Source organism: Candidatus Palauibacter sp. (assembly GCF_965213655.1).
Lineage (GTDB): Bacteria > Gemmatimonadota > Gemmatimonadetes > Palauibacterales > Palauibacteraceae > Palauibacter.
The window spans coordinates 688,782-804,124 of sequence record NZ_CBDBZT010000003.1; the positions used below are offsets into that span (position 1 = coordinate 688,782).

General features: G+C 67.9%; 110 protein-coding genes, 1 tRNA gene and 1 pseudogene (2 of these 112 cut by a window edge). 98 read left to right on the top strand and 14 right to left on the bottom strand.

What is annotated here, in order from left to right:
* From ACOOGH_RS05210 to ACOOGH_RS05240, 7 genes and pseudogenes are all read left to right on the top strand, one after another.
* A protein-coding gene (locus tag ACOOGH_RS05210) for an amidase (protein WP_420447916.1) crosses the window boundary here: on the top strand, positions 1-1,354 show its 3' portion. The gene continues 323 nt to the left of window position 1, outside the view; only the last 1,354 of its 1,677 coding nucleotides appear in the window; the start codon falls outside the window, past its left edge; the stop codon is at positions 1,352-1,354.
* 40 nt (positions 1,355-1,394) lie between these two features.
* Positions 1,395-2,537 (top strand): annotated as a pseudogene (locus tag ACOOGH_RS05215) (serine hydrolase domain-containing protein); the annotation flags it as partial.
* A gap of 178 nt (positions 2,538-2,715) precedes the next feature.
* A tRNA-Leu gene (locus tag ACOOGH_RS05220) sits at positions 2,716-2,799 on the top strand.
* A 37-nt stretch (positions 2,800-2,836) separates the two neighbouring features.
* Entirely contained in the window at positions 2,837-3,790 is a 954-nt protein-coding gene (locus ACOOGH_RS05225) for a 3-hydroxyacyl-CoA dehydrogenase NAD-binding domain-containing protein (RefSeq protein WP_420447917.1), read from the top strand.
* A 118-nt stretch (positions 3,791-3,908) separates the two neighbouring features.
* Positions 3,909-7,211 (top strand): VPS10 domain-containing protein, encoded by a 3,303-nt coding sequence (locus ACOOGH_RS05230; protein WP_420447918.1) that lies wholly within the window; start codon positions 3,909-3,911, stop codon positions 7,209-7,211.
* A gap of 116 nt (positions 7,212-7,327) precedes the next feature.
* A complete protein-coding gene (locus tag ACOOGH_RS05235) occupies positions 7,328-8,635 on the top strand; it encodes a hypothetical protein (RefSeq protein WP_420447919.1) in 1,308 nt (435 codons plus the stop codon).
* A 116-nt stretch (positions 8,636-8,751) separates the two neighbouring features.
* Positions 8,752-9,918 (top strand): pyridoxal phosphate-dependent aminotransferase, encoded by a 1,167-nt coding sequence (locus tag ACOOGH_RS05240; protein ID WP_420447920.1) that lies wholly within the window; start codon positions 8,752-8,754, stop codon positions 9,916-9,918.
* 3 nt (positions 9,919-9,921) lie between these two features.
* On the opposite strand, the gene ACOOGH_RS05245 is transcribed toward ACOOGH_RS05240, so the two are convergent.
* Positions 9,922-10,677, bottom strand: coding sequence for an enoyl-CoA hydratase/isomerase family protein (locus ACOOGH_RS05245; RefSeq protein ID WP_420447921.1), 756 nt, complete (start codon positions 10,675-10,677; stop codon positions 9,922-9,924).
* Between the two features lie 337 nt (positions 10,678-11,014).
* Between ACOOGH_RS05245 and ACOOGH_RS05250 the strand changes: the two genes are divergently transcribed.
* From ACOOGH_RS05250 to ACOOGH_RS05280, 7 genes are all read left to right on the top strand, one after another.
* Entirely contained in the window at positions 11,015-12,265 is a 1,251-nt protein-coding gene (locus tag ACOOGH_RS05250; RefSeq protein WP_420447922.1) for an efflux RND transporter periplasmic adaptor subunit, read from the top strand.
* The gene (locus tag ACOOGH_RS05255; RefSeq protein ID WP_420447923.1) at positions 12,262-13,650 is read left to right on the top strand and encodes a TolC family protein; all 1,389 of its coding nucleotides are present in this window, start codon (positions 12,262-12,264) and stop codon (positions 13,648-13,650) included. The genes ACOOGH_RS05250 and ACOOGH_RS05255 overlap by 4 nt, the downstream gene beginning before the upstream one ends.
* 2 nt (positions 13,651-13,652) lie before the next feature.
* The gene (locus ACOOGH_RS05260) at positions 13,653-17,063 is read left to right on the top strand and encodes an efflux RND transporter permease subunit (RefSeq protein ID WP_420447924.1); all 3,411 of its coding nucleotides are present in this window, start codon (positions 13,653-13,655) and stop codon (positions 17,061-17,063) included.
* Entirely contained in the window at positions 17,060-20,164 is a 3,105-nt protein-coding gene (locus ACOOGH_RS05265; protein WP_420447925.1) for an efflux RND transporter permease subunit, read from the top strand. The genes ACOOGH_RS05260 and ACOOGH_RS05265 overlap by 4 nt, the downstream gene beginning before the upstream one ends.
* A gap of 207 nt (positions 20,165-20,371) precedes the next feature.
* Positions 20,372-20,920, top strand: coding sequence for a peptidylprolyl isomerase (locus tag ACOOGH_RS05270; RefSeq protein WP_420447926.1), 549 nt, complete (start codon positions 20,372-20,374; stop codon positions 20,918-20,920).
* Entirely contained in the window at positions 20,910-22,073 is a 1,164-nt protein-coding gene (locus tag ACOOGH_RS05275) for a P1 family peptidase (RefSeq protein ID WP_420447927.1), read from the top strand. The genes ACOOGH_RS05270 and ACOOGH_RS05275 overlap by 11 nt, the downstream gene beginning before the upstream one ends.
* Positions 22,070-23,764 carry a 4Fe-4S dicluster domain-containing protein gene (locus tag ACOOGH_RS05280; protein WP_420447928.1) on the top strand — a complete coding sequence of 565 codons (1,695 nt, stop codon included), beginning with the start codon at positions 22,070-22,072 and terminating at the stop codon, positions 23,762-23,764. Before ACOOGH_RS05275 ends, ACOOGH_RS05280 begins: the two co-directional genes overlap by 4 nt.
* Before the next feature lie 18 nt (positions 23,765-23,782).
* Here the strand turns inward: ACOOGH_RS05280 and ACOOGH_RS05285 are convergent, their stop codons facing one another.
* A complete protein-coding gene (locus tag ACOOGH_RS05285) occupies positions 23,783-25,018 on the bottom strand; it encodes a flavoprotein (protein WP_420447929.1) in 1,236 nt (411 codons plus the stop codon).
* Between the two features lie 205 nt (positions 25,019-25,223).
* Here ACOOGH_RS05285 and ACOOGH_RS05290 point away from each other — a divergent pair, with 205 nt between their 5' ends.
* From ACOOGH_RS05290 to secG, 21 genes are all read left to right on the top strand, one after another.
* Positions 25,224-25,871, top strand: coding sequence for a lysophospholipid acyltransferase family protein (locus tag ACOOGH_RS05290; protein ID WP_420450061.1), 648 nt, complete (start codon positions 25,224-25,226; stop codon positions 25,869-25,871).
* Positions 25,872-25,916: 45 nt separating this feature from the next.
* Positions 25,917-26,054 (top strand): hypothetical protein, encoded by a 138-nt coding sequence (locus ACOOGH_RS05295; RefSeq protein WP_420447930.1) that lies wholly within the window; start codon positions 25,917-25,919, stop codon positions 26,052-26,054.
* Between the two features lie 161 nt (positions 26,055-26,215).
* The gene (locus tag ACOOGH_RS05300; protein ID WP_420447931.1) at positions 26,216-26,467 is read left to right on the top strand and encodes a hypothetical protein; all 252 of its coding nucleotides are present in this window, start codon (positions 26,216-26,218) and stop codon (positions 26,465-26,467) included.
* Positions 26,468-26,568: 101 nt separating this feature from the next.
* Positions 26,569-27,693, top strand: a complete 1,125-nt coding sequence (locus ACOOGH_RS05305; RefSeq protein ID WP_420447932.1) for a citrate/2-methylcitrate synthase — start codon at positions 26,569-26,571, stop codon at positions 27,691-27,693.
* 134 nt (positions 27,694-27,827) lie between these two features.
* Complete coding sequence (locus ACOOGH_RS05310; protein ID WP_420447933.1) at positions 27,828-29,273, top strand: leucyl aminopeptidase; 1,446 nt, start codon at positions 27,828-27,830, stop codon at positions 29,271-29,273.
* Entirely contained in the window at positions 29,270-31,102 is a 1,833-nt protein-coding gene (locus ACOOGH_RS05315; protein WP_420447934.1) for a TonB-dependent receptor plug domain-containing protein, read from the top strand. Before ACOOGH_RS05310 ends, ACOOGH_RS05315 begins: the two co-directional genes overlap by 4 nt.
* Positions 31,099-31,980, top strand: a complete 882-nt coding sequence (locus ACOOGH_RS05320) for a YicC/YloC family endoribonuclease (RefSeq protein WP_420447935.1) — start codon at positions 31,099-31,101, stop codon at positions 31,978-31,980. The genes ACOOGH_RS05315 and ACOOGH_RS05320 overlap by 4 nt, the downstream gene beginning before the upstream one ends.
* Positions 31,977-32,633, top strand: coding sequence for a guanylate kinase (gene gmk, locus ACOOGH_RS05325; protein ID WP_420447936.1), 657 nt, complete (start codon positions 31,977-31,979; stop codon positions 32,631-32,633). Before ACOOGH_RS05320 ends, gmk begins: the two co-directional genes overlap by 4 nt.
* Positions 32,634-32,731: 98 nt before the next feature.
* Entirely contained in the window at positions 32,732-32,953 is a 222-nt protein-coding gene (locus tag ACOOGH_RS05330; RefSeq protein WP_420447937.1) for a hypothetical protein, read from the top strand.
* A 15-nt stretch (positions 32,954-32,968) separates the two neighbouring features.
* A complete protein-coding gene (coaBC, locus tag ACOOGH_RS05335) occupies positions 32,969-34,186 on the top strand; it encodes a bifunctional phosphopantothenoylcysteine decarboxylase/phosphopantothenate--cysteine ligase CoaBC (protein ID WP_420447938.1) in 1,218 nt (405 codons plus the stop codon).
* The gene (locus ACOOGH_RS05340) at positions 34,183-34,983 is read left to right on the top strand and encodes a uracil-DNA glycosylase (RefSeq protein WP_420447939.1); all 801 of its coding nucleotides are present in this window, start codon (positions 34,183-34,185) and stop codon (positions 34,981-34,983) included. Before coaBC ends, ACOOGH_RS05340 begins: the two co-directional genes overlap by 4 nt.
* Positions 34,964-36,361 (top strand): replicative DNA helicase, encoded by a 1,398-nt coding sequence (dnaB, locus tag ACOOGH_RS05345; RefSeq protein WP_420447940.1) that lies wholly within the window; start codon positions 34,964-34,966, stop codon positions 36,359-36,361. Before ACOOGH_RS05340 ends, dnaB begins: the two co-directional genes overlap by 20 nt.
* On the top strand, positions 36,361-37,092 hold the full coding sequence (gene ispD, locus ACOOGH_RS05350; protein WP_420447941.1) for a 2-C-methyl-D-erythritol 4-phosphate cytidylyltransferase: 732 nt from the start codon (positions 36,361-36,363) through the stop codon (positions 37,090-37,092). The genes dnaB and ispD overlap by 1 nt, the downstream gene beginning before the upstream one ends.
* Positions 37,092-37,817, top strand: a complete 726-nt coding sequence (locus ACOOGH_RS05355; protein WP_420447942.1) for an L-threonylcarbamoyladenylate synthase — start codon at positions 37,092-37,094, stop codon at positions 37,815-37,817. Before ispD ends, ACOOGH_RS05355 begins: the two co-directional genes overlap by 1 nt.
* Positions 37,814-38,302: a low molecular weight protein arginine phosphatase gene (locus ACOOGH_RS05360; protein ID WP_420447943.1), complete on the top strand. Its 489-nt coding sequence runs from the start codon at positions 37,814-37,816 to the stop codon at positions 38,300-38,302. The genes ACOOGH_RS05355 and ACOOGH_RS05360 overlap by 4 nt, the downstream gene beginning before the upstream one ends.
* Positions 38,299-39,177, top strand: coding sequence for a shikimate dehydrogenase family protein (locus tag ACOOGH_RS05365; protein ID WP_420447944.1), 879 nt, complete (start codon positions 38,299-38,301; stop codon positions 39,175-39,177). Before ACOOGH_RS05360 ends, ACOOGH_RS05365 begins: the two co-directional genes overlap by 4 nt.
* Positions 39,174-39,989, top strand: a complete 816-nt coding sequence (locus tag ACOOGH_RS05370; RefSeq protein ID WP_420447945.1) for a ComF family protein — start codon at positions 39,174-39,176, stop codon at positions 39,987-39,989. Before ACOOGH_RS05365 ends, ACOOGH_RS05370 begins: the two co-directional genes overlap by 4 nt.
* A 21-nt stretch (positions 39,990-40,010) precedes the next feature.
* Positions 40,011-41,039 carry a type I glyceraldehyde-3-phosphate dehydrogenase gene (gene gap, locus ACOOGH_RS05375; RefSeq protein ID WP_420447946.1) on the top strand — a complete coding sequence of 343 codons (1,029 nt, stop codon included), beginning with the start codon at positions 40,011-40,013 and terminating at the stop codon, positions 41,037-41,039.
* A 54-nt stretch (positions 41,040-41,093) separates the two neighbouring features.
* Positions 41,094-42,257, top strand: a complete 1,164-nt coding sequence (locus ACOOGH_RS05380) for a phosphoglycerate kinase (protein WP_420447947.1) — start codon at positions 41,094-41,096, stop codon at positions 42,255-42,257.
* Positions 42,254-43,018 (top strand): triose-phosphate isomerase, encoded by a 765-nt coding sequence (gene tpiA, locus ACOOGH_RS05385; protein WP_420447948.1) that lies wholly within the window; start codon positions 42,254-42,256, stop codon positions 43,016-43,018. Before ACOOGH_RS05380 ends, tpiA begins: the two co-directional genes overlap by 4 nt.
* Before the next feature lie 105 nt (positions 43,019-43,123).
* A complete protein-coding gene (gene secG / locus ACOOGH_RS05390; protein ID WP_420447949.1) occupies positions 43,124-43,585 on the top strand; it encodes a preprotein translocase subunit SecG in 462 nt (153 codons plus the stop codon).
* A gap of 7 nt (positions 43,586-43,592) precedes the next feature.
* Here secG and ACOOGH_RS05395 read toward each other — a convergent pair whose 3' ends face one another.
* Entirely contained in the window at positions 43,593-44,243 is a 651-nt protein-coding gene (locus ACOOGH_RS05395) for a ribonuclease H family protein (RefSeq protein ID WP_420447950.1), read from the bottom strand.
* A 101-nt stretch (positions 44,244-44,344) separates the two neighbouring features.
* Here ACOOGH_RS05395 and carA point away from each other — a divergent pair, with 101 nt between their 5' ends.
* The 3 genes from carA (at position 44,345) to ACOOGH_RS05410 (ending at position 46,829) form a co-directional block, all read left to right on the top strand.
* Positions 44,345-45,472 (top strand): glutamine-hydrolyzing carbamoyl-phosphate synthase small subunit, encoded by a 1,128-nt coding sequence (gene carA, locus ACOOGH_RS05400; protein WP_420450062.1) that lies wholly within the window; start codon positions 44,345-44,347, stop codon positions 45,470-45,472.
* Positions 45,473-45,589: 117 nt separating this feature from the next.
* Entirely contained in the window at positions 45,590-46,465 is an 876-nt protein-coding gene (gene sppA, locus ACOOGH_RS05405) for a signal peptide peptidase SppA (RefSeq protein ID WP_420447951.1), read from the top strand.
* 64 nt (positions 46,466-46,529) lie between these two features.
* Positions 46,530-46,829: an HU family DNA-binding protein gene (locus tag ACOOGH_RS05410; RefSeq protein ID WP_420447952.1), complete on the top strand. Its 300-nt coding sequence runs from the start codon at positions 46,530-46,532 to the stop codon at positions 46,827-46,829.
* Positions 46,830-46,861: 32 nt separating this feature from the next.
* Here the strand turns inward: ACOOGH_RS05410 and ACOOGH_RS05415 are convergent, their stop codons facing one another.
* Positions 46,862-48,025, bottom strand: coding sequence for a pyridoxal phosphate-dependent aminotransferase (locus ACOOGH_RS05415; RefSeq protein ID WP_420450063.1), 1,164 nt, complete (start codon positions 48,023-48,025; stop codon positions 46,862-46,864).
* A 102-nt stretch (positions 48,026-48,127) separates the two neighbouring features.
* Between ACOOGH_RS05415 and ACOOGH_RS05420 the strand changes: the two genes are divergently transcribed.
* The 6 genes from ACOOGH_RS05420 to ACOOGH_RS05445 all read left to right on the top strand — a co-directional run bounded on the left by ACOOGH_RS05420 (position 48,128) and on the right by ACOOGH_RS05445 (position 50,699).
* Positions 48,128-48,403 (top strand): hypothetical protein, encoded by a 276-nt coding sequence (locus ACOOGH_RS05420; RefSeq protein WP_420447953.1) that lies wholly within the window; start codon positions 48,128-48,130, stop codon positions 48,401-48,403.
* Positions 48,400-48,654: a MoaD/ThiS family protein gene (locus ACOOGH_RS05425; RefSeq protein ID WP_420447954.1), complete on the top strand. Its 255-nt coding sequence runs from the start codon at positions 48,400-48,402 to the stop codon at positions 48,652-48,654. Before ACOOGH_RS05420 ends, ACOOGH_RS05425 begins: the two co-directional genes overlap by 4 nt.
* A 4-nt stretch (positions 48,655-48,658) precedes the next feature.
* A complete protein-coding gene (locus tag ACOOGH_RS05430) occupies positions 48,659-49,165 on the top strand; it encodes a molybdenum cofactor biosynthesis protein MoaE (RefSeq protein WP_420447955.1) in 507 nt (168 codons plus the stop codon).
* 80 nt (positions 49,166-49,245) lie between these two features.
* Positions 49,246-49,368 (top strand): hypothetical protein, encoded by a 123-nt coding sequence (locus tag ACOOGH_RS05435; protein WP_420447956.1) that lies wholly within the window; start codon positions 49,246-49,248, stop codon positions 49,366-49,368.
* A gap of 108 nt (positions 49,369-49,476) precedes the next feature.
* Positions 49,477-50,457, top strand: coding sequence for a GTP 3',8-cyclase MoaA (moaA, locus tag ACOOGH_RS05440; RefSeq protein ID WP_420447957.1), 981 nt, complete (start codon positions 49,477-49,479; stop codon positions 50,455-50,457).
* Positions 50,457-50,699 (top strand): hypothetical protein, encoded by a 243-nt coding sequence (locus tag ACOOGH_RS05445; RefSeq protein ID WP_420447958.1) that lies wholly within the window; start codon positions 50,457-50,459, stop codon positions 50,697-50,699. Before moaA ends, ACOOGH_RS05445 begins: the two co-directional genes overlap by 1 nt.
* A 26-nt stretch (positions 50,700-50,725) precedes the next feature.
* Here the strand turns inward: ACOOGH_RS05445 and ACOOGH_RS05450 are convergent, their stop codons facing one another.
* Positions 50,726-50,860, bottom strand: a complete 135-nt coding sequence (locus ACOOGH_RS05450; RefSeq protein WP_420447959.1) for a hypothetical protein — start codon at positions 50,858-50,860, stop codon at positions 50,726-50,728.
* Between ACOOGH_RS05450 and ACOOGH_RS05455 the strand changes: the two genes are divergently transcribed.
* Both ACOOGH_RS05455 and dcd read left to right on the top strand, forming a co-directional pair.
* A complete protein-coding gene (locus ACOOGH_RS05455; RefSeq protein ID WP_420450064.1) occupies positions 50,825-51,085 on the top strand; it encodes a DUF423 domain-containing protein in 261 nt (86 codons plus the stop codon). The genes ACOOGH_RS05450 and ACOOGH_RS05455 overlap by 36 nt on opposite strands.
* 106 nt (positions 51,086-51,191) lie before the next feature.
* Complete coding sequence (dcd, locus tag ACOOGH_RS05460; RefSeq protein WP_420447960.1) at positions 51,192-51,746, top strand: dCTP deaminase; 555 nt, start codon at positions 51,192-51,194, stop codon at positions 51,744-51,746.
* On the opposite strand, the gene ACOOGH_RS05465 is transcribed toward dcd, so the two are convergent.
* On the bottom strand, positions 51,743-52,606 hold the full coding sequence (locus tag ACOOGH_RS05465; protein ID WP_420447961.1) for an alpha/beta fold hydrolase: 864 nt from the start codon (positions 52,604-52,606) through the stop codon (positions 51,743-51,745). The genes dcd and ACOOGH_RS05465 overlap by 4 nt on opposite strands.
* Before the next feature lie 249 nt (positions 52,607-52,855).
* On the opposite strand from ACOOGH_RS05465, the gene ACOOGH_RS05470 reads away from it, so the two are divergent.
* The 52 genes from ACOOGH_RS05470 to ACOOGH_RS05725 all read left to right on the top strand — a co-directional run bounded on the left by ACOOGH_RS05470 (position 52,856) and on the right by ACOOGH_RS05725 (position 109,063).
* Entirely contained in the window at positions 52,856-53,212 is a 357-nt protein-coding gene (locus ACOOGH_RS05470; RefSeq protein ID WP_420447962.1) for an NADH-quinone oxidoreductase subunit A, read from the top strand.
* A gap of 103 nt (positions 53,213-53,315) precedes the next feature.
* Complete coding sequence (locus ACOOGH_RS05475; RefSeq protein WP_420450065.1) at positions 53,316-53,939, top strand: NADH-quinone oxidoreductase subunit B; 624 nt, start codon at positions 53,316-53,318, stop codon at positions 53,937-53,939.
* A 25-nt stretch (positions 53,940-53,964) separates the two neighbouring features.
* Entirely contained in the window at positions 53,965-55,842 is a 1,878-nt protein-coding gene (gene nuoD, locus ACOOGH_RS05480; protein ID WP_420447963.1) for an NADH dehydrogenase (quinone) subunit D, read from the top strand.
* Positions 55,839-56,426 (top strand): NADH-quinone oxidoreductase subunit NuoE, encoded by a 588-nt coding sequence (gene nuoE / locus ACOOGH_RS05485; protein WP_420447964.1) that lies wholly within the window; start codon positions 55,839-55,841, stop codon positions 56,424-56,426. Before nuoD ends, nuoE begins: the two co-directional genes overlap by 4 nt.
* Complete coding sequence (nuoF, locus tag ACOOGH_RS05490; RefSeq protein ID WP_420447965.1) at positions 56,423-57,712, top strand: NADH-quinone oxidoreductase subunit NuoF; 1,290 nt, start codon at positions 56,423-56,425, stop codon at positions 57,710-57,712. The genes nuoE and nuoF overlap by 4 nt, the downstream gene beginning before the upstream one ends.
* Before the next feature lie 16 nt (positions 57,713-57,728).
* Complete coding sequence (locus tag ACOOGH_RS05495) at positions 57,729-59,324, top strand: molybdopterin-dependent oxidoreductase (RefSeq protein ID WP_420447966.1); 1,596 nt, start codon at positions 57,729-57,731, stop codon at positions 59,322-59,324.
* Entirely contained in the window at positions 59,321-60,577 is a 1,257-nt protein-coding gene (locus ACOOGH_RS05500; protein WP_420447967.1) for a complex I subunit 1/NuoH family protein, read from the top strand. Before ACOOGH_RS05495 ends, ACOOGH_RS05500 begins: the two co-directional genes overlap by 4 nt.
* A 72-nt stretch (positions 60,578-60,649) precedes the next feature.
* The gene (locus tag ACOOGH_RS05505; protein WP_420450066.1) at positions 60,650-61,075 is read left to right on the top strand and encodes a NuoI/complex I 23 kDa subunit family protein; all 426 of its coding nucleotides are present in this window, start codon (positions 60,650-60,652) and stop codon (positions 61,073-61,075) included.
* 7 nt (positions 61,076-61,082) lie between these two features.
* Complete coding sequence (locus tag ACOOGH_RS05510; protein WP_420447968.1) at positions 61,083-61,610, top strand: NADH-quinone oxidoreductase subunit J; 528 nt, start codon at positions 61,083-61,085, stop codon at positions 61,608-61,610.
* 11 nt (positions 61,611-61,621) lie between these two features.
* Entirely contained in the window at positions 61,622-61,936 is a 315-nt protein-coding gene (gene nuoK / locus ACOOGH_RS05515; RefSeq protein ID WP_420450067.1) for an NADH-quinone oxidoreductase subunit NuoK, read from the top strand.
* Complete coding sequence (gene nuoL, locus ACOOGH_RS05520; protein WP_420447969.1) at positions 61,930-64,053, top strand: NADH-quinone oxidoreductase subunit L; 2,124 nt, start codon at positions 61,930-61,932, stop codon at positions 64,051-64,053. Before nuoK ends, nuoL begins: the two co-directional genes overlap by 7 nt.
* Positions 64,050-65,618, top strand: a complete 1,569-nt coding sequence (locus ACOOGH_RS05525; protein WP_420447970.1) for a complex I subunit 4 family protein — start codon at positions 64,050-64,052, stop codon at positions 65,616-65,618. The genes nuoL and ACOOGH_RS05525 overlap by 4 nt, the downstream gene beginning before the upstream one ends.
* Position 65,619: 1 nt before the next feature.
* On the top strand, positions 65,620-67,161 hold the full coding sequence (locus ACOOGH_RS05530; RefSeq protein WP_420447971.1) for an NADH-quinone oxidoreductase subunit N: 1,542 nt from the start codon (positions 65,620-65,622) through the stop codon (positions 67,159-67,161).
* Positions 67,161-68,528 carry a phosphomannomutase/phosphoglucomutase gene (locus ACOOGH_RS05535; protein WP_420447972.1) on the top strand — a complete coding sequence of 456 codons (1,368 nt, stop codon included), beginning with the start codon at positions 67,161-67,163 and terminating at the stop codon, positions 68,526-68,528. The genes ACOOGH_RS05530 and ACOOGH_RS05535 overlap by 1 nt, the downstream gene beginning before the upstream one ends.
* A 74-nt stretch (positions 68,529-68,602) precedes the next feature.
* Positions 68,603-69,742 (top strand): ADP-forming succinate--CoA ligase subunit beta, encoded by a 1,140-nt coding sequence (gene sucC / locus ACOOGH_RS05540; RefSeq protein ID WP_420447973.1) that lies wholly within the window; start codon positions 68,603-68,605, stop codon positions 69,740-69,742.
* Positions 69,742-70,611 carry a succinate--CoA ligase subunit alpha gene (gene sucD, locus ACOOGH_RS05545; protein ID WP_420447974.1) on the top strand — a complete coding sequence of 290 codons (870 nt, stop codon included), beginning with the start codon at positions 69,742-69,744 and terminating at the stop codon, positions 70,609-70,611. Before sucC ends, sucD begins: the two co-directional genes overlap by 1 nt.
* A 64-nt stretch (positions 70,612-70,675) precedes the next feature.
* Complete coding sequence (locus tag ACOOGH_RS05550) at positions 70,676-71,119, top strand: HPP family protein (protein WP_420447975.1); 444 nt, start codon at positions 70,676-70,678, stop codon at positions 71,117-71,119.
* A 13-nt stretch (positions 71,120-71,132) separates the two neighbouring features.
* A complete protein-coding gene (gene ndk, locus ACOOGH_RS05555; RefSeq protein WP_420450068.1) occupies positions 71,133-71,549 on the top strand; it encodes a nucleoside-diphosphate kinase in 417 nt (138 codons plus the stop codon).
* Complete coding sequence (locus ACOOGH_RS05560) at positions 71,546-72,121, top strand: YceD family protein (protein WP_420447976.1); 576 nt, start codon at positions 71,546-71,548, stop codon at positions 72,119-72,121. Before ndk ends, ACOOGH_RS05560 begins: the two co-directional genes overlap by 4 nt.
* Before the next feature lie 72 nt (positions 72,122-72,193).
* The gene (gene rpmF, locus ACOOGH_RS05565) at positions 72,194-72,376 is read left to right on the top strand and encodes a 50S ribosomal protein L32 (RefSeq protein ID WP_420447977.1); all 183 of its coding nucleotides are present in this window, start codon (positions 72,194-72,196) and stop codon (positions 72,374-72,376) included.
* A 61-nt stretch (positions 72,377-72,437) separates the two neighbouring features.
* The gene (plsX, locus tag ACOOGH_RS05570) at positions 72,438-73,448 is read left to right on the top strand and encodes a phosphate acyltransferase PlsX (protein WP_420447978.1); all 1,011 of its coding nucleotides are present in this window, start codon (positions 72,438-72,440) and stop codon (positions 73,446-73,448) included.
* On the top strand, positions 73,445-74,380 hold the full coding sequence (fabD, locus tag ACOOGH_RS05575) for an ACP S-malonyltransferase (protein ID WP_420447979.1): 936 nt from the start codon (positions 73,445-73,447) through the stop codon (positions 74,378-74,380). The genes plsX and fabD overlap by 4 nt, the downstream gene beginning before the upstream one ends.
* An 11-nt stretch (positions 74,381-74,391) precedes the next feature.
* A complete protein-coding gene (gene fabG / locus ACOOGH_RS05580; protein WP_420447980.1) occupies positions 74,392-75,135 on the top strand; it encodes a 3-oxoacyl-[acyl-carrier-protein] reductase in 744 nt (247 codons plus the stop codon).
* An 88-nt stretch (positions 75,136-75,223) separates the two neighbouring features.
* Positions 75,224-75,454: an acyl carrier protein gene (locus tag ACOOGH_RS05585; RefSeq protein WP_419937476.1), complete on the top strand. Its 231-nt coding sequence runs from the start codon at positions 75,224-75,226 to the stop codon at positions 75,452-75,454.
* A 21-nt stretch (positions 75,455-75,475) separates the two neighbouring features.
* The gene (gene fabF, locus ACOOGH_RS05590) at positions 75,476-76,726 is read left to right on the top strand and encodes a beta-ketoacyl-ACP synthase II (protein ID WP_420447981.1); all 1,251 of its coding nucleotides are present in this window, start codon (positions 75,476-75,478) and stop codon (positions 76,724-76,726) included.
* Between the two features lie 13 nt (positions 76,727-76,739).
* Positions 76,740-77,144, top strand: a complete 405-nt coding sequence (purE, locus tag ACOOGH_RS05595) for a 5-(carboxyamino)imidazole ribonucleotide mutase (protein WP_420447982.1) — start codon at positions 76,740-76,742, stop codon at positions 77,142-77,144.
* A 25-nt stretch (positions 77,145-77,169) separates the two neighbouring features.
* Positions 77,170-77,658, top strand: a complete 489-nt coding sequence (ispF, locus tag ACOOGH_RS05600; protein ID WP_420447983.1) for a 2-C-methyl-D-erythritol 2,4-cyclodiphosphate synthase — start codon at positions 77,170-77,172, stop codon at positions 77,656-77,658.
* A complete protein-coding gene (locus ACOOGH_RS05605; RefSeq protein ID WP_420447984.1) occupies positions 77,651-78,337 on the top strand; it encodes a DedA family protein in 687 nt (228 codons plus the stop codon). The genes ispF and ACOOGH_RS05605 overlap by 8 nt, the downstream gene beginning before the upstream one ends.
* The gene (gene xerD / locus ACOOGH_RS05610; protein WP_420447985.1) at positions 78,334-79,248 is read left to right on the top strand and encodes a site-specific tyrosine recombinase XerD; all 915 of its coding nucleotides are present in this window, start codon (positions 78,334-78,336) and stop codon (positions 79,246-79,248) included. The genes ACOOGH_RS05605 and xerD overlap by 4 nt, the downstream gene beginning before the upstream one ends.
* A 9-nt stretch (positions 79,249-79,257) precedes the next feature.
* Positions 79,258-79,800, top strand: coding sequence for a nitroreductase family protein (locus ACOOGH_RS05615; protein WP_420447986.1), 543 nt, complete (start codon positions 79,258-79,260; stop codon positions 79,798-79,800).
* Positions 79,797-81,359 carry a polymer-forming cytoskeletal protein gene (locus tag ACOOGH_RS05620; protein ID WP_420447987.1) on the top strand — a complete coding sequence of 521 codons (1,563 nt, stop codon included), beginning with the start codon at positions 79,797-79,799 and terminating at the stop codon, positions 81,357-81,359. The genes ACOOGH_RS05615 and ACOOGH_RS05620 overlap by 4 nt, the downstream gene beginning before the upstream one ends.
* A gap of 87 nt (positions 81,360-81,446) precedes the next feature.
* On the top strand, positions 81,447-82,190 hold the full coding sequence (gene kdsB / locus ACOOGH_RS05625; RefSeq protein WP_420447988.1) for a 3-deoxy-manno-octulosonate cytidylyltransferase: 744 nt from the start codon (positions 81,447-81,449) through the stop codon (positions 82,188-82,190).
* The gene (locus ACOOGH_RS05630) at positions 82,187-83,905 is read left to right on the top strand and encodes a CTP synthase (protein ID WP_420447989.1); all 1,719 of its coding nucleotides are present in this window, start codon (positions 82,187-82,189) and stop codon (positions 83,903-83,905) included. The genes kdsB and ACOOGH_RS05630 overlap by 4 nt, the downstream gene beginning before the upstream one ends.
* A 53-nt stretch (positions 83,906-83,958) precedes the next feature.
* Positions 83,959-84,753: a 3-deoxy-8-phosphooctulonate synthase gene (gene kdsA, locus ACOOGH_RS05635; protein ID WP_420450069.1), complete on the top strand. Its 795-nt coding sequence runs from the start codon at positions 83,959-83,961 to the stop codon at positions 84,751-84,753.
* A gap of 29 nt (positions 84,754-84,782) precedes the next feature.
* On the top strand, positions 84,783-85,349 hold the full coding sequence (locus ACOOGH_RS05640) for a KdsC family phosphatase (RefSeq protein ID WP_420447990.1): 567 nt from the start codon (positions 84,783-84,785) through the stop codon (positions 85,347-85,349).
* Between the two features lie 64 nt (positions 85,350-85,413).
* Entirely contained in the window at positions 85,414-86,346 is a 933-nt protein-coding gene (lptC, locus tag ACOOGH_RS05645; protein ID WP_420447991.1) for an LPS export ABC transporter periplasmic protein LptC, read from the top strand.
* Positions 86,343-88,220 (top strand): hypothetical protein, encoded by a 1,878-nt coding sequence (locus ACOOGH_RS05650; protein ID WP_420447992.1) that lies wholly within the window; start codon positions 86,343-86,345, stop codon positions 88,218-88,220. Before lptC ends, ACOOGH_RS05650 begins: the two co-directional genes overlap by 4 nt.
* Positions 88,217-88,942 carry an LPS export ABC transporter ATP-binding protein gene (lptB, locus tag ACOOGH_RS05655; protein ID WP_420447993.1) on the top strand — a complete coding sequence of 242 codons (726 nt, stop codon included), beginning with the start codon at positions 88,217-88,219 and terminating at the stop codon, positions 88,940-88,942. Before ACOOGH_RS05650 ends, lptB begins: the two co-directional genes overlap by 4 nt.
* 2 nt (positions 88,943-88,944) lie before the next feature.
* Positions 88,945-90,342: an RNA polymerase factor sigma-54 gene (gene rpoN, locus ACOOGH_RS05660; protein ID WP_420447994.1), complete on the top strand. Its 1,398-nt coding sequence runs from the start codon at positions 88,945-88,947 to the stop codon at positions 90,340-90,342.
* Entirely contained in the window at positions 90,339-91,265 is a 927-nt protein-coding gene (locus ACOOGH_RS05665; protein WP_420447995.1) for a glycosyltransferase, read from the top strand. The genes rpoN and ACOOGH_RS05665 overlap by 4 nt, the downstream gene beginning before the upstream one ends.
* On the top strand, positions 91,262-92,506 hold the full coding sequence (locus tag ACOOGH_RS05670; protein ID WP_420447996.1) for a glycosyltransferase family 4 protein: 1,245 nt from the start codon (positions 91,262-91,264) through the stop codon (positions 92,504-92,506). Before ACOOGH_RS05665 ends, ACOOGH_RS05670 begins: the two co-directional genes overlap by 4 nt.
* Complete coding sequence (locus tag ACOOGH_RS05675; protein ID WP_420447997.1) at positions 92,503-94,044, top strand: hypothetical protein; 1,542 nt, start codon at positions 92,503-92,505, stop codon at positions 94,042-94,044. Before ACOOGH_RS05670 ends, ACOOGH_RS05675 begins: the two co-directional genes overlap by 4 nt.
* Before the next feature lie 104 nt (positions 94,045-94,148).
* Entirely contained in the window at positions 94,149-94,631 is a 483-nt protein-coding gene (locus ACOOGH_RS05680; RefSeq protein ID WP_420447998.1) for a class I SAM-dependent methyltransferase, read from the top strand.
* A 37-nt stretch (positions 94,632-94,668) separates the two neighbouring features.
* Positions 94,669-95,901 (top strand): IS256 family transposase, encoded by a 1,233-nt coding sequence (locus ACOOGH_RS05685; protein WP_420438216.1) that lies wholly within the window; start codon positions 94,669-94,671, stop codon positions 95,899-95,901.
* A gap of 243 nt (positions 95,902-96,144) precedes the next feature.
* Positions 96,145-98,547 (top strand): hypothetical protein, encoded by a 2,403-nt coding sequence (locus tag ACOOGH_RS05690; RefSeq protein WP_420447999.1) that lies wholly within the window; start codon positions 96,145-96,147, stop codon positions 98,545-98,547.
* Positions 98,544-99,521 (top strand): hypothetical protein, encoded by a 978-nt coding sequence (locus ACOOGH_RS05695; RefSeq protein WP_420448000.1) that lies wholly within the window; start codon positions 98,544-98,546, stop codon positions 99,519-99,521. Before ACOOGH_RS05690 ends, ACOOGH_RS05695 begins: the two co-directional genes overlap by 4 nt.
* A gap of 89 nt (positions 99,522-99,610) precedes the next feature.
* Positions 99,611-100,402 carry a polyprenol monophosphomannose synthase gene (locus ACOOGH_RS05700; RefSeq protein WP_420448001.1) on the top strand — a complete coding sequence of 264 codons (792 nt, stop codon included), beginning with the start codon at positions 99,611-99,613 and terminating at the stop codon, positions 100,400-100,402.
* Entirely contained in the window at positions 100,402-101,310 is a 909-nt protein-coding gene (locus ACOOGH_RS05705) for an ion transporter (RefSeq protein ID WP_420448002.1), read from the top strand. Before ACOOGH_RS05700 ends, ACOOGH_RS05705 begins: the two co-directional genes overlap by 1 nt.
* Positions 101,307-102,062, top strand: a complete 756-nt coding sequence (locus tag ACOOGH_RS05710; RefSeq protein ID WP_420448003.1) for a class I SAM-dependent methyltransferase — start codon at positions 101,307-101,309, stop codon at positions 102,060-102,062. Before ACOOGH_RS05705 ends, ACOOGH_RS05710 begins: the two co-directional genes overlap by 4 nt.
* A gap of 5 nt (positions 102,063-102,067) precedes the next feature.
* Positions 102,068-104,380, top strand: a complete 2,313-nt coding sequence (locus tag ACOOGH_RS05715; RefSeq protein ID WP_420448004.1) for a DUF5916 domain-containing protein — start codon at positions 102,068-102,070, stop codon at positions 104,378-104,380.
* Between the two features lie 109 nt (positions 104,381-104,489).
* Positions 104,490-106,784 (top strand): DUF5916 domain-containing protein, encoded by a 2,295-nt coding sequence (locus ACOOGH_RS05720; protein WP_420448005.1) that lies wholly within the window; start codon positions 104,490-104,492, stop codon positions 106,782-106,784.
* Positions 106,781-109,063 carry a DUF5916 domain-containing protein gene (locus ACOOGH_RS05725; protein WP_420448006.1) on the top strand — a complete coding sequence of 761 codons (2,283 nt, stop codon included), beginning with the start codon at positions 106,781-106,783 and terminating at the stop codon, positions 109,061-109,063. The genes ACOOGH_RS05720 and ACOOGH_RS05725 overlap by 4 nt, the downstream gene beginning before the upstream one ends.
* Before the next feature lie 162 nt (positions 109,064-109,225).
* Here ACOOGH_RS05725 and ACOOGH_RS05730 read toward each other — a convergent pair whose 3' ends face one another.
* From ACOOGH_RS05730 to der, 8 genes are all read right to left on the bottom strand, one after another.
* Complete coding sequence (locus ACOOGH_RS05730; protein WP_420448007.1) at positions 109,226-109,918, bottom strand: tetratricopeptide repeat protein; 693 nt, start codon at positions 109,916-109,918, stop codon at positions 109,226-109,228.
* An 86-nt stretch (positions 109,919-110,004) separates the two neighbouring features.
* Positions 110,005-110,916, bottom strand: coding sequence for a DUF368 domain-containing protein (locus ACOOGH_RS05735; RefSeq protein ID WP_420450070.1), 912 nt, complete (start codon positions 110,914-110,916; stop codon positions 110,005-110,007).
* Positions 110,917-110,921: 5 nt separating this feature from the next.
* Positions 110,922-111,599, bottom strand: a complete 678-nt coding sequence (locus ACOOGH_RS05740) for a protein-L-isoaspartate(D-aspartate) O-methyltransferase (RefSeq protein ID WP_420448008.1) — start codon at positions 111,597-111,599, stop codon at positions 110,922-110,924.
* Complete coding sequence (surE, locus tag ACOOGH_RS05745; protein WP_420448009.1) at positions 111,581-112,348, bottom strand: 5'/3'-nucleotidase SurE; 768 nt, start codon at positions 112,346-112,348, stop codon at positions 111,581-111,583. The genes ACOOGH_RS05740 and surE overlap by 19 nt, the downstream gene beginning before the upstream one ends.
* Positions 112,345-112,707, bottom strand: coding sequence for a MerR family transcriptional regulator (locus ACOOGH_RS05750; protein ID WP_420448010.1), 363 nt, complete (start codon positions 112,705-112,707; stop codon positions 112,345-112,347). Before ACOOGH_RS05750 ends, surE begins: the two co-directional genes overlap by 4 nt.
* Before the next feature lie 49 nt (positions 112,708-112,756).
* Complete coding sequence (locus ACOOGH_RS05755; protein WP_420448011.1) at positions 112,757-113,767, bottom strand: NAD(P)H-dependent glycerol-3-phosphate dehydrogenase; 1,011 nt, start codon at positions 113,765-113,767, stop codon at positions 112,757-112,759.
* The gene (gene plsY / locus ACOOGH_RS05760) at positions 113,764-114,408 is read right to left on the bottom strand and encodes a glycerol-3-phosphate 1-O-acyltransferase PlsY (RefSeq protein ID WP_420448012.1); all 645 of its coding nucleotides are present in this window, start codon (positions 114,406-114,408) and stop codon (positions 113,764-113,766) included. The genes ACOOGH_RS05755 and plsY overlap by 4 nt, the downstream gene beginning before the upstream one ends.
* Positions 114,405-115,343 carry the 3' portion of a ribosome biogenesis GTPase Der gene (gene der, locus ACOOGH_RS05765; RefSeq protein WP_420448013.1) on the bottom strand. Its footprint extends 387 nt past the window's final position, so only the last 939 of its 1,326 coding nucleotides appear in the window; its start codon lies beyond the right edge, outside the window — the gene reads right to left on this strand; the stop codon is at positions 114,405-114,407. Before der ends, plsY begins: the two co-directional genes overlap by 4 nt.

Sequence of the window (115,343 nt, forward strand, 5' to 3'; positions counted from 1 at the left end):
GACCTCCATCGAGGTCGAACCCTGGGAGGGGCCCGTGCCGTCGACCGAGGAGGAGATCGCGTTCCTCCCGGTGCACCGGCTGTCGGCTCTCGTGAGGGAACGCCGGGTCTCGCCGACGGAACTGTTCGACATCTACATGGAGCGCATGAAGCGGTACGACCCGGTCCTGCTGTGCGCGGTGACGATCCTCGAGGACCGGGGCAGGGAAGAGGCGGAACAGGCGGAAGCCGAGATCCGCGCAGGCGAGTGGCGCGGCCCCCTGCACGGAATCCCGTACGGCGTGAAGGACCTCTTCTCGACCGCCGGGGCTCGGACGACATGGGGGTCGGCGGCCTTCCAGACGCAGATGATCGACGAGGATGCCGAGGTCGTGCGCCGGCTGCACGCGGCGGGCGCCGTGCTCATCGCCAAGCTCGCGACGGGAGAGTTCGCGCGGGGCGACCGCTGGTACCGCGGACGGACGCTGAATCCGTGGAACCTCGCCTGGGGATCGAGCGGGTCTTCCGCCGGACCGGGGTCGGCGACGGCAGCCGGTTGCGTCGCGTTCTCGATCGGGACCGAGACGCGTGGGTCGATCGTCTCCCCGAGTCGGCGCAACGGGCTGAGCGCCCTCCGTCCCACCTTCGGGCGCGTGAGCCGTTACGGGGGCATGGTGCTCTCGTGGAGCATGGACAAGACGGGCCCCATGTGCCGCACGATCGAGGACTGCGCGCTCGTGTTCAACGAGATCCACGGCGCGGACGAGAAGGACCCCGCCTCCATCACGACGCCGTTCCGCTTCGAGCGGAACCCGGACCTGGGCGCGCTCTCGATCGGGTACACGGAGGACGCGCCGCACTCCTTCGTCGAGAAGCTGCAGGATCTGGGCGCCAGGCCGCAGCTCATGCGCGAGCTGCCCTCTCAGTCGGCGAGTGCGCTGGGTGCCGAGTCGTCATCGGCCTTCGACTTCCACGTGGCCCCGGACGGGGAATTGCCCCCGGTGCCGGAGGGGCTCAGCGAGGCCGAGGAGCGCGACTTCACGCGCTTCCGCCGCGGCCGCGAGGGTCTGGCGATGGACTACGTGCACGCGCAGCGGCGGCGCCACATCGTGATGAAGCGCATGGCCGAGGCGATGGAGGGCTTCGACATGTTCGCCACCGGGTCGGGGGAGGTGGGACTCACGAACGAGACGGGGCACCCCGCGGCCGTCGTCCAGTACGGTTTCGGCCCGCTGGGCCCCGAGGGCGAGGAGGCGGAGCAGCCTCTCACGACGACTCTGATCGGCGACCTGTTCGCGGACGACAGGATTCTCAGCGTCGCGCATGCCTTCCAGGCGGCGACGGACTGGCACACCCGGCACCCCGCGCTCGACTGACGGGGGACCCTCGAAGGACGGAGGACCAAGGATGAACAGAATGCCCAAGCGCCTCCTGTGGGGCGTACTTCCGGTGCTCGTGGTTGGCGGAGCGCTCGCGGTGGCGGGTGTCCCCGGGTCATCGGCGGCTGAGTCGGCGGCCGAGTCGGATGCAGGTCGCCTCGATCGGCTCAGCGGTGCCCTGGAGTCCTATGTAGAGGAGGGGGAACTGGCCGGCGCGGTAGCACTGGTCGCCCATGAGGGGGAGGTCTCCTATCTGGAGGCGGTCGGCCATCGCGATGTGGCGGCCGGCGACCCCATGGAGACGGACGACATCTTCCGCATCGCCTCGCAGACGAAGGCGATCGTGAGTGTGGGCGTCATGATCCTGCAGGAAAAGGGGGGTCTCCTCATCTCCGACCCGGTGGGCCGGCATATGCCGGAGTACATGGAGACCACCGTCGCGGTCGCCGATGGAGCGGGCGGTTACGAGATTGTCCCGGCGAACCGGCCGATCACGATCCGGGATCTGCTCACCCACACGGCCGGGATCGGCTACGGAGGCGGACCCGCAGCCGACCTGTGGGCGGAGGCCGGCATCCAGGGCTGGTACTTCGCGCACCGCGACGAGCCGGTCCGGGAGACCGTGCGGCGCATGGCCGCGCTCCCCATGGACGCGCAGCCGGGCGAGCGCTTCGTCTACGGATATTCGACGGACATCCTCGGCGCCCTCGTCGAGGAAGTGTCAGGCGAGCCGCTGGACGATTTCCTCCGCACCCGGATCTTCGAGCCGCTGGGCATGGCGGACACCCACTTCTACCTGCCCGACGAGAAGCGCGACCGGCTCAGCGTCGTGTATTCGGCCGCCGAGGGCGGACTCGCACCGGCGCCCGACCCGGGCGGGATGGTCGGCCAGGGCGCGTACGTCGACGGCCCACGCACGAGCTTCTCCGGCGGCGCGGGGCTCCTCTCCACGGCGCACGACTACGCCCGCTTCCTGCAGATGATGCTGAACGGCGGCGAACTCGACGGCGCCCGCATCCTGTCGAGCAAGAGCGTCGACCTGATGACGGTCAACCACGTGGGGGACCGTTTCAACTGGGACGGCGGAGTCGGCTTCGGGCTCGGGTTCAGCGTGTTGGCCGACCTCGGGGCGCGTGGAACCCCTGGCTCGGTGGGCGAGTACGGGTGGGGTGGCGCGTACCACTCGACGTACTGGGTGGATCCCGCCGAGGATCTCGTCGTCGTCTACTTCACGCAGCTCATCCCGGCGGCCGGCGTGGACGATCACGCGAAGCTGCGCAGCTGGTGTACCAGGCGCTCGACGAGATGCAATAGCCGCACGCGGCCCTCTGTGGTAGATCTGAGGGCCGCGCTCGCGAGCCGGAGTGGCGGAACTGGCAGACGCGCCGGACTCAAAATCCGGTGGGAGCAATCCCTTGAGGGTTCGAGTCCCTCCTCCGGCATGACCCTTCGCCCTCCTTTCCCGACGATGTCAGCTCTGTGACCCAGCCCACGATCCGAAGTGTCGCCGTCGTCGGGGCCGGGGTCATCGGACGGAGCTGGATCCGCGTATTCGCGAGGGCCGGCTGTGAGACGCGGGTCTACGACCCCGATCGCGAGCAGTTGGCGCTGGCGCTCGATTGGGCGCGGGAGTCCGCGGAGGAGGACGAGGCCCTCGGGTTCATCGGTTCCGGGGCCGCCGCCGCGGAAGGGCGGGTGATCCGCCGCTGCGATACGCTGAACCAGGCGCTCTCGGGCGCCGGGTGGGTGCAGGAGAGCGGGCCTGAAACCCTCGCGGTCAAGCAGCGGATCTTCGCCGAACTGGACGCCGCGGCGGGTCCCGACACGATTCTGGCCAGTTCGACCTCCGCCCACGGCATGTCGCGGATCGCGGACGGGCTTGCGGGTTCTCACCGATGCATCGTCGCACACCCCGTGAATCCGCCGCACGTCATCCCCGTGGTGGAGGTCCTCCCCGGGGAGGGGACCGACCCCGCAGTGCTGGCCACGACGCTCGCCTTCCTGGAGAGCGTGGGGCAGTCGCCGGTACAGATGAACCGCTACCTCCCCGGTTTCCTCCTTAACCGGCTCCAGGCGGCCCTCATCCGGGAGGCAGTCTTCCTGTACGGCACGGGCGCCGCCTCGGCGGAAGCGATCGACATCGTGGTCCGGGAGGGCCTGGGGCTCCGTTGGGCCCTGCTGGGACCGTTTGGGACGGGCCATACGAACGCGGACGGCGGCGCGGGCGAATACTACCGGCGCTACGGGGACTCCTACCGCGATCTGTGGGCGGATCTGGCGTCGGATCCGGACCTCTCGGATCGCGTGATCGACGGAATTCACGCCGAGACCGAAGCGATGCATGGTTCGGACGCGACCGCCGCCCTCTGCGCCTGGCGCGACCGCATGGTGCGACGCATCCGTGCCCTCAAGGACGACGATCCACTACCATGAGCGGCCCGCCACCTCAAACGCCGGAGGACGCGCGGGTGTTTTTCGTATCGTCGGGCGTGACTCTCACTTTCGACCGCGTTGCCGCGCCGAGCGCCACTATCGCCAGGAGTCCCGAACCATGCTGAAGCGCGTCGCAGTACCTCTCATCCTCACGTCCCTCCTCCTCCCGGCCCCGGCGGCCGCGCAGGAGGCGGTGGCCGATGAAGACTTCATGGCCGAGCTGGAATGGCGTTCGATCGGCCCGGCGAACATGGCCGGGCGCGTCACCGACATCGAAGGGATCCCGGGGACGGGGACCTTCTTCATCGCCGGTGCGACGAGCGGGGTCTGGAAGACGACCAACAACGGGACGACCTTCCGGCCCGTGTTCGACAACGAGCGCGTCGTCTCGATGGGCGACCTCGCGATCGCGCCGAGCAACCCCGACATCGTGTGGGCGGGCACCGGCGAGGAGGACTCGCGCAACTCGATCTCGCCGGGGGGCGGGATCTACAAGTCGGTCGACGGCGGGCTCACCTGGGAGCTGAAGGGGCTCGAGGGGACGCAGGCCATCGGCCGCATCGTCGTTCACCCGACGAAGGCGGACTGGGTATACGTCGCCGCGCTCGGCCACCCGTGGGGCGCCAACGACGAGCGCGGCCTGTACCGCACAAAGGACGGCGGCGATACCTGGGAGCGCGTGAACTTCGTGTCGGAGGACGCCGGATTTGTCGACATCGACATGCACCCGCAGAACCCGGACATCCTGTGGGCGACGAGCTGGGAACGCGTGCGCGGCCCGTACTTCCTGCAGAGCGGCGGCCCCGGCAGCGCCATCTGGAAGTCCACCGACGCCGGCGACACATGGGAGAAGGTCGAGGGCAACGGCCTCCCGGAGACGATGCTGGGACGGCTCGAGGTCGCCATCGCTCCGAGCTATCCCCAGGTCATGTATGCGATGGTCGAGGCGGAGGCCCCGGAGGAAGCGGATGAGGACGGAAACCGCCACGCCTCGGGACTCTACCGCTCCGCGGACGGCGGCGAGTCGTGGGAGTTCATGAACTCGAACAACTCACGGCCCTTCTACTATTCCGGCGTCTGGGTGTCGCCGGACGATCCCGATTTCATCTACTGGTCTTCTCTCTTTTTCTCGCGGGACGGGGGCCGCACAGTGGGGAACCCGGCCCAGGGCGTGCACGTCGACTATCACGCACTGTGGTGGGATTCGTCCGACCCGGACCACTTCATATTGGGCAACGACGGCGGGATCGCGATCACATGGGACCGCGGCGGCAACTTCGAGTTCCCCAACCGCATCCCGATGGGACAGTTCTATGCGGTCAGCTTCAATATGGACACGCCCTATCGCGTGTGTGGCGGCCTGCAGGACAACTATACGTGGTGCGGGCCGAGCACACGCGCCGGCGGCTCCATCGACAATCATATGTGGTATTCGATCGGGGGCGGTGACGGCTTCTACGCGCCGCAGGATCCGACGAACCCGGACATCGTGTTCGGGGAATCGCAGCAGGGACGGATCTACTGGCGGAACACGCGCACGGGCGAGCGACACCAGCTGCAGCAGCCCGACTGGCGTGAGCGCACGCAGACGCTGCGCGACTCGGTCGCGATCCTGACGGGCGATGACCCGGACAATCCCCCGGCGGCGAACGTGGCGCAGATCGAAGAACTGCAGGCGCTCGTCGCTCAGGATTCGGCGCTCTACGACATGCGGTTCAACTGGAACACGCCGCTCGAGCTGTCCCCGCACGATCCGCAGACGCTGTACATCGGGGCGAACCGGGTCCTGAAGTGGACGTACGAGACGGACGAGATGGCGCCGATCTCGGACGACCTCACATACGCGGATCCGGAGAAGATCGAGATCGCCTACAACACGACGGGCGGCATCACGCCGGACGTCACGGGGGCGGAGAACTTCGCCACCATCGTCTCGCTCGCCGAGTCGAAGCTCAACGAGGGCGAACTCTACGCGGGGACGGACGATGGCCGCGTGTGGCGGACGCCGGAGGGAGCGGAGTGGATCGAACTCACCGATCGCTTCGAGGGCGTTCCGGAGGGCACGTACGTGAGCCGGATCGAGCCGTCGAGCCACGACCCGAACCGCTTCTACGTGACCTTCGACAACCACCGGCGCGACGACTACACGCCGTACGTCTACGCCACGGATGACGCCGGGGAGACCTTCCGCTCGATCTCGTCGAACCTCCCGACCGGGGCGCCGGACTTCGTGCACGTGGTCCGCGAAGACCCGGTGAACCCGGATCTCCTCTTCGTGGGGACGGACGTGGGGGCCTACGTGTCCACGGACCGGGGCGGGTCCTGGACGCGCTTCATGAACGGGCTGCCCACGGTTCCGGTCCACGACCTGAAGATCCATCCGCGGGAGAGCGAGATCATCGCGGGAACGCACGGTCGCTCGATTTTCGTGGCGGACATCTCCCTCCTGCAGCAGCTCGAAAGTGGTCGGCTGCCCGAGGCGGTGACGGTGTTCCAGCCGAAGACGGCGATCCAGTACGGGGATCCGCCCGTGGGCGGCGAGTTCATCGCGCAGAGCACCTTCCAGGGAGACACGGGGGACTACGGGGCGCAGATCTCCTACTACGTCCCGGAGGATGTCGCGGAGGCGCTGGCCGAGGCGGCCGAAGCGGAGGCGGAAGAAGAGGCGGAAGAAGAGGCGGAAGAAGCCGAGGAAGAGGAGGCCGAAGAAGCGCCTCGCGGTCCGCGCGGTGGAAGCGCGCGCCCGCAGGCCTCGATCGCGATCCTCAACTCGGCGGGGGATACCGTGCAGACGATGAACGGCCCGGCCAGCGCCGGCGTGCAGCGCGTGCGATGGACGTTCAACCGTCGGTCCGCGCCTCGGGAGCCGTCGCCCGCGGATCGGCTGGACAGCCTTCGCACCGCGCGCATGTATGAGGCGGTTGGGGATTCGCTGGTCGAGCACGAGGGAGTCGCTCGGGAGACGATGGATCAGGTGCTCTCGATGATGCAGGGCGGGAACCAGGGCGCGATCATGCGCATGTTCGGCGGCGGCGGCGGTGGAGGAGGCGGTGCGGGCGCCGGTTGGCAGGAGCGGCCGGCCGAGCGCTATCCGCCGCCAGGACAGGCGGGGCAGGGCGGAGGCCGAGGAGGGGGCCGCACCGCGGCCATGGCGGCTGCCGCGGCCGCCGCGAGCGGCGCCGACCCCGCAGCCATGCGCACCGTCTTCCAGCAGGTGGCCGAAGCCGTGCGGGAGCGGGGCGGAATGTCGACCTTCCGCCGCTTCTTCGGCGGGGGCGGCGGCGGGGGCGGCCTGGCCGATCCCGGGACCTACACGGTGGCGATCACGCTCGGCGACGAGACCTTTACGACCCCCTTGGAGGTAGTACGGAAGGAAGGGTTCGGCTTCTGGGACGAGCCCGACGGCGAGGACGACCGCTAGGTCTGCGGCTCTCGTGGCCCGCTGGAGCGGCAAACGTTCGCCGCTCCGGCGGTGTCACACGGCGCGATAGCCGCTGAGCGGAGGACCAGCGTACCTGCGGAGACCGGGGCGGGCGGATGATGAGCGACAACGAGGGGAACGGGGCGCCGATCCTGGAGAAGATCCGGAAGCGGCGCATGCTGCAGATCGCGCTCGTGTATGTGGGCGCGGCCTGGCTCGGCGTGGAGATCACGGACTTCATCGTCGGGACCTACGCGTTTTCGAGGAAGATCCTCGATACGGTCGTCTTCCTCGCCATCCTCGGGTTCCCCGCCTTCCTCGTCATCGGCTGGTACCACGGGGAACGGGGCCCCCAGCGCGTCCGCCGCGCCGAAGCCTGGCTCCTGCTCACCCTCGCCTCACTGGGCGCCATCGGCACGTACCGGATCGCGACGGCCGAACCGGTGGACGTGGAAAGTGCGGATATCGCTGCGCCCCCCGCGGTCGCGGACGGTGCAGGCGAAGTAATGCGTTTCGTGGGTTCAGACCCCGATCTGGGGCGGAACTCGCTGGCCGTCCTGCCCTTCCGGAACAATGTCCCCGATCAGGCACTCGAGTGGCTGGGGGCGGGACTGGCCGATCTGCTCACGACGAACCTGGCGCAAATCCCTGGCCTGATGGTCGTGGGCCGGCAGAGCCTTTACGACCTCCTCATGGAGGGCGGCGTCTCCGAGGAGGAAGAAATCCCCGAGGCGCTGGCGATGACGGTGGCGCGTGCGAGCGGCGCCCGCACGCTGCTCTGGGGCAGCGTGACCGGATCGGCCGAGGACATGCGCATCGACGCCCAGTTGATCGAACTGGAGAACGGCACCGTGGCATCGGCCGATTTCGTCCGGGGCGACGACGTGTTCGCGCTCGTCGACAGCCTCAGTACGCGGCTCGGAGAAGAACTGACAGATAATCGGCCCCCGAGCGGTGCGGTCCGCCTCAGCCACCTCGGAACGCGGAATCTCGAGGCCCTCGCCGCCTTTCACCGCGGCAATACCCTCGCCCGCGCCGGCCACATGGAGGAGGCCGAAGCGCACTATGAGCACGCCGCCGAAATCGACAGCGCCTTCGCGCTCCCGTTTCTCACGGCGCGCGTTGAGTTCGACGGGGAGGGGTCTGCTCCCACCGGAGGCGACGCGGCGGAAGCCGAGCGTCGGCGAGGCGACTGGCGGGAACGCCGCGGTGCCCCACTCCTCCGGCGACTTCCAGAGGAAGTAAGGAGACAGCTGGCGGGTCTCGACGGAGACGACCTCCGGGCGGCCCTCGACTCGTTGATGGACGGCGCGATGTCCGGCGTCCGCCTCCTGGTCACCGAACGAAGATCCGGGGGAAGCGAGTCGCCGGGGGAACCGCCTCCCGGACAACCTCCGCGCCGGGATCCCCCGCCTCCCGACTGAGCCGAGACGAGCCGCCGCGCTGGACGTTCGCCGACGTGCGGCCCATGTTCCAACGAGGCATGAGCGGGCGCCGCCTCCCCGCAGCGGTGGCGTCCTCGGAACATCAGGGAGGGCACATGAAGCGACGGGCGTTTCTCCGAACCGGACTCACGGGCGCCGGCGTTGCCGGCATCGCCGCCGCACCCCTTGCCGCACCCCTCGCGGGCGCAACGACGGCGCGCGGTCTCGACACCATCTTCAACCCCCGCCGACCCGGACGTGACTACAACGGGCCCATCCGGCTGAGTTCGAACGAGAACCCGCTCGGCATTGCCCCGTCCGCGCGGCAGGCGATCATCGACGGGCTCGACGAGGCGAACCGATATCCCGGCGCGACCGGCGAACTCGTGCGCGAGGCGCTCGTCGCGCGCCTCGGCGTCAAGCCCGGCCAGCTCTTCTTCGGCTCCGGCTCGACCGAGATCCTTCGCATCGCCGCGGCGGCCTGGGCGGCGCCCGGCGGCCGGCTCATCTATGCCGAGCCGACGTACGAGGACGTCCCCAGGTACTCGCAGCCGTTCGCCTACGATCACGTCACGGTTCCGCTCACGGGCGACTACGCGCACGATGTCGACCGCATGCGCGAAGAGGCCGCGAAGTCGTCCGCGCCCAGCGTGATCTACTTCTGCAACCCGAACAACCCCACCGGTACGCTCACCTCGACCAGGCCGATCATGGACTGGATCCGCGACGAGAGCGAGCAGCACCTGTTCCTCGTTGACGAGGCGTACTTCGAACTCGCGGACGACCCGGGCTACGAGACGTTCATCCCGCTCATCGAGCGCCATCCGAACCTGATCGTCGCCCGCACCTTCTCGAAAGTGTTCGCGATGGCCGGCATCCGGCTCGGCTACGGGATCGCGCACGAGGCCACCGTCCAGCGGGTCCTCCCGTTCGCGACGCGGAATGCGCCCAACCATGTCGCGGGCGTCGCCGCCATCGCCTCGCTCGGCGACGCGGACTTCTTCGCCAAGAGCGTGAAGACGAACAACGAGGCGAAGGCGGTCATGCACGACGCACTCGGCCAGCTCGACATCGAGGTTCTGCCGAGCCACACGAACTTCATCATGCATCGCATCAAGGGCGAACTCGCGACCTACAACGAGCGCATGTTCGAGGCCGGGTTCAATGTGGGCCGTCCGTTCCCGCCGATGACGGACTGGAGCCGGCTCTCGATGGGCCTCCCGTCGGACATGGAGAAGCTCGCCGAGGTCATGATGGACTTCCGCAAGAAGGATTGGATCTAGAGCTCAGCGGGCTGCGGAAGAGCGGCCGAGGGTTCGCTTCAGGTAGCCGCGGATGTGTTCCCGCGTGTCGTCGGCAGTCCAGATCGTTCCGAGTTCGGCCTCCAGGTCGGCCAAGCCACCCGGAGGAGACGCGAACTGCCGCTTCGTGAGGCTGTACGTGGCCGCCGGGATCGAGGCCAGGTCGAGCGCAACCTCCCGGGCCCGGGGGAGGAGTTCATCCGCCGGGATGACCTCGTCCACGAGGCCCCGCTCCGCCGCCGCCTCGGGATCGTAGAGGCGGCCGAGCAGCATGACCTCGCGCTGATACTGCGCCGATACGGCGCTCCGCACGATCTCCGACGCGATGGGGGGGAAGGGAACCCCCACCTTCAGTTCCGGAAGCCCGACGCGTCCCCCTCCCGAAGCCATGAGCCGGTAATCGCAGGCGCAGGCGATGACGGCGCCGCCTGCGACCGCATGACCGTTCACGGCGGCGACGAGCGGCTTCGGGAACGCGCGGAGCATCGAGAACAGCGCCCCGAGGCTGTCCAGCAGTGCTTCGACGTACCGCGGGCCCTCATCGACGACGCGGAAGAGCTCGACGCCCGCCGAGAAGGCGGACCCGGTACCCGTCAGCACGACGGCCCGCACCGAGTCGTCATCCCGGACGCGGTCGAATTCCGCGGCCAGGGCGTCGGAAAACTCGACGGTCAGGACGTTCGCCGGTTCGTGCGCCATCCGGATCGCCGCCGCTCCGCTCTCATCACTCCTCTGGATCATGCCCTCTCCTCCGGTGCCACTTCTGTGGTCCTACTAGTGAAATAGTTGCCCGGGAGTCCTCCCCCGCCTAGGCTCCATCAGGGGGCGGGAAACCCTCTGTTCCGGGAAGCGTACAACGGTTCGGACGCATTCGGGTGTCAAAGCCCCGATCCGTGACGTTGATAAACCGTTGACAGTCTTGCGATAGATACGTTGAGGCGCGACCCGACGGGCCAAGTGTCTGCACGCGCCCGGACGGCTCGTTACTCTCCGGGGAACGCCCCGGGTGGCTGCCTGAAGACCGGCGGCCGGAAACGCGGCCCATGGAGCGGCCGGAAAAAACAGCGGTGCGAGGCTTATGAAGGCACGTCATTGGGTCACGTTGATTGTCCTGCTCATCGCGGGTGCGGCCGTCTTCGGCATCTTCATGCGGCTGAACGAGGACGAGGAGGAGGGGCCGGAGACCTTCGGCGATCCCGCCGCGGACTCGGTGGCCGAGGCGGTGCGTGGGACGGCTTCGGCCGCCGCTTTCGCCACGGATATTTTCCTCCCCGTCGAAGGTGCCGTCATTCAGCGCGACACCTTCGTGCTCTGGGTGACGGCGAGCGGGCGCGCCGCGTCTCTCCGCCAGGCGCCGCTCCATTCGGAGGTCGAAGGGCCGGTGGCCGCCGTCCCGGTCCAGGAAGGTGGGTACGTCCGGGCGGGCCAACTCCTGGCTCGTGTCGACCCCACCCTCTACGAGATCCGGGAGCAGCGCGCGGAAGCCCTGGTGGCGCGCGCAGAAGCGGATTATCTGGACCGCGTACTCTTCGATGAGGACTTACCCGATTCAGTCCGGCTTGCCCGAGCCGAGCAGGCCCGCATCCGGGTGGCCCTCCCCGATCAGGAGGCGGGTCTCGCAGAAGCGCGCTACGAGCTGGAAAAGACCCGGATCGTCGCCCCCTTCGCCGGCTTCGTGGCGAACCTCTCAGTGGCGCAGGGGAGCCGCGTCCGGGCGGGCGACTCGATCGCGACCATCGTCGACCTGTCGGAGATCGATATCGACGCCGAGGTCCTCCATTCCGAACTCCCGCTCATCGAGGTGGGACGGGAGGCGACGGCGACCTTCCCCGCGCTTCGCGGAGAGGTCTTCCAGGGACGGGTCGTGAGCCTGAACCCGCTGGTCGATCCCGAGACGCAGACGGCGCGGGTCACGGTGCGCCTGTCGAACCCCGAAGCCCGAATCGTCCCGGGGATGCCGGGGAACGTGCGGATTGCCGGCCGGCAGCTGGCGGACCGGACGTTCGTGCCGAAGGAAGCGGTCGTCGAACGGAACCGGCGCCAGGTCGTGTTTGTCTTCGAACCGGGGGCGCCGGGCTCGGAGACGGGGCGCGCGCAGTGGGAATACGTGACGCTCGGTCTGGAGAACGACACTCAACAGGAGATCATCCCCAACCCGGACGGAGACGACACTTTCGTGCCGGCGGGGGGCGAAATCGTGCTCGTTGACGGTCACGCTACGCTCACGCACGACGCGCAGGTGCGAATCGAGAATCACAGCGACCTCGAGACCCCTCCGGAACCGCCCGCGGACGGCACTGCAGGCGGCTCCACGGGCGGCTCGCGATGAGGTTCGGCGTCGGAGGCTGCCGGCCGGAGTTCCGTGGTGCGCTTGCCATCGTCGTCCTGCTCATGGCCGGAGGGCTTCCGGTCGCATCACAGGCGGCCGCGCAGGGACCGCCGCTCCCGGACACGCTCGATATCGCGAGGGCGGTTCGAATCGCGATGAGCGAAAGCCCGGTCCTGAGGGGATCTCGTGCTGCGGCGGACGGAGCCGGAGCCGACCGGTTGGCGGCCTGGGGAGCGTTCCTTCCGGACGCGTCAGTCAGCTTGAGCCTTGGTCGCTCGAATTCCACGGTCTCAACATATGAGGCCCAGGAAGGACCTGCAGAGCGGCTGCAGGAACGTCTGACGTACACCTCGCAGTCCGCTAGCCAAGGGTTGAATCTCAATCTGACACTCCTCGATGGAGGTCGGCGCTTCGCGGAAATCCGGCGTAGCGCGGCGAACCTCCGAGGCGCCCAGCGACGGTATGACGATCAGCAACGCGCCGTTGTCGCGGCGGTGAGGCGTGAGTTTCTCGAAGCCCTGCGGCGCCAGGAACTGCTGGAGTTGACACGGACCCAGATCGCCGACCGCGAACTCGAACTCGAGATCGCCAGCCGGCGGTATGAGATAGCCGCTGTGGAACGCACGGATGTTCTGGGTGCCGAGTTGAACCTCGTGGACGCCCGGATCCGGCTCATAGCGGAACAGAACCTGTTGCGGGTCGGGCTCCGGCAACTGGTGGTCTCGATGGGGCTGCCGCCCAAAGCGGGCGAAGGGCTCTTTCTTGCCGGGGATGAAGGCATGCCTGCCGGAATACCGGACATCGAAACCATCGTCGGCGCGGCCGTGACCACGGATCCGGGACTTGCCGCGCTGGAAGCAGATCGGTCTGCGGCCTCTGCCTCACTGTGGTCCGCCCGCACGACATACCTGCCCCGGATCACCGCGACTCTCGGTTTGAATCGCGGCGAGAACTTCGGCTCCGATGCCTCGTTCTGGCAGTTCGACCCAAGTGACACGAACACAAGGTTCGGTATCTCAGCTTCCTGGAGCATCTTTGACGGTTTTGGCAGGGAACAGCAGAACGCCCAGGCATCGGCCGCCAAACGGCAGGCCGAGGAGGACTATCGGCGGTTACGGCTGGAGATCGAACGCGATGTCAGGCGTTTCGGCGCCCAGATCGAGGAGCTGGCACAGACGCAGGAGTTGCGGGAGCAGGCGTACGAGATCTCGAGCGAACGTCTCGAAATGGAGCAGGAACGCTATCGGTTCGGCACTACGAGTTTCATCGAGCTCCAAAACGCGATCGACGCGGTGCAGCGCGCGGAGACCGCCCTGACCCAGAATCGGTACGATTACCGGATCGCCTGGTCGAATCTGGCTGAATACGTCGAGGGCAGACCCTAGCCTTGGCGCTTCCCGACGTTTCGCTTCGGCGGCCGGTGGCTACGGCGATGCTCTACGTGGGCATCGGCGTGCTGGGCGTGGTGTCCTTCCTTCGGCTGCCGATCGATCTGTTGCCGGATGTCGCCTTTCCGACGCTTTCGGTGTGGACGACGTATTCGGACGCGGGGCCCGCCGAAGTCGAACGCTTCATTACGGAACCCGTCGAGCAACAGCTGTACTCGATCCCGGGGGCGCGCCGCATCTCTTCACGGTCTCGTGAGGGACAGTCGCTTGTCCAGCTCCAATTCGCGTGGGGTACGGACATGGAGTTCGCGACCTTACACACCCGCGAGAAGCTGGATAATCTGTCCGACAGGCTCCCTGAAGGCTCGGAGCGGCCCACGATTCTGAGATCGGATCCGACCAGCGATCCGATCATGACGCTGGCGGTGAGCGGGACCGACCTGCGCAGCCTGCGCGACATCTCCGAAGTCGTCTTCAAGCGCCGTCTGGAGCAGTTGGACGGCGTCTCGCTCGCCGGGCTGACGGGCGGACCCGAGCGGGAGCTGCGGGTCATCGTGGACCCGGAGTACCTGGACGTGCACGAGGTCTCGATCAACGAGATCTCGAACGCGCTCGACCAGGCGAACTTCAACGCCCCGGGGGGCACGATCCAGCGGGGCCGCTTCGAGTACAGCCTGCGCACGCTGGGCCAGTTCCGGGAGGTGGGGGAACTGCTCGACGTCGTCATTTCCCGCCCGACGGGGCCCGGCGTCCGTCCGGTGCGGCTCAGCGACGTCGCGACCGTCGCCGACACGATCGCGGATCTCGAGACGATCGCCCGCTTCAACGGAGAGCCTGCGGTCGGGCTGCAGGTGTTCAAGGAGGCGGGGACGAACACGGTCCGCGTGGCGGATGGGGTGCGCGAAACGCTGGATCAGCTGGGCGAGGAGTTCCCGGAGGTATCGATCGAGGTCGCTTCCAGCCAGGCGGCCTTCATCCGGGACGCGATCTCGAATGTCGTTTCCGCGCTGCTGCTCGGCGGCGCGCTGGCGTTCCTCGTGCTCTTCCTCTTCCTGCGCGATCCGAGGTATCCGCTGGCCATCGGGCTCGCCATTCCGATCTCGGTCATGGCGGCGTTCGCCCTCTGCTACGCCTTCGACGTCAGTCTCAACATCATGTCCCTCGGCGGCCTCGCACTCGGGGTCGGCCTGCTCGTCGACAACTCCATCGTGGTGCTCGAGAACATCTTCCGGCACCGCGAGGAGTCGGGCGGCAGCGCGCGGGAATCGGCCGGGCGGGGCGCCCGGGAAGTGGCCGCCGCGATCACGGCGTCCACGCTGACCACGATCGCGGTGTTCGGTCCGGTGCTGTACGTAGAGGGTGTGGCGGGGGCGCTGTTCGGCGATCTCTCGCTCGCGGTGACGTTCTCCCTGCTCGCCTCGCTGCTCGTCGCGCTCACGCTGCTTCCGGTACTGGCGGCTCAGGTGGCCCGGGGGATGCGGGGAGAGCCACCGGCCGACGTCGAGAGCGAGACTTCCGCATCGGAGCAGGTCGAGGCTGCGCAGGCCGAGCGGCCGGGCCGCGTGCGCCGGGCCGGCCGAGCCGTTCGGGCAGGCGCCGTCGCGTCCGTGCGAGGCGTCGGGGGCGGGATCGCCTACGTGGGGCGCTCCGTCCGGCTCACGGGCGTCGATGTCGCGACGGGCGGCGGCAGGTTCCTGGGCCGGGTCTTCGGTCCCTTCCTGCGGGCCTTCGAACGCGGGTTCCTTCGTTTCGCGGGCCGGTACGAGCGGACGCTCGAATGGGCACTGGAACACCGGCTGGAGGTGGTCTCGATCGCCGTCATCGCGCTCGCCGGCGCGGTCGTGCTCGCGGCGTCGCTTCCGCGCGGACTCATGCCGAACGTCGACGAGCGGCAGTTCTGGGTCGAGCTCAACCTTCCGCAGGGGACGCCGATCCGCACCACGGACGCGGCGGCCCGGAATGTGGAGCGGCTCCTCCTCGACATGCCGGATGTCTCGGGTATCTTCACGAGGGTGGGCCGCAGCCGGGGCAGCGAACTCGCGGCGCGCGACCTGACCGGACTCAACAATGCGGCCCTCGATGTCCAGCTCGCCGGATCTTCCCGGCCCACGCCCGAAGCCATCGCCGAACTGCGCGAGCGGCTCCCGGGGAGCGGGCTGGATCCGGCCTTCGTGACGATCGAGACCGGACGGGCCACCTCGCTCGGCAGGGCGCTGGCGATCGGGGAGGCCGACCTCGCGGTGAAGGTGCAGAGCGGGGAGCTGGATGAACTCGTGCCGGTCGCCGAGGCGATCGAGACTCGGCTCGAGAGCGTCTCGACGCTGGCCGATGTCCGACTGGACTTCCTGCGCACGCAGCCGGAACTGGTGATCGAGGTCAACCGGGAGGTGGCGGCCCGGCACCAGATAACCGTGACGGCCGTTGCGACCGCGATCGAGGATTACCTGCGCGGGTCGGAGACGAGGAACGCGTACTCGGTATTCGCCGACAAGATCGACATCCGGGTGACGATCCCGGAGGAGGCGCGGCGCGAACTCGACCGCGTACTCGCGCTTCGGCTGCAGGGCGTGCCGATCGGTGAACTCGTGACGGTCCGGCAGGGGTTCGGTCCGGTCGAGATCCGGCGGGAGGACCAGAACCGCACGATTCAGGTGCTCGCGGACGTAGCCGACGGCGGACTGCGGACGGCCGTGCGGGAGGTGGAAGCCGCGATCGCGGACATCCCGCGGCCGACGCTCACGACCGTGCGCGTGGGCGGCGAGAACGAGGAGATGCAGGACAGCTTCCGCTCGCTCACCTTCGCCTTCGCCCTCGCCCTCGCGCTCGTCTTCCTCATCATGGCTGCGCAGTTCGAGTCGCTCGTGCAGCCGCTCGTCGTCCTCACCGCGGTACCGCTGGCCGCCATCGGGGCGGTGACGGCGCTTTGGATCGCCGGGGACGGCGTCAACGCGATGAGCGGGATCGGACTCGTGATCCTGATCGGCATCGTCGTCAACGACGCGATCGTGAAGGTCGACTTCATCAATCAGCGGAGAAGATCCGGCCTGACGAAGCGGAATGCGATCCTTGAAGCGGGCCGGCTCAGGCTCCGTCCGATCGTGATGACGACCATCACGACCGTGGTCGGGCTTCTTCCGCTCGCCGCCGGGCTGGGAGCCGGGGCCGACCTCCGCGCGCCGCTGGCCGTAGCGGTGATCGGCGGTCTCATCTCCGCGACGTTCCTCACGCTCATCGTCGTGCCCGTGGTATACTCGATCATGGTCGAACCATCCGTGTCGGTGGGGCGGGAACCGGACCCGCGGCCCGAGCGTCGCGATCCGGCAGCGCTCCAGCCGAAGGCGGGATACGGACTCGGCGGCCGCTCCGGGCCGGCCGCCCCGGGAATGGCGCGAGGGAGCGTGGAACCATGATCGATCTGGCCATCCGCCGACCGGTGGCGACAGCGGCGATCTACGTCGCGCTCTTCGCGCTCGGCGTGACGAGCTTCCGACTCATCCCGGTCGAGGACCTGCCCGAGGTCGAGTTCCCCCGTCTCACGGTCGCCGCCACCTGGAACGGAGCCTCGCCCGAGGCGCTGGAAGCGTTCGTGACCGCGCCGCTCGAAACCGTCATCCAGCAGGTCGGCGGCGTGGAGAAGGTCATCTCGGAATCATCCGCCGATCCGCGCGGGACGGGCTCCAGCGCCCGGATCGACATCGACTTCGAGCGCGACACACGCATGGAGTTCGCCCGTCTCGAGCTGAGCGAACGGATCAACTCGATCCGGGATGAGTTGCCCGAGGGCGTGATGCCCAGCCTCTCCGAGTATGTCCCCCAGGAATTTGCGGAGGAAGAGGAGCAACTCCTCAGCTTTTCGCTGACGGGGCCCTATACGTTCGCGCGCCTGGGGGAGATCGCCGAGGAGGAGATCGAGCCGTTCGTGCGGGGACTGCCGGGCGTGTCCGCAGTGGAGGTCTACGGGGCCGAACGCCGCGAGATCGCCGTCGAACTCGACCGGGGCCGGCTGGAGGCGCTCGGGCTGCGGCCGGAGGAGGTCAGCGCGCGGATCGCTGAGCTTTCCGAGCCGAAGGCCCCGGGATCGGTCGAACTCGATGGGCGGCAGTTCGCCATCGCGGTCCGCACCCGAGCTCTCGAGGTGTCGGACATCGCGGACATGATCGTCCTCACGCGGCCCGACGGCGCGGTCCGCGTGGGCGATCTGGGGCAGGTGCGCGACCAGACGGAAGACCCGAGGATGCTCTGGCGCATCGACTCCCGGCCCACGATCTCGATCAGCGTGTACCGCCAGTCGGGCACGAACGTGATCCAGGTCGCGGACGATGTGAAGGCCGCGATGACCGACCTGGCCTCCACGCTCCCGGCGGGCGTTGGGCTCGAGTTGCGGAGCGATCAGAGCGAGAACATCCGGGAGCAGCTCACGGAACTGCGGCTCCGCGCCATCGCGGCCGCGATCGTGATCTTCATCGTGCTCACGATCTTCCTGCGGTCGCTCGGCGCCGTCCTCGTCGTGTTCGCGACGATCGGCTTCAGCATCCTGACCGCGGTGAACTTCCTCTACATCGGCGGTTTCTCGCTGAACCTGCTCACGCTGTGGGGGCTGGCGTGGGGGTTCGGCCTCGTCGTCGACAACGGCATCGTCGTGCTCGAGAACGTCGAGCGCCACCGCCGGGCGGGTGCGGGCCCATCCGATGCCGCGCGCCGCGGGGCGCGCCAGGTCGTGCTGCCGGTCCTCGCCGCGACGATGACGACCGCGATCGTACTCGTACCCTTCCTCTTCCTGCAGGGGGAGTTGCGGGTCTACTACCTGCCGCTCTCGTTTGCGGTCGGCTTCTCGATCATCGCGAGTCTGTTCGTGGCGTTCACCTTCGTCCCGGCCCTCGCCTCGCGGGTCGCCCGCATGCGGGATTCCGCCGGGGCCGTGGTCGATCCGGCCCTGACGACGGGGGAAGCCGCGTCGGCGCCGACCCGGCGGTCCGAACCGCTCTACATCACGGGATACCGGTCGCTCCTCGGGTTCGCGCTGCGGCATCCCGTCCTGATCGCGGTCGTCTGCCTCGGGAGTCTCGCGGGGAGCTGGTACCTGTTCGACGAGCACGTGAACACGGGGAGGTACTGGAGCGGATTTGGCGGAGGCGGCAGCGGCATCACGATCACGATCAGCTTCCCGCGCGGCGCGGGACTGGAGCGCGCGGACGAACTCACGCGCTCCTTCGAGGCGAAGCTTGCCACCATCGATGAAGTGGAACGCTTCGAGGCGCAGGTCCGGCCGAACTACGCGTACATGCGCGCGGAATTCCCGGAGGAGATCGAGCATACGTCCATCCCGGTGGCCATCAAGGACCAGATGGTGGCGTACAGCTATGGGTTCTCGGGCGTCGATGTCTTCGTGCGCGGATACGGTCCCAGCTTCTACGGCGGCGGCTCGAGTCCGCCCAACTACAGCCTCCAGGTGCTCGGGTACAACTACTTGACCGTGCAGGAGATCGCCGAGGAGATCGCGTCGCGTCTGACGCGATTCTCCCGCATCCGCGACGTGGACCCGAACGCGAACAGCGGCTATTACCGGCGCGACAAGGAATTCGAGTACTACGTGGAGCCGGACCGTGAGGCGCTGGCGGCCTACAATCTCCCCGTCTCGCAGTTGCTCGACTACGTGTCCCGCAACATTGAGGGCCGGCCGTCCGGGAGCCGGATCAGGGTGGGCGGAGAAGAGGTCCAGTACGCCGTCAAGGTGGACGGATACCGCGAGTTCGATTTCTACGATCTGAGCGACCTGCGGGTGCCGATCTCCTCTCGCGAGGAGCTTCGGCTCGCCAACGTGGCGGAGGTGGGGCGCCGACAGGTTCTGGCCAGCATCCGGCGCGAAGACCAGCAGTACGAGAGGACGGTGGCCTGGGAGTTCCGAGGCCCGGTGAAACTCGGCGACGTGGTCCGCGACGCAGTGGTGGACGCGATGGAACTCCCCCCGGGATACAGGATCGAGAAGTCGCGCTTCGGAGGCTGGACGACGGAGGAGACGACGCAGATGTGGGTCGTTCTCGCCTTCTCCATCCTCCTCATCTACATGGTGACCGCGGGTCTGTTCGAGTCGCTCGCGGCGCCCTTCGTGGTGCTCTTCTCGCTTCCGTTCGCCCTCATCGGCGTCTTCCTCATCTTCTTCTATACCGACGCCACCTTCACCCGCACCGCGTTCATCGGCACGATCATGATGGGCGGCATCGTCGTGAACAACGCCATCCTTGTGGTCTACCACATCGGCGAATTGCGCAAACGCATGCCGACGGGCGCCGCAATCGTGCAGGGGACGTTGGAGCGCGTGCGTCCTATCCTCATGACGACGCTTACGACGGTGTTCGGACTCCTGCCGCTCGTCCTCTTCGCCTCGTCCCAGGATGAGAACATCTGGAACGCCCTCGCGCTGGCCACCATCGGGGGGTTGATCTCGAGTACCCTGTTCGTGCTTGTCGCAATTCCCGTGGCATATCGTTACATCGTCGCACGCCGCGTTTGACGGCACGCCCGCCGGCAGGCCACGGGCTGTTGGGGGCGCACACGAACACGAAAGCTGACGGGGGTCGAGATGGCACGGTCGCGTCTATCCAGGTCCGGTTTCAGGCCGGGTTGGCTGCTCCTCGGGTGTCTGCTGGCGGGGACAGCCTGTGAAAGGGGCGGAGGGCCGAGCGAGTTTCTTCGGGACCCGGCTTCGGCAGAGGTGAACATGACGGCTCCAGAGACGTTTCAGGCTCGCTTCGAGACTTCGAGAGGCACGTTCGTAGTGGAGGCGCACCGCGAGTGGGCCCCCAACGGTGTGGACCGCTTCTACAACCTGGTGGAAAACGGGTTCTTCGACGACGCGAGATTCTTCCGCGTGATCGCCGGCTTCATGGCCCAGTTCGGGATCAATGGGGATCCGGAGATCCAGAGCGGGTGGCGGGAGGCGAACATCCAGGACGACCCGGTGGTGATGGGGAACACGCGCGGGCGGATAAGCTTCGCCCAGACATCCATGCCGAACAGCCGGAGCACGCAGCTCTTCATCAACTTCGGCGACAACTCGCGGCTGGACGGGATGGGGTTCGCCGCCATCGGCGAGGTCATCTCGGGTATGGACGTCGTCGACGCGCTCCACTCCGGGTACGGTGAGGGGGCGCCGGGCGGGAACGGGCCGAGCCAGGGGCGGATTCAGGAGGAAGGGAATGTCTACCTCGAGGCGGAGTTCGCCGACCTGGACTACGTCGAGCGGGCGACCATCATCGGTGGAAACTAGGGGGACGCTCAGCCGGGCGGGGTCGCTGGCGGCGCTGGTCCTCGCGGCCACGGGGGTGTTGTCGCCGACGGAGGCCGTTGGCCAGGAGGCGGGGGAAACCGGCCCGGAGCGGCCGCGCGCGAGGGAAGCGGGCGTCCTGATCGGACGGCTGCCCACGGGGCCGCTGAACGCGATCACAGATGTGCCCGGGGTGCGCGTGGGCCACCATACCGTGTGGGTCGGCGACTCGATCCGGACGGGCGTCACCGCGATTCTCCCGCACGGGGACAACGTCTTCGAGCGGCGGGTGCGGGCGGCGATCGCGGTCGGGAACGGGTTCGGGAAGCTGGTCGGGCTGAGCCAGGTCAATGAACTGGGTGAACTCGAGACGCCGATCCTCCTCACGGGAACCCTGAGCGTGTTCCGCGCGGCCGACGCGCTCCTGGACACCATCCTCTCGCTCCCGGCGAACCGCGACGTGCGGTCGATGAATCCGGTCGTCGGGGAGACGAACGACGGATACCTGAGCGACATGCGCGTGCGCCCGATCCGGCCCGAGCATGTGCGCGGGGCGCTGGGGACCGCGGCGAGCGGTCCGGTGGAGGAGGGGGCGGTCGGGGCCGGCACGGGGACGATCGCCTTCGGCTGGAAGGGCGGAATCGGGACCTCGTCGCGACGAGTCGAGGTGGGCGGGCGGATCGTGAACATCGGCGTGCTCGTGCAGAGCAACTTCGGGGGCTCGCTGCGGATCGATGGCGTGCGGGTGGGCGAGAAGCTGGCCGCGGCCGGGCTGCGCGGCGGCCGGGCGCAGGGGGACGGCGATGGCTCCGTCATGATCGTGATCGCGACGGATCTGCCGCTGGCCCACCGCGAACTCGACCGGGTGGCCGACCGCGCGTTCATGGGGCTCGCGCGGACGGGTTCCTATATGTCCCACGGTTCGGGCGACTACGCGATCGCCTTCTCGACGGGCGAGGGGCCCGCCGTGCGGGACGGCGGTTCGTTGTCCCGCGTTTTCGAGGCGGTGGTCGAGGCGACGGACGAAGCCGTCATCAACTCGCTCTTCCGGGCGACATCCGTGACGGGGCGCCGGGGACGAACGATCGAAGCGCTGCCGCTCGAACCCACGCTGGGGCTCCTTCGCGAGGCGGGCGTTCTCGGGACGCCGCGGTGAGACCCCTGATTCCCGCATCCGAGCAGCCACCGCTGCCGCAGGGGCGCTTCATCGTCGACGAGGACCCCGACCCGGAGGCCGTACCGCTTGATGTCCTCTTCGTAGGTGGAGGTCCCGCCGGGCTGGCGGGTGCGATCCGGCTGGCGCAACTGTCGGCGCGCGACCGCGCCGAGGGCGGGCCGCTCGCCGACCTCGAGATCGGCGTGCTTGAGAAGTCGGGTGAACTCGGGGAGCACTGTCTCTCGGGGGCGGTCGTGAACCCGGAAGCCTTCCGGACACTCTTTCCTGCTCTCGACGAGTCGGAGCTTCCGTTCAGGGGACGCGTTGCCGGCGACCAGGTGCTGCTCCTCACCAGGCGGAAAAGGGTCCGGGTCCCCACCCCGCCCACGATGCGGAACCACGGCCATCATGTGGCCTCGATCTGCGAGATCGTGCGCTGGCTGGGCGGGCAGGCGGAGGAACTCGGTGTGAACGTCTTCACGGGGTTCCCCGCCGATGCCCTCCTCATGCGCGGAGGAGGGGTCCTCGGCGTCCGCACGACGCCGGCGGGTCTCGACCGGGAGGGGAATCCGGCTGGCGGCTACATGCCGGCCACGGATCTCTCCGCGCGGGTCACCGTTCTCACGGAGGGTACTCGCGGTCCGCTGAGCCAGGCGTGGCTCGAGCGGGAAGGCGTCGGCTCGGCGAACCCGCAGATCTTCGCGCTCGGAGTCAAGGAACTGTGGGAGGTCGCGCGTCCGCCCGACTCGGTCACGCATACCATGGGCTGGCCGCTGCCGCGGGATGCGTTCGGGGGGAGCTTCATCTACCCCATGGGCGGCAATCTCGTGTCCCTGGGGCTCGTCGTGGGGCTGGATGCGCCGTACGTGGACCTCGACGTGCACGCGCTGCTGCAGCGTCTCAAGCAGCACCCGTTCGTGCGCGCGATCCTGGACGGGGGCGAACTCGTGGAGTGGGGGGCGAAGACGATTCCCGAAGGCGGGTACCATGCCATCCCGGACCGTCTGAGCGGAGATGGGTTGCTCGTTGCGGGAGACGCGGCGGGACTGGTGGATGTCGCCTCCCTCAAGGGCATTCACTACGCGATGACGTCCGGCATCCTCGCGGCGGAAACGATCGGCCGGGCGCTGTCAGATGAGTCCGAGCAGTCCGGGGACGCGAAGGGGGCGGTGGCCGCGGCTCGCCTCTCGTCCTACGACGCGATGCTCAGGGAGAGCCTGATCCGGGACCCGCTCCACCGCAACCGGAACCAGCGCCTCGCCTTCAAGTCCGGCTTCTTCTCGGGAGGCCTCAAGGCGGGGCTCATGCAGGTGACGGGTGGCACGTTTCCCGGGACCCGGATCGCGAGCGGACCCGACGCGACGGACCCTCGCCGCAAGCGGCTGGGCCTCGAGTCCGCGTATGAAGGGGAATATGCGGTGGCCAAGGTCGACGCGGTGTTTCGCTCCGGGAACGCGACCCGCGACGACATCCCTTCACACCTCGTGATGAGGGGAGAGACGGAAGAAGGCGTGTCGCCGGAGATGGCGGAACTGTACGCGAGCCTTTGCCCCGCGGGCGTGTACGAGCGCGCCGGCGACCGGCTGGTCGTGAACGCGCCGAACTGCATCGACTGCAAGGCGACCGATGTCCTGGGTCCCCGCTGGACGCCGCGCGAGGGCGGCAGCGGCCCCACCTACAAGCGCATGTGAGGCCACGGAATGCCCGGGTCAGCCTGCCCGGGTCGCGCGCGGGGCGCTCCGTCCAAGGAGCGAGAAGGCGTCGGCGACCTGCTCGTATCCCGTCCGCATGAGGAACGCGGCATTCTTGCCGAAGCTCTTGGCGCCCAGAATGAAGAAGCCGGGTTCGGGATTCCTGAGGGTCTCGGGTCCGAGCGTACCCTCGTCGATGCAGCAATCGGCGCGCGCGTCGCCCGACGCGCCCCGGGCGTCGAGGAGTGCGGCCGAGATGCCCATGGGGCCGAGGGACGCGTAGCAGGCGTGCACCTGGAGCTGGCGGTAGAGGCGGTCATCGGGCTCGTAGCCGACGTTGGCCACGATCCGGTCGAAGCGGTCGTGGCGCACGGTCCCGGCGATCTCGAGGTCGACCTCGAACCCCTGCGGCTGGGTGTGCGCCACGGCGAGCAGCCGACTCCGGGGAAGCCACTCGCAGCCGGGGGGCGGCTCGGCGGCGACCGCGTTGGCGCGGCGCGTGAGTTTCACGCGCTCGGGGAGCGGATCGTCGGCGATGGGCCGCAGCGGGAGGCGGTGGGATTCGCGCGTGGCCCATGTGAACCGCGTGCCGGGTACGGCCCGGGCCAGGCTCGCCAGGGCACCCGCGGTCGAGGCGGCGGAATGGCCGCTGCCGAGGAGGAGCGTGCGGCGCGCCGCGTAGCGCTCGCGCCGGGCGCCGAGCGCATCCGGGACGTGGTATTCGATCGCCGCTCGGGCGGATCGCTCGCCGACGGCGGGCGTGCCCCCCGGTCCCGCCCAGTTCGGCCGCCCGTACGTCCCCGAGCAGTCGAACACGGCCCGGGCGAACACCTCGGTCTCGGCGCCGTTCTCCTCTACGAGAAGCCGGAAGGGCTGGTCGGCCCGGGCGGCCTCGCCGAGCGCCTCGCCCTTCAGCCGGTCCGCCCGGGCGACGTCCCGTACGCGCGCCCCTTCGCGGACCTCCACACGGGGCCGCAGGGCCGCGGCCAGGGGCAGCAAATAGTGCGTCCGGAACTCCGCGCCCGTGAGCAGCGCCTCACCCGCCGGCAGCCCCACGCCCCGGCCGCGCAGCAGCTCCAGCCCCGCCGGCCCGGCGTTCCACTCGAATGGGGAGAAGAGTCGCAGCCAGCCCCAGGCTCGGACGTGATCCGCCACCGTCCCGGCGTCGAAGAGGACCGCCTCGAGTCGGGCCCGATCGGCCCGTGCAGCGGCCTCGAGCCCGGTGGGCCCCGCTCCGATGATGGCAAGATCCATCACTCGCACCCGCGCCGGCTCCCATCCTGGTGGTTCAGTGACATCCTGGCCGCTCGGCCTTCCCGCTGATTCCGTGCCAACCTACTCTCAGGCGATGATGGATCGCGAGAACCCGAAACGGGCGAACGAATCGCCTCCGGACTGGGCCCCGAGCCCCCTCACGCGGTGGCTGACGCCGGTCACTCGCTGGATCATCACGAACCTCGTGGCTCCACCCTGTGTCTTCCTGCTCTTCGGTCTCCTCAATCGAACCCGAGTCTACGGGAGATGGCGCGTTCCTCATGCTCGGAACACGCTCGTGCTCTCGAATCATCAATCCATGATCGACTCGTTTCCGATCGCCTACTACCTGTTCTTTCCCGAGAAGATGTTCAGGCCCCACCTCGCGCCCTGGAATGCGGCGGCGGCGGAGAACTTCTTCAAGAACCCGCTGTTCGCCTGGGTGTTCCACCAGTTCAAGTGCATTCCGGTGCGACGCGGGCGGCGCGACCTGAGGGCGATGATTCGCTCGGCACGCGCGCTTCGAGCGGGAACCATCACGCTCTTCCCGGAGGGTACGCGCTCACGGGACGGGAAGGTGGGCCGCGGGCGAGCCGGCGCGGGCATGGTCATCCTCCAGACACGTCCACAGGTGGTTCCGATCACCCTGGAGGGGCTGGATCGCGTCCTCCCCATCGGTTCCCGCCTGCCGCGGATCGGACAGCGAGTCTCGATCTACGTGGGCCGGCCCGTGCCGTACGAGGACCTGGCCGCCGAGGGCCGTTCGCGGGCCAGCGCCCAGCGGATCGTCGACCGCGTGATGGAACGGATCGCATTCCAGCAACGCCTTCTCGGGCGGCTGGCACGCCGCTAGCGGCCGACGCTGGACATCGCCGGCTAAATCCGGCATTCTTCCGGCATGACAATCACAGTGTATTACGTCCTCGTGACGCTTCTGCTGGGACTGCTCGTGGGCCTTCTCATGGGCGGCGGTTTCGCGTATGGATGCCGGCTCCGCGAGCTCGATTCGCCGGACCGGGAGGTCCCGCCCGGCTGACTTGTGTCGGAACTGCATTCGCCGATCCCTCCGAACCGCGCACCTTCTTCCCGATTTCGTGATCGCACGCTACCTTACTTGGCTGCGAATAGTGCGTATTTCGGCCGGAAACGTCCCATTGACCGTTCGCGGGCGGAGCGGCCCGGCCATCAGAGGTGGAAATGACAAAGACCTTCCAGGATGACGACGGGCGCCGGTGGAAAGCATGGCTCGCTTCGCGCGAGGTTTTCTGGCCGGACCCGAACGAAAAGGCTCCGCCCGACGATTTCGAGGCGGTCGTGTTCGTCTGTTTCTCCGACCCCTATCAGACGCAGCGGCGGCTTCGGCTCCCGCAGGGCTCGTTCGAGGAGCTCAGTCTCGATGATCTCAAGAAGCACTTCAAGAAGGCGAAGCTCGATCCTGCCATCCGCTAGCCGTCAGCGCGGAAGCCCCGCACCCCGGCCGAAGACGGCCGGGGAGGGCACCCGGGATTCCCTCCGATGTTTACACTGATACCGAAAGGCCTCGTGACAGAATGACCGCCGCCGCCGGGAAAGGACTGGAAGGCGTCGTCGCCTCACAGACTTCACTCAGCTTCATTGACGGACTCAAGGGCATCCTCGTCTATCGAGGCTACAACATCCACGAACTCGCGCCGAACGTTTCGTTCCCCGAGAGCGTGTTCCTGCTCTGGAACGGACGGCTGCCGAGGCGGTCGGAACTCGAGGAGTTCGAGGCGGCGCTGGCGGCGCAACGCGCGCTGGATCCGAGAACCGTGGAAGGCCTGCAGGGTCTCCCGGCGGAGACCGTCCCGATGTCGGCTCTGCGGACCGGGGTTTCCCTCGAGGGCGTGTACGATCCGGATGCCGAGGACAACTCGCTCGAGGCGAACCGGCGCAAGGCGGAGCGGCTCGTGGCACGGACGCCCACGATCATCGCTGCGATCCACCGCATTCGGCAGGGGCTGGAGCCGCTGGACCCTGATCCGGGGCTCTCGCTGTCCGCCGACTTCGTGAGGATGGCGAACGGCGAGCCGGGCACGGAGGAAGCGGTCGACGCGCTCGACAGGACGCTCCTCCTCTACCTGGACCACGGGTTCAACGCATCGACCTTCGCCTGTCGCGTCATCGCCGCCACGCTCGGCGACATGCACTCGGCCGTGACAGGCGGGGTCGGAGCGCTGAAGGGCGAGCTGCACGGCGGAGCGAACGCGAGGGCGATGCACACGCTGATCGAGATCGGTGATCCGGAGAACGTCGACCCGTGGCTCGACAGCGCCTTCGCCGAGAAGCGGAAGATCATGGGCTTCGGCCACCGCGTCTACAAGACGGAGGATCCGCGGGCGACGCACCTTCGGGAGATGTCCCGCGTGCTCACGCAGCAGGCCGGCCTCGGGAAGTTTTACGAGATGTCCCGCAGGCTGGAAGACAGGATGATATCCGAGAAGGGGATCAATCCGAACGTCGACTTCTACTGCGCCACGGTGTACTACGCGCTGGGCATCCCGATCGACCTCTATACGCCGCTCTTCGCGATGGGGCGGATGGGCGGCTGGACGGCGCACGTCATGGAGCAGCACGCCGACAACCGGCTCATTCGGCCGCGTGCGGAGTATGTAGGTGAGACGGATCTGCGCTGGGTGCCGATGGACGAGCGCTGAGCCGGAGTCGCTGACAGGGCCGGAGCCCGCGGCGTCCGGCGCCGGCCACTACGCGGAAGCGGGCCGCAGGCCTTAACAGGGCCGGCGAGCCCGCTTCTTTCGTTGAAACCAGAGTCGAGACAAGGAAGGTGTCGGTGGAGATACGCTCGGGCGTACCCCTCGAACGGGAACTGGACGCTCTTGTGATCCCGTGGTTCGATGGCGTTGAGGCGACGGGAGAGTGGTGGGAAAACCCGGCGACGACATGGCTCGAGGGCCATGGGCGTTCCGGGGAGACGTCGGGTTGGGTGCGGCTCGGGGCTCTGGAAACGCCGGATGTATTCGTCGTCCGCCTCGACGCCGGAGCGAGGCCGAAGGCCGAGTCGTGTCGTCGAGCGGCGGGAGCCGGGGTCAGAGCGGCTCGCGCGCGCGGCCTCGAATCCATCGGGTTCCGCGTGCCGGAGACTGCGGACGATGCACTGTGGCAGGCGTCCGCCGAGGGGCTCGCGCTCGGGGATTGGCGTTACGACGGGTTGCGCGACGGGGAGGGCCGCGCGCCGCCGCCGGAAGAGCGGGTCCTCATCGCGGGAGGCGCGGCGGGTCCGGAGGCGGAGGCGGCGGTCCGGCGGGGTTGTGTGCTGGCCGAGGCGCAAAACGCGACGCGCGAACTCGTCACCCTGCCTGGCAACGTGGCGACGCCGCGCTACCTCGCCGCGGAGGCGGAGCGGCTGGCGGGGGAACATGGCTTCGGGATTGAGGTACGGGATCGGAAGCGGCTGGAGGAGGAAGGGTTCGGTGGCCTCCTCACCGTATCCCGAGGGTCGGTTGAGGAGCCGCGCTTCATCGAGATGGAGCACGAGGGCGGCGGTGGAGATCCCGTTGTCGTCGTCGGAAAGGGCGTGACGTTCGACGCGGGCGGTATCTCGCTGAAACCCGCCTCGGGCATGGAGGACATGAAGTACGATATGGCGGGTGCCGCAGCGGTGCTCGGGATCATGATTGCCGCGGCGCGCCTCGACATCCCGCAGCGCGTCATCGGCCTCGTGCCGGCGACGGAGAATCTCCCGGCGGGGAATGCCGTGAAACCGGGGGATGTCATCCGCGGACTGTCGGGCAAGTCGATCGAGGTCATCAACACGGACGCGGAGGGTCGCCTGATTCTGTCGGATGCTCTGACGTACGCGCAGCGGCTGGATCCGGTGGCGATCGTCGACATGGCCACGCTCACCGGGGCCTGCGTCATCGCCCTCGGCCATCACGCGGTGGCAGTGCTCGCCAACGATCGCGGTATCGCGGACGAGTTGTCGACCGCCGGCGAGATGACGGGGGAGCGGACGTGGCCACTGCCACTCTGGAAAGCGTATCGGGCGCAACTCGACTCCGATATCGCCGACATCAAGAACATTGGCGGCCGCGGTGGGGGCACGATCACCGCGGGCTGGTTCCTGCGCGAGTTCGTATCGGACGACGTGCCCTGGGCCCACCTCGACATCGCGGGCACGGCGTGGGCCAAGGAGGCGCGCGGGTGGCAGCCGAAGGGGGCCACGGGAGTCGGGGTCCGGCTTGTCCACGAATGGCTGCGCGTCCGCGAGCGAGGGTGACGAAGGCCTGCGTCCGCGCCCTCGGCGCGCTGCTGCTTGCGGTTGGGGGCGTCTCTTCGGCGCAAGCGCAGGACCCGCCTCTTCCGGACAGCCTGGAGGTCATCCCCGACTCCGTCCGCGAGGTGTTCGCCGACAGCACGCCGCAGCGAGCCCAGAGCTTTCCGCGGCGGCTGACGGGACTGCGCGGTCCGACTCACGAAGTATTCGACTGCGACAGGGAGTGCGTTCACGCCTCTCCGGCTCTCTCGCTCATCGAGCTACTCCTCGAGCGGGTGCCGGGAATCACGGGCGTGCGCGGCGAATTCTACGAGGGTCCACATCATGTGTTCGACGGCGGCTTCGGCCCGGGACTTGCGGCACTGTACGTCGACGGTCGCGAGGTTCTGTCGCTCTCGCACGCGCAGGCCGACCTCCGGCGGGTATCCCTGAACGAGATCGACCGTGTCCGCGTGTATCGAGGCGCGGACGGCCTCATCGTCGATGTGGACCTCATCAGTCACGACGGAACCCAGGGCTACACCAGAATCAGCGGCGTGACCGGGGACCCGAGGTCCGAACTCCTCGATTTCATGTTTGCCAACCGGTTGGGAGGCGCCGCCAACATTGAAGCGTCCTTCGAGCGGTACGACATCGAGGATCGGCGGAACGACCAGGACCGCTTCGCGGTACGGGGCCGGTATTCGTGGATGCCGCGCTCGAACGATTTCGGAGTACAGATCGAGTATCGTAACGAGACGATCAACCGCACAGCCCTCGACACGCTGGAGTTCTCGCGCAGGGAGTTCCTCCTCAGGACGCGGGCGAACCTGGGGGAACGCGCCCAGGTCGAAGCCTACGGGCAGGCTACAAGCTTCACGGATGTCGTCGAGAACCTCCCGGACAGTATCTCTCCGCCGCAGCGGGGCGCGGATGGCGTCGGCTTGCGGTTCTCGGCGCGACCCGGAGCCGGGGCGGTTTCGATGGGCCTCCGCTTCGCCGGGCGCGACGCCTACGCATCCCGCATCGCGGACCTTTCCGCCTGGCAGCCGATCGGTCCCTTTACGCTCGAAGGAGGGGGGGAACTCGCGAGCTGGAACGAGTTCCCGACAAAGTCGTGGCGCGGCGGTCTGGCCTTCCGGGATACGCTTCTGATCCCGATCGCGCTCCGGGCCTTCAAGGCCGGAGGGACACGGGGTGTCGGCTTCCCCCAGCACCCGATGGCGGACACCGTGGAGACGCTGGACCTGATCGCGGCGGACAGTGTCCGGTTCCGCTCTCGAGGTGCTTCGGCGACCCTCGCGATCGGACCGTTCAACCTCTCGGGGCGCTATTCGGAGCAGTGGATGGATCGCCGGATCGACTTTGGCGCCCCATTCGACCGGCTCGTCGTGGCGGACTCGGGAGAGGTCGACATCACCTCGCTGGAAGCCCGCTTCGAAGGGCCCGTCGTGCCCCTCGGCCTGCTGCTTCGGAACGTGGCGCCGATTCGCTTCCGCGCTTCATGGCGCAAGTTCGACTCGCGTGGCGCCGAAACGCTCTTCCTCCCCGAGCGCCTGTTCCGTACGGAGTTTCTCCTGCACGACACGTTCTTCGACGAGAACCTTCGCATTTGGGTGTCGCTGTACGTCGACCGCCGCGGCGCCCGGATGGTACCGGTCCCCGGCTCGCCGGATCCGGTGATGCTGGAGGCCGACAGCTGGATGGGCGGGCACCTGATGTTCAAGATCGCCGACTTTCGGTTCTTCTGGCGTTTCGGCAATCTGGGCGCGGACGACCTGGGCGATTTCCAGGGGGCGCTGTTTCCGAGACAACTCAACGTGTTCGGCCTCCGGTGGGAGTTCTACAATTGATTCGCAGCATGACCGGTTACGGCTCCGCGACCGTGACGCGGGAGAACGGAACGATCACGGTTGAAGCGCGCTCGGTGAATTCCCGGGGGCTCAAGGTCGTGGTGAAGGCGCCCCCCGGGGGCGAAGAGTGGGGGATCGAGCTTCGCGGTCTCGCCGAGTCCCGGGCCCGTCGAGGGCGCCTGGATCTCTTCGTCCGCGTGGAGAGCGCGGCGGACGCGGAAGGCACGAGTCTCGACGAGGGGCGCGTCCAGGAAGTGCTCGATGCGTGTGCGCGTCTGCGGGACGACTTCGGGGTGCCGGGCGAGCCGGACGTGGCCTCGCTGCTTCGCGTGGGCGGGATCTTCCGCAAGGCGGGCGGCGAGGGGACGGAGTTCGTACCGGAAGCCGACCATGTGAAGGAAGCGGCGACGGCGGCGCTCGACCTGCTGGTGGAGATGCGGGACCGGGAGGGCGCACGACTCGCGCTGGACCTTCGAGGACGGCTGGAGGGGATCCGGGAAGCGGTCGACGGCGCGGAAGCGCTGGCGCCGGAACGGCTGGAGCGCGAGCGTCGCCGACTTCGCGACGCGGTCGAGGGCCTGGCCGGGAAGGGCCTGGACGAGGATCGGTTGACACGCGAGATCGCGCTCATCGCGGACCGCTGGGAGATCAGCGAGGAACTCGTGCGCGCCCGCTCGCACGTCGACGCCTTCGAGGAGTTCCTGGCGGCCCCCATCGAGGAGCCGGTGGGGCGGCGGCTTGGTTTTCTCGTTCAGGAGTTGCAGCGCGAAATCAACACGCTGGGGGCGAAGGCCAACGCCCCCCGTATCTCACGACTCGTGGTGGAAGCGAAGAACGAGATCGAGAGGCTCCGGGAGCAGGTGGAGAACGTCGAGTGAGCCGCGGAGATTCGGGCCCCCGCCCTCCGTTCCCGGTCATCCTCTCCGGACCGTCCGGGGCGGGGAAGACCACCATCCGCGACCGATTGCTCAAGACACCCGGGCCCGCCGCGTTCCTGTTCTCGGTCTCGATGACCACGAGACGGCCTCGCCCGGAAGAACGGGATGGCATGGACTACCGGTTCGTGTCGCCAGACCGGTTCGAGGCGCTGGTGGACGCGGGGGCCATGCTCGAATACGCGACGGTCCACGGTGAACGCTACGGGACGCCGCGTGACAACCTCGACCGGGCCCGCGAGGCGGGCGCCCATCTCCTCCTGGACATCGACGTAGAGGGCGCTCGGCAGGTGTGGGATACGGTCGTGGAGGTCCTTTCGATCTTCATCGTTCCGCCGACCGGGGCGCGCATCGTCAGGCAACTGCGGGGGCGCGGCAGCGAGAGCCCGGAGCAGCTCCGCCTCCGGCTGGCGAACGCCCGGGCGGAGATGGAAGCTGCGGTTCGGTTTGATCGCCTGGTCATAAATGACCGGATCGGGGAAGCCGCTGCGGACGTGTCCGCCCTCGTCGCGAAAGGGCTCGCGCCTCCCGGAGGCCTCGGGGCGCCGGAGCGGGAATACGTGAAGCGGATCATCGGAGAGTTGGATACCGTTTGACGCATGTGGTAGGTTTCCATACGGGTACGGCTTCGCCGGGGCCGCTGGTCCGAAGGCCGTGGACCGCTGACCGTAATAGTTGTCGAGGGAGAGATAGAATGAAGGTGTTCACGCCGGACGCCGTCGCGAAGGCGGCGACCAACAAGTATCTGGGTGTACTCGTCGCCGCGAAGTATGCGCGCGAACTCAACGCCCTCCCGCTCGAACGCTCGCCATACGGCGCGGAGAAGCTCACGACGGTCGCCGCGGATGCGCTGACCTCGGAGGATAAGAAGCTGCAATACCGGCTGGTCCGGGCGCGCCCCACCCTGATCCCTTAGCTGTCGGCAGGCCCCGTGCGGCCCTTCGATGGTCGTCGCGTGCTGCTCGTCGTATCCGGCGGGATCGCCGCATACAAGAGCGCGATCCTCACCCGCCGTCTGATTGAGGCCGGGGCAGGTGTCGAGGTCATACTGACCGCGTCCGCCGAGCGCTTTGTTGGACGTGTCACCTTCGAGGGAATCACGGGCCGCCCGGTACACGCGTCGCTGTGGGATCGGCCCATGGCGCACCTCGATCTCGGGCTCGAAGCCGATGTCGTCGTCGTGGCGCCCGCCACGGCCAACCTCATCTCCAGGCTCGCGGCCGGAGCGGCGGACGATCTGGCGACGACCGCCGTGCTCGCCGCGCGTGCGCCGGTGCTTGTCTGTCCCGCAATGAACACGCGGATGTGGGAGCATCCGATCACGCAGGCGAACGTGGCGCGGCTGGTCGATGTCGGCTACGCGATCGCCGGTCCGGCCGATGGTCCGCTCGCCGAGGGCGAGAGCGGGCCCGGGAGGCTGCTGGAGCCGGAGGAGATACTGCCGCGGATCGGGCGGGCGCTGGAGACGGCGACGGGTCTGCGTGGACGGCGGGTCGTCGCGACGGCGGGCCCGACGAGGGCCGCGCTGGATCCCGTCCGCTTCATCTCGAACCGCTCATCGGGCCGCATGGGCTTCGCGCTTGCCGAAGCCGCCTGGCGGCGAGGGAGCGAGGTCACGCTTATCAGTGGACCGGGTACGAGGCCGCGACCCGCCGGTCCCCACCTGCTGGAGGTCGAGACGGCCCAGGAGATGCTGGCCGCGCTGGAGACCGCGTTGACCGATGCGGACATCCTCCTGATGGCGGCGGCGGTCGGAGATTTTGAGCCGGACGGCGTCGCGGACTCGAAGATCAGGAAAACGGGAAATACCGCGAACGGCTTCGACCTCGCGCTTCGGCCGGGACCGGACCTGCTGATGGAGACGCGGGCGTTCCGTGAACGGAAGGGGATCTTTACTCTGGGTTTTGCGCTCGAGACGGAAGACCTCCTCGCTCGCGGACGTGAGAAACTCGAGCGCAAAGGCATGCACCTCGTTGCGGTGAACTCGGCTGTGGAGCCCGGCGCGGGATTCGAGTCCGAGACGAACCGCATCACGTTGATCGACCGCGATGGCACGGTCGAGGAGTTGCCTCTGGCGAAGAAGACCGAATTGGCCGACGAGTTGCTCGACCGGGTCGAAGCCTCGCTTCAGGCGGCGGCGGAGAGGTGAATCCGCCGGACGCCGGGGCCCGGACGCTCGCTCGAGCCTTCCTCGAGCAGAGGCTCTCCGCGGAGCGGAACGCCCTCATGCTCGAGCACGCGACGCGCGAAGAAGTCCTGCGGGGTCTGGCCTCCGCCCGGCGCATGGCGCGACCGGACGCCGCCGGTCGCGCCGCCGAGGTGCCGAGTTCCGCCGCCCCCTCCGCGGCGACGGGGGCGGAGATCGGGGAGGCGCCGGATCTGGAGGCGCTCGCCGGGCTCGTTGCCGCCTGTTCACGCTGTTCGCTCCACGAGGTGCGGAAGAAACCGGTCTTCGGCGAAGGGGCGGCGGACGCCCGCGTCGTTTGTGTAGGGGAGGCGCCCGGGGCGCGCGAGGATGAGACGGGCCGCCCCTTCGTCGGCCGCGCCGGCCGCCTCCTCGACCGTCTGCTGATGTCGATCGGGCTCCCCCGGAGCTCCGTCTACATCTGCAATGTGCTGAAGTCCCGGCCGCCCCGGAACCGCGACCCCCTCCCCGAAGAGGTTGCGGCCTGTGCTCCGTATCTTCTGAAACAACTCGCGCTCATCGAGCCCGAGGTGATCATCGCCTTCGGGGCCTTCGCTGCGCGCACGCTGCTCGAAACGAAGTCCGCCCTGGGCCGGCTCCGGGGCAGCGTACACCGCTATTCCGGGTATCCCGTCGTCGTCACCTATCACCCGGCGGCGCTGCTCCGTAACCCCGGCTGGATTCGGCCCACGTGGGAGGATCTCCAGATGGTACGTCGCATGCTCGACGGTTCCGGAGACCGTGAGGACCGCATTGGTTGAGACGGCGATCAGTCTGCCGAGTGACGGGATCGAGGCCCGACGCACGCCCTGGTCCGAGGAGGCCGAAATATCGGTCCTCGGGGCCATGCTCATCGATGGCGACGCCGTAGCCGCCGTCCTTGAACAGATCGACGATTCCGCATTCCACCGGGAAGGAAACCGGCGGATCTTCCGCGCGATGGTGCGCCTGTACGGGCGCGGTGACGTGATCGACGCCGTGACCCTCGCGGACGAACTGAAGACGGCGGCGGAGCTCGACGCCGTCGGGGGGATGGCGTACCTCGCGAAGCTCGTGGACGCGGTGCCGACCACCGCCAACCTCGGTTACCACTGCCGGATCCTGCGGGACAAGACGGTGCTCCGACGGCTCATCTCCAGCGCCACGGAGATCGTCCAGGACGCCTACGAAGCGGGGTCGGGCGAAGTCGACGAGACGCTCGATCGAGCGGAGCAGAGGATCTTCGAGATATCGCAAGCGGAGCAGCGCGGCACCTTCGTCCGCATCAAGGAAGTGCTGCGCTCGACGATGGACCGCATCGACGAACTCGTGCAGAATCCGGGGACGATCACCGGCGTCGCGTCCGGGTTTCCCGAACTCGACCGCATGACGGCCGGATTTCAGCCGGCCGACCTCATCGTGCTCGCGGGTCGCCCCTCGATGGGAAAGACGGCGCTCGCGCTGAACATGGCCCAGCATACGGCGATCGGCGGAGACGTCCCGGTGGCGATCTTTTCGCTTGAAATGTCGAGAGAGTCGCTCGTACAGCGGATGCTGAGCTCGGAATCCAAGGTGGATTCGAGCCGGATCCGGACGGGCCGTCTGTCGCCCGACGACTTCACCCGGCTGGCGAGCGGAGCGGGACACCTGAACACGGCCCCGATCTGGATCGACGATACGCCCGCGATCTCGCCGATCGAACTCCGCGCCAAGGTGCGCCGCCTCCACGCGGAAGTCGGCGTCGGGCTCGTTGTGCTCGATTACATGCAGCTCATGTCCGGCGGAACGCGGGTCGAGAACCGCCAGCAGGAGATCAGCGCGATTTCCCGGTCGTTGAAGGCGATCGCGAAGGAGGTCGGCGTGCCGCTCCTCGCTCTTTCCCAGCTCTCGCGGGCGCCCGAGCAGCGCGAAGGGAATCGGCCGCGGCTCTCGGACCTGCGCGAATCGGGAGCGATCGAACAGGACGCGGACGTGGTCCTGTTCATCTTCCGCGAGGAGATGAACCGCAAGCCCGAAGAGGTGGAGGAAAGGGGGTTGGCGGGGAAGGCCGAACTCATCGTGGGCAAGCAGCGCAACGGGCCGACCGGGACCGTCGAACTCTATTTCCACAAGGCCTTCACGGCGTTCGAATCCGTGAGCCGCCGTCCGGAACCCGAGTAGTGCCGGCGGGAGGGCCGGGGACGGTCGGCGGCGTCGGCGCCGTCGTCGTCGCGGCGGGGCAGGGGCATCGCTTCGGCGGGTCGCGGCCGAAACAGTTTGTCGATCTCTGCGGCATGCCGGTTCTCGCCTGGTCGGTGCGGGCACTCCTGGATCACCCCGAGGTAGACCGGGTCGTGCTCGTGTTGTCGCCTATGTGGGCGGCCTCGCCTCCCGCCTGGCTGCCGGAAGAGGTCCTGGTCGTGCCCGGCGGGGTGTTTCGGGCCGACTCCGTGCGTGCGGGTGTCGCGGCGCTGGCCGGGACCGTGGAGACCGTCCTGGTGCACGATGGGGCGCGTCCCTTCGTGTCGGCAGGGCTCATTTCCCGCGTCGTGGATCGTGCTCGCGGTGGCCCCGTGGTGCCGGTGATCGCCGTGGAGGACACGGTAAAGCGGGTAGACGAGGGCGGGTGGATCGAGGAGACCGTGCCACGCGAGCCGCTCCGTCGCGTGCAGACGCCACAGGGCTTCCCCGCCGACGTCCTGATCCGTACACACGCGGTGGGAGATGCCGGGGCATGGGAGGCGCAGGACGCGGCCGCCATGACGGACGACGCGTTGCTGTGCGAACGGCTGGGCCTCGACGTTGCGACGGTGGAGGGAGATCCCGTGAACCTCAAGGTCACGACGGCACGGGACCTGAAGCTCGCACGCGCGTTGGTTGAGACGGGGTTGATCGCTGCAGGGAAACAGTGATGGAGCGGGGCGACTTCATCGGGCAGGGGGACGGAACCGGTATCGACGTGGTGGACTGGCACGAGAGGATGGGAACTCCGCAGGCGACCTGGTCGGGCCGGGCTCGGGCGGGAGGAGATGATGCCCTGGCCAGGGCGGTGGCACTGCTCGATGCCGGGCGGGTCGTGGCTCACCCGACCTCGACCGTGTACGGGCTGGGTGGCCGGCCGCGCCCGGATGTCGACGCGCGCATCGCCGCGATCAAGCGTCGGCAGCCGGGTCCGCTCATCCGGCTCGCCGCGAGCCGGGAGGCGCTCGTCGAGGCGCTGCCCGCAGCGCGCTGGACGGAGGCGGCGCGCCGGCTCGCCGACGCCTTCTGGCCCGGCCCGCTCACGCTGGTCGTGGAGGACGGGAGTGACACCGGGGTCGCGGTACGCGTCGACCCTCATCCCGTCGTGAGACGCCTCCTTGAACTCGCTGGCGGGATGATGACGTCTACGAGTCTGAATCTGACGGGGAGACCCCCGGCGAGGACGAGCGCGGAGGCGCGCGCCGCGCTGTCGGCGATCGGATCGGACGGGGGAACGATGGGTTGGCTCGACGCGGGTGATCTCGCCGGTTCGGTCCCGTCGACCCTCGTGCGGATGGCGGGAGGGGCGGCCGACGTGCTGCGGGAAGGAGCCCTGCCGGCGACCGAGATTGTACGGGTCCTCTCCTCGCGTACCTCCGGGAGATCGTCCAGGTGAACCTGCTCTTCGTCTGCACCGGCAACATATGCCGCAGTCCGCTGGCCGAGGTGATCGCGCGGGCGGAAGCCGAGGCCCGAGGGTGGGTGGACGTCTCCTGCGCATCGGCGGGCACCTTCGCGCTTCCCGGGCAGCCGGCTTCGGGCCCCGGGATCGCCGTGGCGGCCGCACGCGGGCTCGACCTGGGGTCGCACGCCTCGCGGGAGCTTTCGCTTGAGCTGCTCGAATGGGCCGATCTGATCGTCGGCATGGAGGCGTCGCATGCCCGGGCGGCCGAGCACTGGGCCCCGGACGCGACCGTCCACGTCATGACGGATTTCCTGCCTGCGGACCACGGGCGGCGTGGAGGCGGGGTGCCGGACCCGTATGGCGGAGATCTAGAGACGTATGAAGGAACCTGGGAGTTGCTGACGCTTGCCATGCGGGGGCTCTTCGAGGTCCTCGGCGAAGGGGAACGGGGAGGCCGCGAAGGTTCCGGGTCGTGACGCGCCGCTTCGCGCTCCTGGGAGATCCCGTGCGCCACTCGATTTCGCCTGCGATGCACCGCGCAGCCTTCGAAATCGAGGGCTTGGACGCAGAATACGTCGCCCGACGGGCCGCGTCCGCCGAGGTCGGGTCAATCATGCGAAGCGCGGATCTGACGGGAGGCAATGTGACGCTCCCGCACAAGCTTCGAGCGGCCGAAGCACTCACCCGGCCGAGCGCCGCGGTTCGGGCGACTGGAGCGTGCAACTGCTGGTGGCGACAGGCGGATGGCGAACTCGCCGGGGATAACACCGATGTTGGCGGGCTCCAGATCGCCCTTTCCCGCCTCGGCTTCCAGGCGCAGCGTGCCCGCGTGCTTCTCCTGGGCGCGGGGGGCGCGGCCCGGGCCGCGGTCCATGCGCTGCTTGAGGGCGGAGCGTCGTCGGTCGAGATTCTGAACCGCACGCCGGCACGGGCCCGCGCCATGCGCGATGCGGCGGTGGCCTGTGCGGCCGACGCGGCGGGTGCCCTGCGGGTGATCGAGGCGCCGGAGCCGGGTGCCACGTACGATCTGGTGCTGAATTCGACGAGCCTGGGGCTGTCTCCCGAAGATCCGCTCCCCCTCGACCTCGGGGCGAGGCCGGATCGAGCGAAGTTTCGGGCGGCCTTTGACATGGTGTATGCACCGGGGGAAACGGCGTGGGTGCATCACGGTCGGGCGCTCGGCATTTCCGCGCGCGGCGGCCTCGACATGCTCGTGGGCCAGGCGGCGCTCTCGCTGGAGCGCTGGTTTCCCGGCCGTGCGGCTCCATTCGGGGCGATGCGGGATGCGGCCGTGGCCGAACTGGCGGCGCGCGTGGAGTCGGAACCGGGGGACGGATCGAGCGGGCCGTGAGTGCCGTGGCGCGGGCCGGCCCGATCCGCTGGCTGGGCCGGGCGGCCGCTGCGGGCTTCGATGCGCTCGTGCCCGCCGCGTGTATCGGCTGCCGCCGCGGCGTGGCTCCCGATGGCCCGCCGCTGTGTGCCCTCTGCCAGTCGCGACTCCCCCGGCTGGCGAGTCCCCGCTGCCCGCGCTGCGCGGAGCCGCTCGGCAACATCGCGGCCGCGGTCGGGGAACTCGTGCGCTGCGGTACGTGCGAGGGGTGGCCCGACATCCTGACGGCGGCCGACGCGCCCTTCGCCTTCGAGGGCCTGGCCGCCCGGACCGTAAGGGCCCTCAAGTACGACCGCTGGCGTGCCCTCGCGCCCTGGATGGCCGCCCGCATGGCTCCTGGAGTCGAGACCATCGCGTCTCGCATCGGGAGCGACGGCGCACCCTGGCTGATTCCCGTGCCGCTCACGCCGGCGCGCCTCCGGGAAAGGGGATTCAATCAGGCCGAGGAACTGGCCAGCGCCCTTGCCGACCGGGGCGCCGGGTCCCTGGTGCGGCTCCTCGAACGCCGCCCCGGGGGCGGTCGGCAGGCGGGCGTCCGGGGGGCGCTGCGCCGCGCCAACGTCCAAGGGCGTTTCCGGCTGTGTGACGTCCCGCTGGAAAAGGGCTGCAGCGCCATCATCGTCGATGATGTGCTCACGACGGGAGCCACCACGATTGCTTGCGCCGAGACGCTCGCCGAGGCTGGATTCCGCAGCGTGGGGGCCGTTACTTTTGCGCGCACACTGCGTCCCCTGGACGGGGACGAATCACCAACCGGGACGCTTCGTCCATAATCCTTCCCGAGAGGAAACCGAATGAGTGTGAGGGTTGCCATCAACGGTTTCGGCCGCATCGGCCGGAATATCCTCCGAGCCGCGCTTCAGGACCCGCGCGGAGACCTTGATTTCGTCGCGATCAACGATCTCACGGATGCGGCGACGCTCGCCCATCTGTTCAAGTACGACTCGGTGCATGGACGCTTCCCCGGAGAGGTGCGTGTAGACGGCGGGGAACTCGTACTGGGAGACGAACGGGTGCACGTGTTCTCCGAACGTGACCCCGCCAACCTTCCGTGGGCGGAACTCGGCGTGGACGTCGTGATCGAATCCACGGGGATCTTCCGCAAGAGGGAAGATGCGACCCGGCACATGCGGGCGGGCGCGAAGAAGGTCATCATCTCCGCCCCCGGCGTTGAGCCGGATATCACGCTGGTCCTCGGCGTGAACGCGGACGAGTACGACCCGGCGAAGCACGATGTGATCTCGAACGCGAGCTGCACCACGAACTGCATCGCGCCGGTCGTGAAGGTTCTGCTCGACCGCTTCGGGTTCGAGCGCGGCCTGATGACGACCGTCCACGCGTACACGAACGGCCAGCAGCTGCTGGACCTGCAGCACAAGGATCTCCGGCGTGCCCGTGCCGCCGGGCTCTCGATCATCCCCACCACGACGGGAGCCGCGAAGGCCGTGGGCCTCGTCCTCCCGCAGGTCAAGGGGAAGCTCGACGGGATGGCGATGCGCGTCCCGACCCCGGATGTGTCGATCGTGGACCTTGTGGCCACCGTGTCGCGGGGCACTTCGGCGGACGAGATCAACGCCGCGTTTCGCGAGGCCGCGGAAGGGGCCCTCGACGGCGTGCTCGAATACACCGAGGAGCCGCTCGTATCCGTCGACTTCACGGGACACCCGGCGAGCGCGATCATCGATGCGCAGTCGACGTCGGTCATGGACGGCACGCTCGTGAAGGTCATCTCGTGGTACGACAACGAGTGGGGGTACTCGAATCGCCTCGTGGACCTGGCGAGTTTCGTCGGAGAGCGTCTCCCCGCCGCCGTCGGGACCTGAGCAGCCCCCGCCCGTCTCCTCGTGACCAGAACTCTGCGAGACCTCCCGGCCGACATGGCCGGGAAACGGGCGCTCGTGCGTGTGGACTACAACGTCCCGCTCGACGCTGGGCGGGTTGCGGACGCCACGCGCATCGAGGCATCGCTGCCTACACTCCGCTGGTTGCTGGAGCGCGGCAGCCGGCCGGTGCTGCTCTCGCATCTGGGCCGGCCGGGGGGACGGCCGAATCCGGCGTTTTCGCTCTCGCCCGCGGCCTCCGTACTCTCCGACCTCCTCGGGGCCGACGTCCTCTTCGCCGCGCCGTGCGACGGCGAGGACGCGCTTGGCGCCAGCCGCGAGCTGGCGGCCGGACAGGTGCTCCTCGTGGAAAACACGCGCTTCCTGCCCGGCGAGACGGCGAATGACGCTGCGCTCGCCCGGCGCCTCGCCCGACTCGGCGACTTCTTCGTCAATGACGCCTTCGGCACCCTGCACCGGGCGCACGCCTCGACGACAGGGGTCCCCGCCTGCCTGAGCCCTTCCGCGGCGGGACTGCTCGTCGAGCGGGAGCTGGAGGCACTGGGCGGGCTCGACCGCCCGCGCCGCCCGTTCATCGTTGCTTTCGGCGGAGCCAAGATCGGCGACAAGATCGACCTCATGCGCCGCTTCGTGGAACGGGCGGATCTGATCCTCGTGGGCGGAGCCATGGCGAATACCTTCCTCCGGGCGCGGGGGGTAGAGACCGGAGTCTCGCTGGTCGAGGACGGGGCGCTCGATCTCGCGCGCTCGATCCTGTCCGCGGGAGAGCAACGGATCCGGCTCCCCATCGATGTGACGGTCCTGGACCGTTCGGACGGAGACGGGGAGACGGTCGAGGTGGTCGCGGTGGATGGGATCGAGCCGGCGATGGCCGCGCTGGATATCGGACCGGAGACGCGCGCCCGCTACGCCGAGGCGTTGCGCGGGTGTGCCGCCTTCTTCTGGAACGGGCCCATGGGCCTGTTCGAGGACCCGCGGTTCGCGGCGGGCACGTTCGCCATCGCCGAAGCTGCCGCGGAGGCGACCGCCGCGGGCGGGTTCACGGTCATCGGAGGTGGAGACTCGGCGGCGGCCGTTCGCCGGGCCGGACTCCTCGACCGCGTGTCGCACGTCTGCACCGGGGGCGGGGCCGCCCTCGCTTACCTGTCGAGCGGGCGGTTGCCCGGTCTCGACGTTCTCGCCCACAGGAGGCATCCGTGAGTCAGCCGCGCACCCCCGTGTTCGCCGCGAACTGGAAGATGTGCCACGGTCCGGTGGAGACTGGAGCGTTCGTGGGGCGGTTCGCGCCGCGCCATGTGCGCCGGGACGATGCGACGGTCGTCGTGTTTCCGCCCGCGATCAGCCTGCCTGCCTTCGCGGCTGCGGTCTCCGGGCGCCCCGACCTGGAGTTCGGGGTGCAGGACGTGCACACCGAGGTGAAGGGCGCGCACACGAGCGGTATTGCGGCTGCCATGGTTCCGGCGACCGGCGCCACATGGGGACTGGCGGGCCACTCGGAACGGCGCCGGGAGTTCGGAGACACTGATGCCGACGTGGGCCGCAAGCTGGTTCGCCTTCTGGAGGCCGGACTCCGCCCCGTCCTGTGCGTCGGCGAGACGCTAGAGGAGCGCGAATCCGGACGGCTCGAGACGGTGCTCCACACGCAGATTCGGGAAGCCCTGCGGCCTCTCGACCGGGAGGACCGATCCCGTCTCGTGTACGCGTACGAGCCGGTGTGGGCGATCGGCACCGGACGGACGGCGAGTCCCGACGATGCCGCCGAAGCCCACGCCATCGTCCGTGACCGGCTCGCGCAGGCGGATGGCTGCGATGCCGAGGGATCCGTGATCCTTTACGGGGGGAGCGTCAAGCCGGCCAACATCGAGGCACTCCTTGCCGCCTCCGGGGTGGACGGCGTCCTCGTGGGCGGTGCGAGCCTCGATCCCGAGAGCTGGGCTTCGATCTGTGCGGCGGGTGGGTAACGCCGACGTCCTCCGCAATCCCGTCGACGGGCGGCCGGTCCGGATAACTGGCCCTGTCCGGCCGGCGACTCTAGTTTGAGCCGCCAACCCAACCATAGCGGGTAGATGATGTTCACGTTCCTGATCGTATTGATTTCGCTGATCGCACTCGTGTTGTGCGTGATGATCCTCATCCAGTCCGGGAAGGGCGGGGGGCTTGCCGCCTCCTTCGGTGGCGCTTCGTCCTCCACTGACTCCTTCATGGGCGGCCGGCAGGCGGCGAACGCGCTGACGAAAATGAGTTGGTACGGGGGTGGGAGCTTCCTCTTCCTCGCGCTCGTGTTGACCGTGCTCTCGTCCAGCCCCGACGCGGCGCCGGAATCGATCCTGCGTCAGGGACTTCCCGGCCAGCAGAGTCTCCAGGAAGCGCCAGCTTCCCTCCTGGAGATTTCGCCCGACCTCGGCGAGGGCGCGGCTCCCTCCGACGAAGCGGCCACACCCGGATCGGAGGAGGGCACCCCGGACTCCGGCGGGACGGAAGACGGCGAAGGAGATCCCGGTTCCGGGAGCGGGGGAGCCGGCCCGTAGCCGGTCGTCAGTCGCCGGGAGGATCGTCCGAGGTGGGCGGTTGGCGATCCGCGTTGAACGCGTCGCTCGGCAGATCCAGGAAGTCCATATACCGCTCCTTCTCCTGCTCCTCCGCGAGCCAGCTCTCGAACGCGGAGGGGACGAGTCCGTCGGTGCCGTGTCGATCCCGCGCCGCGGTAACCGCCAAGTGGTCCGCGTAGGCGTTCTTCACATCGTCGGCGTGTCCCCTGGTCCAGCGCCACTCGACGCGATGGCGTCCGGCGACGCGCACGAGTTCCCGCCAGAGTTCGAGGTTTTCGATCGGCCCGCCCTTCCGACGCCAGCCCCGGCGGGCCCAGCCGTGCACCCACTCCTTCATCCCGCGGATGAGGTACTGGCTGTCGCTCGTGAAGACCACGCGGCATGCCCGCCGCAGGGAGCCCAACCCGACGATGCCGGAGGCGATTGCCATCCGGTTGTTCGTCGTATCGGGATCGAAGTGGGCGAAGTCCCGCCGATACCAGCCGCGACGCTCGTCGAATCGCTCGATGAGTCCGGCCGCCGCCCCCGGATTCCGGCGATCCTCGAACTGGTTGCCGAGGCACGACTCGTCGGCGAAGATATGGACGAGCGGAGCATCGGTCCCGCTCTCCTGCCCGGGTCCGGAGTCGGCAGTCAACGCGCCTCCCGCAGCTTCGGTTCACCGTGTGCGCGGGCCGCGTGCCGATGCCCGGGTCCCCGCACCTTCAACCGCCACATTGGACGCGCCACGTGAGCGAGATGCAAGCACGCCCCGGATACCTCCTGCTCGAGGATGGCCGACGTTTCGGCGGGACCTATGTGGGCCCGGAGGCGGAAACCGCGGGCGAAGCCGTCTTCACGACGGTGATGACCGGGTATCACGAAGTGCTCACCGATCCTTCATTCGCCGCGCAGATCGTCGTCATGACCGCGCCCATGCAAGGGGTCTACGGTATCCGCGACCCCGACGTGCAATCGCGGCGGCCCTGGGTTGCCGGTTTTGTCGTAAGGCACCTTTCTCGAGAGATCGGTTCCGGGCCGGCCGATTCCACCCTCCCCGAGTACCTCGCGTCGCACCGGATCCCCACCCTCATCGGCGTGGACACGCGGGCGCTTACCCGCCATATCCGCGATGCGGGGGCGATGCGGGCGGTTCTCGCGCACGATGGGGTGGCGCCGGAACGGGCCGCCGAACGCCTGGCCGCCGAACCGGAGATGTCCGGCCGCGACCTTGCGACCGCCGTCTCGACGCCCGAACCGTACGAACTCGGTCCCCTCCACGGCGCGAGCGACCACGGCCTCGTGCTCTGCCTCGATTACGGAGTGAAGACGCGCAGCCTCGATCTCTTCCGCCGCGAGGGATACCGCGTCCGCGTCGTCCCATGCGATACCGACGCCGAGGCGTTGCTGTCGGCCCGGCCTGATGGCGTGTTCGTCTCGAACGGACCGGGCGATCCGGAGGCCGTGCCGGGAGCGGTCGAGCGCATCCGCTCGCTGAGTGACGCGGGGGTCCCGCTGTTCGGGATCTGTCTGGGCCATCAGCTCATCGCGCGGGCTTTCGGAGGAACGAACTACAAGCTGCCCTACGGACACCGGGGCGGGAATCATCCCGTGCTCAACTACGCCACGGGCGCCGTGGAGATCACGTCCCAGAATCACGGGTTCGCCGTGCTGGAGGAGGAGGGGCGGATCCGGGGCGGAAACGGGCTCGACGTGACGCACCGAAACCTCAACGATGGCACCGTGGAAGGGCTGGTCCACCGGGAGCGGCCGGTGTTCGCGGTGCAGTACCACCCCGAATCGGCTCCGGGACCCCACGACAGCCGGTACCTGTTCAACCGCTTCGTCGAGACGATGCGGGGAGTCGGAAGTCCCACTTCGAGCTGATATCCGCATTATGCGTTGAATCATGACGCTGTGTTGTCTAGGTTGCGGCGGGCTTTCCGCCCACGGACCCACTCACACGGACCGCCACGTGACGTGACTCAAGACAAGCGAAGCTCGGTGATCGCCCTCCTGGCGCTGCTCGGCATCTTCGGCCTGGGAGCGGTCCTGTCCATCTGGTGGACGGTGGGGAATACGTCCTTTCTTGCGGGTGGGCGGGTCGCCGTGGTCCCGCTGCGGGGCGTGATTACGGACGAAGCGGGATTTACGAAGACGCTCGACGGGTTCCGCGACGACCCCGGCGTGCGCGCCTTCGTGATCGAGATCGAATCTCCGGGAGGTACCGTGGGTGCCTCACAGAGCATCTTCGAAGCCATCCGCAATCTGCGGGACGACGACGACCGGCCCGTCCTCGCCTGGATGGGTGACGTGGGAGCCTCCGGCGGGTACTACGCCGCCGTGGGCGCCGACAGCGTGTACGCGCTGCCCGGCACGATGACCGGGTCCATCGGCGTCATCATGGAATTCCCCAACGCCGAAGAGTTGTTCCAGAAGGTCGGTCTCGGCTGGGAAGTCGTTACGAGCGGCGCGCACAAGGACCTGGGCGGTTTCGCGCGGGCTCTTTCTTCCGAGGACCGCGAGATCCTCGAAGCACTGGTACGCGACGTACACGAACAGTTCATCGAGGTCGTAGCCGAGAACCGGGGCCTGGACCGGGAAACCGTCCTCGGACTGGCCGACGGTCGAGTGTACACGGGCCGTCAGGCAAACGAACTCGGGCTCGTCGACGGCCTCATGACCCTGCCCGAAACCATCGCCCTCGCCGGGCGGATGGCGGGTCTGGGAACGGACCCGACGATCGTGCGGCCGCGCGAACCGGCCATCGATCTGTTCGATCTGCTCGGGGGGCTGAGCATCGGTGAGGTACGGACGTGGATCGGGTCGCTGGCGCCTCTGCGCCCGAGCGCGCCGAGGCTCCTCTTCGAACTTCGATAAGTCGCTCCCACCCCGGAGCGAAACGCGATATGTACAAGGTTGCCAACGCCCGGAGGAGACGGAGATGACGAAGGCGGATCTCATTGAGCAGGTCCACGAGGCCATCGGCCCGGGAGTGACGAAGAGGGACTGTGCCACGGTGGTCAACGCATTCCTGAACGCGGTCAAGGGAGCCGTCGTGCAAGGCAAGCACATCGAGATTCGCGGCTTCGGCACCTTCAAGGTTCGGGAGCGCCGGACTCGCATGGCACGTAATCCGCGTACAGGTGATCCGGTACGCGTGCCGGAGAGGAAGGTGCCTGTCTTCAAGCCCTCGCGTCTGCTGCGCGACGAAGTAGCGGCGAGTCCCCACAACCAGGGCTAGCGGGCTGAGGAGAGCCGGGGAGGGCGGTCGAGTCAGCCGAAAAAATCGGCGATCCGTTCCAGTCCGTCTTCCAGAACTGCCGGCTCCACCGCGAAGTTGAAGCGGAGGTGTCCCGGAGAGCCGAACGGCTCGCCCGGCATGCACGCCACCTGCGCCTCGGCGAGCAGCCGCTCCGCGACATCGAGCGACGAAGTCCCGGGGTCGGCGAGCCTTCCGTAGAAATAGAGGGCGCCGTCAGGCGGGAATGCCTCGATCCCGTCGATCTCCGCAAGCCTCGAGAGCCCGATTCCCCTGAGTTCGGAGAGCCTCGACAGGAGGTCCCCGACAAACGCTTCGCGGGGGCCGCTCTCGCCCAGCGCGGCGGCGGCGGAATACTGGGAGGGGCCGACGGCCCCCGAGGTCGTCTGGCCCTGCAGATCCGCCATTTTCCGGACCACGTCCCGCGGTCCCACGGCGTACCCGATCCTGAACCCAGGCATGCAGAAGGCCTTCGAAACCCCGTCGAGCAGGACCGTCCGCTCGCCGCGCTCCCCGATGTCGAACACGGACGGCGCCGCCGCCCCGTACGTGAGCCGTCTGTAGATCTCGTCGGACAGCACCCAGATCCCGTGGCGCTCCGCCCAAACCATGATCTCGCGCAGGAGATCGGGCGGAATGACGGCTCCCGTCGGGTTTCCGGGGCTGTTCAGCATGAGCCCCCGGGTGCGCGTCGTGCGGGCAGCTTCGAGGTCCTCGACGGTGGGTACGAACCCTCCGTCCCACGTCGTCTCCACGATGACCGGATCCGCTCCCGCGAGTCTGACGATCGTCGTGTAGCTCGGCCAGAAGGGGGATGGCACCAGCACCTCCTCGCCGGCGCCGAAGAGGGAGTAGCAGCAGTTGAACAGCGACTGTTTCACGCCCGCACTCACGATGACCGAGTCGGGTTCCACCGCTCCTGCGGCCGTCGTCTCGCGCAGATAGCGCGCGATCGCCTCGCGCAGTGCGGGAAGCCCGGACGTGGGAGGATATCCCGTCTTCCCCTCTTCGACCGCACGAATACCCGCGCGGGCGGCGAAGGGCGGTGCCGGGTACTGCGGCTCGCCGGCCGAGAGGTCCACGACGGGAACTCCCGCTGCCCTCAGCTTCCGGGCGCGCGCAGCCAGAACCAGAGTGGCCGATGCCTCGAGCCGGGCGACGTTCGGGGAAAACTGCATGGTGGGCACGGCGAAGACTCTTGTCGAAGAAGTGGATCGTATTTGAGAGAGAGCCGAGGCGCCCCTATGTTCGGCTGGTGTGATGGTACGCGGGGAGAGCCCATGACGACAGAGACGGCAAGCGCGCTGGCACCGACGGATGTTCTGGCCGCCGCGCGAGACTTTTTCCTCGGCGACGACCGGATGGCCGACGCCTGGGTCGACACCGAGAGCGATACGCACATCGCTTTCTGCACGTTCAGAGGCAACCTCTCGGTTGCGGCCTTTCCGGATCCCGGGGGGAGCGATGCCACGCGGGTGCGCGTGACAACCCTGCGCGAAGAGGGGATCGTGCCGCGGCTCCTCGCCCACCTCGATCTGGCGGGAGCGCGCCCATGACGGACCGCATCTCGGTTCGTACGCTCTTCTTCGGCGTGTACGGCGAACTTGCCGCGCGACGCGAGGGGTCGGCGGAACTCGCCGCGGAGAGCACTGTGTCCGACCTCGTGGAGGCTCTGCGCGGGCCCGGGGGGTTCGACTGGCTCCCCGAGCGCGTCGTTGTCGCGGTCAACCAGAGCTACGCCGAGGCCGGTACGGCCCTGTCCGATGGCGACGAGGTCGCGCTTATCCCTCCCGTGGCCGGGGGTTGAAGTCGTGCCCCGGGGAGGGAGGGCCACTGAGGCGGATGGGCGCATCCGGACGTGGATCACCGAGGAAAGTCTGGACGACTTCGGCCTGTTCGAAGATATTGTCCGGGAAATCGGGTCCGTGGCGGACGGCGCGCTGCTCTTCTTTCAGGGGCGGGTCCGCGCCAGGAATCGCGGCCGGGCCGTGTCTCGTCTCTCCTACGAGGCGTACGGAGAGATGGCGGAGCGGGAGTTGTCGGCCATCTGCCACGAGGCGCTGGAACAGTTCGATGTTGGTTCGGTAGCCGCAGCCCACCGCGTGGGTGACCTCGCGCTGGGAGAGGTGAGCGTGGCGACCGCCGTCACGTCGGAACACCGTGACGACGGCTATCGGGCTTCGCGCTGGATTATGGAAACGATCAAGATCAGACTGCCGATCTGGAAGCATGAACACTACGAGGACGGTGAATCGCACTGGGTGGGAGCCCGGACCCAGGGGGCCGGTATCTTAGCCGGCGGTTCACGGTTGGAGTAGGAAGGTCTGGTCAGGGGCGGCCCGATTGAACCGGAGGCACACGGCCTCGGCAGCGGGCGCCCAAATTGAGGAGGGACGCCATGTTGAAGATGGTCCGAAACCTGCTGGTCGTTGCGATGATCGCGACGGTCTCTTTTGCCGGAGACTGTGGTGACGACGACGACAACATGATGATGCAGGAGAACGTTTCGGCTATCAGCTAGCCGTTCGTAGTGGGACTCCGCGCTGCCGGAAGGTTGCGCGGAGTCCCGCCACTCGCCGCTCTCGCCTGGAGGGCGACGAGCCTCTTCGCTACCCCCACGACCGGTGCCATGAGAGATCAGTTCGGCCGCCGTATCCGGTATCTCCGGATCTCGGTCACGGATCGGTGCAACCTTCGCTGCACGTACTGCATGCCGGAGGAGGGGCTGGCCTGGATCCCCAAGCCGGAAATGCTCGCGTACGAGGAAATTGCCGAGATTGTGCGCCAGATGGCCGATCTCGGGTTGGAACGCGTCCGGGTCACGGGCGGAGAACCGCTCGTTCGCAAGGATCTTCCGGACCTCGTTCGCATGATCGCCGCGGTCCCGGGCATCGACGACATCTCCCTCTCCACGAACGCCATCCTGCTGCCCCGTTTCGCGACGGCGCTGCGGACAGCGGGCGTCGCGCGCGTGAACGTCAGCCTCGACACGCTCGACCGCGACCGCTTCGAGGAGATCGCCCGGCGCCCGGCCCGGCGCTTCGATGAAACGATGACGGGTCTCCGCGCCGCGGAAGAGGCGGGATTCGCTCCGATCAAGATCAATTGCGTCATCATGCGGGGCCTCAACGACCACGAGGTCGTCGACTTTGCGGCGATCACCCGGGAGCGGCCGTGGCACGTGCGCTTCATCGAACTGATGCCGGTGGGGCAGAACCTTCATCTCACCGACCGTTTCATCTCCGCCGATGAAGTTCTCGAGAGGATCCGCTCCATCGAGGATCTTGTGCCGGATTCCGGCCCTCGCGGGAACGGACCCGCGGTGTACTACCGTTTTCCGGGCGGAGCGGGCACCGTGGGCGCGATCACGCCTCTCTCCCACAACTACTGCGAGCGCTGCAACCGCATGCGGCTGACTGCCGACGGGAAGCTTCGGACGTGCCTGTTCGGCGATCATGAAGTGGATCTCAAGGGCCCCCTGCGTGAGACGGGCAGCATCGAAGGTGCGGTGGCGGAAGCGCTCGCCGGGAAGCCGAAGCGCCACTATCTGGAGTTGGGCACGGCGGCCGGAAGCGGCGGACTCGCCGCCTTGAGCCAGGTGGGGGGCTGATGAGCTACGAAGAACGACTCCGGCACCGAGACCTGCTCGAGCGGTCGGCGGACCTGCGTAAGCGGCTGGAACTCGAAGATGGCGATGCCCCCATGCGGCGCGAGGAAGGCCGGGAACTGGCGGCGATTCTGGAGGCGACGCTGACCGAAATCAGTCCGGAGCGCTGGGATCGTGTCATGGAGGCGGTCGCCACCGAGGCCGCGCGGAGGGCGAGCGCGGCTCCGACCCCCATCTTCGACTGATCGGCAGGGATTCGCCGCACCGCGGGCTACTCGCGGTCGGGTTTCTGCTCGCGGGCCTGGGGATCCTTGCGGGAGCGTTCGGCGCGCACTCGCTGGAAGGTCGCCTCTCGGCGGATGACCTCGCGATCTTCGATACGGCGGCTCGCTACCACATGCTGCACGCCCTTGGACTCATCCTCCTCGGGCTTGCCGCGGCACGCTGGCCGGCCCCGGCGTGGAGGTGTCCCGGGATCCTGATGCTGTGTGGCGTCGCGGTGTTCAGCGGTACGCTCTACGCTCTCGCCCTGTCGGGAATCGGTTGGCTCGGCGCGATCACGCCGATCGGGGGCGCCGCGCTCATCGTCGCCTGGCTCTGGGCGGGCTGGATCGCTTTCACACGAACGTGACGCGCGGTGGACTTGACGCCTGCATAGGTTCACGCTGTAGCAGCCTTGGCCACGGGTGCCGGCAGGCTGTCTCGCGAGCGTCCGCCCTCCACACCGAGAGGTCCGATTGGCGATAAAGAGCGACGGCTGGATCCGGCGCATGGCACGCGAGCAAGGGATGATCGAGCCCTTCGCCGACCGCCAGGTCCGCGACGGCGTCATCTCCTACGGCGTGAGCAGCTACGGCTATGACATGCGGGTCGCCGACGAATTCCGGATCTTTCACAACGCGCTCTTTCCTGTCGTCGACCCCAAGAAGTTCGACGAACGCTCGTTCCTCGAGTACTCGGGTGACGTCTGCATCATCCCGCCGAACTCCTTCGCGCTCGCGCGTTCGATCGAGTATTTCCGGATTCCGCGGCAGGTCCTCACCATCTGCGTCGGGAAAAGCACCTACGCGCGCTGCGGCCTGATCGTGAACGTCACGCCCTTCGAACCGGAGTGGGAGGGGCACGTGACACTCGAGATTTCGAATACCACCCCGCTGCCTGCCCGCGTCTATGCGAACGAGGGCATCGCGCAGGTGCTCTTCTTCGAGTCGGACGAAGTCTGCGAGGTCAGCTATGCGGACAAGGCCGGCAAGTACCAGGGCCAGACGGGAGTCACACCTCCCAAGCTCTAGCGGTCCGTGGCCAGGCTCTGCGTCAGCCGGGCGGCCAGCTCACCCAGCAGACGAGCCAACAGCCGCGGATGCTGCTCCGTCAGCACGTGGCCGCCATCCGCCGACAGCGTGAATCCACATTCCAGTCGTTCGGCGAGACGCCGCGCCGCGGCGACGGGTATCCTCGGGTCGTGCGCACCCGCCACCACGCGCGCAGCGATCGAGCGGTGCGGCATCCGATCCTCCAACTCCGACGGGTGCCAGTCGCAGAGGATGCGCAAGAGCGTCCGGGCGCGGCGCGGACTCGCCCAGGGCCGCGCGTAGCCGGCGACCAGATCCGGAGGGACTCGAAAAGCCGGACCACACGCACGCCGCAACACCAGGTGGCCCAACGGCGCGTGAAGCGGCGCCATGAGGCTCCCGACCGCCCCCCGCACCGCAGACGACCGCAGCAACCGCAGCGCGGCCGGGCTCTTGATCTCGGGCGTGACCGGATTGGAGAGCAGGAGTCCGGAGATGGACGGGTCCGCCCGTGCGAGTGCGAGCGCGATCGCGGCACCCTGTGAATGCCCGGCGACGAGTGGCGGCCGGGGCCCATTCGGTGTGAGCGCCCGTACAAACTCACGCACCCGGCGCACTTCGTCGTCCAGCGTGTACGAGAGTCCCGGTCGCGCCTCCGAGGCGCCCCGTCCAGACAGGTCGGGGAGCCAGCACTCCCACCCCGGATTCTCCTCGACGAAGAGTTCGGCGACCGGCCGCCATGCACGACTGTGGGCACTGATCCCGTGCAGGAAGAGAATGGGCCGCCCCCGGCCCAGGACAGCGACGCGCACCGTTCCGTCGCTGATCGCGACATCACGGGCGAACAGGAGGATCTCCAACGTCCGGGTTCATGTCAGGCAGCGTACTCTCGCCTCCCTTTGCACTCAAGCACGAACCCGCCTCCCGGAGCGCCAACTCCGGGGCCGGCCGTGACCCTCCGCCTTCGTGCCGCGCAACGCTTGCAGACGGCCTAATGTCTGGCGTGATCCGCCCCCCTCTCCCGCTTGCCGGTGCACCCCCTCCGCGATAGCTTCGCGGCGCGGGAAAGTGAAGAAATTCACAAGCTCGCACGAGAGGAGCGAACCCCCTTGCTCGACCCATATCTCGGCATCCTGATCCTCGGGTTGGTCGGCGTGCTGAACGCCGCCGCGATGATGGGCGTATCGCATCTGGTGGGCTCCCGGCGGCCCACCGCGGTGAAGGCGAGCCCGTACGAATCGGGGATCCCCCCCCTCGGGACGACACGAGAGCGTTTCTCGGTCAACTTCTACATCGTGGCGATGCTCTTCATCGTCCTCGACATCGAAACGCTATTCCTCATTCCGTGGGCCGCGATCTTCCGTGAACTGGGCATGGTCGGATTCGTCGAGATCACGGCGTTTCTCACCGTGCTCGGCGTCGGACTCGTCTACGCGTGGAAGAAGGGGGCGCTCGAGTGGGACTGAAGACGCGACGAAGTGGAGGAGCGCAATGAAATCGCTCGATACGCTGCCTCCCGGCGCGCATCCCGATGAAGGCCGGCTCGACACCGGCATCCCGCACAACTGGATGACCACGAAGCTTGACTACGTGATCAACTGGGCGCGCCGTAATTCGTTGTGGCCCATGCCTTTCGGGACCGCCTGCTGCGCGATCGAGATGATGGCCTCCGCCGCGAGCAAGTACGACATCGGCCGCTTCGGGATGGAGCGCATGTCGTTCAGCCCCCGGCAGGCGGATCTGATGATCGTCGCCGGCCGCGTGACCTACAAGCTCGCGCCCGTCCTGCGCCGCGTGTGGGATCAGATGCCGCAGCCCAAGTGGTGCGTGTCGATGGGCGCGTGCGCGAGTTCGGGCGGCATGTTCGACAACTACACGATCGTCCAGGGAATCGACACGATCATCCCCGTCGATGTCTACGTCCCGGGCTGTCCGCCGCGGCCGGAAGGACTCATCTACGGACTCCTCATGATCCAAGAGAAGATCAAGGGAGAGTCGCTGGCCGACCCCCGGGCGCGGGACGAAGATCCGGACGCCGTCGGGCGCCCGAATCTGCCGCCCGAGACGATCGAACTCGTCGCCCAGCCCTTCGGGAACTCGACGAACCAGAACCGCATGAGCGGGCTTGGTCCCACCTCCGCGCTCGCGCGGGCGCGCGATCGGCGCGAACGCCGCCTGGAACACCTGGATTGACCCGGGCCCTCCGCCGTTGACGACCGTGACGACGACCGCGCCTCCGCGCATGGTGGGGGTCTCTCCGCTCGACGGGGACGCGGCGAGCCATCCCTCGGTCCGGGCCCTCCGCGACCGCTTCGGAGAGGCTGTGCGGCGCGTCGAGAGCGATGCGCTCGGCTATCCCGTCGTGTGGATCGATCCGGGTTTGAACGCGGACGTCCTTCGCTTTCTGCGCGAGACGCCCGAGCAGGCATATGACCTGCTCGCGGATGTCATGGGGGCGCACACGGGCATCGGGGCCCCGATCCAGGTGTGGTATCAGCTCTGGTCGATGGCGCACGGGCACCAGCTCCGGGTCGCGTGCGAGGTGCCGATGCACGACCTCGAACTGCAGAGCGTCACGGACCAGTGGCTCGCCGCCGACTGGCTGGAGCGCGAAGTGTGGGACATGTACGGCGTGAGCTTCCGCGGTCACCCGGACCTGCGCCGCATCCTCATGCCGGAGAACTACGAAGAAGGCTTTCCCCTCCGGAAGGACTTCCCGCTCCGCGGCCGCTTCAGCAGATCCACCCAGGTGAGCCGCGCCCTCTCCCGCGACCTCGTCGACATATACGCCGTCGAAGAGCTGGAGATGGCGGGCTATTCCGTCACGGAGGACGGAGAGGTGGAGGCGCCGCCCGAGCGCGCGGCGGAAGGCGAAGCGCCGGGCGGCATGCGCGACCTGAGCCCGGACGAGAAGCCCGAGGATGCGCTCGAGGGTGAGCCGATCCTCATCAACATGGGGCCGCAGCACCCCGCGACACACGGCGTCCTCCGGCTCGTGCTACAGCTCGACGGAGAGCGCGTCGTACACTGCGTGCCCCACATAGGATACCTCCACACGGGCTTCGAGAAGACGTGCGAATTCCGTGAGTGGAACCAGTGCGTGCCCTACACGGACCGCATGGACTACCTCGCGCCCATGCTCTACAACATCGGCTACGCGGGGGCGGTGGAGACGATCCTCGGCGTCGAGATCACGGAGCGCTGCCGGGTCGTCCGGGTCATCCTCGGCGAGTTGAACCGGATCCTGGGGCACCTCCTCTGGCTGGGGACGACGGCCATCGACATCGGCGCCTTCTCCGTCTTCCTGTACACCTTCCAGGAGCGCGAGCGCATCTACAACCTGCACGAAGCCTATACGGGGGGACGGATCACGACCTCCGTCACGCGGGTCGGCGGCATGATGGCCGACCTGCCCGTAGGCTGGACGGCGGCGGCGCGCGATTTCACGAACACATTCCCGGATACGGTCGATGAGGTCGAGCGGCTCCTGTCGCGCAACGCGATCTGGCAGGGGCGCACGATGGACATCGGCCTGCTCCCGGCAGACCGGGCCGTCAGCTACGGCGTCACCGGACCCACGCTGCGCGCGAGCGGCGTGGCATACGACGTGCGGAAGGCCCGGCCTTACCTGGGTTACGACGAATACGACTTCGACGTACCGGTGGGGACCACCGGCGATGTCTACGACCGCTACCTCGTGCGCGTGGAGGAGATGCGGCAGAGCCTCCGCATCATCGAGCAGGCGCTCGACCGGCTCCCCGGCGGCCCGATCAACATCGACGACTACCGCATCGTCCTCCCCCCCAAGGGTGAGGCGATGGGGTCGATCGACACGATGATCTCGCACTTCAAGCTCGTCATGGAGGGCGTCCGCGTGCCGGCCGGGGAGACGTGGTACTCGATCGAAAGCTCGAAGGGCGAACTCGGCTTCGGCATCATTTCCGACGGCGGCACGAAGCCCGTACGCTGCCGCTTCCGCGGCCCGTCGTTCATCAACATCGCGGCGCTGCCCGAACTCGTACACGGCGAACTCGTGGCGGACGTGGTGGCGATCAACGCCTCGCTCGACGTCGTGCTTGGGGAGATCGACCGGTGAGCCGGCGCATCCATCCCGCGGTCGTCGGGGCGCAGCCCTTCCAGCTGACGGCCAGGAAGACGTTCGACGGTCCCATCTTCGAGACGGGGGAAGGGAAGCGCCGGCTGGAGGCGGCCCTCTCCCGCTATCCGACGAAACAGGCGGCGCTGCTGCCCATGCTCGGCTTCGTGCAGGCAGAGAAGGGGTGGATCGAGCCCTCCGACATGGTCGAGGTGGCGGAGGCACTGGATCTGACGCCGGCCTACGTCCATTCGATCGCGACCTTCTACACGATGTACAACAAGCACCCGGTCGGGCGTCACTTCGTCCAGGTGTGTACGAACATCTCCTGCCATCTCAACCGGGCCGAAGAGGTCCTGGACCGCTTCCTGGAGGAGGTCGGAACCCGGGAGGGCGAGATCTCCGACGACGGCGAGTTCACGGTGATCGAGGCCGAGTGCCTCGGGGCGTGCGGCTTCGCGACGGTCGTCCAGGTGAATGACCGCTACCTGGAAGACGTGACCCCGGACCGCGTGTCCGGGATCGTGGAGAAGCTGCGGAGCGCCCGCGAAGGTGCAGGCACCGGCGGGAGGAGCGACACATGAGCTTCCCGCACCGCAGCGAACTCGAGGCCACCACCCGACTTTCCCGCCACCAGGGCAGCGCCCAAGCGCGAACGCTCGAGGGCTGGCGCGATATGGGCGGTTACGAGGCACTTCGGCGCGCCCTGGACATGGCACCGGACGAGATCACGGAGGTCGTGAAGGCCTCCGGGCTGCGCGGGCGGGGCGGGGCCGGGTTCCCGACGGGGCTCAAGTGGAGCTTCATGCCGAAGGACGACGGGAAACCGCACTACCTGTGCTGCAACGCGGACGAGTCCGAGCCCGGCGCCTTCAAGGACCGGGAGGTGATTCGGTGGACGCCTCACCTCCTCATCGAGGGCTGCCTGCTGGCGTCGCGGGCCATCGGGGCGGAGCACGCCTACATCTACGTGCGGGGCGAGTTCTTCGAGGAAACGCAGGTTCTCAACGCTGCCGTCGTCGAGGCGTACGAGAACGGTCTCGCCGGCGACGGCATCCTGGGCTCGTCGTGGTCGTGCGACGTGACGGTCCACGCCGGCGCCGGGGCGTACATCGCCGGTGAAGAGACCGGCCTCATGAACTCGCTGATGGGGAACCGCGCCGAGCCGTGGGCCAAGCCGCCCTTCCCGGCACAGGCGGGCGCGTTCGGGATGCCCACGACGGTGAACAACGTCGAGACGCTCGCCGCCGTCCCCATGATCCTCGAGAACGGCGCCGACTGGTATCGGAAGTGGGGAAGCGAACAGTCTCCCGGGACCAAGCTGTGGAGTTGCTCGGGCCACCTCGTGCGGCCCGGCAACTACGAATTCGCCCTCGGGCTGCCGCTCAGCGACATCATCTTCGAGGCGTGCGGCGGGACGCCCTCGGGAAAGCCCGTGAAGGCCGTGATCCCGGGCGGGTCGTCGACCGCGTTCCTGACCGGGGATGAACTCGACTGCGCCACCACCTACGAGGGTTTGGCGGAGGCGGGGAGCGCGCTGGGAACCGCCTCGCCGATCGTGATGGATGAGGATACGGACATCGTCGCCGCCATGCGGCGGATCGCCCAGTTCTACGCGCACGAGTCGTGCGGCCAGTGCGTACAGTGCCGCGAAGGCACGTCGTGGGTCGTCCGCATCCTCCAGCGCATCGAAGCGGGGGACGGCCGCCCGGCGGACATCGACACACTGTACGAACTGTGCGAGCAGATGACGGGGCGCACGATCTGCGTGCTGGCCGACAGCGTCGTGTTCCCGCTCCGCTCCTCGCTCAACAAGTTCCGCGCCGACTACGAGGCGCGCATGAAGCCCACCCTGGTCGCGACGGGGTGACGGATGGCTGAGCGCAATGGCTGAGAACGGAGCGAAGGCGACGGTCACGCTCATGATCGACGGGGTCGAGGTCACGGTGCCCCGCGGGACACGCGTCATCGAGGCGGCCGAGCACGTGGGCGTCGTCGTGCCGCGCTACTGCTACCATCCGGGCATCCCCACGCGACCGGCGCAGTGCCGCATGTGCCTCGTGGAAGTCGAGGGGCGTCCCAAGCTGGAGCCTTCGTGCACGCTGCAGGCGGCCGACGACATGGTCGTGAACACGGCGAGCGATACCGCGCGCACGGCGCGCCAGTCGGTGATCGAGTTCCTGCTCGTGAACCACCCGCTCGACTGTCCCATCTGCGACGCGGCGGGGCAGTGCATGCTCCAGGACTACGCGTACGTCACGAATCAGCTGGAGAGCCGGGTCGACGAGCCCAAGCGGATCATGGGACGGGACCGCATCTCCGACGATATCCTCTACTTCGCGGACCGCTGCGTCATCTGCACCCGCTGTGTCCGCTTCATGAGGGACGTGGCGGAGGACGACTCGCTCATCGTCGCCCAGCGGGGAGACAAGGCCTACATCGACACCTTCCCGGGCCGGGAACTCGACAATCCGTTCCAGGGCAACATCGTCGACGTGTGCCCGGTCGGTGCGCTCGTGCACGAGGACTTCGTGTTCAAGGCGCGGGCGTGGGACATGGATGCCGCGGCGAGTGTGTGTCCGGGGTGTCCCACCGGCTGCAACGTCACGATCGACACCAAGGAGAACCAGATCGTCCGCGTGAAGCCGCGGCACAACGCGGCGGTCAACTCCTGGTGGATGTGCGACTACGGGCGAAAGCACCTCGTGATGACGAACCGCGGGGTGCGGGCCGAGCTCCCGCTCATCCGCGATGGCGACCGGCTGAGGCCGGTGGACTGGGCGACGGCGCTCGACTGGGTGGCGGAGAAGATCGAGGCCCTCGGCCAGTGCGGCGGGAGCGCGGTCGTGTCCCCGGACGCCTCGAACGAGAACCTGTTCTACGTGCGGCAGATCCTCGAGCGGCTCGGCGTGGAGAGCGCGGAGTTCCGGGTCCCGCAGGGGGAGACCGCCGAGCTGCCGACGGTGCCGACGCTCAAGCTGAGGGCGGATCGCGCGGCGAACGCTGCGGGCGCGGGGATCTTCGGCGGCCGCCGTGTGGACCGGCTCCCCAACGGCTCGGGGGCCGGGGCGCTGGTCGTGCTCGATGACGCACTCGAGGGAGCCCCCGAGGACTTCGGCGAAGCGGCGGATTTCTTCCTGTACATCGGGACTCGGCTGCCGGGCGCGGCGCGCAACGCGGACGCGGTGCTCCCGATCGCGACCTTCGCCGAGATGGACGGCACGTACACGAACTTCGAGGGACGGGTGCAGCGCTTCCACCAGGCGCTGACTCCGCCGGGGTTGGCCCGCCCGGGCTGGATGGTGCTGAGTCGCGTACTCGCCCGCCTGGGAGACGGCGCGGCCGTGAATGACCTCCGCAGCGCGTTCGCGCGGATGGCGACGGACGCTCCGGCCTTCGCGGGCCTGACGTGGGACGGGCTCGGGCTCAAGGGCGCCCCGGCCGCCGGCCTGGCCGCGGCGCCGGCGGAGGTTGACGCGTGAACCCGGTCGCCGGCGGCGCTTTCGCCGTTGCTACCGTAGGGAAGGTCGCCCTCTTCTTCACGGTGCTGATGCTCGCCGTCATGCTGTCGACGATCGTCGAGCGCAAGGTCGCGGGCTTCATCCAGGACCGGAGCGGTCCCAACCGGGTCGGCCCCTGGGGTCTGCTGCAGGTCATTGCCGACGGGCTCAAGAACCTGATCAAGGAAGAGACGATGCCGGCCCAGGCGATCCGGCCCTTCTTCCTCCTGGCTCCGGTCCTCGCGATCCTGCCGGCCACCATTCTCTTCGCCGTCATCCCCTTCGCCTCTCCGCTCCCCACGCCGTGGGGGCTCGTGGAGATGATCGTGGCGGATGTGCCGATCGGGTTCCTGTACGTGCTCGCGATCGGTTCGATCGGGGTGTACGGGGTCGCGATGGGCGGCTGGGCCTCGGGCTCCAAGTACTCGCTCCTCGGCGGCCTGCGCGGCTCGGCTCAGATGGTGAGTTACGAGGTCGCGCTCGCGCTGAGCCTCGTGCCCCTCATCCTCCTCACGGGCGATGTACGCGCGCCCGAGATCGTTTCCATGCAGCAGACGTTCACCGCCGGGCCCGCGACGTACGCGACCTGGTTCGTGTTCCCGCTGCTCGTGGGCCTCTTCTTTTTTTTCGTCTCGGGGCTGGCGGAGACGAACCGACTCCCCTTCGACCTGCCGGAAGCGGAGGCCGAGCTCATCACCGGATACCACACGGAGTATTCGGCGATGAAGTTCTCGATGTTCATGATCGGCGAGTTCGCGCACGTGATCACCGTGGCCGCGCTCGTCACGGTCTTCTTCCTCGGCGGGTGGGATATCCCGTTCTGGCAGGGGGACAACATCCGGGTCCTCTCCGACGGTACGGTGATCGGGGATCCGACCTGGTGGAAGACGCTGCTGACGCTGGGCGCCTTCGGGGTGAAGACCTCGCTCGTCGTACTCGTATTCATATGGATTCGCTGGACGCTGCCGCGCTTCCGCTACGATCAGCTCATGGATCTGGGCTGGAAGTTCATGCTGGAAGCCGTGACGGTCTACATCCTCGTCATCGCCTTCGTCATCCTCGTCATCGAGGCGGTCGGGATCCCGGCCGGCGGCTGGTACGCGTTCGTTCTCTTCCTCGTGAACCTCGCGCTTGCGGGGGTGCTCTTCTTCGCCATGGACCGCGGGACGCTGATTCGCGGCGGGGCGAAGGGGGCCAGACCGGCCGGCGGCTCGTCAGACCGCCAGGGAGGGTAGATGCCCGGTGATGTGAAGGTTGTGGAGCGGCCGCGCGCGGAGGGTTCGTACGTAAGGGCCGCGGCGAAGGGGATGTCGATCACGCTGCGGCATCTCCTCCGCCCCGAGTCGAAGACGCAGCAGTACCCGGACGAGAAGTGGGAACTCTCGCCTCGCACGCGCGGCACACACCGCATGGCGGTGCACGAGGACGGGCGCGCGAAGTGCGTCGCCTGCGGCCTGTGCCCGACCGTGTGTCCGGTGAACTGCATCAAGCTCGTGCCGGCGGAGGACGAGAACGGCGAGCGCTACGCGGCGATCTACGAGATCGACGAATTCCGCTGCATCTTCTGCGGCTACTGCCAGGAGGTGTGTCCGGTCGAAGCCATCCACCTCGGCCAGCACTACGAGAACGCGGAGTATTCGCGCGAACGCTGGGTGTACGACCTCGAGCGGCTCGTCGAGCAGGAGCACGACGTGACCGCGCTGTGGGATCCGCAGGACCCCGCGTCGCAGTGATGCCGCGATGATCCAGGACTTCCTCTTCCAGGCCTTCGCGGCGAGCGCGATTCTGGGCGCGGTGATCATGGTCACGCGCCGGAATCCCGTCTCCGCCGTGATCTTCCTGGTGGGCGTGTTTTTCGCCACGTCAGGCATGTTCCTCATGCTCGACGCGCACTACATTGCGGCGATTAACGTGATCCTGTACGGCGGGGCCATCATGGTCCTCTTCCTCTTCGTCCTCATGCTCCTGAACCTGGGGCACGCGGACTGGCGCGACCTGAAGGGGCCCATCGGGGGGCTCGTCGGGGGCTCGATTTCGATCGCCTTCCTCGGCGTCCTGACGCGACTCTTTGTCGGCGGCACGGAGTCCCGGCCGGTCGTGGAGATCGCGCGCAGCGCGCTGCGCGAGGCCGCCCTCGAACAGGGCGTCATCGGGGTCGTGGCGCGGCCGCTCTTCCACGAATACACCATCGTGCTCGAGGTCACGGGCGTCCTCCTCCTGGTCTCCATCGTGGGGACGATCCTGCTGGCGCGGAAGGAGAAGGCGTGAGCGAGGCGGGCATGGCGAGCGCGCTCGGCCTGAACGGACTCATCGCCCTCTTCGTGAGCGCGATCCTGTTCTCGATCGGCGTGATCGGCGTCCTCCTGCGGCGCAACGCGATCATCGTCTTCATGTGCGTCGAGTTGATGCTCAACGCGGCGAACCTGTCGCTCGTCGCCTTCTCGCGCCTGCATGGGATCGAGGGCCAAATCTTCGTCTTCTTCGTGATGGCGGTCGCCGCGGCTGAAGCCGCCGTCGGTCTGGCGATCATCATCGCGATCTTCCGCCATTACGAGGTCGTGGATCTCGACAGCTTCAGGCTCCTGAAATGGTGAGCCTCGCGGGTGGCGTCCTCGGCGGCGCGGGCGACATCGTGGCCGGCGCGGGCGCGCTCCCGCTGGGCGTCGCCCCTCTCGCAGGACAGGAGGGCGCGGGGGCCGCGTTCCATCCGGTGCTCCCGTGGCTCATCCTCGCCTTTCCCCTGCTCGGGGCGGTGGTGAACGGGATCGGCGCCTTCCTGTGGCGCGACAACAAGCGGATCCCGACCATCGTCGGTCCCGCGGCGCTCCTCCTGAGCTTTTCCGTCGTCCTCGTCAATTTCATGAGGATGAACGGGGCGGAGCTGCACGGGGCGGAGGTGGTGGGGCTCTGGAGCTGGATCGTGTCCGGCGACCTTCGCATCGGCGTCGACCTCCAATTCGACCAGCTCTCGATGCTGATGTGCATGATCGTCACCGGGGTGGGCAGCCTGATCCACATCTATTCCGTCGGCTACATGCGCGACGACCCCGGCTATTCGCGCTACTTCTCGTATCTCAACCTGTTCGTCTTCTTCATGCTCGTGCTCGTCCTCGGGGCCAGCTTCCCGCTCATGTTCGTGGGCTGGGAGGGCGTGGGGCTCTGCTCGTACCTGCTCATCGGCTTCTGGTACGAGAACCGGGACTACGCGAACGCGGGCAAGAAGGCGTTCATCATGAACCGGATCGGTGACGCGGGCTTCCTCGTCGCCATGTTCCTCCTCTTCATGGCCTTCGGGACGCTGGATTTCATCCCCGTGCTCGCGGCGGCGGAGGGGACGTTCGCCTACGGCGGCGCTCTCGTCACCGGAATCACGCTCCTCCTCTTCCTCGGCTGCACCGGGAAGTCGGCCCAGATTCCTCTCCACACGTGGCTTCCCGACGCCATGGCCGGACCGACGCCGGTCTCGGCGCTCATTCACGCGGCAACGATGGTGACGGCGGGGGTCTATCTGATCGCGCGCACGAGCGTGCTCTTCGCGCTCTCGCCGGTCTCCCAGGGGGTGGTGGCGGCGGTGGGCGCGGGAACGGCGTTGTTCGCGGCGTCGATCGCGATCCGGCAGAACGACATCAAGAAGGTGCTGGCGTACTCCACGATCTCGCAGCTCGGCTACATGTTCCTCGCGGTCGGCGTGGGGGCGTTCACGGCCGGGGTCTTCCACCTGATGACGCACGCCTTCTTCAAGGCGCTCCTCTTCCTCGGGGCGGGGGCCGTCATTCATGCCGTGCACCACGCGTGGGCGCACGGAGACGGAGGGCACGGAGACGCGGACCACGGCGACCCGAACGACATGCGGAACTATGGCGGGCTCGGGAAGTTCATGCCCCGCACGTTCGTCTTCATGTGGGTGGCGACGCTCGCGATCGCGGGGGTGCCGCCGCTGGCCGGGTTCTTCTCGAAGGACGAGATCATCTGGTATGCGGGCGCCTACGGGTATCCGATCCTGTGGGGCGTGGCCCTGGCCACGGCGCTGCTCACGGCGGTGTACATGACCCGGCTCATGGTCATGACCTTCCACGGGCAGAACCGCACCTTCGGGCGCGGCGGAGCGTCCGAGGCCGGGCGAAAGCTGCACGAGGTGCCGCTCGTCATGTGGGCGCCGCTCGGCGTGCTCGCTGTTCTATCGGTGGTTGGAGGGTGGGCGAACATCCCGGAGGCGCTGCCCCTGCTGCCGGCCGTCGAGTGGTTGCACCACTGGCTCGAGCCCGTGTTCGAGCCGGCGATCGCGGTCAAGGAGGCGCACGGTTTCGTTGCCGAGCACCACGCGCCGGTGGGCGGCGGCGAGGCGCTGTGGGCGGGGATTTCCGCCGCGATCGCGATCGCCGCCGTCACCGCGACGGTCCGCGTCCTGTCGCCGAAGCCGGTGCCCACGGAGGCGGAGGCGGTGGCGCCGACCGGCTTCGCCCGCGTGCTCCACGACAAGTGGTACGTCGATGAACTGTACGACCGCGCGATCGTCCGTCCCTCGCTCGCCCTGTGGCGCGCCTGCTGGCGGATCGTGGACGCCGGGCTCATCGACGGCGCGGTCAACGGCGCGGGCCGCGCGGTCCGTCTCCTCGGGTGGGCCGGCGGGCAGCTGCAGACGGGCCGGGTGACGACCTACCTCGTCGCCTTCATGCTCGGGGCCCTCCTCGTGCTCGGGGTGCTCTCATGATGGCCCTGTACGAGGGGCACTGGATCCTGACCGCCCTCGTGATCCTCCCCCTCATCGGCGGAGCGGCCTGTTTCGCAGTGCCCGAGGCGCGCGCGAAGACCGTGGCCCTTGTGACGACGCTCGTCCTGTTCGCGCTCTCGCTGCCGCTCTTCTGGACCTTCGATACGGCCGAGCCGGGATTCCAGAATCTCGTCTCCATCCCGTGGATCGAGGCGTGGGGGATCTCCTACGCGGTGGGCCTGGACGGAATCTCCATCCTCATGATCCTGCTCACGACCTTCACAATGCCGCTGGCCGTGGCGGGTTCCTTCTCCCACATCCGGCAGCGGGAGCGCGCCTTCTACGCGATGCTCCTCTTCCTAACGACGGGGATGATCGGCGTATTCGTCGCCCTCGATCTCTTCCTGTTCTACGTGTTCTGGGAGATCATGCTGATTCCGATGTACTTCCTCATCGGGGTCTGGGGCGGGGAGCGCCGGATCTACTCCGCGGTGAAGTTCTTCCTCTACACGGCGGTCGGTTCGCTACTGATGCTGGTGGCGATCGTGACCCTCGCCTGGCTCTTCCAGGACGGCTCGGGGGCGTGGAGTTTCGCCTACGAGGATCTCGTGTCGCTCGAACTTGCCCGGCGCGCGCAGTTATGGCTCTTCGCCGGGTTTGCGCTCGCGTTCGCGATCAAGGTGCCGCTCTTCCCGTTCCACACCTGGCTCCCGGACGCGCACGTGGAGGCCCCGACGGCGGGTTCCGTGATCCTGGCGGGGGTGCTGCTCAAGATGGGCGTGTACGGGTTCCTGCGCTTCGGGCTCCCGTTCTTCCCGGCCGCGTCGACGGATCCCATGGTCGTGACCACGATGCTCGTGCTCGGACTGATCGGGATCCTCTACGCGGCCTGGGTGGCGGCGGTCCAGCCGGACGCGAAGAAGCTCATCGCCTATACCTCCGTCGCTCACCTCGGCTTCGTCGTGCTCGGCGTGTTCGGGCTCACGACGCAGGGGATCGAGGGTGGCATCCTCCAGATGGTGAACCACGGGATTTCGACGGGCGCGCTCTTCCTCCTCATCGGGATGTTGTACGAACGGCGTCACTCGCGTCGGATCGCGGACTTCGGCGGCATCGCGAAAGTGATGCCGGTGTTCGCCTTCGCGCTCGTCGTCGTCGCGCTCTCCTCCGTCGGGCTCCCGGGCACGAACGGGTTTGTCGGAGAGTTCCTGATCCTTCTGGGGACCTTCCGGACCCACCCCTGGATCGCCGCCATCGCCACGACCGGCGTGATCTTCGCCGCCTGCTACATGCTCCCCATGGTGCAGCGCATTCTCTTCAACCGTCTGGACCGCGAGGAGAACCGGACGCTCACCGACGTGAACAGCCGCGAGCGCCTGATCCTCGCGCCGCTCCTGGCGCTGATTCTGCTCATCGGCGTGTGGCCGGGTCCCTTCCTGAACCGGACGCGCGCCTCGGTCGAGGCCCTGATCGAACACGTCGAGACGCGGACGGCCGATGTCGCGTCGGCGGACATCGATTTCGTCGAAGCCGAGCCCGATAGCGCCGCCGGGGGAGGGGAGTGACGTGAGGGTGTTCGATTTCGCCTCGCACGCGAGCTACTGGGTCGCGCTCCTGCCGGAAGTCATTCTGGCGCTGGCGGCCATGTTCATCCTCATGCGCGACGCTTTCGCGCCGGCGGGGGCGGACGGTGCGGCCGGGGGAGATGGCGGGAACGGGCGCATGTCCGTGGACTGTCTCGTCACGCTGTACTCGATTGCGGGCGCCCTCGTCGCGAGCCTGTGGCTGATGGACGCTTCCGGCCCGCCGGACGCGATGATCGCGCTCGACGGCTTCCGCGTAGCGGCCGACGTGATCCTGCTCGGCGGGGCTCTCCTCGTCGTCTCGCTGTCGCGCGACTACCTGAGTCGGGAGGGGCTGCGTTCGCCCGAGTTCCACGCGCTGATTCTCCTGGCGCTGGTGGGGATGATGGTGCTCGTCGCGGCGCGCGACCTCATCCTCCTCTTCGTCGGCCTCGAGCTGATGTCGATCTCCGTATATGTCCTTACCGGATTCGTGCGGAAGAACCCGCGCTCCTCCGAGGCGAGCCTCAAGTACTTCATCGTCGGGGCGTTCGCGAGCGCCTTCGTCGTGTACGGGATCGCGCTCCTCTACGGGGCAACGGGGACGACGCGCCTGGCCACCGCCGCCGAGCAGATTGCGGCCGCGCCGGGCGAGGGAGACCTCCTCCTCGTGGCGGGCATCGGCCTCTTCCTCATTGGCTTCGCGTTCAAGATCGCCGCCGTGCCCTTCCACATGTGGGCACCGGACGCGTACGACGGTGCCCCGACGCCGGTCACGTCCTTCATGGCGACGGGGGTCAAGGCGGCCGCCTTCATTGCGCTCCTGCGCGTGCTGACCGTGGATCTGGGGGGCGCGGTCGAAATATGGAAGGGCGCCGTGTGGTGGCTGGCGATCCTGACCATGATCGTGCCCAACCTGATCGCGCTCTCGCAGCAGGATGTGAAGCGCCTGCTCGCCTATTCCTCGGTGGCGCATGCCGGATATCTTCTCGTCGGCGTCGCCGCGGCCTCCGACCTGGGACGGTCCGCCTCGCTCTTCTACCTCGCGGCGTATACCGTGGTCACGGCGGCGAGTTTCGCGGTCGTCTTCCATGTGGCGGGGCGCGGTGACCGCAACCAGCGGGTCCGCGACTACCGGGGACTCGGCTGGCGGCGTCCGGTGCTCGGGGCCGCGCTCCTCGTCTTCCTCCTGTCGCTCGCCGGCTTCCCGCCCACGGCCGGTTTCGTCGGCAAGCTGTATCTGCTTCGCGCCGCCGTGGATGCGGGCGAGACGTCGCTGGCGGTGACGCTCGTTCTGACCAGCCTCGTCGCCTACTACTACTACCTGCGCGTGGTGTGGAAGATGTACTTCGAGGCAGCGCCGGAGGATGCCCACACGCCGCCGTCGCCGAAGCCGGGGTTCAACCTCGTCATCGGAACCTGCGTGGCGCTGATCCTCCTCGCCGGGCTCTTCCCGGGACGGATCATCGATCGGGCCCGTGACGCTCTCGCCGATGCGCCGTCGCCGGGGGTCGTCGTCCAGGCCGAGGAGCCGCCGGCCCCGTAATGCAGATCCATTCCGGAATCTTCCGCGAATACGACATTCGCGGGATCGTCGGGGACGACCTGACGGAGGCGGCGGCCGAACTCGTGGGGCGGGCGTTCGGGACCGAACTCGCGGAGCGGGAGGCCCCTCGCGTCGTGGTCGGGCACGACAACCGGCCCTCATCCCCGCAGCTCTCCGCCGCTCTCTGCCGCGGATTGTGCGCGGCGGGGGTCGACGTGACGACGGTCGGAACGGTGCCTACGCCGGCCCTCTACTTCGCGGCCATCGAGTTCGGTTCGGACGCCGGGATCCAGATCACCGGATCTCACAATCCGCCCGAATACAACGGGATCAAGATGGTCCGCGACGGCGGGGCTCTCTACGGCGAGGCGATCCGGGCGCTCAGGGACCGGATCGAGGCCGGGGCCTTCGCTTCCGGGCGCGGCGAACAGCGGGAGGAGGAGATCCTCGACCGCTATGTGGAGGAGATCGCGGCGCGTGGCCGGGTCGAGGGGGACGTACGCATGGTCCTGGACTGCGGGAACGGGGCGGGGAGTGTGGTCGCCGTGCGGGCGCTGACCGCCGCCGGAGTCGAGGTGGACGGCCTCTACTGCGAGTCGGACGGCACCTTCCCCAACCACCATCCGGATCCGACCGTGGACGAGTACATCCAGGACCTCATCGCACGGGTGCGCGACACCGGGGCCGACCTGGGCGTGGGGCTCGACGGAGACGCGGACCGCATCGGCGCCGTGACGGAGGAGGGTAGGATCATCCGCGGGGACCACCTGCTGCTGCTGTTCGCGCGCGAGGTGCTTGCCGAGCGGCCGGGAGCCGAGGTCGTGTTCGACGTGAAATGTTCGCAGGCGTTGCCCCGGGTGATCCGGTCCGACGGGGGGATCCCTGTCATGTGGAAGACGGGACACTCGCTCATCAAGGAGCGCATGCGGGCAGGGCGATCTCCTATAGCAGGTGAGATGAGTGGCCATATCTGCTTTGCCGACAGGTTTTTCGGGACGGACGACGCGATCTATGCGGCCGCACGGCTGGCGGGCCTCGTGGCCCGCGCCGGCCGTCCGCTGTCGGAGCTGGCGGCCGAGATTCCGAGCTATCCGTCCACGCCGGAGCTGCGGCTCGACTGCCCGGAAGACAGGAAGTTCGGGCTCGTGGAGGAGGCCGTGCGCTACTTCAAGGAGCGCCACAAGGTCATCGACATCGACGGCGCGCGCGTGCTCTTCGACGGTGGCTGGCTGCTGATCCGGGCGAGCAACACGCAGCCGGTGGTCGTGGCGCGGATCGAGGCGGACACCGGGGGGCGCATGCAGGAGATCGCCGGCGTCGCACGCACCTTCCTTGCCGGGCAAGGGGTCGACCTGCCGGCTGTTTGACGCGACATTCGAAGGTTCCTCTCCCGGACCCGGGACGGGGGATCGATCCAGAACGGGAGTACGACAACGATCTGATGAACATTCACGAATACCAGGCCCGGCGGATCTTCGCGGAACACGGGATTCCGGTGCCGGAATCCGAAGTGGCGAAGACGCCGGAGGAGGCCGCGGCGGCGGCGGAACGCTTCGGCGGACCGGTCGTGGTCAAGGCCCAGGTCCACGCCGGAGGACGCGGCAAGGCGGGCGGCGTCAAGCTCGCCGCGACGCCGGTTGAGGCGCGCAGCAGGGCCGAAGCCATCCTCGGGCTGGAGATCAAGGGGATCGAGGTGCGGAGGGTCCTCGTCGCGCCGGCCGAGGACATCGAATCCGAGGCCTACGTCGGGATCGTGCTCGACCGGGCGCGGCGGGCTGACACGATCATGGTTTCGTCGGAGGGCGGGGTCGACATCGAGGAGGTCGCCGCGACGATGCCCGAGGCGATCCGGAAGGTGGCCGTCGACCCGCGTTACGGGCTTCTCAACCATCAGGCGGCCCAACTCGGGCACCATCTGTACGAGCCCCCGCGCGTCGCGGGGCAGGCTGCGTCCATTATCGCCCGACTCTACCAGGCCTACCGGGCGAGCGGCGCCACGCTGGCCGAGATCAACCCGATGATCGTGAACCCGGCGGGCGAGGTTAAGGCGATCGATGCGAAGATGAACATCGATGACAACGCTCTCTTCCGGCTGCCCGACATCGCGGCGCTGCGCGACACGGAGGCCGAGAATCCGGCCGAAGTCAGGGCGCGGGACGCCGAACTCTCCTACATCCAGCTCGACGGCAACGTCGGGTGCTGTGTGAACGGGGCCGGCCTCGCGATGGCCACGATGGACCTGGTCAAGTACTACGGCGGCGAGCCCGCGAACTTCCTCGACATCGGAGGTTCCTCGAATCCCGACAAAGTCGTGGCTGCGCTCGAACTCATCACCGAGGACCCGAATGTGAACTCGATCCTGTTCAACATTTTCGGGGGAATCACGCGCTGCGATGATGTCGCGAACGGGATCGTGGAGGCGACCAGTCGCATGGAACTGGGGGTTCCGATCACTATCCGCCTCACGGGAACGAACGAGGAGGAGGGGGTCGCGACCCTCGCCTCGCACGGCTTCGAAGCGATGGTCGACATGGACCGGGCGGTCGAGACCGCCGTCCATCAAGCCCGTGGTGGCGCTTGATGGGGATCTTCATTGGAGACGAGACGAGACTGGTCGTGCAGGGGATCACGGGGCGGGACGGTTCCTTCCACACCCGGCAGATGATCGAATACGGCACGCGGGTCGTGGCCGGCGTGACGCCGGGGAAGGGCGGGCAGAGCTTCGACGATGCGGTGCCCGTGTTCGACACCGTGGAGGAAGCGGTGGCCGGGGCGGGGGCGAACGCGAGCGTGATCTACGTGCCCGCGCGCTTCGCGGCGGACGCGGTCTTCGAGGCGGCGGACGCGGGCATCTCCCTCATCGTCTGTATCACCGAGGGCGTCCCGGTGGGAGACATGCTGCGCGTGCTGCCGTACGTGCGCGAGAAGGGGGCGCGTCTCATCGGCCCCAACTGTCCGGGGCTCATCGCGCCCGACCGCTGCAAGGTCGGGATCCTTCCCGGCCAGATCGTGCGCGAAGGCCCGGTCGGGATCGTGAGCCGCTCCGGCACCCTCACGTACGAGGTCATTTTCCAACTCACCCGGGCCGGGATCGGGCAGTCGGCCTGCGTGGGGATCGGGGGCGACCCGCTCATCGGTACGGATTTCGTCGACTGCCTGGCCGCGTTCGAGGCGGATCCGGAGACGGAAGCCGTCGCGCTGATCGGTGAAATCGGGGGCACGGACGAGCAGGTGGCGGCCGAGTACGTGGCGCGGGAGATGAGCAAGCCGGTCGTCGGCTTCATCGCGGGCCAGACCGCGCCTCCCGGCCGTCGAATGGGGCACGCGGGCGCGATCATCTCGGGCTCCGAGGGGACGGCGGAGGAGAAGATCCGTGCCTTCGAGAGCCACGGGATCGGGGTTGCTCGGAGGCCCGCCGACCTGGTGGGCCTCATACGCGATCGCATGTAGCGGTCCACGGACTGCCACAGTCGTGACAGGAACGCAGGGACGCAGAACCGGCAGGAGGCGGGCAATGAAGGTACGAGACATCATGACCCGCGACGTGAGCACGGCCGCTCCCGGGATGACCCTGGAGGAGGCGGCGGACATGCTCGCGCGGAGGAGGCTGCGCGCGGTGCCGGTCATCGATGACGAGGGCCATGTCCTCGGGATGCTCACCGACGGCCTTCTGATGAGCCGGCTCCTGCCCGGGCTCGAGCGGGCGGAGGCGGGTGAGGGGATGGCGGGAAGCGCCCCCGCCGGCGAAGTGCGCGACATCATGGAAAGGACCGTGATGTGCGTGAAGGAGGATGAACGGCTGGCCAACGTGGTCCGCCTCATGCTGGACAGGGAAATCGAGCGCTTGCCGGTCGTCCGCGAGGGCCAGCTCGTCGGGTTTCTGACGCGCGGTGACATCATCCGACGGCTTCTTCTGCGGGACGCGGCCGGCGACGCAAAAGAAACGAAAGGGGAGTGAAGCCGTGCAGACGATGACGCTCGCGATCATCAAGCCCGATGCATTCGGGTCGGGGAAGGCCGGCAGGGTACTCGCCGCCCTGGAGGACGCGGGCTTCCGCGTACGGGGTTCGCGTGTTCTGCGGCTCGGGCGCGCCGGAGCCGAGGCGTTCTACGCGGTACACCGGGAACGTCCCTTCTTCGGGGCGCTGGTGGAGTTCATGACGTCGGGGCCCTGCATGGCGCTCGCGCTCGAACATGAGCGGGCGGTCCCCTACCTGCGCGAGGTCATCGGTGCCACGGACCCGGCGGAGGCCGCGCCGGGCACTGTGCGCGCGCTCCATGCGGAGAGCAAGGAACGTAACGCGATCCACGGCTCCGACTCCGACGAAAATGCGCGACTGGAACTCGGCTTCTTCTTCGGACAGGTCGACCTCATCGGCAGCGCGTGATCCCGCGCGGCACCTCGTCACCGCCGGACCCGGTGGAAGCCGCCCACGTCGGACTCGCGGGCCTCGACGCCGGCCCCATCGAGCGCGCGTTTCGTCTGGAGGGGCCGGGTGAATCGCTCGGTGAACTACCGCTCCCCTTCGAATACGTCGACATCGACGTCGAGGTCCGGCGCGCGGATGGGGCCGGCGTTCGCGCCCGGGGCACGCTCGACGCGCGGGCGTGCGTGGAGTGCCGCCGCTGCCTCGAGCCGATCCAGGTCGCCGTGCGCGCGAGCTGGGCCGCGCTGTACCGCCCGCCCGCCCGGTTCACGCCCGGAGAAGAAGGGGTCTGGGCGTTGGACCCGGGGTCGGGGGAGTTGGATCTGGCGGGTCCGGTCCGCGAGGAACTCTGGGTCCATGCGCCGGCCTACGTGGAGTGCTCGCGCGACTGCCCGGGGCTCTGCCCGACATGCGGCGTGCGGCTCGCCGAGCAGGCCTGTCGCTGCCCGCCGCCGGAATCCGACGCGCGGTGGGCCGCCCTGGAGGGACTGGGAGGGCGTCCGGAGGAGGCTTCGGGCGGCGACATTCCTTGACATTCGGGGGCGGAGACTGCCAGTTGCCGTGTTCCGCCCGAACTGCCGGTTGCACAGGAGTGAGTTGACGATATGGCTGTACCCAAGAGACGGACGTCGAAGCAGCGCAAGCGCAAGCGGCGTACGCATTACAAGGCGCCGGACAACGCGCGCCAGGCATGCCCCAAGTGCGGGGATCCGAAACGACCGCATCGCGTCTGTCCGACCTGCGGCCACTACGCGGATCGCGAGGTCGTTCAGATCGAAGAGTTTTGACGCCCCCGAGCGCGGCCGCCGCCCTCCGGCGGCCGGGCCGGGGGAGTTGATTGGGCAGCCCGTGGCAGAAGCCCCGCTGCATTCGAGCGTGACTCGGGTTGCACTCGACCTCATGGGCGGAGAATCCGCGCCGGAGGCCGCCCTGGAGGCTGCCGCTGGAGCCCTCGACGCGTGGCCGGACGACCTCTCTCTCCTCCTCGTAGGACCAGGCGACCTCCTGCGTGCGGAACGGACCGGGTTCCCGCCCGACCGGGTCGCGTGGCTCGCGGCGGAGGAGTCCATCGCCCCGGCGGAGCCACCCGCGCTCGCGGTGCGGCGGAAGACGGACAGCACCGTGGTTCGCGGCCTGGAGGCCGTACGCGACGGAAGGGCGGATGCCTTCGTATCGGCGGGGCCGACCGGGGCTACGGTCGTCGCTTCGGTGCTCACGCTCGGGTTGCTCCCCGGCGTGGACCGGCCGCCCGTGGGCGCTCTCTTTCCAACCGGGACCGGGCGCGTCCTCGTCATGGACGTGGGCGCAAACGTCGACGTCCGCCCGCGGCAGCTGTACCAGTTCGCGCACCTGGGATCGACCTATCTGCGCAGGACGCTCTCGATCGAGCGGCCGCGCGTCGGGCTGCTCAATATCGGGGAGGAAGGCGAGAAGGGAGGAGGCGTCATGGCGACGGCCCACGGCCTCCTCTCCGACGATCCCACACTGGAATTCATCGGTAACGTGGAGGGACACCAGATCGTGACCGGGGCGTGTGACGTGCTCGTGTGCGGCGGTTTCGTCGGCAACGTGCTGCTCAAGTTCTATGAGTCGATCGCCGAGTTCGTGCTCCAGATCTTTCGCACCGCCGGCGTGGGCGAAGGGGGCGAACTCGGCGAGGCGCTGCGTTTTCTCGACTATACGGAGTACGGCGGCGCGCCCCTGTTCGGCGTCGATGGGGTCACGATCATCTGTCACGGTACGTCCCCCGCGCGCGCCATCATGAACGGAATTCGCACGGCGGCCGATTGCGCCGCCTCGGGCTTCACTCCCGTCATTCGCACATCGCTGGCCCGCATGCTGCAGGAGAGCGGGGCGTGAGCAGCGTCGCGCTCCTCTTCCCGGGGCAGGGCGCCCAATACGTCGGCATGGGCCGGGACCTGGCGGCAGACGATACGTCGGTGCGGGAGCTCTACGAGCGGGCCGACGATACGCTCGGCATGCCGCTGAGCCGGATCTGCTGGGAGGGGCCCGAGGAGGTGTTGCGGGCCACGGAGAATGCGCAACCGGCGATCATGCTGCACTCCTTCGCCATCTGGCATCTCATCGCCGGGCGCGCCGGGGAGCCCGGCATCGGGGCGGGGCACTCGCTCGGCGAACTGTCGGCGTATCTCGTGTCCGGCGCCTTCGGCTTCGAGGATGGTCTCCGGATCGTACGCGAGCGCGGACGGCTCATGGGGGCCTCGGGCGCCGACCGGCCGGGCACGATGGCCGCCGTGCTCGGGCTGGACGCCGAAGCCGTGACCGACGTTTGCGAGCGCGCGGCGGAGGCTGGCGGCGTTGCGGTGCCCGCCAATCTCAACGCACCCGGCCAGGTCGTCATCAGCGGCGATGTCGAGGCCGTCGCCGCCGCAGGGCGGCTCGCTTCGGAGGCCGGGGCGCGCCGCGTCCTCCCGCTCAACGTGAGCGGCGCCTTCCATTCGCCCCTCATGACGACCGCGGCCGAGGGGCTGGCAGCGGCGCTCGAAGCGGCGGATTGGCGCGAGCCCTCGTTCCCCATCGTCTCCAACGCCACCGCGACGCTTGTGACGGACGCGGAGGAGGCGCGACGAACCCTCATCCTGCAACTCACATCGCCCGTCCGGTGGACGGAAGGGATCGAACGCATGCATGAGACGGGGACGGCGCGTTGGCTCGAGATCGGACCGGGCAACGTGCTCTCGGGCCTCGCCCGCCGCATCGATCGGAGTTTGCGCGTCACCGCGGTTGGCGATTCGTCGTCGGTGGACGCCTATCTTGGATCTTCGGACTGAAGGGTGCCGGAATGAGCGAACTGGCGGGTGAGGTTGCGATCGTGACGGGAGCGACCCGCGGCATCGGGACTGCGATCGCGAGGGAACTGGCCCGGGCGGGTGCGCGCGTGGCCGTGGTGGGTACCGGGGCGGACCGGGCCCGGGCGGTGGCCGAGGATCTGCCCGGAGAGGGTCATGAGGGTTTCGGCTGCGACATCTCGAACCCGGCCGCGTGCAAGGGGCTCGTCTCGGATGTCTCCGACCGCCTCGGCGACGCGACGATCCTCGTGAACAACGCGGGCATCACGCGCGACAACATCATCCTCCGCCTCAAGGACGAGGACTGGCAGTCGGTGCTCGACACGAATCTGTCGGGTGCGTTCTATCTCGTGCGGGCCGTCGCCCGGGGGATGATGAAGCGGCGCGCGGGAAACATCGTAAACATCTCCAGCGTTGTGGGCTTGACGGGAAACCGGGGCCAGTCCAACTATGCGGCGGCCAAAGCCGCCCTGATCTCGCTCACCCGAAGCGTTGCTCAGGAACTGGCGAGTCGCGGTGTGCGGGCCAACGCTGTCGCGCCGGGGTTCATCGAAACCGACATGACCTCGGGACTGCCCGAAAGCGTTCGAACAGCCATGTCGGAGAGGATTCCCCTCGGCCGACCCGGGTCCCCGGAAGATGTCGCCACTGTGGTGCGATTTCTCGCCGGTCCCGGGGCTTCGTACGTTACCGGCCAAGTGATCGTCGTCGACGGCGGGATGGTCATGCAGTCGTAGCGGCGAGGCGCCATATTCGATCGCCGACAGAGGACAGGAAACAGCGGGGCCGTGGATCGGCCCCTTCATACAAGGAGAACACGCAATCATGGACAACGCGGCACGCGTGCGGGAGATCATCGCCCAGGAACTGGGCGTGGAGCAGGAAAAAGTGGTGGACGACGCGAACTTCGTCGATGATCTGGGCGCTGACTCGCTCGATACCGTCGAACTCGTGATGGCTTTCGAGGAAGAGTTCGGGATCGAGATCCCGGATGAAGACGCGGAGAGGATGCAGACGGTCCAGGAGGCCATCGCGTATCTGAACGAGAAGGCCTAGCGCCTGCCTGCCTCTCAGTTCATGAGAAGACGTGTAGCGATTACGGGGATCGGGCTAGTCACCCCGATCGGGCTCGACTCCGACTCGACCTGGGACGCTCTCCTCGGGGGCGTGAGCGGTGCCGGACCCATCACCCAGTTCGATGCATCCGACCACTCGGTCCGCTTCGCCTGCGAGGTGAAGAATTTCGATCCGTCGAGATACATGGACCGGAAGGATGCCCGGCGCGCGGACCGGTTCCTCCACTTCGCGATGGGCGCGGCGGACGAGGCGGTGACCGAGGCGGGTTTCGCTGACGGTTTCGGGGATCTTCCCCCGGATCGGGTCGGCGTGCTCATCGGCGTTGGCATCGGCGGGCTTCCTCTGCTCGAGGCGCAGCACGAGAGGCTGCTCGAGGGCGGGCCCCGGCGCGTCTCGCCCTTCTTCATCCCCATGTTCATCCCCGACATGGCCTCGGGGATGGTGTCGATGCGGTATGGGGCCCAAGGTCCGAACTACGCGACCGTATCGGCCTGCGCCTCCAGCGGCCACTCGGTGGGACTCGCCTTCCGGTCGATCCGCAACGGCGAAGCCGATGTGATGATCACGGGGGGCAGCGAGTCCACGATCACGCCGCTCGCGGTCGCCGGTTTCGCGAACATGCGGGCCATGTCGACGCGGAACGACGATCCGAAACGGGCCTCGCGTCCCTTCGACGCCCATCGCGACGGATTCGTGCTCGGGGAAGGCGCGGGGATGTTCATTCTCGAGGAACTGGAGCACGCGCGGGCGCGCGGCGCCGCGATCCTCGGGGAAGTGGCGGGTTTCGGCCAGAGCGCGGACGCCTACCACATGACGGCGCCGGCCCCGGATGGATCGGGGGCGCGTCTTGCCATGGAGCAGGCACTGGAAGATGCGGGACTCGAGCCCACCGAGGTCGGGTACATCAACGCGCACGGCACGTCGACGCCCGCGAACGATGTCTCCGAGACGAAGGCGATCAAGGACGTGCTGGGCCAGCATGCGCACTCGATCGTGGTCGGCTCGACGAAGTCGATGACGGGACACACCCTCGGGGCGGCGGGGGCGATCGAGGGGGCGATCTCCGCCCTCGTGTGCCGGCACGGAATCATCCCGCCCACGATCAACTTCGAGGAAGCGGATCCCGAGTGCGATCTCGAATACGCGCACGGAGGCGTGATCGAGCGGGACGTCGAGGTCGCGCTCTCGAACTCCTTCGGCTTCGGCGGCCACAACGTCTGTCTGGCCGTTCGACGCTGGAACGGCGAGTAGGGGAGAGAAGAGGATGAGTTCGGTACTGGTGATGATGGGATCGGAATCGGACATGCCCACCATGGCGAAGGGCGTGGCGATTCTGCAGGAGCATGGCGTCGACGTACAGGTCGAGGTGAGTTCGGCACACCGGCAGCCCAAGCGGACCGCGGAGCTGGCCGAGGGCGCGGCGGCGGCCGGCCATTCCGTCGTGATCTGCGGTGCGGGGCTGTCGGCGGCGCTCCCCGGCGTCGTGGCGGCGCACACCTCGCTGCCGGTGATCGGGGTTCCCGTCTCCGCCGGCACGCTCGGGGGCCTCGACGCGCTCCTGTCGTGCGCGCAGATGCCGCCGGGCGTTCCGGTCGCCGCCGTGGGCATCGACAACGCGAAGAACGCGGCCCACCTCGCTCTCCGCATCCTGGGCGCAGGGCAGGGCTGAGGCGCGCGGCCGGAGAGGTCGTCCGGTGCGGACCGGTATCGGGTACGACTCCCATCGCTTCGACGAGGCGCGGCCTCTCGTGCTGGGAGGGGTCGCGATCCCCGGGGCCCCCGGACTGAAGGGACACTCCGACGGAGACGCGGTCGCGCACGCGATCACGGATGCGATCCTCGGCGCGGCCGGCCTGGGGGATATCGGCGCGCTCTTCCCGGATACGGACCCCGCGCATGCGGGCGCCGACTCCATTGAACTCCTCGCCTCGGCGGTTGGTCGATTGCGCGAAAGGGGATTCCGGGTGGTGAACGTCGACGCGACCGTCGTCACCGAACGGCCCCGCATCTCACCCCACGCCGAGGCCATGCGGGAGCGCCTTGGTCAGGCCTTGGGTACTGGGCCCGCCGGGGTGTCGATAAAGGGAAAATCCAACGAGGGGATGGGGTGGATCGGGCGGGGTGAGGGCCTCGCCGCCATCGCGGTCGCCACGGTGGCCCCGGCTGCGGGGGACGGTGCCTGAGGTTCCCGGCGTTCAACCCCTCCTCGATTTCCTGCTCGCCCTTCCGGCGTTCACCGCCTACGCGCTCATCACTGCCGGGTCCGCCCTCGAGAACATCTTTCCGCCCGTCCCCTCCGACACCTTCGTCGTCCTCGGCGCGGTGCTGGCGGACAGGGGATCGTTACAGCCGCTCTCCGTCCTGCTCTGCGCGTGGATCGCGAACTCCGGCGGTGCCATGGTCGTATTCGGGCTCGCGCGCCGGCACGGCCGCGGTGTGTTCGAGACCCGCTGGGGCCGGCGCCTCATTCGTCCGCACCAGTTCCGGCGCCTGGCCCGCTTCTATGAGCGGCACGGGTTGTGGGCGATCTTCTTCGCCCGCTGTCTGCCGGTACTGCGCGTGATTGTCCCTACCTTCGCGGGATTCACGGGGCTGGGCATGGTGCGGGCGATGGCCCCGGTCGTCGCCGCGTCGCTGCTGTGGAACGGCCTCATGCTTGCGGGGGGGATGTTCGCCTCCCGCAACGTCGACCGCCTCATGGAGCTGCTCGGCCAGGTCAACGCGTGGCTCCTTCTCGTGGCCGCCGTCATCATCGGCGTCATCATCGGCTGGTGGATCCGAAGTCGGCGGGCTGAGCCAGCGCGTCCGACCGGGGATCTCGAGGAGGGCTCCGAGGGCGGGGGGCCGCGGGCGTCGCCGTGACGGGAGACGGCCCCGGCATCGAGCGCGCCTTCCACCTCGAGTCCTTCCGGGACCATCTCGGCTTCGAGCGAGGACTCTCGCCGCGCACCATCGACGCGTACATGCGTGAAGCCCGCCGGTTTGCCGCGTTCGCGGTCTCCGAGGACATCGCCGGGCCGGCCGGGGTCACGTACCAACTGCTTCGCGACCACGTTGCCGGGTTGGCCGGCGAGGGGCGTGCCGCCTCGACCGTCGCACGGAGCGTCTACGCCCTGCGCGGCTACTTCCGCTTTCTCATCGTCGAGGGCGCGATCGAGTCGGACCCGAGCGAACGCCTCGAAGCGCCCCGTGCGGGCCGCTCGCTCCCGGACGTGCTGTCCGTGCCCGAGATCGAGGCGCTGATCGCGGCGGTGGACCCGGAGAATCGCGCGGCGCCCCGCGACGCGGCGATGCTCGAGATGCTCTATGGGTGCGGGCTTCGCGTGTCGGAACTCATTGGGTTGAAGGGACGGGACCTCGACATCGAAGAGGCGCTCGTGCGGGTGCGGGGCAAAGGGGGAAAGGAGAGGTTCGTTCCCGTCGGTGCGGCTGCGCGCTCGGCGGTGCGCCGATACTTTCGAACATCCAGGCCGGTACTCGACCGGGGACAGTCTACCGGACACATCTTCCTCAATGCGCGAGGGCTTCCGTTGAGCCGGATGGGGGTCTGGAAGATCCTCCGCCGCCACGTCGAGCGATCCGGCATCCTGAAGCGCGTGACGCCCCATACGTTGCGCCACAGCTTCGCGACGCACCTGCTCGAGGGAGGCGCCGACCTGGCGTCGGTTCAGGAGATGCTCGGACATGCAGACATCTCGACGACCGAGATCTACACACATGTGGACCGGTCGCACCTGCGCCAGGTGCACCGCAGCCACCATCCCCGTGGGTGAGCGACGTCGATGAGGCTGACTCGTCTCCTTCACCTGCTGCGCAACCGGCGTCCGGTCCGGCGCTTCCGCGACCGGCTCGTCGAACCCGAGATCGTGGAGTCGGTGCTGGAGGCGGCGCGCTACGCATCGTCCGCCCGCGAGGCGCAACCCTGGCGCTTCGTTGTGGTGCAGGAGGCGCTGGCACGCCACAGGATTGCGGCGGCGGCGTTCAACCATCCGCATGTGAAGACGGCGCCTGTCGTCATTGCCTGCTGCGCGCGGATCCACTCGCACGTGAGCGGTACGGGTCGGCAAAGCTTCTCCATGGATTTGGCGTCCGCGACCCAGGCGATGATGCTGACGGCGGCCGATCTCGGCCTGCAGTCGAGCTGGATCTACGGCTTCCGGGAGGGCGCCGTCCGCGCCATCCTCGGCGTCCCGGAGCCCGTCCCGATCGTGGCCCTCTTCTGCCTCGGGTATCACGATGGGCTGGCGGAACTGCCGGAGCGCCTGCCACGCGAAGAAGTCATCGCGTGGGACCGCTGGCGAGCGACCGCGAAGGTCGCCGAATGAGACGTCACGCATTCGCGGCCGCGCTCGCGACAGGGCTCGCCGCCTTCCTGGCGGCGCCCGCCCAGGGTCAGGGCGTGCGTCTGGCGGGCGAGCCGCGATCCGACGCGCAGGCGGCGCTCCAGACCTTTCTTGAAGCCGGTGACTTCACGGCGTGGACCCGGGATACGGTCCTGGCCCGGGCCGACACGGTCCCGGGCTCCGTCCTCCTCCTCGAGGGCACAGCGCGTATCGCCGGGCGGATCGAGGGCGACCTGTACGTTGTCGACGGCGACCTCTTCCTTCGCTCCGGCGCTTCCGTAACCGGCAGCGTGCTGGTGCTCGGAGGAGGATTCTACGACTCCGACGTGGCCGAGATCGGCGGGGCCATCACCTATCGGCCGAACGAACCCCTCCGCGTACGCCCGACCGAGGGCGGGTTCGAGATCATCTCGGAGGTTGAGCCCGAGCCCGCCTTCGAACTCGACGGCACGTACGGCTTCCATCTCCCGACCTACGACCGGGTAAGCGGCCTCTCGCTCCCGGTCGGCGCGCTGGCGCGCTTGTCCGACGCGCCGGGCCGGCCCGAACTGGCGGCCGGACTGACCTGGATCCCGGCCCGCGAGGATGTGGACTTTCGCTTCCACAACTCGTGGCGCCTGGCGGAACGCCTCCGGCTGGGCCTGTTCGCGACCAGCGCCGTGATCAGCAACGAGGCCTGGATCCGCCCAACGTGGTACAACAGCCTCGCACACTTCGTCGCCGGCGACGACGTCCGCGGCCACTACGATTCCAGGCAGTTCGGTGTCGAACTGGAACTGATGTCGGCGGAGCCGCCGGTGTGGGAGGAAGCTCCGAACTGGCGCCTCATCTTCACGGGGGGACACGAGGAGGGAGCGTCCCTCGAGGCGGGTGCGGTGACGGTCCTTTTCGGAGGCGAGGCGGACGATGGGCAGCGCGTGTGGGCACATCCCCGGAGTTTCTGGTTTGCACGCGCCGGGTTTGAATGGTCGGTGAATCGTCGCGATGGCCGGACGGCGTTCGGGGTGGGTGTCGAAGGGGGACTCCAGGACGAACTCGGGAGCGACTGTAATCTCATTTGCTCCTACGATTTCCTGCTCCTGGAAGGGCGCGTATCCGTGCGCCGGGTGACGGCATGGGGCCATGCGGTCGATGCTTTCGTGATCGGGAGGGCGGATGTGGCGGGCCACCTCCCGTCCCAACGCTACTCGCTGATCGGGGGTGTCGGAACGCTGCCGACGATGCCGCTACGCGCCCTGAGCGGCCCTCGCCTGCTTTACGCCGAAACTACCTACGCAATCCCCCTTATCGGCGATGCGGCGCTCGGGGGGATGGACGTGTTCGCGCGCGGTAGCGGGGCGGGCATTCATTCGCCCCGGGATGACTTCGAACTGTACGGCGCGATCCAGGGCGGGGTGGCTCTCCGGCTGTGGGATTTCCGGCTCGAGTTCGGGGCCGCCGCAGGCTCCACAGCCGAGCCCGGCGATCCCGGCCTCATCGCTTTCGTCGACATTCGGACGCGCAAGTCACACAGGCCTACGCGCATGCCGCCGCCCCGCTGATTTCTTTACCGATTCTTTTGACAACCCCGGAGCGCAGGTCTAGCTTCTTGCGATGCCGCTCCGGACCGACTCCCGGCCTCCCCAGCGATGGGCGTGATCTGCGTCCTTCCCGCCCGTATCTCCAGCACCCGTATCTCCAGGAAGCCCCTCCAGCCGCTGGCCGGCCGCACGCTTCTTGAGTGGTGCTGGCGCGCCGCATCGGCGATCCGCGCCTTCGACAGCGTCGTGATCGCGACGGACAGCGAAGAGATCGAGAGCTGCGCACGGGGGTTCGACGCGGAGGTCGTCCGGACGCGCTCCGACCACCCTTCGGGCACGGACCGCGTGAACGAAGCCGCCGACCTTCTCGGCGCGGAGGAGGATGACGTCGTCGTGAACTTCCAGGCGGACGAGCCCTTCGTGGACGGAGGGGCGATCGAGGGCGCCGTGCGGAGAGCGCGGGAAGTCGCGACGATCGCAGCCCCGATCCGGGCGGAAGACGAGTGGCGGTCCCCGGCCGTGGTCAAGGTTGCCCGGGCCGCCGATGGACGGGCGCTCTACTTCAGCCGCAGCCCCATCCCGTTCTCCCGGGACGAATCGCCGGCGCCGGGGACGAGCACGCGGCTGCGCCACATCGGTGTGTACGCGTGCCGGCGCTCCGCGCTCAAGCAATGGGCCGCCCTGCCCGAATCCGCGCTGGAGCGGGCGGAACGGCTCGAGCAGTTGAGGGCCCTCGAGGCGGGCATGCGGATTCACGTCGTACTCGGTCCCTGGACCGAACCCGGAGTCGATGTGCCGGCCGACATCGCGCGGGCGGAACGGGTATTATCCAGCAAGGAGGTGCGGGGATGACGGACGACAGGTCACCGACGAAGTACATCTTCATTACAGGAGGGGTTGTCTCCGCGCTGGGGAAGGGGATCACCGCGGCCTCGATCGGACGCCTGCTCGTCGAACGCGGCCTGCGCGTGACGATCCAGAAGTTCGACCCGTATCTGAACGTCGATCCCGGGACGATGTCTCCGTTCCAGCACGGCGAGGTCTACGTGACCGACGATGGAGCGGAGACGGACCTCGACCTCGGACACTACGAACGGTTCATCGACGAGTCGCTGTCGCAGGCGAACAACGTGACGACAGGCCGCGTCTATCAGGACATCATCACGAAGGAGCGGCGAGGTGACTTCCTCGGCGCCACGGTCCAGGTCATCCCGCACGTCACGGACGAGATAAAGACGGCGGCGCGGCGGCTGGCGCCGGGCCACGATGTCGTGATCACCGAGATCGGCGGAACCGTGGGTGATATCGAGTCGCTCCCCTTCCTGGAGGCGATCCGCCAGTTCCGGCAGGATGTCGGGCGCGAGCACTCCCTGTTCGTCCACCTCACGCTCGTCCCATGGATCAACGCGTCCGGCGAATTGAAGACGAAGCCGACGCAGCACTCGGTGCGGGAACTCCTGGGGATCGGCATCCAGCCCGACCTGCTCGTGTGCCGGACCGAACACGACCTCGACGACGGGATCAAGAAGAAGATCGCCCGTTTCTGCAACGTCGACGAGAACCGGGTCATCGAGTCGCGCGACGTCGCGACCATCTACGAACTCCCGCTCGCCTATCGCGCGCAGGAAGTGGACGATCGCATATGCGAGCAGTTCGGTTTCGACACACCTGCGCCGAACCTCGACAGTTGGCAGGCGATGGTCGACCGGATCAAGCATCCGTCAAAAGGCCAAGTGCGGATCTGCGTGGTGGGGAAGTACACGGAACTCGTGGATTCCTACAAGTCGATCGCGGAGGCCTTCATCCACGGCGGCGCCGTCAACGATGTCGAAGTGGAGGTGGAGTGGCGCTCCGCGGAGGATGTAGAGGCGCGGGGCACCGATTTCCTCGAACGCTTCCACGGCGTGCTCATCCCGGGCGGATTCGGGGAGCGCGGCATCGACGGGATGCTGGACGCGATACGGTTCGTGCGCGAACGTGAGATCCCGTATTTCGGAATCTGCCTCGGACTTCAGTGCGCCATCATCGAGTTTTCGCGCAATGTGTGCGGTCTCTCGGACGCCCATTCGTCCGAGTTCGACCCGAAGACGAGCCATCCGGTGATCTCGCTGCTGGATTCCCAGCATCAGGTGACGGACATGGGCGGCACGATGCGGCTCGGAGCCTACCCGTGTCTGCTCCACCCCGGATCGCAAGCCCGTGGGGTATATGGCGCGGACGAGATCTCCGAGCGACACCGCCACCGGTACGAGGTCAACCCGGCCTACAGGGCGACGCTCCGTGAGAGCGGCCTGGCCTTCAGCGGCATGTCCCCGGACGGGGGCCTCGTCGAGATGCTCGAACTTCCCGCGCACCCCTATTTCCTCGCGACGCAGTTCCACCCGGAACTCAAGTCGCGCCCGAACGACGCTCACCCGCTCTTCGCGGCCTTCGTCGAGGCGGCCGTGAGGCGGCGGGACGGCCTGCGGAGTACGCCGGGTGACGACGCCGGTCGGCAGCGCATGGCGGATGAGTGGGAGGACTCGGAGGCGGCGGTCCGCACGGAAGGGGTCACGGTCGGGAGATGAGTCCGGGGCGGCCCTCGTTTTTTTCCGGGCGCCGGCGGGCCGAATCGGGTGCCTTGGGGGCGCCGTGGACTTCTCTCTTTCTCATCGCGGGGCCGTGCGTGCTGGAAGACGATGACCTGAACTTCGAGATCGCCGACCACTTGGCGGAACTCGGCGAACGGCTGGATCTCCCGGTGACGTTCAAGGCTTCTTTCGACAAGGCGAACCGGAGCTCCGCGTCTTCCCCCCGCGGACCGGGGCTCGATGAGGGTCTGGAGGCGCTGGCCCGGGTGCGCGACCGCTCCGGACTCCCGCTGCTCACCGACATTCACCTCCCCGAGCAGGCCGCGCGAGCGGCGGCGGTCGTGGACGCGCTCCAGATTCCGGCCTTCCTCTGCCGACAGACGGATCTCCTGCGAGCGGCCGCGGCCACCGGACATCCGGTGAGCGTCAAGAAGGGTCAGTGGATGGCTCCCGGCGATGTCGGCGGCGTAATCGGGAAGCTGCGCGACGCGGGGGCGCGGGATCTGGCGGTGACGGAGCGGGGTTTCGCTTTCGGCTACGGGCGGTGGATCGTCGACATGCGGAACTTCGCCCTCATGCGGTGCGCAACGGGCTGCCCGACGGTGTTCGATGCGTCCCACGCCGTGCAATTGCCGGGCGGAGAGGGCTTTCGGAGCGGCGGGGAACCGGAACACATCGGGCGGCTCGCGGCGGCAGCGGTCGCGGCCGGGGCGGATGGCCTTTTTGTCGAGGTACACCCGGATCCGGGGGCTGCGCCCTCGGACGGATCCAACATGCTTCCGCTCGCAGAACTCGAGCGCGTGGTCGAGCGGTCGATGCGCGTGCGCGAGGCCGTGACGGTCTGAATGCCCCGCCTGTGAGCCCGAGACCCGAGATGGACCCCCGACTCGCCAAAGCCGTTCGCTTCGTATCTCTGGACGTGGACGGCGTGCTCACAGACGGGTCGATCTGGGTCGGCTCGGACTCCCTCGACGGGGACTCCGCCGACCCTCCCCTGGATCTGCGTCGCTTTCACGCCCTCGACGGCCTGGCGATCCGGATGATGCAGCGATCGGGACTGATGGTCGTGTTCCTCAGCGGCAGGCGGTCGGCAGCCGTCCGCTTGCGGGCCAGGGAGTTGAATATCGAAGAGGTTTCGCTCGGATCCCGAAAGGGAAAGCTTTCGGCCCTTCGGGGTATGCTGGCGCGACGCGACTGCACGTGGGACCAGGCAGCGCACCTTGGCGACGATCTCACCGACCTCGCGGTCATGGAACGCGTAGGGTTTCCGGCTGCCGTCGTCGGGGCCGTACCGGAGGTGCGGGGCGAGGCGGTCTGGGTGGGGACGGTGCCCGGCGGGAAAGGGGCCGTGCGCGAGTTCGCGGAGGCCCTGCTCGTCGCGCGAGGGGAGTGGGAGGGGCTGGTTGCCGAGTTTCGAGAAGGAGGACGGTTTGGGAGTTGAGTGGGCGGTTCGCAGAGGCCGGGAGAGGCCGCGAGTGAGCGGGGTCGGTACCCTGCGGAGACCAGTGCGCACTTGGCCGCTTGCCGTCCTTCCGCTGCTGCCCGTGTTCGCCGCGTGTGGGTCCGATGATGCACCTCCGACGGCGGGCGAGCCGCTGCCCGAGGGCGTGGATACCTCCGCTCGAGGCATGCGATCGTTCATCACCCGCGACGGAATCCGGCGCGCGGTCGTGGTAGCCGACACGGCCGAGTGGCACGAGGGCAACGAGATTCACCTCCGCCGCATGACGCTCCTGTTCTTCGACCCGAGTGGACTGGAGTCGACCGAGGTAACCGCGGAGTTCGGGATCTTCCACGAACTCACCGGCGACCTCCAGGCGGAGCGGAACGTGGTCGTGGAGGACCGCCGAGACGACCAGCGCCTCGAGACCGAGCGCCTCCGGTACCAGAACATCGACGGTCGCCTGTATGGCGATACGGCGTTCTACCTCCTGCGCGGGCTGGAGGGACTGACCCTCGAAGGGACCGGGTTCGAATCGGATCCCACGCTCGACTCGGTCATCGTCATGAATCAGGAGGGAGAGATGCGGCCCCGGGTCGTCTACTCGGAGGCGGTCCCCCTGCCGGCCGATCCGGCCGGAGACACGACGGGAGCCGTCGCGGCGGATCCGGCCGCGGCGGATCCGGCCGGCGCGGAGCCGGCACCGACCGACTCGACGATGACGGAGCCGGATGCAGAGGCGCAGCCAGCTCAGGATTCCACGGCGACAGCAGACAGTACTGACATTGCGGCGGACCCACCGGATTTGACGGAGATCCTGCCGGACAGCCTGGTGACACCGGCCGATACGACGGAGGTCCGGCCGGACAGCCTCGCGGCACCGCCCGACACAGCGGCAGTCCTCCCGGACAGCCTCGCGGCACCGCCCGACACGGCGGCAGTCCTCCCGGACAGCCTCGTGGCGCCGCCCGATACGACGGAGGCGAAGCGCCGGTGATTCGCGGACGCCTCAGCTTTGCGAGCTGTCTCGTGCTGGCGATATGGCTCGCCGGCCCGCTCGTCGCGCAGGAGCCCGAACCCGGCGTCGGGGAGGCGCTCAACCGGTGCAACCTCCGGTGGAGCCCGCTCGACCCCGACACGAGGAGTGTCACCAACCGGGACGTCACGGGCGCGCACGTCACCTATCTCGGCGGCCGCTACTTGTGGACCTGCGGAGGAGCCACGATGGAGGCGGACAGCGCGATAAAGCGCGACGGCCCCCAGCAAGTCGAACTCATTGGCGCCGTCGTCTACGAAGACTCGATCAGGACGCTGAAGTCAGGCCGGCTCCTGTACTTTCACCTCTCCGATTTCGTCATTGCCGAGGAAGATGTTGAACTCGTCCGTCTGACCGACGGCTCCACGCTCAACGGGCCCCGCGCGGAATTCCTGCGAGCCGTCTCCGGCGTCGACGCGGTGACGACCGCGCCGGGGCGGCCGATCGTTACCTTCTATCCCACGAATACGGAGTCCCCGGAACCGTTCGAGGTTGAGTCGGACTTCGCCATTTTCGCGGGCGAGGACGAGGCTCGCTTCTACGGCGACGCGGTCATCGATCGGAGCGACCTCCGGGCTCGGGCGGACAGCGCAATGCTCACCCGCGCCGATGGCCTCGGCGTCCTGTGGGGTGAGCCGTGGATCGAGGCCGAGGGCATTCGGCTGGAGGGCGATTCGATACGGTTCCTCTCCCAGAATCAGGAACTCGAGGAAATCCACGCCATCGGCGGTGGCTATGCGTCGGGGGAGAGATTCGAGATGACCGGCGAACGCATCGACATCGAGTTGGAAAACCGCGAGGTCGAAGATGTGCAGGCTCACGGGGAGGGAGTGAGCCGGGCGCGTTCCGGCAGCCACGAACTTCAGGGTGACTCGATTCATTTCGTCATGTACGGGAGTCAGATCGACACCGCGTACGCGATGGGGAAGGCGGTCGCGGTCCAGCGAGACACGTCGTGGGTGATCCCCCCGCCCCCGGAGGAACCGGCGACGCCCGATTCCACGGTGACCGATTCAACCGTTGCGGAGCCCCCCGTGGCCAACTCGACGGCGACCGACTCGACCGCCGCAGAGCCCGTGCCCGACTCGACAGCGACCGGACAGGACAGCCTTCAAGCCCCCCCGGCCGACTCCGCTGAAGCCGGCGCGGACACGACCGAAGTCCAGGAGGGTGACGAGGCGGCGACCGAGATCGAGTTGCCAACCGATGGCTCGGCGAACTGGGCGCGCGGCGATACGCTCATTGCGGCCTTCGAGCGGTCCGCGGCCCCGATCGCGGACTCGACGGCCCCGGCCGCGGATTCGGCGGCCGCGCCGGACCCCTTCATGTCGCAACTCGTTATCGTCGGCAATGCCAGCGCCTTCTACCGGATGGTGCGGGACTCGACCACGAGCGCCCGCCCGTCACTGAACTATCTTGTCGCGCGCCGCATTCAGGTGGACTTCGAGGGAGGAGAACCCGTCGGGGTCGACGGAGAACACGCGATCGGCGCCTTCCTGGAACCCCGGGAAGCCTTCGGGATCCCGTCACCGGCGGACAGCGCGGCGGCGGCCGATAGCGCAGCCGCGGCGGACAGCGCGGCGGCGGTGGCCGATAGTGCCGCGGCCGCAGTCGCGGGCGACTCACTCGGTGCGCCTCCGGACACGTCGGACGTCCGATCCGACAGTACGACGGCGCCACCGGATACGGCTGGCGCACCGCCGGACACCGTGCGCAGGAGCGGAGCCTCCGGGCGCCCGGGTGCGCAGCTTGCCTCCGGCATCCGCCAACCGGGACGGGAGCGTCGTGCGACGGCCGACGCGGCCTCAGCCCTCAGATCCAGGAGATTCCGTTGAGCAGTGTATTACGGGCCGAAGGCCTCGTCCGCTCGTTCAAGCGTCGCTGCGTCGTGAATCAGGTGGAGATCCAGCTGCAGCAGGGAGAGATTGTCGGCCTGCTCGGCCCCAACGGCGCCGGGAAGACGACGACCTTCTACATGATCGTCGGCCTGCTCAAGGCGGATGAGGGGCGCGTCTACCTCGATGACGACGAACTCACGAGTTGGCCCATGTACCGGCGGGCGCGAGCCGGCATCGGGTATCTCCCCCAGGAAGCGTCGGTCTTCCAGAAACTCACGGTCGAGCAGAACGTGATGGCGATCCTCGAGACCATCAAGATGTCGCGGCAGGAGCGGCGCGCCCGCCTGGAGGAGTTGCTCGACGAACTGTCCATAAAGCACCTTCGGGCGAACAAGGCCTATTCGCTCTCCGGGGGAGAGCGGCGGCGCCTGGAGATTACCCGGGCGCTGGCGACCCGGCCGAAGTTCCTGCTGCTCGACGAACCCTTTACCGGCGTCGATCCGATTGCGATCGACGACATCCAGCGCATCGTGCGGGACCTGAGGGACAAGGGTCTGGGGGTTCTCATCACCGACCACAACGTGCGCGAGACGCTGTCCATTACGGACCGCGCGTACCTGCTTTTCGAAGGGAAGATCCTCGTCCACGGCGCGGCGGATCACCTCGTCAACGATCCGGAGGCGCGGCAACTGTACCTCGGGGAGGACTTCAGGCTCTGAACATGGGATCGGGACAGCCGGGCCTCTCCGCCGGTCTCCACCTGCGGCAGGAACAGAAAGCGCAGCCCCGCCTCTATCAGGCGATGGACCTGCTGCATATGCCCCTGCTCGATCTTCAGGGCCACCTTAGGCAGGCACTCGTCGACAACCCGTTCCTCGACCTCGTGGAACCCGGCGATGAACCGGACGAGCGCGCCGACGAAGTGGATGCAGACGAAGTGGACGCCGAGGAAGTGGACTGGGAGGAGGTCCTCCTCGACGACTTCGATGCGGGCGGGCGGCGTGAGGAATACGAAGACCGGGAGTACTACACGCCCACGGCGGCGGCCACCCGTAGTCTGTGGGACCATCTTCACGAGCAGCTGAACCTCCTCCGTCTAGGCGAGCGTCAGCTGCTGATCGGCGAAGAGATCATCGGCAACGTGGATCGCGAGGGGTTCCTCTCGTGCCCGCTCGACCGGATCGTCGAGGCGCTGACGGTCTCCCTGGAAGAGGTCGAGGAGATGCTTCGCCGGATCCAGTCCTTCGAGCCGAGCGGCATTGCAGCCCGCGACCTGCGGGAGACGCTCCTGCTCCAGCTGCGCGACCGCGACCGGGGGGAGTCGCTGGCCCATCGAATCGTCGATGAGCGTTTCGACGATCTCGCGAACCACAGGTGGCTGGAACTGGCCGACGAATTCGGCGTCACGCCGCGCGAAGCGCAGGCGGCGGGCGACGAGATCGCAAAGCTCGATCCCAAACCGGGGCTCAGGTACGCCGACACGTCGGAATCGTACGTGATCCCGGATCTGACGGTGGAGAGGGTCGAGGATCGATATCACGTGTCGCACAACGACACTTCGTTCCCCCGGCTCAAACTCTCGCCGGTGTACCGGGAGGTGGCCGCGGATCGGGCCCGGTTTCAGGGAGAGAACAAGGCGTTCATCTCGGAGAGGCTGAGCAGCGCCCGGTGGTTGATCGATGCGATCGAGCAGCGCCGGCAGACGATGCTGAGGGTGATGGACTTCATCGTCGAGCGGCAGCGGGACTTCTTCGAAAAGGGAGTTGAGCACCTGCGGCCGCTCACACTGCGCGACGTCGCCCGGCACGTCGAGATGCACGAGTCGACCATCTCTCGCGTGACGAACGGGAAGTACGTGCAGACGCCGCGGGGACTGTATCCGCTCAAGTTCTTCTTCTCGGGCGGCTATGCGACCCGTGGAGGCGAGGACGTGTCCGCGGAGGGCGTGCGCGCCCGGATCCGGAAACTCGTCACGGACGAGGACCCCGGGGCGCCGCTGAGCGACCACGAAATCACCGCGCGACTGCAGAAGGAGGGTGTGAGCATCGCACGACGCACGGTGGCGAAGTACCGGGATCAGCTGGGGATCCTCTCGGCCCGCCTGCGGCGGCGCGTATGAGCGACCCGAAAGTCTCGGTCATTGTTCCCGCGTACGACGAAGCCGAGAACATGCCCGAGCTGTTCGCGGAACTCGCGGCGACGTTCGCGGAGCACGATCTGCCGGCGGAGGTGATCCTGGTCGACGATGGTTCGGGCGACGGGACGGCGGAGGCGGCCGAGGAGGCGGCGGCGCGGGCGGGACTCGGCGCTGCCGCCGTCGTGCTGCGGCACCGGGCGAACCGCGGCAAGACGGAGGCGATGTTGACGGCGGCGGAGGCCGCACGCGGCGAATACCTCGTACTGTTCGACGCGGACCTGCAGCACTCGACGGAGGAGATTCCGCGGTTCGCGGACCTGTTGGATCAGGGGTACGACCTCGTCGCGGGACGGAAGGTGGGGCGCTACGAGAAGCGCTTCATCTCATCCATCTACAACCGGCTCGCACGCGCCATCTTCAAGGTGCCCGTGCGCGACCTCAACTCCATGAAGGCCTTTCGGGCCGATGTCCTGCGGGGTCTCCGGCTGCGGCACGACTGGCATCGCTATCTGGTCGTCCTCGCCCATGCCCGCGGATACCGGCTCGGCGAGCTGGACATCGATCTCCTCCCGAGGCGGCACGGCGAGGCCAAGTTCTCCGGGCGCCGGCGGATCCTGATCGGGATGCTGGATCTGGTCTCGGTGTGGTTCCAGCTCGTGTTCGGACGCAAGCCGCTGCTCTTCTTCGGCACGAGCGGCCTCGCCATGATCGCGGCCGGAGCACTCACGGGCGTGACGGCGCTCGTCCTGCGCTTCGGGTTCGGGCTCGGCTATCGCCCGTTGCTGACGCTCGTCGTTCTACTGATCGTGGGAGGTCTCCTCCTCTTCATCCTCGGCTTCCTCGCGGAAACGATGGCACAACTGCGAGACGAGATCGAGGATCTCAAGCGCGACGGCAGCCCGTGAAGGTCGTGCACGTCGTGACCGCTTTCCCGCGGCACGACGACGATGTGATCACGCCCTGGCTCGGAAGACTGTTGCTCGGCCTGCGCGAACGGGGCCTGAACGTGGAGGTGCTGGCGCCTGCTTACCGTGGCGGGGGCGCGGCGGAGTGGCGGGGCATCCCCGTGCGTCGTTTCCGGTACGCTCCGGCCCGATTCGAAACCCTTACCCACGACGAGACCGCGCCGGACCGCATTCGCTCACGTCCAGCCTACGCCGGGCTTCTGCCGGGATACATGCTCGGCGGCAGTCTTGCCTCGATTCGCCTCGGAGCGTCGTCGCCCCCCGACGTCGTTCATGTACACTGGCCCGTCCCGCATGCCTGGTTCGGCGCGCTGGCCAGGGCTTCGGCCGGGAGCGGAACGGCGGTCATGTCGAGCTTCTATTCCGTCGAGATCCGCTGGGTCGAACGGCGTCTCCCATGGGCGGTGCCGTTTCTCCGCTGGTCCATCGAGAGCGCGGACGCGGTGACGGCGATCTCGACGGCGACTTCCGCGGCCGTGAGGCGGTACACCGAGCGCGAGGTGCCCGTGATTCCGTTTAGCGCGGCCATCTCCGACGGATCGATGGCGCTTGCCACCGCGGCCGGCCGGTCTCGCGATGAGAGCGGTGCGATCCGTCTCCTCTTTGTGGGGCGCCTTGTGGAGCGGAAGGGGGTGCATATCCTCATACGGGCGCTGGCCCGCGTCCGGGAGCGCGTGGATGCGACCCTCATGGTGGTCGGAGACGGACCCCAGGCCTCCCCGCTGGAAGCGGAGGCCCGCCGTGCCGGCGTCGGCGCTTTCGTACGCTTCGCGGGTCGCGTCGATGAAGAAGCGCTCCGGGAGGCGTACCGAACGAGCGACGTCTTCATCCTCCCGGCTGTCGTGGACAGCAAAGGTGACACGGAGGGGCTCGGCGTGGTTCTTCTCGAGGCACTCGAATTCGGGCTGCCCCTGATCGCTTCCGATGTCGGCGGCATCCCGGACATCGTGAGGCACGGCGAGACGGGGCTCCTCGTTCCGCCCGGCGACGCCGGTGCTCTCGCGAACGCCATCGTCGGGGTAGTCGGGGACCCGGCCACGGCACGGGAACGGGTGGCGACAGGGAGGGCGCACATGCGCGAACATTTCGGGCTCCCCAGCGTCGTGGATCGACTTGTCGCCTGCTACAGTACTGCCGTCTCTCTGCGCCGTGGCCCAGGTGCCCAACGGATCATGCGATGACTGATCATCGCATGGCAGAGGGCAGAGGAGGGGTGCGGGACGCCTTTGGTCTCACAGCGCTTGGATTTGCCTTCGTCCATCTGCTGCTGGGTCTGTTGGTGTTCGAGCCCACTCTCTTTCCGGGCGGCGACAACGCCGGCTACCTCATTCTCGGCGATGCGCTGCGCAACGGGGAGGGATACCGCGATTTGTACCTGCCCGGGACGCCGCTGCATGCCCGATACCCCCCATTGCTGCCGTTGATGCTTGCCGGGCTGGGGTGGGTCGGAGGCGTGTTCGTAGCCAAGTTCGCCATGCTCATCGTCACGACGATGACTGTGTGGGCCACCGCGCACTTCGGGCGGAGCTGGGTCGGGAGTGGCCCGGCCCTGGCGGCGTCGGGGATCCTTGCCGTGAATCCGACCCTGCTGGAATACGGACACTATATCCTTAGCGAGGCGCCGTTCGTGCTGCTGATCGTTGCGGCTCTCTGGTTGTCGCAACGGGGAGATGGCCGCGGGGCGATATACGCGATGGGCGCTGCCGCCGCGGCCTTCGCGACCCGTACGGCCGGCATGACGGTGCTGATGGCCTTGCCGCTGGCATGGCTTCTCGCGCGGCAGTATCGCCGGGCTGCGTGGACGATGCTCGTGGCGGTGGGGGCACTGGCAGCCTGGGCGCTCTATCAGCGCTGGGCGGCGGCGGATCAACCCGGATACCTGTCTGTGCTCCTCCTCGTGGACCCGTATTCGCCGGAGGCGGGGGCGGTGAGTTTCGCGGGGCTCATCGAACGTGCAGCGGAGAACTGCTGGGCGTATGTGAGCCGCGTGCTCCCCGCCATCCTGCTGGGTCCGGGAGGCGGTCCGGGAGCGGGCAGGATCATTCTCGGGTTACTCGCGGGATCGGCGGCCTTGCTGGGGTGGGCGAACCTTGCGCGAAATCGCCTCGGGACTGCGGAGATCTTCACGCTGCTGTACGCTGGGCTCATCGCTCTTTGGCCGTCGGTATGGACCGATCAACGTTTCCTGCTTCCTCTGCTGCCCGTAATTCTGTTGCTGGCGCTCTCGGCATTGTGGAGGCTTCCCCTCCGCACCTCCGGCCGCTGGCTGCGCCCGGCAGTCCCGGTGGTTGTCGCGCTATTCGGGATCACTTGGGCTGCGACCGCGATCCCCGGCCGCGTGGCCTGTATCGCGTCCTACCGTGCGGGTCGCCCGTGCGAGGTGCCGGCCTCGGCGAGGCTCTATGCGGCGGCCCGCTGGGCTCGCGAGAATACGCCGCCCGACGCGGTCATCGCGAACCGCAAGCCGCGTCTCTTCTATTGGTACTCGCGCCGACGCGGGGACGTGTATCCTTTCTCGGCTGATGCGGCGACCGTGATGAGAGGCCTTGATGCAATGGGGGCGAGCTACGTGGTTGTCGACCAGGTGAGCGGGACGACCGGTCGATATCTGATCCCTGCCATTCAATCCGCACCGAGCCGGTTTGAACTGATCTATGAGGGAGGAGAACCGGTTACCGCCATTCTGCGACTACGACCGGCGCCGGTAGAGGTCGAATGAGGCAGCGTGAGGGTGGAGGTTCGCGCGCACGGGCAACCCCCGACGGGGGCGTGCCGGGAATGCATGACTACCCGGGCCGCGATCTTGAGGCGATGTCTTCGGCTGTGAAGTATCACCGCGATATTCTCCGCCTCTTCTCGCCCTATCTCGGAGATCGGATTCTGGAGGTCGGCGCGGGGAGCGGGAACATCTCGCAACTGATTCTCGAGCGGCAACCTTCGCACCTCTACGCGGTCGAGCCGAGCGACAGGATGTATGAGCTTCTCCGCGAACGGTTGTGGGAGAATCTGAACGCGAGTGTTCACCACTGCCTTCTCTCGGCTTTCATGAAAGTGGAGAACACCCCCGGAGTGGATTCCGTGGTAAGTGTGAACGTCCTAGAGCATGTTCGGGACGATCTCGCGGAGCTGACGATGATGCGCGCGGTGCTCCGGCCCGGGGGCCACCTCTGCCTCTGGGTCCCGGCGTTGCCGGCGCTCAATAGCCGCTTTGACCGATCTCTCGGCCACTTCAGGCGCTATCGGAAGCGAGACCTCGTGAAGAAACTCGAGCAGGCCGGCTTTGGGAGTGTGCTGATTTCTGTGTAAATGGCCATGGAGTAGACTCTGGAAGCGGGAGGAGACCATGGCGAGGAAGAAGGATGCGACGGAGCGGGAGGTAGACGAGCTTCTCGACAGCCTGCTGGAGGGCCGCAGCCCGGAAGAGATCATGGGCGGAGGCGGTCTTCTGGAGGCGCTGACGAAGCGGGTGGTGGAGCGGGCGCTGGAGGGAGAGCTCACCGACCACCTGGGCTACGAGAAGCACGCGAGAGAGGGCCGCAACGGCGGCAACTCGCGCAACGGCCGTACGCGGAAGCGAGTGAAGACGGACACGTCGGAGTTCGAGATCGAGGTGCCTCGGGACCGTGATTCGACGTTCGACCCGAAGTTCGTCAGGAAGGGCCAGCGTCGGCTGGGCGGGTTCGACGAGAAGGTGATCGCGCTGTACGCGCGGGGCATGACGACGCGGGAGATCCAGGGTCACCTGAAGGAGCTGTACAAGGTGGAGGTCTCACCGTCGCTGATCTCGGCGGTGACCGACGCGGTCCTGGAGGACGTGAAGGCGTGGCAGGGCCGGCCGTTGGATACGGTGTACCCGATCGTGTATCTGGACGCGATCCACGTGAAGGTGCGTTCCCGGGGCCACGTCCGGACGCACGCGGTCTACCTTGCCCTGGCCCTGACGCTCGAGGGCAACAAGGAGCTGTTGGGGCTGTGGGTGGGCGAAGCGGAGGGGGCGAAGTTCTGGCTCTCGGTCCTCACCGAACTCAAGAACCGGGGGGTCGAGGACATCCTGATCGCAGCGATCGACGGCCTCAAGGGCTTTCCCGAGGCGATCGAGTCGGTGTTCCCGAAGACGCAGGTCCAGCTCTGCATCGTGCATCTGGTGCGCGGCTCGCTCCGGTTCGTCGCCTGGAAGGAGCGCAAGGCGGTCGCCAGGGACTTGCGGGCCATCTACAGGGCTCCGAGCCTGGAGGCGGCCGAGACGGCGCTGGAGGCCTTTTCTCAGCGCTGGGACGAGCGCTTCCCCATGATCAGCCGGAAGTGGCGGGCGAACTGGGCGAACCTGACCCCGTTCTTCGATTATCCGCCCGAGATCCGCAAGGTCATGTACACGACGAACGCGATCGAGGCCCTGAACGCGCAGCTCACGAAGGTGACGAGGAAGCGCGGCGCGTTCCCAACCCCGGAGGCGGTCAGGAAAGTGCTGTACCTTGCGATCGAGAGGGCGTCACAGCGCTGGACCCGGCCCGTTCAGGACTGGACCGGCGCCCTGAACCACCTGTCGATCGTGTTCGAGGGCCGAGTGCCCGTATGAGTGCGAGGGCCATTTACACAGAAAATCTGACAGTCCCGCCGGCTTTGATCTCGTCCAACTCGCCTACCGGGACATCGTCGGAATGGTGGCGTGGTTCGTAGTCTGCCGGGTCCTGCGCCAGGAGCTGAGCCCAGGCAAGGTGAGCATTTACGACCAGCTTGTGATGCCGGTCACGGGCTTCTGCGGACGCTGGTTGAACCCGCCCATCGGCAAGAACCTCATGGCGATAGCCCGCAGACCCTGATGGACACCCCGACGCCCGAGAGAGGTCGGGATTACACGATCTGGTGGTTCCTTGGTGCGGCCGCACTCGTGACGGTGCTCTTCTACCGGGAATTCATCTTCTACCCGGAACGGCTCCTATTCGGGTCGGACATGCTGTTCGAGGGCATCTCGCTGCGCCGGTTCTATGTGGACGAGATTCTGGCGGGCCGCGGCGTGCCGCTCTGGGTGCCTCACGTGTACGGGGGCATGCCCTTCGTGGCGATCCTGCCAGGGCCCATCTTCTACCCCTCGACGATCCTCTACTTCCTGCTGCCGCTGCACCGGGCCATCGGCTGGACCTTCGTCCTGCACACCTTCCTGAGCGGAGCCTTCGGCTACTTCCTCGGACGTTCGTTCCGGCTCCGGCCCATGTCCGCCGTCGTCTGCGGGGCTTCATTCCTCCTTACGGGCTACGTCACGTCCCACCTCTTCGGGGGACAGGACGGGCGGATGTTCGCGATGACGCTCATCCCGCTCGCTCTCGGCCTGCTCAACCGCGGCCTGGAGAGGGGAGAGTTCCGATGGTTCGCGGGCCTCTCGTTCGTTATCGCGGCGCAGACATTCTCGGCGCATGTGCAGATGATGTACTTCTCAAGCCTCGCCCTGGCGGCCTTCTTCGTGTATCACGTGGCCTTCCGGCTCCCCCGGCCCGCCTCGGCCGAGGCGGCATGGAAGGTGTACGTCCGTCCCGTTGCGTGGTTCACGCTTGCCATGGCGGCCGCTGTCTTGATCGCCGCACCCCAGTTCTTTCCGACGCTGACGAACCTTGAACACTTCACGCGCGCGGCGGGGGAGAGGGGATATGAATTCGCCTCCTCCTGGGCGCTGCCGCCCCAGGAACTGACGGCATTCTTCCTGCCGGATCTCGTCGGATCGCTTCCGGGGTCCTATTGGGGACAGAATCCGATAAAGCTGCATTCGGAATACCTCGGTGCCGTCCCTCTCGCCCTCGCGATTTTCGGCATCTCGGCATCGTTTGGCCGCTCGCTGAGTCGCGACCACAGGCGCGTCGTGTGGTTCCTTGCCGGGGCCGGAATGCTGGGGATCCTGTTCGCCCTTGGGGCCGTGACACCCGTACATCGGATCGCGTACACGCTCCTGCCCATGATGTCGAGCCTGCGGGCTCCATCCATGATGTTGGGTCCCGTTACGGTGTTCGTTGCGCTTCTGGCGGCCTTCGGCTGGGAAGCCACGCTGAACCGGCGTGCCGTCACCGAACCGGGCTCGCCCGACGGGACGGCCCCGAAAGCCGGAGCGCGCCGCTGGTCGTGGCCGATGTTGCTCCTGGGAGGGCCGATCCTCGTGCTGGGCGCTGCGGCGGTGCTCAACCCTCGGGGGCTCGCCAACTTCGTACTGTTGTCATGGTATCCCGAAGGTTGGCCCCGCCAGCCCGGTGCGGTTCTGATCGACGCATTGCGGCTCAACGGGGTGTTTCTCCTGACCGGCTTCGGCCTCGCGTGGGGAGCCGCGTGGGGGGTGGCGCGCCGCAAGCTCGGCGTCGGAGCGCTGCTGGTCGTGCTCGCTTTCGGGATCATGGACCTGTGGCGCGTAGACGCGCGCTACCTCAGGGTGCAGGACGCCGACGCCGCGCTCGCCGCCGACCCCGTCATCGAGGCCCTGTACGAGAATGCGGAGCCCGGGCAGCGCGTCTGGGCGCCGAATCTGAGTGGCCCCACACCCAACTATCGGCCCAACCAACTCGCCTACTACGGTGTGTCGTCCGCGAGCGGGCTTCAGAAGTTCCTGCTGCGCCCCTACGCGAGACTCGTGGGTGGAATCACACCGGATGAGGGGCTGCTCCGGGATCCTGTTGTTCGCCAACTGCTGAACGTCCGCTATCTCATCACGCCCGGTGCACAGGAGGGTGTCGAATCGGTCGCGGAAGCCGGAGGACGCCACCTGTATGAACTCCCCTCCGAGCGTCCATACGCCTACTTCCCGGCGTCCATCGAGATGGTGAGCGCAACGGCGGCCGCCGTTGCGCGAACGCTTGAAGTCTCGGAGCCGGCGCGGGTGACGATCGTCGAAGGGCGGGCCGGTGACGCAGGTCCGGAGGCGGGGCGGGGGAGCGCTTCACTCGTTCACCACGAGCCCGACCGTGTTGCATTGGACGTCATGGCGGAACGGGGGGGTCTCCTCGCGGTAAGCGAGATCCATCACGAACGCTGGAAGGCCTTCCTCGACGGGGAAGAGGCGGAGCTGTGGCGCGTGAATACGGCGTTCCGCGGCGTCGAAGTTCCCGCCGGTCGGCATGAACTGGTGTTCGAGTACCGGAGCCCTGCCTTCAGCCTCAGCGTCTGGGTCAGTCTCCTGACCATTGCCGGGCTGGGAGTGAGCATTCTGATCTCCTGGCGACGTCGGCACGGAGGATCGGAGGCGTGACTGCCGACCGTGCCGGCGCCACACCGGGGCGCCGGTGGGTCGCGCTCGGAACCGTCGCCTTTCTCCTCGCCGCCCTCGTCGCGGTCGGCCTGGCGTTGTCGGGCAATTGGGCCGCGTGGGGGGACCTCGCGGCATCGGAGATGTCGCGCTGGCGGGTGCGGCCCCTTTGGTTGGCCGTCGCGCTGGGATGCGAAGTCGTGGCCCTCTGCGCGAGCGGTGCCATCTGGGCGTGGCTGTTCCGGACCGCGGGCGGCAGGGCAGGGGTTCCGGAAGCCACCGCCGCATGGCTGGGGTCGAATCTCGGCCGTTACCTGCCGGGCAAGATATGGCAGGTCACCGGGTTGGTCGGCTACGTCCGGGGCCGAGGGGACTCCGGGGCGGCGGCCCTCGCCACGCTGATCGCCTTCCAGGCCGCCATCGTGGTCACGGGGCTCGCCCTGGCTATCGCTGTGCTCGGCGTCGGTGCATTCGAAGCCGTAGGCCGGTGGCCGCTGGTCCTCGGCGCCGTCTCCCTCGGCGCCGCGCTCACCCCGCCCGTCCTGCGCTTCGTCATACGACTGGGACGTCGCCTGCTGCGGGAGACCGGAGAGCGCCGCGATGCCGAGTTGGACGGGAGGCTGCTGTGCCGCGCGGTGATCGGAAGCCTGCTCGTCTGGCCTCTCCACGGACTCGGTTTCCTGGCACTTCTCGAAGGCTTAGTGCTCGAAAACACAATCGGCTTCCCGACTGCACTGGGCGTTTTTTCGGGATCCTACGTTGTGGGCTACCTGGCCCTGGTGGCGCCCGGAGGGTTGGTCGTACGCGAGGGCGCGATCGTGGGCCTGCTGACCGCGGCGACCGCCATTCCGGCCGGACCTGCCGCTGCGCTCGCTCTGGCCGCCCGCCTCTGGACGACGGCTGCGGAGCTGGTGTCCTTCGGGCTGGCCCTGGCCTTCCTGCGATCTGTAGCGCCCCCCCGAAGTGAAGATCGCTGAGGCCCGGGGAGCGGGCGAAGGAGGGTGAACGACCTCTGTCCCTCCCATGGATGCGAGACCGCCCCGAGGGTCGATAAGTTACCGGTCCAATGAGCCCCGACACATCCGCCGCCTCGGCCCCGGCCGTCGACCGGGATCACGATGCCGCTTCCGCTCCGGCAGGCGGCGGACGCGGCCTCGTCATCCTGCCTACGTACAACGAGATCGAGTCGATCGCCGGGATCGTTGACAGCGTTCTGGCGCAGGACAGCCGGCTCTCGGTCCTCGTCGTGGACGACGCATCCCCGGACGGAACGGGCGCCCTCGTCGACGCCATTGCCGCGGCCGAAACGCGCGTGAACGTCCTGCACAGGGAAGGGAAGTCCGGACTCGGGACGGCCTACATCGCCGGGTTCCGCTGGGCGCTCGAGCGGGATTTCGAGTGGATCTTCGAGATGGACGCCGACGGATCGCACGACGCACGGTATCTTTCCGACATGCTGGCAGCGACCGGCCGCTTCGATGTCGTGGTCGGGTCTCGTTATACTGCCGGGGTGAACGTCATCAACTGGCCCATGTCGCGCCTGCTCCTCAGCTACTACGCGAACAAGTATGCGCGTATCGCCACGGGCCTGCGTCTCGCCGATTCCACGAGCGGCTTCAAGTGTTTCGCGCGCCGCGTACTGGAGACGATCGATCTCGACCGCGTGGGGTCGACCGGGTACACGTTCCAGATTGAAATGAACTTCCGCGCATGGAAGAAGGGGTTCCGGGTCGGCGAGGTCCCCATCGTGTTCACGGATCGCCGCCTCGGAGAGAGCAAGATGTCGGGGGCGATCGTGCGTGAGGCGGTATGGCGGGTGTGGGCGCTGCGTTTGCGGTCCCTCATCGGGAGGCTGTGATGGCCAGGAACCGGACCATGTCGTACGTCCCGTCCCGGCGGCGACCCGTGCGTCCGGCGATCGACTACGATGATCACCCGGTCTTCTCGACCCGGCCGCGGTGGAGGAACGAGTCCCACCGCATCATCTTCGGCAACCTGACACCGGCCGGCCGGCTCTTCGACCTCCTCCTAATCGGCGTCATCGTCGCCAGCGTCGTCGTCGTGATGCTGGAGAGCGTGCAGGATTTCGACGTTCGCGCTCTAGGCCTGCTGTGGACGCTCGAATGGGTGTTCACCGTACTGTTCACGATCGAGTACGTGTTCCGGCTCATCTCCGCGGAGCGAGCACGAGGATATGCTCGTTCCTTCTTCGGGATCGTCGACCTGCTCGCGGTCCTGCCCAACTTCGTGGGGCTGCTGATCCCGGGGGGACAGGCGCTCGCCGTCATCCGCGTGCTGCGGGTGCTGCGGGTGTTCCGGGTCCTGAAGCTCGCCCAGTTCGTGGGGGGAGAGCGGCTGCTGATCAGCGCTTTGCGCTCGAGCGCCTACAAGATCGCCGTCTTCCTCGTCGCGGTGCTCGTCGTGGTGACGGTCGTAGGCGCGGCGATGTACGTGATCGAGGGAGCGGACGCGGGCTTCAGCAGCATCCCCCGCGGTGTCTACTGGGCCATCGTGACCGTGACGACGGTGGGGTTCGGGGACATCACGCCCCAGACGCCGGTAGGGCAGATGCTTGCCGCGCTGCTCATGATCCTGGGGTACGGCGTGATCGCCGTTCCGACGGGAATCGTCACCGCGGAGATCACGGGAGGTCGTGAAGCGAAGCTCCGCGCGGCGATGGGGCGGATGTGCCTTCGCTGCGCCTCGCCGGGTCATGACGAGGACGCCCGCCACTGCAAGCACTGCGGCACCGAACTCCTTGAATGAGCACGCCGCCATCCGGGGCCGGCTCCGCCGAGCGGGACTACTACGAGGCATTCCTGGCCAGCCGCGAGTACAGGGAGAGCCGGCTCAGAAAGGCGGCGGTCCTCGACGCGGTCGTGGGCCGTGAAATCCGAGCGGCGGCCGTGGTCGGCGATCTTGGGAGCGGCACGGGCCTCCTCAAACGCGAGCTCGAGAAGCTCAGCGGGCAGCCTGTCCTCGGTTTCGAGGTGGACCCGCGAGTGGTCATCGAGCGAGGCCGTACGTGCGTGGCCGATGGGACACGGCTTCCCGTCGCCAACGCGTCCTTCGACTTCCTCATCGTGAACCACATATACGAACATGTGAAGGAACCGCGTGAGCTGTTCGCGGAGGTGGCGCGCATCCTCAAGCCGGGCGCCTGCGCCTACGTGACGGCGGGAAGCCGTTGGGCGTTCCTCGAGCCGCACTACCGGCTGCCGCTTCTCAGCTGGCTGCCTCGGGGAATGGCCGATCGCTACGTGCGCTGGACCGGACGCGCGAAGAGCTACCGGGGCATCCGTTTCCTGGGATACCGCTCGCTGCAACGAGCGATGGGTGTCCCCGGACTGCGGATCTCCGACATCACGGAACGCGCCATTCGATCCGTGCTCAGCGGCGGTGGGGGCGGCAGGTGGCAGGCCGTCTGGCGTGTCCTCTCGATACTTCCCGGCGGGCTGCGGCGCGGCATCCTGCGCTGCGGGCCCCAGTGGTTCTTTCTCCTCACGCGGCGAGACTGAAGCGCATGTCCTCCCTGAACACCTCGCGTGGACGGTCGGGGGGCGCCGGCCGGCTCGTACGGGCCGTCGTCGCCGGTGCCGTGGCGGCCTTGTGCGCGGTCTCGGGGCTGGCGGCACAAGCCACCGGCGCGGGGGAGGTGGACGCGGAGGCGCTCCGCTCGCCGGTCCCCGTGGCCATCCCGCGCATCTCGGAGGAGATCGAACTCGACGGGGTCGTGGACGAGCCCGTCTGGGACACGATCGAGCCCCTCCCGCTGTTCAACCTCTCCCCCACCCACGGGAGCGAACTGACGGAACGGACCGAGCTTCGGCTCGCGCACGACGACCGCTATCTCTACGCCTCGGGACGCATGTACGACTCGAACCCGGACGGGATCCGCGTCAACACGTTCTACCGGGACATCTACAGCGGCGACGACCTGTTCTCGTTCGTGGTCGACAGCTACAACGACTACGAGACCGCGCTCTGGTTCGCCACCACACCGGCCGGCGTCCGTCACGACCGTTCCATCTCGAACGATGCCCAGTTCTCGGGCGATCTGCCGCCGTTCAACCAGGACTGGAACGCGCACTGGGACGTGGTCACGACGAGGACCGACGAGGGCTGGTTCGCAGAGTTCCGCATCCCGTTCTCGACGCTGGGTTTCCAGGCCGAGGGCGACGAAGTCACGATGGGTATCACCATCTATCGCTACATCGGCCGCAAGAACGAACGCCAGGTGTACCCGGCCATCGCGCGGGAGTGGGGCCGGTTGGCGTTCATGAAGCCGTCCCAGACGCAGCGCGTGACGCTGCGCGACGTGCGGCCCACCGCGCCAGTCTACGTAACCCCGTACGTGCTCGGCGGCCTCAACCAGACGCCGGTGCTGCGGGAACCCTCCGACGCGGCCGCCTTCTGGGCCACGGAACGCGATCCGACGACGGAGCCGGGCATCGACCTCAAGTACTCGCCCTCCTCCAACCTGGCGATCGACCTTACGGTGAACACCGACTTCGCCCAGGTCGAGGCGGACGATCAGCAGATCAACCTCACGCGCTTCTCCCTTTTCTTTCCCGAGAAACGGCAGTTCTTCCAGGAACGTTCCTCAACCTTCGACTTCGGGACGGGCGGCTTCACGGATCGCGTGTTCTTCAGTCGGAGGGTCGGACTCGAGAGGGGGGAACTCGTCCGCATCTACGGGGGCGCGAGACTCGTGGGCCGCATCGGAGGCCTCGACTACGGCGTCCTCAACATGCAGACCGCTCCCTCCGGTGGCCGCTCGGGCGAGAACGTGGGCGTGATGCGGCTCAAGCAGCAGATCCTCAACCCCTATTCCTACGTGGGGAGCATCGTCGCGACACGCCTCGGGGCGAACGGCCAAGACAACGTCGCCTACGGGCTGGACACACAAGTGCGCCCGTTCGGCAACGAGTACATCACCCTGACGTGGGCGCAGACGTTCGACGAGGAGGTACGTGAGCGCAACGTCCTCGACGCGGCGCTCATCCGCGCCCGCTGGGAACGGCGAACGGATCGCGGGCTATGGTACAACCTCTACTACCGCCGGGTGGGACCGGACTACACGCCGCGCCTCGGGTTCCAGCTGCGCAGCGACTTCACGCTCTTCGGCGGGCAGCTCGCCCACACGTGGCTCCAGGGCCCGAGCGCGTCGCTGAACACGATCACCCCCTCGGTGACGACCGAGAGCTACTACCGCAACGCCGATCTCACGCCCGAGTCGCGCACGATCCGCCCCGAGGTTGAGTTTTCCTTCAAGTCGGGTTCGTCGATCACCCCGTACTCGAACACGCAGTTCGAGGACATACGGATCCCCTTCGACATCGGGGAGCTGTCGATCCCGCCGGGCGAATACCGGTTCACGGAGGCGGGCATCGACTGGATGCTGCCGCGCACCGCGATCTTTCGGGGCGACATTCGAACGACGGTGGGACGCTTCTACGACGGGCGGCGCGTCGGCCTGATCTTCAACCCGACCTGGAGCGCGTCCCGGTACGTGGAAATCGGCGGCGGCTACGAGGTGAACCGGATCGAGTTCCCCGGCCGCGACGAGGCGGCGACGACCCACCTCGGCCGCGTGAAGCTCTCCTTCGCCCTGGACCGCAGTCTCTCCCTCAGCACCTTCGCGCAGTACAACAACCTCGACGAGCGGATCAGCATCAACGCGCGCTTCCGCTACCACTTCAGGGAGGGCACGGACCTCTGGATCGTCTATAATGAAGGGGTGAATTTCGAACGCGACCGGGGCTTCGATCCGAGGCTGCCCCGGTCGGCGGGACGGGCGATCATGGTCAAGTACTCTCATACGTTCAGCTGGTAGCCGGAACCGGCGGTCCCTCCGCCGCCGGGGATTGAACCCTCCAGCTCGGCGAGGTGTTCTTGGGTTGCACAGACCTCCCGGACCCACTCCCGATTCTGGAAGCACGCCGTTGACCCACATCTGCCGTCGACTTCAGCGACGCGCGGCCCGGTGCGCGTGGATCGTGTCGGGATGCCTGCTCGCGGCTCCCGGACTCGCCGCGCAGGCCGTGGGCTCGGACGAAGCCGATGCCGCGCCGCTCCGGTCGCCCGTCCCGGTGCCGATCCCGCGCATCACCGGGCAGATCGATGTCGACGGCGTCGTCGACGAGCCGGCCTGGGACGCGATCGAGCCGCTGCCGATGTTCATGTGGGCCCCCACCCACGGCGGTGAGATGACGGAACGGACCGAGGTCCGGATCGCGCACGACGATGAGTACCTCTACCTGTCCGGGCGGATGTACGACTCGAATCCGGAGGGGATCCGCTCGAACACCTTCTTGCGGGACGCGTTCAGCGGCGACGATCTCCTCTCGGTGGTGATCGACAGCTACAACGACTACGAGACCGGGGTCTGGCTCGGGACCACGCCCGCCGGCATCCGCCAGGATCGCTCCCTCTCCAACGACGGCGACTTCACGGGCGACGTGATGCCGTTCAACGTCGACTGGAACGCTCATTGGCACGTCCTCACCTCGCAGAACGAGGAGGGGTGGTCCGCCGAATACCAGGTCCCGTTCTCCACGCTGGGGTTCCAGGCGGAGGGGGACGAAGTGACGATGGGGATCATCGTCTACCGCTTCATCGCCCGGAAGAACGAGCGCCACGTCTTCCCGTTCATCGGCCGCGAATGGGGGCAGGGAGGCTTCCTCAAGCCGTCGCAGGGCCAGCGCATGACGCTCCGCGAGGTCCGGCCCACGACACCGGTGTACGTGACCCCGTACGCGCTCGCGGGACTCAGCCGCACTCCGATCCTCAGGGAACCGTCCGACGCCGCTTCCTTCTGGGGGACCGAGCAGGACCAGGTGACGGAGCCTGGGGTCGATCTCAAATACTCCCCCTCGTCGAACCTGGCCATCGATCTCACCGTCAACACCGATTTCGCTCAGGTGGAGGCGGACGACCAGCAGGTGAACCTTACCCGCTTCTCGCTCTTCTTCCCCGAGAAACGTCAGTTCTTCCAGGAACGGACCTCGACGTTCGACTTCGGGACGGGAGGGTTCACCGACCGCGTGTTCTTCAGTCGGCGCATCGGGCTCGAGCGGGGAGAGCTCGTCCGCATCTACGGGGGCGCGAGGCTGGTGGGCCGGCTCGGGGGGCTGGACTTCGGGGTCCTCAACATGCAGACGGCTCCGGCCGCCGGCCGGTCGGGCGAGAACATGGGCGTCATGCGCCTCAAGCAGCAGGTGTTCAATCCGTACTCGTTCGTCGGGGGGATCCTCACGACGCGGTACGGTTCCAACGGCCAGAACAACGTCGCCTACGGGCTGGACACTCAGTTGCGCCCCTTCGGAAATGAGTACCTCACGCTTACGTGGGCGCAAACCCGGGACCAGGTGGTCAGGGAGCGCAATGCGCTCGACGCGAGTCTCATCCGGGCCCGCTGGGAGCGGCGGACGGATCGCGGAATGTGGTACAATCTCTACTACCGCCGCGTGGGTCCGGATTACGTGCCGCGCCTCGGCTTCCAGCTGCGGAGGGACTTCACGCTGTACGGCGGCCAGCTCGCCCATACGTGGCTCGGGGGCCCGAGCGCCACGGTGAACGCCGTCACGCTCCTGGTGATGGGCGAGAACTATCACCGCAACACGGACCTCACGGTCGAGTCCCGTTCGATCCGCCCCTCGGTGTCGTTCGATTTCAAGTCGACCGCGAACATTACGGCCTATGCGAACGCGCAGATCGAAGACCTCGAGGCCCCGTTCCAGATCGGGGATGTGTCGATCCCGCCTGGCGAGTACCAGTTCACGGAGGCCGGCATCGACTGGATGCTGCCGCGCAGCACGATCTTCCGGGGGGACATCAGGACGACGGTGGGGAGTTTCTACGATGGCCGGCGCGTGGGCCTGATCTTCAATCCCACCTGGACCGTGTCCCGCTACCTGGAGGTCGTCGGCGGCTATGAGGTCAACCGGATCGAGTTCTCCGGCCGGAGCGAGGCGACGACGACGCAGCTCGGCCGGCTGCGGCTCAATTTCGCCTTCAACACCCACCTCTCGTTCAGCACCTTCGCCCAGTACAACAACCTCGACAAGCGGACGAGCATCAACGCGCGCTTTCGATATCACTTCAGGGAGGGCACGGACCTCTGGATTGTGTATAATGAAGGGTTGAACTTCGAACGGGACCGTGGATTCGATCCGAGGCTGCCGTGGTCGGCGGGACGGAACATCATGATCAAATACTCGCACACCTTCATCTGGTGAGCCCGCGCGGGAGGGGCAGGGAAGCGGGGTCCCGTGCGAGGGCGACCCTGTGGCTGTGCACGACGCTCGCGGCGCTGGCACCGGGGACCGCGCTGGCGCAGGACGGCGGGAGAGGGAAGCCGTCGGTGCCGCTCCACCGGCTCGAGGGACACGGGCACATCCACCTCGACGGCTTCGTCGACGATCCCGCGTGGGGCGACATCGACCCCGTGCCACTGGTGATGTACTCGCCCACATACGGCGGGGCCCTCACCGAAGAGACGAGGATCCGGATCGCCTACGATGAACGATACCTGTACGTCGCGGGGCAACTGTTCGATTCCGACCTCGGCGGGATCCGGGCGAACAGCTTCGTACGCGACGGGTTCAGCGGCGACGACCAGTTCTCGGTTGTGATCGACAGCTACAACGACCACGAGACGGCGGTGGCCTTCGTGGTAAACCCCAACGGCGCGCGATCCGACCGCGCGGTCTGGGGCGACGCCGAGTGGACCGCGGGCACGCGCCCCTTCAACAGCGACTGGAACGCGCACTGGGATGCCGCGGTCCAGCGGACGAGCGATGGATGGTCGGCGGAGATGCAGATCCCGTTCTCGACGCTCGGGTTCCAGAACACGGGTGGGGAAGTGACGATGGGGCTCTCCGTCTACCGCTCGATTTCGCGCAAGAACGAGCGCCACGTCTACCCTGACATCTCCCCCGAGTACGGATTCTTCGGCTTCGGAAAGCCATCGCTGGCGCAGCGGGTCACCTTGAGGGACGTGAATCGCGCGAACCCGATCTACGTGACGCCGTACGTCCTCGGCGGGATGACGCAGATCCCGACCCTGCGCGAGCCGTCCGATGTCCAGGCGTACTGGGAGACGAGGGACGACCCCACCGGGGAGCCGGGCCTCGACTTCAAGTACTCACCGTCGTCGAACCTGTCGATCGACGTCACCGCCAATACGGACTTCGCCCAGGTCGAGGCGGACGACCAGCAGATCAATCTCACGCGTTTCCCCCTGTTCTTCCCGGAGAAGCGGCAGTTCTTCCAGGAGCGCTCGGCGACCTTCGACTTCGCTACCGGCGGGATCACCGACCGGGTCTTCTTCAGCCGCCGCATCGGGCTCGACCAGGGCGAACTCGTACGCATCTATGGGGGCGCCCGCGTGGTGGGGCGGGCCGGCGGGCTCGATTTCGGGATGCTGAACATGCAGACGGCCCCCAGGGCAGGGCGGCCGGGCGAGAACATGGGCGTGCTGCGGCTCAAGCAGCAGGTCTTCAATCAGAATTCGTCGGTCGGCGGGATCGTCACGACGCGCATCGACGCGTACGGAAAGGCGAACGTCGCCTACGGCGCCGACAGCGAGATCCGGGTGTTCGGGGACGATTACCTGACGCTGAAATGGGCCCAGTCCTTCGACGACGACATCGTGGAACGAAACGCGCTCGACGCGGGGACCTTCTTTGCGCAGTTCGAGCGGCGAAGACAGGAAGGGTTCGCCTACAACGCGCAGTATCGCCGGGTGGGGGCAGACTACCTGCCGCGCCTGGGGTTTCAGCTCCGAAACGCGTTCACTCTCTTCGGCGGATCGGCCGGTTATTCCTGGTTCATGGGCGCCGACTCGAAGCTGCGCGCCGTAACGCTCAGCAGCGAGACGCAGCACTACTACCGGAACGTGGATCTGACGCCGGAGTCACGAGTTATCGCCCCTCAGATAATGATCGGCATGAAGTCGGGTACCTTCATGACGCTTACGTCCCGTTCGAGCTTCGAGAGCATCCGGGATCCGTTCCGGATCGCGGGCCTGACGATCGATCCGGGTGAATACTGGTTCCATGAAGCGGACGCTTCGCTCCGGCTCTCCCGCGGCGGACTCGTGCGGGGGGAAATCGGGGGCTCCGCCGGGAGCTTCTACGCCGGTCGCCGCGTGAGCCTTCGCCTCAGTCCGGCGCTGAACGTCTCCCGTCATGTCGAGATCCGCCCGGGGTACGACATCAACCGGTTCGAGTTGCCGGGCCGTAACTTCCTCACGACACACCTGGCGAGACTCAATCTGGATTTCTCGCTCGACACGCACCTCTCGCTGAGTACGCTCGCCCAGTACAACTCCACGACGGACCAGGTGAGCGTGAACGCGCGCTTCCGCTATCACTTCCGTGAGGGCGTGGACCTGTGGGTGGTCTACAACGAGGGCTACTTCGTGGACCGCCCGAACGGCGGCGTCGACCCGCGCCTCCCGTTCTCGTCGGGGCGCGCGCTCATGGTGAAGTACTCCCACACCTTCACGTTCTAAACCGAGCGTCGCAGGTCAAGTATCCAAGAGCGGGATGTGAAGGAGTCCGCTTCATTTGCCAACAGTTTACATAATATATCTTATGTGGCATTGCGGAAGGTGTGGGGATTTCGTGTTTCCGCGTCGTATGAAGCCCCTGCCGTGCGCCCGGGATTGCCGCTGTCAGCCGCTGCCGGCGCGCTGGGCCTTGATCTCTCCGAGTCGGAGGCGGTAGACGCCGGCTTCCACCGGGTCCTCGCCGGCGGCTTCCTCGGCGATGCCCGCGAAAATCGTCTCGGCTTCCTCGAGACGGCCGAGCGATGCGAGAATCCTCGCCGCGGAGGCAAGCGCCTCGCGGCGCTGGAAGGCGAAACGGGCCGATTCTCCAAGGGCTTCCCAAGTAGCGAGGGCGGCCTGCGCGTCTCCCGACGCTTCCTGGGCTGCCGCGAGGAGCGTACGGGCGGCGAGGCCGACCGGACGGTCCGGCCCCTCGGAGATCGTGCTCGCGACCTGTGCGGCCTCGACGGACCGGCCTGTATCGAGGTATGTCCGCGCGAGGAGGAGGCGGCCTTCGTTCGCCGCTGCGACGCCGTCGAAGCGCTCCACGTAAGCCGCAAGATCGGCGATGAGGAGTTCGGGGTCGGTCGCGGTCATGCGCAGCGTCGCGAGTTCGTTCGCCGCCTGATCGCGTACCGAAGCCTGGAAGTTCATGTAGTACACGACGCCCACGACGACCATCGCGACCCCGGCGGCCCCCACCAGCACCGCCCGCATGTTCTCGTTGACCCAGGTAGCCAGACGGAACGTGGACCGGATGAAGGCATCCTGCCGGTCGCCTCCGTCGGGCCGCTTTCCGCTGGCGAGCGCGTCCGCCATCTGGTGTCCTCTCCTCAGCTCTTGCACGGGTTGCCGAATGGCGTGGAAGCTACCCGGCCCGGTGGATTGTCGCTACTTGGGTTCCGTCACGGGCGGTCGGGTCCGCGCCCCCCCGCGAGGCGGTCGATGGCGAGGACCGCCGCCGCCCCGAGGAGTGCGAGAAGGACCTCCGGCCAGAGCTCGCCGGCACCGGCGGGCCAGCGATTCCCCGTCAACCACTCGATGCGGCCGTCGCTGTGCGTGTAAAGCTCGCGGAGCTGGGCCTTCCACGGCCAGAGCGCGTTGAGCGAGCCGAGGAGAAACCCGGTGAGCACGGCCAGCGTGGGCGTCCGGTGACGAGCGAGAAGGCGCCGCAGGACGCGGCTGAACGCGAGCAGACCGATGACGACCCCGAAGCCCACGGACGCGATCCGGACGAAGTCCAGGTTGTTGAGGGCGGCGATCACGGGCGCGTAAGCGCCCAGGATGAGCAGGATGAAGCTGCCGGAGATGCCGGGCAGGATCATGGCGCAGGCCGCCACGGCCGCGGCCGCCGCGAGAAATAGCGGCGCGTCGGAGCGGACGAGCGGGGGCAGCGACGTGATGGCGATGGCCACCACGGCCCCCGCGGCGGCAAGTGTCAGGATGCCGGCCCGGCGATCGGCGACACGCCGGCCGACGAGCACGACCGACGCCGCTACGAGGCCGAAGAAGAAGGCCCACAGCTCCGCGGGCCGATTCGCGAGCAGCCAGTGCAGCAGCCCGGCGAAGGCGAACACGCTCGTGCCGATGCCGGCGAGCAGGACGGCGAGGAAGCCGAAGTTGCCCGCCTGCCACACGCCGCGCACACCCCCCTCCCGAACCGCCCCGAGCAGGCGGCGATCGAGTCCCGCGATCGTGGCCACGAGTTCGTCGTAGATCCCCGAGATGAAGGCGATCGTGCCCCCGGAAACCCCGGGAACGAGATCTGCCAGCCCCATGGCGAGGCCCTTCGCGTACACGCCGGCCCAGGCGCTCATGAGCCTCACTCGGGGCCCCTCCCCCGCGCTTCGCCCTCGACGAGGGGCACGAAGCGGGCGCCGGTGATCGTCTCCCTCGCGAAGTCGTCTCCGCGTCGCGTGTAGCGTCGCAGTTCCTGGCGACGGGTACCCACGGGTACGATGAGGCGCCCCCCCTCGGCGAGCTGGTCGAAGAGCGGTTCGGGCGGGCGGGCCGCAGCGGCACCCACGATGATCGCCCGGAAGGGGGCATGCCGAGGCCAGCCCCGGCTGCCGTCCCCGTGCATGAGGCGGGCCTCGACGCCCAGTCGGCGCAGAGTCTGCACGGCGGCCTCGTACAGGGCCGCGATCCGCTCGATCGAGTACACGGCGGCCCCGAGCGCCGCGAGGAGGGCCGTCTGAAACCCCGTCCCCGTCCCCACCTCGAGCACGCGATCACCGGGTCCGATCCGGGCCTGTTCGAGGCTGAGCGCGTGGATCGTCGGACTCGAAATCGTCTGCCCGTGGCCGACGGGCAGCGGTACGTCCTCGTAGGCCCGGGTTCGCATCACCTCGGGCACGAACGCGTGGCGCGGGACGATGTCGAAGGCGTGCAGGACGGCCAGGTCGCTCACGCCCCGGTCCCGGAGCCGCTCCACGAGACGGCGGCGGTCCCGCCGGTATTCGGTCGCCGGATCCCGACCACTCAACTCCCCAGCTGCCACGACCTCACCTCGTTCAACAGTTCGAAGTTCGTCAGGTCGAGGTGGAGCGGCGTGACCGAAACGCAGCCGGCGCGTACGGCCCGGAAGTCCGAGTCCTCCCGGCCGCTCCAGGCCGAGCGTCCCCCTCCGATCTTGAAGTACTCCTGCCCTTCCCCATCCCGGCTCCGGCGGAGCGAGTCATGGTACACGCGCCGCCCGAGCGCCGTTACCCTGATCCCTTCCACCTCGCTCGCCGGCCGATCCGGAAGATTGACGTTGAAGAAGGTCTCATCCGGAAACGAATCCCGCCGGAGGCAGGCGTCGATGAGGCGGCCGAGCAGGTCCTCATAGGTCTCGAGGATGTGGTCGTCGCTCCCCGTGAAGGAGAAGGCCATCGCGGGCACCCCGAGGATCGTCGCCTCCATGGCCGCCGCCACTGTGCCGGAGTAGAGGACGTCTTCCCCCATGTTCGGGCCGTGGTTGACGCCGGAAAGGACAAAACGGGGCTGTGCCTGGAGGATCTCCTTAAAGGCAAGGAGCACGCAATCTGAGGGCGTCCCGTCCACCATGTAGCGTCGCGGCCCGAGCCGGGTCAGATGGAGCGGGCGGAACAGCGAGAGCGCATGGCTCGTGGCGCTCTGCTCCCGATCCGGCGCTACGGTCCACACGTCGCCGTGGGCCTCGGCGACGCGCGAGAGGAGCGTGAGCCCGTTCGACTTCACGCCATCATCGTTCGTGCACAGGAGGACGGGTTTTTCCCTTTCGGTCACCCGGCCTCGCCGTCCTCGAGGAGCTCGACCAATTCGTCCGCTTCCCTCCGCAGATCGCTGATCGTCTCCCGGTCCCACGCCACGCGCGCTTCCGCCGCGAGTTCCCCGCCCGCGCGCAGTTGCTCCAGCTTCCGCCGCGCGCCTTCTATCGTGTACCGCTCCGTGTAGAGGAGGTTTCGCAGGAGCTGCACGAGCTGGATCTGCTTCGGGCGGTAGACCCGGTTGCCCGCCCGGTTCTTCGTCGGGCGCAGCGCGGAGAACTGCGTCTCCCAGTAGCGGAGGACGTGGGGCTTGAGATCGGTGATCTCGCACACGTCTCCGATCGAGTAGTACTCCTTCGGGGCGATACGGTCGGACACGCTTTCCCCTTCCGTTGACAGCCGGCCGCCGCGACCCGCGGCCCGTGACTCAGCCCCAGCGCTCGGGTTTCGGTTCCCGCGCCATCAGCCGTGCCAGCGCCGCTCGGGGCGCAACCTCTTCGTACAGGATCGAATATACACCGCTCGTGATCGGCATCTCCACGCCCAGATCCCGGCTCAGTTCGTACGCCGCGCGCGCCGTCCGCACGCCCTCCACCACCTGGTCCATCTCCCCGATCACGTCCACGGGCCGCCGGCCCGCCCCGATGGCGAGTCCGGCGGAACGATTCCGGCTCAGCCGTCCCGTGCAGGTGAGGACGAGGTCTCCGAGTCCAGCGAGGCCTCCGAGCGTCGTCTCCCGCGCCCCGAAGTGCCGGGCGAGTCGCGCCATCTCCGCCAGTCCGCGGTTGATGAGCGCCGCGCGCGCGTTCGAACCCAGTTCCAGTCCGTCCGATATCCCGGCCGCGAGTGCGATCACGTTCTTGAGGGCACCGCCCAGTTCCACCCCATCCACATCCGGCTGCGTGTACACCCGAAAATATCCGTTCCGGAACAGACTCTGCACGGCCAGCGCATGCGCTTCGCTCCGGCTCGCGGCAACCACCGCCGTGGGGAGTCCGAGGAGCAGTTCCTCGGCGAAGCTGGGTCCCGAGAGGACGACTGTGCGCGGCGCCGCGGCCTCCCCCAGCGTCTCCACGATGACCTCCGACATCCGCCGGTGGGTCCCGATCTCGATTCCCTTGGAGGCCGAGATGAGCACATGGTCGTCGAGGTGGGGGGAAACCTGTTCCAGTACTTCGCGCACCGCGTGTGATGGACACACGGAGACGAGGAAACGCGTGCCGCTGATCGCCTCCCCCAGATCCGAGGTCACGTATAGCGGGCGACCCAGCTCGATTCCGGGCAGGTAGCGCTCGTTCGTCCCCGTCTCGCGAATCGCGGCGGCGTGCGCGGCATCCCGCGCCCACAGCCGTACATCGTGGCCGTTGTGCACGAGGACAGCCGCCAGTGCCGTGCCCCAACTTCCCGCGCCCAGCACGGCGACCTTCTGCCCGCTCACGGTTCCTCCTCCGGGGCCTTCCGGGCCGCCCGCTCACGCCGCGGGAGCCGGCCGCGGCGCCAGTCCACCTGGAATTCCTCGCGCCTCACGATTCGCGCGAGGTTGGAACGGTGCGTCCACCACACGGTGATGGCGAGGAGAAGCGCATAGAAAATGACCGAGCGGGGCGCCGCCGAGGCGCGCGCCATGATCGGCACGAGGGCTGCGGAGAGAAGTGACGCCATCGAGGCGGTCCGCGTGAGGATCACCGTTACGACCCACACGAAGAAGGCGACGACCACGGCCACGGGAGCCAGCGCCGCCATCGTCCCGGCCGCGGTCGCGACCCCCTTCCCTCCCCTGAACTTCGTGTACACGGGCCACACGTGTCCCGAGATGGCGGCGAGTCCGTACACGAGAGCCCACGCACCGGTCCTCCCGTCCCACGCCGGAAAGAGCCACACGGGCACGAATCCCTTGAGCAGATCCACGATGAGCACGCCGACGGCCGGAAAAAACCCGAGCACCCGGTAGGCATTCGTGGAACCCAGGTTGCCGCTTCCCTCCCGCCTCAGGTCGTACCCGTATGCTCGCCCGACGAGATAACTGGTGGGGAACGCGCCGATGAGATAGGCGCAGAGCGTCAGGAGCGGTGCGGTCATTCGCGCCCCGAACGCTTCTTCAGCTTGATCCGGATGGGAGATCCCTCGAATCCCCAGGCCTCCCGGAAGCCGGCGACGAGGTATCTCACATAGTGCTCCTTGAGGTCGTTTGGTCGGTTGGACCAGAGTACGAACAGCGGCGGGGACGCCGCCACCTGGCTGCCGTACAGCAGCCGCACGTCACCACGTCCCCCCTGGGGCGGTTGCCGACGAGCGACCAACCGCTGCAGAACCTGGTTCACTTCGGCCGTGGGCACACGTCGCGCCCGCGCTTCCTGCACCTCGAACGCGAGATCGATGACCTTCCGCACGCGTTTTCCGGTCAACGCCGAACAGGTGATGATGGGGACCCAGCGGAGATAGTGCGCCCGTTCCCGAAGTTCGCGCTCGTAGCCCGCCAGCGCCGAGGGTCCGCGGTCCTCGATCAGATCCCACTTGTTGGCCACGAACACGAGACCCCTTCCCGCGTCCCATGCCTGATGTCCGATGCGGAAATCCTGGTTCGCGGCGCCGGACTGCGTGTCCACGAGCAGGAGGCAGATATCGGCCCGGTCGATGGCCGAGGCCGCCCGCAGCCGTCCGAGGAACTCGAGGTCGTCCACGATGCGGGACCGGCGCCGAAGTCCCGCGGTGTCAATGAGACGGACGCGGCGCTCTCCCAGGACGAGGTCCGTGTCGATCGCGTCGCGCGTCGTCCCGGCCTCCTCGTGGACGATGAGGCGCTCTTCTCCAAGGAGCTGGTTCACGAAGCTGGACTTGCCGACGTTGGGACGCCCGATGACGGCAATGCGGACATCGGCGTCGTCGCCTTCCCTCTCCTCCGACCCCGGGAGGGCCGCGACGACTCGGTCCAGGAGGTCGCCCGATCCCTTGCCGCTGAGGGCAGCGAGCGGCGTCGGATCGCCGAGGCCGAGTTCGTAGAAGTCGAGGTGCTC

Excerpts from the sequence above, each read along its gene's own strand:
- ACOOGH_RS05230 (WP_420447918.1), top strand. The coding sequence starts at position 3,909 with ATGCTGAAGCGCGTCGCAGTACCTCTCATCCTCACGTCCCTCCTCCTC.
- ACOOGH_RS05235 (WP_420447919.1), top strand. The coding sequence starts at position 7,328 with ATGATGAGCGACAACGAGGGGAACGGGGCGCCGATCCTGGAGAAGATC.
- ACOOGH_RS05240 (WP_420447920.1), top strand. The coding sequence starts at position 8,752 with ATGAAGCGACGGGCGTTTCTCCGAACCGGACTCACGGGCGCCGGCGTT.
- ACOOGH_RS05245 (WP_420447921.1), bottom strand. The coding sequence starts at position 10,677 with ATGATCCAGAGGAGTGATGAGAGCGGAGCGGCGGCGATCCGGATGGCG.
- ACOOGH_RS05250 (WP_420447922.1), top strand. The coding sequence starts at position 11,015 with ATGAAGGCACGTCATTGGGTCACGTTGATTGTCCTGCTCATCGCGGGT.
- ACOOGH_RS05255 (WP_420447923.1), top strand. The coding sequence starts at position 12,262 with ATGAGGTTCGGCGTCGGAGGCTGCCGGCCGGAGTTCCGTGGTGCGCTT.
- ACOOGH_RS05265 (WP_420447925.1), top strand. The coding sequence starts at position 17,060 with ATGATCGATCTGGCCATCCGCCGACCGGTGGCGACAGCGGCGATCTAC.
- ACOOGH_RS05270 (WP_420447926.1), top strand. The coding sequence starts at position 20,372 with ATGACGGCTCCAGAGACGTTTCAGGCTCGCTTCGAGACTTCGAGAGGC.
- ACOOGH_RS05285 (WP_420447929.1), bottom strand. The coding sequence starts at position 25,018 with ATGGATCTTGCCATCATCGGAGCGGGGCCCACCGGGCTCGAGGCCGCT.
- ACOOGH_RS05295 (WP_420447930.1), top strand. The coding sequence starts at position 25,917 with ATGACAATCACAGTGTATTACGTCCTCGTGACGCTTCTGCTGGGACTG.
- ACOOGH_RS05300 (WP_420447931.1), top strand. The coding sequence starts at position 26,216 with ATGACAAAGACCTTCCAGGATGACGACGGGCGCCGGTGGAAAGCATGG.
- ACOOGH_RS05305 (WP_420447932.1), top strand. The coding sequence starts at position 26,569 with ATGACCGCCGCCGCCGGGAAAGGACTGGAAGGCGTCGTCGCCTCACAG.
- ACOOGH_RS05330 (WP_420447937.1), top strand. The coding sequence starts at position 32,732 with ATGAAGGTGTTCACGCCGGACGCCGTCGCGAAGGCGGCGACCAACAAG.
- ACOOGH_RS05355 (WP_420447942.1), top strand. The coding sequence starts at position 37,092 with ATGGAGCGGGGCGACTTCATCGGGCAGGGGGACGGAACCGGTATCGAC.
- gap (WP_420447946.1), top strand. The coding sequence starts at position 40,011 with ATGAGTGTGAGGGTTGCCATCAACGGTTTCGGCCGCATCGGCCGGAAT.
- ACOOGH_RS05380 (WP_420447947.1), top strand. The coding sequence starts at position 41,094 with ATGGCCGGGAAACGGGCGCTCGTGCGTGTGGACTACAACGTCCCGCTC.
- secG (WP_420447949.1), top strand. The coding sequence starts at position 43,124 with ATGATGTTCACGTTCCTGATCGTATTGATTTCGCTGATCGCACTCGTG.
- carA (WP_420450062.1), top strand. The coding sequence starts at position 44,345 with ATGCAAGCACGCCCCGGATACCTCCTGCTCGAGGATGGCCGACGTTTC.
- ACOOGH_RS05410 (WP_420447952.1), top strand. The coding sequence starts at position 46,530 with ATGACGAAGGCGGATCTCATTGAGCAGGTCCACGAGGCCATCGGCCCG.
- ACOOGH_RS05415 (WP_420450063.1), bottom strand. The coding sequence starts at position 48,025 with ATGCAGTTTTCCCCGAACGTCGCCCGGCTCGAGGCATCGGCCACTCTG.
- ACOOGH_RS05420 (WP_420447953.1), top strand. The coding sequence starts at position 48,128 with ATGACGACAGAGACGGCAAGCGCGCTGGCACCGACGGATGTTCTGGCC.
- ACOOGH_RS05425 (WP_420447954.1), top strand. The coding sequence starts at position 48,400 with ATGACGGACCGCATCTCGGTTCGTACGCTCTTCTTCGGCGTGTACGGC.
- ACOOGH_RS05435 (WP_420447956.1), top strand. The coding sequence starts at position 49,246 with ATGTTGAAGATGGTCCGAAACCTGCTGGTCGTTGCGATGATCGCGACG.
- moaA (WP_420447957.1), top strand. The coding sequence starts at position 49,477 with ATGAGAGATCAGTTCGGCCGCCGTATCCGGTATCTCCGGATCTCGGTC.
- ACOOGH_RS05445 (WP_420447958.1), top strand. The coding sequence starts at position 50,457 with ATGAGCTACGAAGAACGACTCCGGCACCGAGACCTGCTCGAGCGGTCG.
- ACOOGH_RS05475 (WP_420450065.1), top strand. The coding sequence starts at position 53,316 with ATGACCACGAAGCTTGACTACGTGATCAACTGGGCGCGCCGTAATTCG.
- nuoF (WP_420447965.1), top strand. The coding sequence starts at position 56,423 with ATGAGCTTCCCGCACCGCAGCGAACTCGAGGCCACCACCCGACTTTCC.
- ACOOGH_RS05495 (WP_420447966.1), top strand. The coding sequence starts at position 57,729 with ATGGCTGAGAACGGAGCGAAGGCGACGGTCACGCTCATGATCGACGGG.
- ACOOGH_RS05505 (WP_420450066.1), top strand. The coding sequence starts at position 60,650 with ATGTCGATCACGCTGCGGCATCTCCTCCGCCCCGAGTCGAAGACGCAG.
- ACOOGH_RS05510 (WP_420447968.1), top strand. The coding sequence starts at position 61,083 with ATGATCCAGGACTTCCTCTTCCAGGCCTTCGCGGCGAGCGCGATTCTG.
- nuoK (WP_420450067.1), top strand. The coding sequence starts at position 61,622 with ATGGCGAGCGCGCTCGGCCTGAACGGACTCATCGCCCTCTTCGTGAGC.
- nuoL (WP_420447969.1), top strand. The coding sequence starts at position 61,930 with ATGGTGAGCCTCGCGGGTGGCGTCCTCGGCGGCGCGGGCGACATCGTG.
- ACOOGH_RS05525 (WP_420447970.1), top strand. The coding sequence starts at position 64,050 with ATGATGGCCCTGTACGAGGGGCACTGGATCCTGACCGCCCTCGTGATC.
- ACOOGH_RS05535 (WP_420447972.1), top strand. The coding sequence starts at position 67,161 with ATGCAGATCCATTCCGGAATCTTCCGCGAATACGACATTCGCGGGATC.
- sucC (WP_420447973.1), top strand. The coding sequence starts at position 68,603 with ATGAACATTCACGAATACCAGGCCCGGCGGATCTTCGCGGAACACGGG.
- sucD (WP_420447974.1), top strand. The coding sequence starts at position 69,742 with ATGGGGATCTTCATTGGAGACGAGACGAGACTGGTCGTGCAGGGGATC.
- ACOOGH_RS05550 (WP_420447975.1), top strand. The coding sequence starts at position 70,676 with ATGAAGGTACGAGACATCATGACCCGCGACGTGAGCACGGCCGCTCCC.
- ndk (WP_420450068.1), top strand. The coding sequence starts at position 71,133 with ATGACGCTCGCGATCATCAAGCCCGATGCATTCGGGTCGGGGAAGGCC.
- rpmF (WP_420447977.1), top strand. The coding sequence starts at position 72,194 with ATGGCTGTACCCAAGAGACGGACGTCGAAGCAGCGCAAGCGCAAGCGG.
- fabG (WP_420447980.1), top strand. The coding sequence starts at position 74,392 with ATGAGCGAACTGGCGGGTGAGGTTGCGATCGTGACGGGAGCGACCCGC.
- ACOOGH_RS05585 (WP_419937476.1), top strand. The coding sequence starts at position 75,224 with ATGGACAACGCGGCACGCGTGCGGGAGATCATCGCCCAGGAACTGGGC.
- fabF (WP_420447981.1), top strand. The coding sequence starts at position 75,476 with ATGAGAAGACGTGTAGCGATTACGGGGATCGGGCTAGTCACCCCGATC.
- purE (WP_420447982.1), top strand. The coding sequence starts at position 76,740 with ATGAGTTCGGTACTGGTGATGATGGGATCGGAATCGGACATGCCCACC.
- ACOOGH_RS05615 (WP_420447986.1), top strand. The coding sequence starts at position 79,258 with ATGAGGCTGACTCGTCTCCTTCACCTGCTGCGCAACCGGCGTCCGGTC.
- ACOOGH_RS05620 (WP_420447987.1), top strand. The coding sequence starts at position 79,797 with ATGAGACGTCACGCATTCGCGGCCGCGCTCGCGACAGGGCTCGCCGCC.
- kdsB (WP_420447988.1), top strand. The coding sequence starts at position 81,447 with ATGGGCGTGATCTGCGTCCTTCCCGCCCGTATCTCCAGCACCCGTATC.
- ACOOGH_RS05630 (WP_420447989.1), top strand. The coding sequence starts at position 82,187 with ATGACGGACGACAGGTCACCGACGAAGTACATCTTCATTACAGGAGGG.
- ACOOGH_RS05640 (WP_420447990.1), top strand. The coding sequence starts at position 84,783 with ATGGACCCCCGACTCGCCAAAGCCGTTCGCTTCGTATCTCTGGACGTG.
- rpoN (WP_420447994.1), top strand. The coding sequence starts at position 88,945 with ATGGGATCGGGACAGCCGGGCCTCTCCGCCGGTCTCCACCTGCGGCAG.
- ACOOGH_RS05665 (WP_420447995.1), top strand. The coding sequence starts at position 90,339 with ATGAGCGACCCGAAAGTCTCGGTCATTGTTCCCGCGTACGACGAAGCC.
- ACOOGH_RS05675 (WP_420447997.1), top strand. The coding sequence starts at position 92,503 with ATGACTGATCATCGCATGGCAGAGGGCAGAGGAGGGGTGCGGGACGCC.
- ACOOGH_RS05685 (WP_420438216.1), top strand. The coding sequence starts at position 94,669 with ATGGCGAGGAAGAAGGATGCGACGGAGCGGGAGGTAGACGAGCTTCTC.
- ACOOGH_RS05690 (WP_420447999.1), top strand. The coding sequence starts at position 96,145 with ATGGACACCCCGACGCCCGAGAGAGGTCGGGATTACACGATCTGGTGG.
- ACOOGH_RS05700 (WP_420448001.1), top strand. The coding sequence starts at position 99,611 with ATGAGCCCCGACACATCCGCCGCCTCGGCCCCGGCCGTCGACCGGGAT.
- ACOOGH_RS05705 (WP_420448002.1), top strand. The coding sequence starts at position 100,402 with ATGGCCAGGAACCGGACCATGTCGTACGTCCCGTCCCGGCGGCGACCC.
- ACOOGH_RS05710 (WP_420448003.1), top strand. The coding sequence starts at position 101,307 with ATGAGCACGCCGCCATCCGGGGCCGGCTCCGCCGAGCGGGACTACTAC.
- ACOOGH_RS05715 (WP_420448004.1), top strand. The coding sequence starts at position 102,068 with ATGTCCTCCCTGAACACCTCGCGTGGACGGTCGGGGGGCGCCGGCCGG.
- ACOOGH_RS05730 (WP_420448007.1), bottom strand. The coding sequence starts at position 109,918 with ATGGCGGACGCGCTCGCCAGCGGAAAGCGGCCCGACGGAGGCGACCGG.
- ACOOGH_RS05735 (WP_420450070.1), bottom strand. The coding sequence starts at position 110,916 with ATGAGCGCCTGGGCCGGCGTGTACGCGAAGGGCCTCGCCATGGGGCTG.
- plsY (WP_420448012.1), bottom strand. The coding sequence starts at position 114,408 with ATGACCGCACCGCTCCTGACGCTCTGCGCCTATCTCATCGGCGCGTTC.